At 49.8% G+C, this 115343-nt stretch carries 105 protein-coding genes, 7 tRNA genes and 1 pseudogene (1 of these 113 running past the window's edge); 29 read left to right on the forward strand and 84 right to left on the reverse strand.

Going from position 1 to position 115343, the window contains the following annotated elements:
- Positions 1-102: pseudogene (locus H8L47_RS20220) on the forward strand (IS5/IS1182 family transposase); the annotation flags it as partial.
- Positions 103-189: 87 nt separating this feature from the next.
- Positions 190-642 carry a hypothetical protein gene (locus H8L47_RS20225; RefSeq protein ID WP_186955421.1) on the forward strand — a complete coding sequence of 151 codons (453 nt, stop codon included), beginning with the start codon at positions 190-192 and terminating at the stop codon, positions 640-642.
- 87 nt (positions 643-729) lie between these two features.
- Here the strand turns inward: H8L47_RS20225 and H8L47_RS20230 are convergent, their stop codons facing one another.
- Positions 730-1686: a chemotaxis protein gene (locus H8L47_RS20230; RefSeq protein WP_186955422.1), complete on the reverse strand. Its 957-nt coding sequence runs from the start codon at positions 1684-1686 to the stop codon at positions 730-732.
- A gap of 65 nt (positions 1687-1751) precedes the next feature.
- Complete coding sequence (ppnN, locus tag H8L47_RS20235; RefSeq protein WP_222616624.1) at positions 1752-3122, reverse strand: nucleotide 5'-monophosphate nucleosidase PpnN; 1371 nt, start codon at positions 3120-3122, stop codon at positions 1752-1754.
- Positions 3123-3373: 251 nt separating this feature from the next.
- On the opposite strand from ppnN, the gene H8L47_RS20240 reads away from it, so the two are divergent.
- A tRNA-Met gene (locus H8L47_RS20240) sits at positions 3374-3450 on the forward strand.
- 122 nt (positions 3451-3572) lie between these two features.
- The gene (locus H8L47_RS20245) at positions 3573-3800 is read left to right on the forward strand and encodes a hypothetical protein (RefSeq protein WP_186955423.1); all 228 of its coding nucleotides are present in this window, start codon (positions 3573-3575) and stop codon (positions 3798-3800) included.
- A 29-nt stretch (positions 3801-3829) separates the two neighbouring features.
- Here H8L47_RS20245 and H8L47_RS20250 read toward each other — a convergent pair whose 3' ends face one another.
- On the reverse strand, positions 3830-4627 hold the full coding sequence (locus H8L47_RS20250) for a LytR/AlgR family response regulator transcription factor (RefSeq protein ID WP_186955556.1): 798 nt from the start codon (positions 4625-4627) through the stop codon (positions 3830-3832).
- Positions 4627-5664: a sensor histidine kinase gene (locus H8L47_RS20255; RefSeq protein WP_230413839.1), complete on the reverse strand. Its 1038-nt coding sequence runs from the start codon at positions 5662-5664 to the stop codon at positions 4627-4629. Before H8L47_RS20255 ends, H8L47_RS20250 begins: the two co-directional genes overlap by 1 nt.
- Before the next feature lie 208 nt (positions 5665-5872).
- Here H8L47_RS20255 and argH point away from each other — a divergent pair, with 208 nt between their 5' ends.
- The 3 genes from argH to H8L47_RS20270 all read left to right on the forward strand — a co-directional run bounded on the left by argH (position 5873) and on the right by H8L47_RS20270 (position 9940).
- Positions 5873-7276 (forward strand): argininosuccinate lyase, encoded by a 1404-nt coding sequence (gene argH, locus H8L47_RS20260; RefSeq protein WP_186955424.1) that lies wholly within the window; start codon positions 5873-5875, stop codon positions 7274-7276.
- Positions 7277-7643: 367 nt separating this feature from the next.
- Complete coding sequence (locus H8L47_RS20265) at positions 7644-8186, forward strand: TRAP transporter small permease subunit (protein WP_186955425.1); 543 nt, start codon at positions 7644-7646, stop codon at positions 8184-8186.
- Positions 8183-9940: a TRAP transporter large permease gene (locus H8L47_RS20270; RefSeq protein ID WP_186955426.1), complete on the forward strand. Its 1758-nt coding sequence runs from the start codon at positions 8183-8185 to the stop codon at positions 9938-9940. Before H8L47_RS20265 ends, H8L47_RS20270 begins: the two co-directional genes overlap by 4 nt.
- A 140-nt stretch (positions 9941-10080) precedes the next feature.
- Here H8L47_RS20270 and H8L47_RS20275 read toward each other — a convergent pair whose 3' ends face one another.
- On the reverse strand, positions 10081-11172 hold the full coding sequence (locus H8L47_RS20275; protein ID WP_186955427.1) for a TRAP transporter substrate-binding protein: 1092 nt from the start codon (positions 11170-11172) through the stop codon (positions 10081-10083).
- Between the two features lie 406 nt (positions 11173-11578).
- Complete coding sequence (gene pmbA / locus H8L47_RS20280; RefSeq protein ID WP_186955428.1) at positions 11579-12931, reverse strand: metalloprotease PmbA; 1353 nt, start codon at positions 12929-12931, stop codon at positions 11579-11581.
- 189 nt (positions 12932-13120) lie between these two features.
- Between pmbA and yjgA the strand changes: the two genes are divergently transcribed.
- The 5 genes from yjgA to H8L47_RS20305 are packed head-to-tail and all read left to right on the forward strand — an operon-like array spanning position 13121 to position 16339.
- The gene (gene yjgA / locus H8L47_RS20285; RefSeq protein WP_186955429.1) at positions 13121-13735 is read left to right on the forward strand and encodes a ribosome biogenesis factor YjgA; all 615 of its coding nucleotides are present in this window, start codon (positions 13121-13123) and stop codon (positions 13733-13735) included.
- Positions 13716-14366: a molybdopterin adenylyltransferase gene (gene mog / locus H8L47_RS20290; protein WP_408057724.1), complete on the forward strand. Its 651-nt coding sequence runs from the start codon at positions 13716-13718 to the stop codon at positions 14364-14366. Before yjgA ends, mog begins: the two co-directional genes overlap by 20 nt.
- Positions 14367-14385: 19 nt before the next feature.
- The gene (locus H8L47_RS20295; protein WP_186955430.1) at positions 14386-14928 is read left to right on the forward strand and encodes a metal-dependent hydrolase; all 543 of its coding nucleotides are present in this window, start codon (positions 14386-14388) and stop codon (positions 14926-14928) included.
- Positions 14925-15602 (forward strand): alpha/beta hydrolase, encoded by a 678-nt coding sequence (locus H8L47_RS20300; protein WP_186955431.1) that lies wholly within the window; start codon positions 14925-14927, stop codon positions 15600-15602. The genes H8L47_RS20295 and H8L47_RS20300 overlap by 4 nt, the downstream gene beginning before the upstream one ends.
- A complete protein-coding gene (locus H8L47_RS20305; RefSeq protein ID WP_186955432.1) occupies positions 15599-16339 on the forward strand; it encodes a phytanoyl-CoA dioxygenase family protein in 741 nt (246 codons plus the stop codon). The genes H8L47_RS20300 and H8L47_RS20305 overlap by 4 nt, the downstream gene beginning before the upstream one ends.
- On the opposite strand, the gene H8L47_RS20310 is transcribed toward H8L47_RS20305, so the two are convergent.
- Entirely contained in the window at positions 16336-16878 is a 543-nt protein-coding gene (locus H8L47_RS20310) for a YaeQ family protein (protein WP_186955433.1), read from the reverse strand. The genes H8L47_RS20305 and H8L47_RS20310 overlap by 4 nt on opposite strands.
- Complete coding sequence (gene purU, locus H8L47_RS20315) at positions 16878-17750, reverse strand: formyltetrahydrofolate deformylase (RefSeq protein ID WP_186955434.1); 873 nt, start codon at positions 17748-17750, stop codon at positions 16878-16880. The genes H8L47_RS20310 and purU overlap by 1 nt, the downstream gene beginning before the upstream one ends.
- A 260-nt stretch (positions 17751-18010) precedes the next feature.
- Between purU and H8L47_RS20320 the strand changes: the two genes are divergently transcribed.
- The gene (locus tag H8L47_RS20320) at positions 18011-19036 is read left to right on the forward strand and encodes an NADP-dependent oxidoreductase (RefSeq protein WP_186955435.1); all 1026 of its coding nucleotides are present in this window, start codon (positions 18011-18013) and stop codon (positions 19034-19036) included.
- A gap of 67 nt (positions 19037-19103) precedes the next feature.
- Here the strand turns inward: H8L47_RS20320 and otnI are convergent, their stop codons facing one another.
- The 4 genes from otnI to ubiD form a co-directional block, all read right to left on the reverse strand.
- On the reverse strand, positions 19104-19895 hold the full coding sequence (otnI, locus tag H8L47_RS20325) for a 2-oxo-tetronate isomerase (RefSeq protein ID WP_186955436.1): 792 nt from the start codon (positions 19893-19895) through the stop codon (positions 19104-19106).
- A gap of 10 nt (positions 19896-19905) precedes the next feature.
- Positions 19906-20865, reverse strand: a complete 960-nt coding sequence (locus H8L47_RS20330) for a bile acid:sodium symporter family protein (RefSeq protein ID WP_186955437.1) — start codon at positions 20863-20865, stop codon at positions 19906-19908.
- A 157-nt stretch (positions 20866-21022) separates the two neighbouring features.
- On the reverse strand, positions 21023-21472 hold the full coding sequence (locus H8L47_RS20335) for an acyl-CoA thioesterase (protein WP_186955438.1): 450 nt from the start codon (positions 21470-21472) through the stop codon (positions 21023-21025).
- 41 nt (positions 21473-21513) lie between these two features.
- Entirely contained in the window at positions 21514-22998 is a 1485-nt protein-coding gene (gene ubiD, locus H8L47_RS20340) for a 4-hydroxy-3-polyprenylbenzoate decarboxylase (protein WP_186955559.1), read from the reverse strand.
- Between the two features lie 486 nt (positions 22999-23484).
- On the opposite strand from ubiD, the gene H8L47_RS20345 reads away from it, so the two are divergent.
- Positions 23485-24432, forward strand: coding sequence for a transglycosylase SLT domain-containing protein (locus H8L47_RS20345; RefSeq protein ID WP_408057725.1), 948 nt, complete (start codon positions 23485-23487; stop codon positions 24430-24432).
- Positions 24433-24498: 66 nt separating this feature from the next.
- Here the strand turns inward: H8L47_RS20345 and H8L47_RS20350 are convergent, their stop codons facing one another.
- The 8 genes from H8L47_RS20350 to H8L47_RS20385 form a co-directional block, all read right to left on the reverse strand.
- Positions 24499-25665, reverse strand: coding sequence for a pyridoxal phosphate-dependent aminotransferase (locus H8L47_RS20350; RefSeq protein ID WP_186955439.1), 1167 nt, complete (start codon positions 25663-25665; stop codon positions 24499-24501).
- Positions 25666-25767: 102 nt separating this feature from the next.
- Positions 25768-26232 (reverse strand): transcription antitermination factor NusB, encoded by a 465-nt coding sequence (gene nusB / locus H8L47_RS20355; RefSeq protein ID WP_186955440.1) that lies wholly within the window; start codon positions 26230-26232, stop codon positions 25768-25770.
- A gap of 94 nt (positions 26233-26326) precedes the next feature.
- Complete coding sequence (gene ribH, locus H8L47_RS20360; RefSeq protein WP_110253023.1) at positions 26327-26824, reverse strand: 6,7-dimethyl-8-ribityllumazine synthase; 498 nt, start codon at positions 26822-26824, stop codon at positions 26327-26329.
- A 100-nt stretch (positions 26825-26924) separates the two neighbouring features.
- Positions 26925-28043, reverse strand: coding sequence for a bifunctional 3,4-dihydroxy-2-butanone-4-phosphate synthase/GTP cyclohydrolase II (gene ribBA, locus H8L47_RS20365; RefSeq protein WP_186955441.1), 1119 nt, complete (start codon positions 28041-28043; stop codon positions 26925-26927).
- A 192-nt stretch (positions 28044-28235) separates the two neighbouring features.
- Entirely contained in the window at positions 28236-29111 is an 876-nt protein-coding gene (locus H8L47_RS20370) for a PhzF family phenazine biosynthesis protein (RefSeq protein WP_186955442.1), read from the reverse strand.
- A gap of 109 nt (positions 29112-29220) precedes the next feature.
- The gene (locus H8L47_RS20375; RefSeq protein ID WP_186955443.1) at positions 29221-29670 is read right to left on the reverse strand and encodes an RrF2 family transcriptional regulator; all 450 of its coding nucleotides are present in this window, start codon (positions 29668-29670) and stop codon (positions 29221-29223) included.
- Between the two features lie 63 nt (positions 29671-29733).
- Complete coding sequence (gene hmpA / locus H8L47_RS20380) at positions 29734-30951, reverse strand: NO-inducible flavohemoprotein (RefSeq protein WP_186955444.1); 1218 nt, start codon at positions 30949-30951, stop codon at positions 29734-29736.
- A gap of 193 nt (positions 30952-31144) precedes the next feature.
- Positions 31145-32134: an XdhC family protein gene (locus H8L47_RS20385; protein ID WP_186955445.1), complete on the reverse strand. Its 990-nt coding sequence runs from the start codon at positions 32132-32134 to the stop codon at positions 31145-31147.
- A 169-nt stretch (positions 32135-32303) separates the two neighbouring features.
- Here H8L47_RS20385 and H8L47_RS20390 point away from each other — a divergent pair, with 169 nt between their 5' ends.
- Positions 32304-33812, forward strand: a complete 1509-nt coding sequence (locus H8L47_RS20390; RefSeq protein ID WP_222616621.1) for a peptide MFS transporter — start codon at positions 32304-32306, stop codon at positions 33810-33812.
- Between the two features lie 48 nt (positions 33813-33860).
- Here the strand turns inward: H8L47_RS20390 and H8L47_RS20395 are convergent, their stop codons facing one another.
- Positions 33861-34721 (reverse strand): DUF1653 domain-containing protein, encoded by an 861-nt coding sequence (locus H8L47_RS20395; RefSeq protein WP_186955446.1) that lies wholly within the window; start codon positions 34719-34721, stop codon positions 33861-33863.
- Positions 34722-35163: 442 nt separating this feature from the next.
- On the opposite strand from H8L47_RS20395, the gene H8L47_RS20400 reads away from it, so the two are divergent.
- From H8L47_RS20400 to H8L47_RS20410, 3 genes are all read left to right on the forward strand, one after another.
- Positions 35164-36453 (forward strand): MFS transporter, encoded by a 1290-nt coding sequence (locus H8L47_RS20400; protein WP_186955447.1) that lies wholly within the window; start codon positions 35164-35166, stop codon positions 36451-36453.
- A gap of 159 nt (positions 36454-36612) precedes the next feature.
- Positions 36613-38877, forward strand: coding sequence for an OPT family oligopeptide transporter (locus tag H8L47_RS20405; protein ID WP_230413840.1), 2265 nt, complete (start codon positions 36613-36615; stop codon positions 38875-38877).
- A gap of 297 nt (positions 38878-39174) precedes the next feature.
- Positions 39175-39510, forward strand: coding sequence for a hypothetical protein (locus H8L47_RS20410; protein ID WP_186955448.1), 336 nt, complete (start codon positions 39175-39177; stop codon positions 39508-39510).
- A gap of 70 nt (positions 39511-39580) precedes the next feature.
- On the opposite strand, the gene flgL is transcribed toward H8L47_RS20410, so the two are convergent.
- From flgL to flgB, 11 genes are all read right to left on the reverse strand, one after another.
- Positions 39581-40807, reverse strand: coding sequence for a flagellar hook-associated protein FlgL (flgL, locus tag H8L47_RS20415; protein WP_186955449.1), 1227 nt, complete (start codon positions 40805-40807; stop codon positions 39581-39583).
- A gap of 8 nt (positions 40808-40815) precedes the next feature.
- Positions 40816-43074: a flagellar hook-associated protein FlgK gene (flgK, locus tag H8L47_RS20420; protein WP_186955450.1), complete on the reverse strand. Its 2259-nt coding sequence runs from the start codon at positions 43072-43074 to the stop codon at positions 40816-40818.
- Between the two features lie 104 nt (positions 43075-43178).
- The gene (gene flgJ, locus H8L47_RS20425) at positions 43179-44087 is read right to left on the reverse strand and encodes a flagellar assembly peptidoglycan hydrolase FlgJ (RefSeq protein ID WP_186955451.1); all 909 of its coding nucleotides are present in this window, start codon (positions 44085-44087) and stop codon (positions 43179-43181) included.
- 9 nt (positions 44088-44096) lie between these two features.
- Positions 44097-45200 carry a flagellar basal body P-ring protein FlgI gene (locus tag H8L47_RS20430; protein ID WP_186955563.1) on the reverse strand — a complete coding sequence of 368 codons (1104 nt, stop codon included), beginning with the start codon at positions 45198-45200 and terminating at the stop codon, positions 44097-44099.
- A 44-nt stretch (positions 45201-45244) separates the two neighbouring features.
- Entirely contained in the window at positions 45245-45910 is a 666-nt protein-coding gene (locus H8L47_RS20435; protein WP_186955452.1) for a flagellar basal body L-ring protein FlgH, read from the reverse strand.
- Between the two features lie 53 nt (positions 45911-45963).
- Positions 45964-46746 carry a flagellar basal-body rod protein FlgG gene (gene flgG, locus H8L47_RS20440; protein ID WP_186955453.1) on the reverse strand — a complete coding sequence of 261 codons (783 nt, stop codon included), beginning with the start codon at positions 46744-46746 and terminating at the stop codon, positions 45964-45966.
- An 83-nt stretch (positions 46747-46829) separates the two neighbouring features.
- A complete protein-coding gene (flgF, locus tag H8L47_RS20445) occupies positions 46830-47570 on the reverse strand; it encodes a flagellar basal-body rod protein FlgF (protein WP_186955454.1) in 741 nt (246 codons plus the stop codon).
- Between the two features lie 63 nt (positions 47571-47633).
- Positions 47634-48968: a flagellar hook protein FlgE gene (gene flgE, locus H8L47_RS20450; protein ID WP_186955455.1), complete on the reverse strand. Its 1335-nt coding sequence runs from the start codon at positions 48966-48968 to the stop codon at positions 47634-47636.
- 74 nt (positions 48969-49042) lie between these two features.
- Positions 49043-49717 carry a flagellar hook assembly protein FlgD gene (locus H8L47_RS20455; RefSeq protein WP_186955456.1) on the reverse strand — a complete coding sequence of 225 codons (675 nt, stop codon included), beginning with the start codon at positions 49715-49717 and terminating at the stop codon, positions 49043-49045.
- A gap of 21 nt (positions 49718-49738) precedes the next feature.
- Complete coding sequence (flgC, locus tag H8L47_RS20460; RefSeq protein ID WP_186955457.1) at positions 49739-50143, reverse strand: flagellar basal body rod protein FlgC; 405 nt, start codon at positions 50141-50143, stop codon at positions 49739-49741.
- 15 nt (positions 50144-50158) lie between these two features.
- Positions 50159-50563, reverse strand: a complete 405-nt coding sequence (gene flgB, locus H8L47_RS20465) for a flagellar basal body rod protein FlgB (RefSeq protein WP_186955458.1) — start codon at positions 50561-50563, stop codon at positions 50159-50161.
- Positions 50564-50749: 186 nt separating this feature from the next.
- Between flgB and flgA the strand changes: the two genes are divergently transcribed.
- The 3 genes from flgA to H8L47_RS20480 all read left to right on the forward strand — a co-directional run bounded on the left by flgA (position 50750) and on the right by H8L47_RS20480 (position 52404).
- Positions 50750-51472, forward strand: coding sequence for a flagellar basal body P-ring formation chaperone FlgA (flgA, locus tag H8L47_RS20470; RefSeq protein WP_186955459.1), 723 nt, complete (start codon positions 50750-50752; stop codon positions 51470-51472).
- Positions 51473-51599: 127 nt separating this feature from the next.
- Positions 51600-51911: a flagellar biosynthesis anti-sigma factor FlgM gene (gene flgM, locus H8L47_RS20475; RefSeq protein WP_186955460.1), complete on the forward strand. Its 312-nt coding sequence runs from the start codon at positions 51600-51602 to the stop codon at positions 51909-51911.
- A 1-nt stretch (position 51912) separates the two neighbouring features.
- On the forward strand, positions 51913-52404 hold the full coding sequence (locus tag H8L47_RS20480; protein ID WP_186955461.1) for a flagella synthesis protein FlgN: 492 nt from the start codon (positions 51913-51915) through the stop codon (positions 52402-52404).
- Between the two features lie 60 nt (positions 52405-52464).
- Here the strand turns inward: H8L47_RS20480 and motD are convergent, their stop codons facing one another.
- The 10 genes from motD to H8L47_RS20530 form a co-directional block, all read right to left on the reverse strand.
- Entirely contained in the window at positions 52465-53310 is an 846-nt protein-coding gene (gene motD, locus H8L47_RS20485) for a flagellar motor protein MotD (RefSeq protein WP_186955462.1), read from the reverse strand.
- A gap of 29 nt (positions 53311-53339) precedes the next feature.
- On the reverse strand, positions 53340-54080 hold the full coding sequence (locus H8L47_RS20490) for a flagellar motor protein (RefSeq protein WP_186955463.1): 741 nt from the start codon (positions 54078-54080) through the stop codon (positions 53340-53342).
- On the reverse strand, positions 54062-54793 hold the full coding sequence (locus H8L47_RS20495) for an RNA polymerase sigma factor FliA (protein WP_186955464.1): 732 nt from the start codon (positions 54791-54793) through the stop codon (positions 54062-54064). Before H8L47_RS20495 ends, H8L47_RS20490 begins: the two co-directional genes overlap by 19 nt.
- 5 nt (positions 54794-54798) lie before the next feature.
- Complete coding sequence (locus tag H8L47_RS20500) at positions 54799-55629, reverse strand: MinD/ParA family ATP-binding protein (RefSeq protein WP_230413841.1); 831 nt, start codon at positions 55627-55629, stop codon at positions 54799-54801.
- Complete coding sequence (flhF, locus tag H8L47_RS20505) at positions 55622-56956, reverse strand: flagellar biosynthesis protein FlhF (RefSeq protein ID WP_186955465.1); 1335 nt, start codon at positions 56954-56956, stop codon at positions 55622-55624. Before flhF ends, H8L47_RS20500 begins: the two co-directional genes overlap by 8 nt.
- Positions 56953-59043: a flagellar biosynthesis protein FlhA gene (gene flhA, locus H8L47_RS20510; protein ID WP_186955466.1), complete on the reverse strand. Its 2091-nt coding sequence runs from the start codon at positions 59041-59043 to the stop codon at positions 56953-56955. Before flhA ends, flhF begins: the two co-directional genes overlap by 4 nt.
- Positions 59040-60191, reverse strand: coding sequence for a flagellar biosynthesis protein FlhB (gene flhB, locus H8L47_RS20515; RefSeq protein ID WP_186955467.1), 1152 nt, complete (start codon positions 60189-60191; stop codon positions 59040-59042). Before flhB ends, flhA begins: the two co-directional genes overlap by 4 nt.
- Before the next feature lie 250 nt (positions 60192-60441).
- Positions 60442-62271, reverse strand: a complete 1830-nt coding sequence (locus H8L47_RS20520; RefSeq protein WP_186955468.1) for a zinc ribbon domain-containing protein — start codon at positions 62269-62271, stop codon at positions 60442-60444.
- 54 nt (positions 62272-62325) lie between these two features.
- Positions 62326-63441 (reverse strand): zinc-ribbon domain-containing protein, encoded by a 1116-nt coding sequence (locus H8L47_RS20525; protein WP_186955469.1) that lies wholly within the window; start codon positions 63439-63441, stop codon positions 62326-62328.
- A gap of 1009 nt (positions 63442-64450) precedes the next feature.
- Positions 64451-65059, reverse strand: coding sequence for a TetR/AcrR family transcriptional regulator (locus H8L47_RS20530; protein WP_230413842.1), 609 nt, complete (start codon positions 65057-65059; stop codon positions 64451-64453).
- A gap of 331 nt (positions 65060-65390) precedes the next feature.
- Here H8L47_RS20530 and H8L47_RS20535 point away from each other — a divergent pair, with 331 nt between their 5' ends.
- Positions 65391-66158 (forward strand): substrate-binding periplasmic protein, encoded by a 768-nt coding sequence (locus tag H8L47_RS20535; RefSeq protein ID WP_186955470.1) that lies wholly within the window; start codon positions 65391-65393, stop codon positions 66156-66158.
- Positions 66159-66239: 81 nt separating this feature from the next.
- On the opposite strand, the gene H8L47_RS20540 is transcribed toward H8L47_RS20535, so the two are convergent.
- Genes H8L47_RS20540 through H8L47_RS20550 form a run of 3 tightly spaced genes read right to left on the reverse strand, consistent with a single transcriptional unit; the run spans position 66240 to position 69500 of the window.
- Positions 66240-67088 carry a M48 family metallopeptidase gene (locus H8L47_RS20540; protein WP_186955471.1) on the reverse strand — a complete coding sequence of 283 codons (849 nt, stop codon included), beginning with the start codon at positions 67086-67088 and terminating at the stop codon, positions 66240-66242.
- A 10-nt stretch (positions 67089-67098) separates the two neighbouring features.
- Positions 67099-67620 carry an SH3 domain-containing protein gene (locus H8L47_RS20545; RefSeq protein WP_186955472.1) on the reverse strand — a complete coding sequence of 174 codons (522 nt, stop codon included), beginning with the start codon at positions 67618-67620 and terminating at the stop codon, positions 67099-67101.
- On the reverse strand, positions 67617-69500 hold the full coding sequence (locus H8L47_RS20550) for an adenylate/guanylate cyclase domain-containing protein (RefSeq protein ID WP_186955473.1): 1884 nt from the start codon (positions 69498-69500) through the stop codon (positions 67617-67619). The genes H8L47_RS20545 and H8L47_RS20550 overlap by 4 nt, the downstream gene beginning before the upstream one ends.
- 287 nt (positions 69501-69787) lie before the next feature.
- On the opposite strand from H8L47_RS20550, the gene H8L47_RS20555 reads away from it, so the two are divergent.
- Both H8L47_RS20555 and H8L47_RS20560 read left to right on the forward strand, forming a co-directional pair.
- Positions 69788-70516: a hypothetical protein gene (locus H8L47_RS20555; RefSeq protein ID WP_186955474.1), complete on the forward strand. Its 729-nt coding sequence runs from the start codon at positions 69788-69790 to the stop codon at positions 70514-70516.
- A 44-nt stretch (positions 70517-70560) separates the two neighbouring features.
- The gene (locus tag H8L47_RS20560) at positions 70561-71664 is read left to right on the forward strand and encodes an acyltransferase family protein (RefSeq protein ID WP_186955475.1); all 1104 of its coding nucleotides are present in this window, start codon (positions 70561-70563) and stop codon (positions 71662-71664) included.
- A gap of 24 nt (positions 71665-71688) precedes the next feature.
- Here H8L47_RS20560 and H8L47_RS20565 read toward each other — a convergent pair whose 3' ends face one another.
- From H8L47_RS20565 to aroC, 25 genes are all read right to left on the reverse strand, one after another.
- A complete protein-coding gene (locus H8L47_RS20565) occupies positions 71689-72054 on the reverse strand; it encodes an agenet domain-containing protein (RefSeq protein ID WP_186955476.1) in 366 nt (121 codons plus the stop codon).
- A gap of 259 nt (positions 72055-72313) precedes the next feature.
- On the reverse strand, positions 72314-72547 hold the full coding sequence (locus tag H8L47_RS20570) for a hypothetical protein (protein WP_186955477.1): 234 nt from the start codon (positions 72545-72547) through the stop codon (positions 72314-72316).
- A 240-nt stretch (positions 72548-72787) separates the two neighbouring features.
- Positions 72788-72880: transfer RNA gene (locus tag H8L47_RS20575), tRNA-Leu, on the reverse strand.
- A gap of 75 nt (positions 72881-72955) precedes the next feature.
- Positions 72956-73029: transfer RNA gene (locus H8L47_RS20580), tRNA-Cys, on the reverse strand.
- A 109-nt stretch (positions 73030-73138) separates the two neighbouring features.
- A tRNA-Gly gene (locus H8L47_RS20585) sits at positions 73139-73214 on the reverse strand.
- 36 nt (positions 73215-73250) lie between these two features.
- Positions 73251-73326: transfer RNA gene (locus H8L47_RS20590), tRNA-Gly, on the reverse strand.
- A 51-nt stretch (positions 73327-73377) separates the two neighbouring features.
- Positions 73378-73453: transfer RNA gene (locus H8L47_RS20595), tRNA-Gly, on the reverse strand.
- A gap of 69 nt (positions 73454-73522) precedes the next feature.
- On the reverse strand, positions 73523-74107 hold the full coding sequence (pgsA, locus tag H8L47_RS20600) for a CDP-diacylglycerol--glycerol-3-phosphate 3-phosphatidyltransferase (protein WP_186955566.1): 585 nt from the start codon (positions 74105-74107) through the stop codon (positions 73523-73525).
- Between the two features lie 76 nt (positions 74108-74183).
- A complete protein-coding gene (gene uvrC / locus H8L47_RS20605; protein WP_186955478.1) occupies positions 74184-76064 on the reverse strand; it encodes an excinuclease ABC subunit UvrC in 1881 nt (626 codons plus the stop codon).
- Between the two features lie 33 nt (positions 76065-76097).
- A complete protein-coding gene (acpS, locus tag H8L47_RS20610; protein ID WP_186955479.1) occupies positions 76098-76499 on the reverse strand; it encodes a holo-ACP synthase in 402 nt (133 codons plus the stop codon).
- Between the two features lies 1 nt (position 76500).
- The gene (gene pdxJ, locus H8L47_RS20615) at positions 76501-77271 is read right to left on the reverse strand and encodes a pyridoxine 5'-phosphate synthase (RefSeq protein WP_186955480.1); all 771 of its coding nucleotides are present in this window, start codon (positions 77269-77271) and stop codon (positions 76501-76503) included.
- Complete coding sequence (gene recO, locus H8L47_RS20620) at positions 77268-78128, reverse strand: DNA repair protein RecO (protein ID WP_186955481.1); 861 nt, start codon at positions 78126-78128, stop codon at positions 77268-77270. The genes pdxJ and recO overlap by 4 nt, the downstream gene beginning before the upstream one ends.
- Before the next feature lie 8 nt (positions 78129-78136).
- Complete coding sequence (gene era / locus H8L47_RS20625; protein WP_186955482.1) at positions 78137-79039, reverse strand: GTPase Era; 903 nt, start codon at positions 79037-79039, stop codon at positions 78137-78139.
- Positions 79040-79046: 7 nt separating this feature from the next.
- Entirely contained in the window at positions 79047-79967 is a 921-nt protein-coding gene (rnc, locus tag H8L47_RS20630; protein WP_186955483.1) for a ribonuclease III, read from the reverse strand.
- 9 nt (positions 79968-79976) lie between these two features.
- A complete protein-coding gene (locus H8L47_RS20635) occupies positions 79977-80384 on the reverse strand; it encodes a DUF4845 domain-containing protein (protein WP_186955484.1) in 408 nt (135 codons plus the stop codon).
- 30 nt (positions 80385-80414) lie between these two features.
- Positions 80415-81317 (reverse strand): signal peptidase I, encoded by a 903-nt coding sequence (gene lepB / locus H8L47_RS20640; protein ID WP_186955485.1) that lies wholly within the window; start codon positions 81315-81317, stop codon positions 80415-80417.
- Positions 81314-83107 carry a translation elongation factor 4 gene (gene lepA / locus H8L47_RS20645; RefSeq protein ID WP_186955486.1) on the reverse strand — a complete coding sequence of 598 codons (1794 nt, stop codon included), beginning with the start codon at positions 83105-83107 and terminating at the stop codon, positions 81314-81316. Before lepA ends, lepB begins: the two co-directional genes overlap by 4 nt.
- Before the next feature lie 170 nt (positions 83108-83277).
- The gene (gene truA, locus H8L47_RS20650; RefSeq protein ID WP_186955487.1) at positions 83278-84132 is read right to left on the reverse strand and encodes a tRNA pseudouridine(38-40) synthase TruA; all 855 of its coding nucleotides are present in this window, start codon (positions 84130-84132) and stop codon (positions 83278-83280) included.
- A 32-nt stretch (positions 84133-84164) separates the two neighbouring features.
- Positions 84165-87017, reverse strand: coding sequence for a FimV/HubP family polar landmark protein (locus H8L47_RS20655; protein WP_230413843.1), 2853 nt, complete (start codon positions 87015-87017; stop codon positions 84165-84167).
- Between the two features lie 363 nt (positions 87018-87380).
- Entirely contained in the window at positions 87381-88511 is a 1131-nt protein-coding gene (asd, locus tag H8L47_RS20660) for an aspartate-semialdehyde dehydrogenase (RefSeq protein ID WP_186955489.1), read from the reverse strand.
- A gap of 47 nt (positions 88512-88558) precedes the next feature.
- Positions 88559-89629, reverse strand: coding sequence for a 3-isopropylmalate dehydrogenase (leuB, locus tag H8L47_RS20665; RefSeq protein ID WP_186955490.1), 1071 nt, complete (start codon positions 89627-89629; stop codon positions 88559-88561).
- 17 nt (positions 89630-89646) lie between these two features.
- Positions 89647-90294 (reverse strand): 3-isopropylmalate dehydratase small subunit, encoded by a 648-nt coding sequence (gene leuD / locus H8L47_RS20670; RefSeq protein WP_186955491.1) that lies wholly within the window; start codon positions 90292-90294, stop codon positions 89647-89649.
- Positions 90295-90302: 8 nt separating this feature from the next.
- Complete coding sequence (locus H8L47_RS20675; protein WP_186945679.1) at positions 90303-90425, reverse strand: entericidin A/B family lipoprotein; 123 nt, start codon at positions 90423-90425, stop codon at positions 90303-90305.
- Positions 90426-90443: 18 nt separating this feature from the next.
- Complete coding sequence (gene leuC / locus H8L47_RS20680; protein WP_186955492.1) at positions 90444-91847, reverse strand: 3-isopropylmalate dehydratase large subunit; 1404 nt, start codon at positions 91845-91847, stop codon at positions 90444-90446.
- 421 nt (positions 91848-92268) lie between these two features.
- Positions 92269-93351: a chorismate synthase gene (gene aroC / locus H8L47_RS20685; RefSeq protein ID WP_186955493.1), complete on the reverse strand. Its 1083-nt coding sequence runs from the start codon at positions 93349-93351 to the stop codon at positions 92269-92271.
- Positions 93352-93639: 288 nt separating this feature from the next.
- Here aroC and H8L47_RS20690 point away from each other — a divergent pair, with 288 nt between their 5' ends.
- The 3 genes from H8L47_RS20690 (at position 93640) to H8L47_RS20700 (ending at position 98252) form a co-directional block, all read left to right on the forward strand.
- The gene (locus tag H8L47_RS20690; RefSeq protein WP_186955494.1) at positions 93640-95880 is read left to right on the forward strand and encodes a GGDEF/EAL domain-containing response regulator; all 2241 of its coding nucleotides are present in this window, start codon (positions 93640-93642) and stop codon (positions 95878-95880) included.
- 264 nt (positions 95881-96144) lie between these two features.
- Positions 96145-97476 (forward strand): sensor histidine kinase, encoded by a 1332-nt coding sequence (locus tag H8L47_RS20695; RefSeq protein WP_186955495.1) that lies wholly within the window; start codon positions 96145-96147, stop codon positions 97474-97476.
- A 17-nt stretch (positions 97477-97493) separates the two neighbouring features.
- Complete coding sequence (locus tag H8L47_RS20700) at positions 97494-98252, forward strand: LytR/AlgR family response regulator transcription factor (RefSeq protein WP_186955496.1); 759 nt, start codon at positions 97494-97496, stop codon at positions 98250-98252.
- Between the two features lie 83 nt (positions 98253-98335).
- Here the strand turns inward: H8L47_RS20700 and H8L47_RS20705 are convergent, their stop codons facing one another.
- The 7 genes from H8L47_RS20705 to rpsF all read right to left on the reverse strand — a co-directional run bounded on the left by H8L47_RS20705 (position 98336) and on the right by rpsF (position 103210).
- Positions 98336-99346: an inorganic phosphate transporter gene (locus H8L47_RS20705; protein ID WP_186955497.1), complete on the reverse strand. Its 1011-nt coding sequence runs from the start codon at positions 99344-99346 to the stop codon at positions 98336-98338.
- Between the two features lie 71 nt (positions 99347-99417).
- On the reverse strand, positions 99418-100044 hold the full coding sequence (locus H8L47_RS20710; protein ID WP_186955498.1) for a DUF47 domain-containing protein: 627 nt from the start codon (positions 100042-100044) through the stop codon (positions 99418-99420).
- Between the two features lie 143 nt (positions 100045-100187).
- The gene (locus tag H8L47_RS20715) at positions 100188-101576 is read right to left on the reverse strand and encodes a replicative DNA helicase (RefSeq protein WP_186955499.1); all 1389 of its coding nucleotides are present in this window, start codon (positions 101574-101576) and stop codon (positions 100188-100190) included.
- A gap of 165 nt (positions 101577-101741) precedes the next feature.
- The gene (gene rplI / locus H8L47_RS20720) at positions 101742-102194 is read right to left on the reverse strand and encodes a 50S ribosomal protein L9 (RefSeq protein WP_186955500.1); all 453 of its coding nucleotides are present in this window, start codon (positions 102192-102194) and stop codon (positions 101742-101744) included.
- Positions 102195-102220: 26 nt separating this feature from the next.
- Entirely contained in the window at positions 102221-102505 is a 285-nt protein-coding gene (rpsR, locus tag H8L47_RS20725; RefSeq protein ID WP_110252960.1) for a 30S ribosomal protein S18, read from the reverse strand.
- Between the two features lie 9 nt (positions 102506-102514).
- On the reverse strand, positions 102515-102814 hold the full coding sequence (gene priB, locus H8L47_RS20730; RefSeq protein ID WP_186955501.1) for a primosomal replication protein N: 300 nt from the start codon (positions 102812-102814) through the stop codon (positions 102515-102517).
- Between the two features lie 27 nt (positions 102815-102841).
- Positions 102842-103210 carry a 30S ribosomal protein S6 gene (gene rpsF, locus H8L47_RS20735; protein WP_162040879.1) on the reverse strand — a complete coding sequence of 123 codons (369 nt, stop codon included), beginning with the start codon at positions 103208-103210 and terminating at the stop codon, positions 102842-102844.
- 263 nt (positions 103211-103473) lie between these two features.
- Between rpsF and lexA the strand changes: the two genes are divergently transcribed.
- Positions 103474-104130 carry a transcriptional repressor LexA gene (gene lexA / locus H8L47_RS20740; RefSeq protein WP_186955502.1) on the forward strand — a complete coding sequence of 219 codons (657 nt, stop codon included), beginning with the start codon at positions 103474-103476 and terminating at the stop codon, positions 104128-104130.
- Between the two features lie 157 nt (positions 104131-104287).
- Here lexA and lon read toward each other — a convergent pair whose 3' ends face one another.
- The 7 genes from lon to H8L47_RS20775 all read right to left on the reverse strand — a co-directional run bounded on the left by lon (position 104288) and on the right by H8L47_RS20775 (position 115124).
- On the reverse strand, positions 104288-106708 hold the full coding sequence (gene lon, locus H8L47_RS20745; RefSeq protein WP_186955503.1) for an endopeptidase La: 2421 nt from the start codon (positions 106706-106708) through the stop codon (positions 104288-104290).
- A gap of 237 nt (positions 106709-106945) precedes the next feature.
- Positions 106946-108211, reverse strand: a complete 1266-nt coding sequence (clpX, locus tag H8L47_RS20750) for an ATP-dependent Clp protease ATP-binding subunit ClpX (protein WP_186955504.1) — start codon at positions 108209-108211, stop codon at positions 106946-106948.
- Positions 108212-108479: 268 nt separating this feature from the next.
- Positions 108480-109106, reverse strand: coding sequence for an ATP-dependent Clp endopeptidase proteolytic subunit ClpP (clpP, locus tag H8L47_RS20755; RefSeq protein WP_305258513.1), 627 nt, complete (start codon positions 109104-109106; stop codon positions 108480-108482).
- A gap of 17 nt (positions 109107-109123) precedes the next feature.
- Positions 109124-110473 carry a trigger factor gene (gene tig / locus H8L47_RS20760; protein WP_186955505.1) on the reverse strand — a complete coding sequence of 450 codons (1350 nt, stop codon included), beginning with the start codon at positions 110471-110473 and terminating at the stop codon, positions 109124-109126.
- 28 nt (positions 110474-110501) lie between these two features.
- A tRNA-Leu gene (locus H8L47_RS20765) sits at positions 110502-110588 on the reverse strand.
- 256 nt (positions 110589-110844) lie between these two features.
- The gene (locus tag H8L47_RS20770; protein ID WP_186955506.1) at positions 110845-113943 is read right to left on the reverse strand and encodes an efflux RND transporter permease subunit; all 3099 of its coding nucleotides are present in this window, start codon (positions 113941-113943) and stop codon (positions 110845-110847) included.
- Positions 113940-115124 carry an efflux RND transporter periplasmic adaptor subunit gene (locus tag H8L47_RS20775; protein ID WP_329605476.1) on the reverse strand — a complete coding sequence of 395 codons (1185 nt, stop codon included), beginning with the start codon at positions 115122-115124 and terminating at the stop codon, positions 113940-113942. Before H8L47_RS20775 ends, H8L47_RS20770 begins: the two co-directional genes overlap by 4 nt.
- Positions 115125-115331: 207 nt before the next feature.
- On the opposite strand from H8L47_RS20775, the gene hpnC reads away from it, so the two are divergent.
- Positions 115332-115343, forward strand: the start of a protein-coding gene (hpnC, locus tag H8L47_RS20780) for a squalene synthase HpnC (RefSeq protein ID WP_186955507.1). It continues 798 nt past the right edge of the window; 12 of the gene's 810 nt are visible here — the first part of the coding sequence; its start codon is at positions 115332-115334; its stop codon lies beyond the right edge, outside the window.

Below are 115343 nucleotides of genomic sequence, written 5' to 3' on the forward strand. Positions count from 1 at the left end.
GAGAAATGCCATCGCCTTTGGAAAAACTGTGAGCGACAATTGAATACCAGCTTGCAATTCGTTAATTTGGCATTCCTCACTTTGCTCTTGCGGCGGGGGTGATCAAAAAAGATCTCGAACAGGTTCTAAGAGAGGTGCTGCAACGCAGCTGGGGCGATTTTGGGTATGTCCTATTATTGCAAATGAGATATGAAATTATTCAAATCACTCCTTGTAGCAATCTGCCTGCTGAGTATCACTACGTCAGCATGGGCACGTCCTGGCGGACATCACTACCGCCCAAGGATCAGCATAGGTTTGTCTATTCCGCCACTCTATTTTCAATTCAGCAACAGGCACAGCCATGGAGTTTCCTTTTACCCCTACGATTACTCCTGGCGCTACCACCCCGGCGTGGTAGTTTCACCAACAATTAGCTACGTTTCGCCAGTAGTCAGTACCAGCGATATAGTGTACGAAGAAAGCTATAGCGTGTATCCACAAAACTATGTGAATGACAGCACCATCATGAGCCAGCCCAGTCGTGATCCACAAACTACAACTGGCAAGGACTGGCTGTATTGTCATCAGCCCGATGGTTTTTATCCAGCCATCAAATCCTGTCCCGCCGGATGGCATCGTGTGCCAGCACAATCAAGATAAAGCAGTCTTGATCCAGATACAAAAAGGGTGCAATTATTTCACTAATTGCACCCTTTGATGACGATTTCTGATTTATACAGCAAGAACTTATTTTGCCAATACTGCACGTATAGCCGCTGCCAATTCCTCCGCCACAAATTTGGCAACATAAGCATCAGCACCTACGGTCTTGATATGGTCTTCGTTGGTTGCGCCCGACAAAGATGAGTGTATGACCACAGGCAAGAATTTAAACCTGTCATCCTGCTTGATCTTGCGTGTCAGGGTAAATCCATCCATTTCTGGCATTTCCAGATCCGTCAGCACCATCGCCACTTTGTCACGGACACCCTTGCCTTCAGCCTGAGCTGCTGCTGCCAGGGATTGCAATTTCTCCCAGGCTTCCTTGCCAGTCTTGGTCATGATGTATTGCGCACCCATGGCAGTCAGGGCTTGCTCAATGAGGCCACGAGCCACCGCTGAGTCATCTGCCGCCAGAATAGATGCCCCGGCCTGCATTTTCAGCTTGGCACCTATCGTTTCAGGATCAACATCCTTGGTGTCTGAGGGAGTGATCTGACGCAGGATTTGCTCCACATCCAACACTTGGGCGAGACGGGTATCTTCAGTATCGCCATCCAAACGGGCAATACTGGTGACCATGCCGCCCACTGCACTGTTTTCAGCCGACAAAACCTGATTCCAGTCCAGACGTACAATTTCTTCAACTGATTCAACTGCAAAGCCCTGGGTGGTACGTGCATATTCTGTCACCAGCATGATGTTTAAGCCAGTCTTGGGTTTCAGCCCCACCACGGAAGGCAAATCAATGACAGGAATAATTTGCCCGCGCAAATTCACCACGCCCAGCATATGGGGCATCGCGCCAGCCATACCGGTAATAGTAGGCATGGCGACGATCTCTCGCACCTTGAAGACATTAATGCCAAACAATTCTGATCTGTCACTGCTGCCATCTGAGCCAAGGCGGAACAGCAATAGCTCAAATTTGTTGGACGCAGTGAGGTTGGTACGTTCGTCAACTTCTTGCTGTACGGAACTCATGTCTGTTTTCCTCATAGTGATGGAACAGGGATGCACCATTATCCTACTGTTTTACTGCAACACAATTACTTTATAACACGGTAGCAAGGTGTGTACGCCTTACCAGGCAATTTCATGCGGTTTTGTGCAACAAAAGATGCCAGCAAGGTATCCATAGATGCCATTATTTCACTATCACCGCGAATTTCAAAGTGCCCATGTTTTTCTATGGCACGAATACCCTGGTTCTTGACATTGCCTGCAACCACGCCTGAGAAAGCCCGGCGCAAATTGGCCGCCAGCAAATGGGTTTCCTGGTTCTTGTGCAGAGCCAGATTACGCATGTTTTCATGGGTAGGCTCAAAAGGCTTCTGAAATTCTGCATCTATCTTCAATAACCAATTGAAATAATAAGCGTCCCCCTTGGCTTTGCGGAATTCACGCACCTTCTTGATGCCTGCCTGCACCTCTTGCGCCACCCTGACCGGATCATTGACAATAATTTGATAACTCTGTTGCGCTTTAGGACCAAGCGTAGCTGCAATGAACTGGTCTATCTGACGGAAATAGTCTGCCGCTGTCTCTGGCCCGGTGAAAATCAGCGGGAAAGGCAAATCTGCATTATCAGGATGCAACAAGATGCCCAGCAAATACAAAATTTCTTCCGCCGTACCTGCACCACCAGGAAAGACGACGACGGCATGCCCCATGCGTACAAAAGCTTCAAGTCGCTTTTCTATATCCGGCAAAATCACCAGATCATTGACGATGGGGTTGGGGGCCTCGGCCGCGATAATGCCTGGTTCGGTGATCCCAAGGTAACGACCGGTAGTAATCCTTTGTTTGGCGTGGCCTATGGTGGCACCCTTCATTGGGCCTTTCATGGCACCTGGCCCGCAACCAGTACAGATATCCATGGCGCGCAAACCCAACTGATAGCCTACATGCTTGGTGTAATCGTATTCATCGCTGGAAATCGAATGCCCCCCCCAGCACACCACCATATTAGGATTGGCCTGTGGCTTGAGCAAGTTGGCATTACGCATGACGTGGAAAACACCGTCACTGATGCCTTCGGTAGTCGTCAAATCAAACTTGCGGTCATCCTCTATGGCAGCCTTGATGAACAGAATATCGCGCAGCACTGCAAACAAGTGCTCCTGTATACCCTTGATCATGACACCATCCACAAAGGCACTGGCAGGCGCGCCCTTGACATCAAGCTTGATGCCGCGCTCACGCTGCACAATGCTGATATCAAAGCTCTTGTATCGCTCCAGCAATTCCTTGCCGTCATCCAGGCCACTACCGCAATTCAATACCGCCAGTGCACAACTGCGAAACACTTGATACAGACCACCATGACTATTGTCGAGCAATTGCACAACCTCGGCCTTGGATAAAACCTCCATACGGCCGCCTGGTGAAATTTGTGTGTCAATGACTTCGAATTCCATAACTGCTTTTTCACTCCTGAAAAATGATCTCTGGCTGGTGCGTTCACGCCACCACATTGTGCTTCCCTATGCGTTCATTATGCATGCAATTTATTCTGCGGGTTGCTTCAGCAACATTATTTTCTACATTTGCATTGTGAAGAATCGCAAATTTCGCATGTCCTTCGTTCTCCATTTAACCGTCAAATAAAAATATTTTTATAAATGATTGTATAAGGCGCTCATGCCATGTACAATTTGCCTCCTTCAGACGCGGGGTGGAGCAGTCTGGCAGCTCGTCGGGCTCATAACCCGAAGGTCGTAGGTTCAAATCCTGCCCCCGCAACCAAAGTTTTTGTTCTGGTGCATACGCACAAATTTACCGAGCACAATTGATTCCCCTGACAAAGCATAGTCAGGGATTTATTGTCTCCATTTGTACAAACATCACCACCAACTACGTATAAGCTGATGAAAGACAATAAAGATCACGCCACCCTGGAATTGCCCGGCTTCGGCGCACCTGCGTTTTTATTGCCTGAGAACAGGAAGCCTGTAAAACCAGCACAAGGTCGACGCGGCAAAAAACAGGAGCAGCTAGAGTTGCTTGAAGTGCTTGGACCGACTGACCGCACTGGCCTGCCAGCCTGGGTGCAAGACGAAGACACTGATTTGACCGGCTTGCCTATCTGGCGCTGAACTGCCCTGCACCCTAACTCTTCAAATACCTAGACCCTTACCAACGCCTTGATGACTGGCCATTGCCGGCGTGAGATTGGCAGCCGTTCGGCGCAATCAGTGACAATGACTTGCCAGGATTCAGATACTTTTTCCTGATGATTCTCTACATCCACAACTTGCACCGCTCTTTCTACACCATGAATAGCAGTACGGGCGACCAGGGCGTTTCTATGCACCCTGACCAGTAAACTCCCCAACTCCAGTTCTATCGACGTGAGTGACTCTTCCAGCAAATACTCTCGTTGCGCGGTATGCAAGGTCACATATTTTTGCTCTGCTTTCAAAAACAGCACATCTGCGACTGGTATGAGTAAAATCCGCCCCCTTTCCAGCACTGAGAAATGTTTACGTTTTGGACCAGGGCTGTCTGTAGCGATTTTCTCCGGCAAGCGATGCTCTACCTTCACTTTTTCAAAGCCACGCTGCAAGGCATCGACCAGCCGGCTTGCACGAACTGGCTTCATCAAGTAATCAAGCGCATGCACCTCAAAAGCCTTGACAGCAAATTCATCATAAGCTGTCACAAAAATGATTACCGGCGGGCGCAAGCTAGCTTGATGCTGAGCCAGATGCTGTGCCAACTCGATACCGTTCATACCCGGCATCTGCACATCCAGCAAGACAATTTCCGGATGTAAATTGCTTATTTGCTCAAGGCCCTGCATGGCATTTTCTGCCTCACCAACTACCGTGACCGGGCATTCGTGCTGGATGTCTGACAAAAGAGTCTTCAACCGTTGTCTTGCGGGTGCTTCATCATCAATAATCAATATTCTTGGGATCATCATCTTTTAGCTGGGAAATGCAATTTGACTTCAAAGTACTCACCTACAACGCCGTACTGGATTTGCGCTTCAATATCATAAAGCAAACTTAGTCTTTGACGTATGTTTTCCAAAGCCATCTGATTACCAGAAACCATATTTGAATCGGCGTGATAAGGGTTGCAAATGCGAATATCCACCTTATCCAGATGACGTCGTATCTCTACGGAGATGGTGGCTTGCTGCACAGATGGTTCAACACCGTAATGAACGGCATTTTCCAGCAAGGGTTGCAGTAGCAACGAAGGTATCTCTATTTCATTTAATTCTTTGAGTGAGATTTTTTCTTTATCCCAAGTCACATGCAAACGCTCGCCCAGACGAATTTTTTCTATCGCCAGATATTGCTCACACAAACGTATTTCATCTTGCAAGCTGGTGACATTACGGGTGTCACGCATCAATACCCTGAATAAATCTGCAAGGTCCTCCAGCACCATTTCGGCACGGCGCGGCTCTGTGCGTATCAATGACAATGCAGTATTAAGACTATTGAACAGGAAGTGCGGACGTATCCTGGCCTGCAAAGCTTGCAGTTTCGCCTCACCCAGCGCAGGTGAAAATGCCCTGGTGCGCAATTCAAAATACTGCTGAAATATCAGTGCAAGCACGCCGGTTGCAGCAACGACAAAAAGAGGATTAAGCTTGGGGAAGCCAGCCAGAAACCAGTCTTGCATGTGCAAATACACCATGATCAGCGATGCTATGGCTGTTGGCAACATGCAACATAACAAGCGCTGAAACCACGCAGACATGGGAAAACGCATCGCCAGTCTGCGTAAGCCGCACAGCGCCAGCAAAGAACAAAGGCTGATGGTTTCCAGCAACATCGCGCTCTCAAGAAAATTCTGCAAAACCAGGCGCCAGTCATCACCGCGCGACCACAGAACAAACAAACCGAGCAAATTCACGCTGATCAGAATTCGGGAAAATACACCCAAATTGCAACAATCAGGTATCAGTGGCTCGCCAATGCTGTTCATTTTATCGCTAGTCATCTCTGTCATCTTTATTGTTGATTGCCGCGTTGGCATCTCCTGCCCGGCTTGGTTTGGCCTTCATTTAACTACCTGTTCTATCAAATAAAATGAAAAATTATCCCCAACTCTACAAGCATCTGGCATTTGCAAGGGTAATCAGCTTTAAAATCTGGGATAATCAGGGGAAATTCTCTCGCAAATGCAGCCAATATGGCAACAATTCACTATGACATCACAATTCAATAAAAAAAGCGAGGCATGGTCTGCCCGTTTCTCTGAACCTGTTTCCGATCTGGTCAAACGCTATACCGCCTCGGTTTTCTTCGACAACCGCATGGCTGCTTTTGATATTGAAGGCTCACTGGCACATGCTGAAATGTTGCAGGCACAAAACATCATCACTGCCCACGATTATGCCGATATACAACGTGGCATGGCACAGATCAAATCTGAAATCGACAGCGGCAAGTTTGAATGGCTGCTCGACCTGGAAGACGTGCATCTGAATATAGAAAAGCGCCTGACAGAACTGGTAGGCGATGCCGGAAAACGCCTGCATACTGGTCGTTCACGCAATGATCAGGTTGCCACCGACATACGCCTGTACATGCGCAGCGCCATCGACAATATCCTCGGCCTGTTGCGAGACTTCCGTTTGGCTTTGCTGGATCTGGCAGAAAAAAATGCGGATACTATCCTGCCAGGTTTTACCCATATGCAAGTGGCTCAACCTATCACTTTTGGTCACCACATCCTTGCCTATGTAGAAATGTTTGGCCGCGATGCAGAACGTATGCAAGATTGCCGCAGGCGCGTCAACCGCCTGCCATTGGGTGCTGCGGCCCTGGCTGGCACGACCTTCCCTATCGACCGTGAGCGCGTTGCCAAAACCCTGGGCTTTGACGAAGTTTGCTATAACTCGCTGGATGCCGTCTCTGACCGCGATTTTGCCATAGAATTTTGCGCCGCCGCCGCATTGGTGATGACACATATCTCGCGCATGTCAGAAGAACTGGTGATCTGGATGAGCCCGCGCATAGGCTTCATCGATATCGCTGACCGCTTTTGCACAGGCTCTTCCATCATGCCGCAAAAGAAAAACCCTGACGTGCCGGAACTGGCGCGTGGCAAGACTGGCCGCGTCAATGGCCACCTGATCGCTCTGCTGACTCTGATGAAAGGCCAGCCACTGGCTTACAACAAGGATAACCAGGAAGACAAGGAGCCCTTGTTTGATACGGTAGATACTGTCATTGATACCCTGCGTATTTTTGCTGACATGGCAGGCGGTATCACTGTCAAACCAGAAGCCATGCGTGCCGCTGCCCTGCAAGGCTATGCTACAGCAACCGATCTGGCTGATTACCTGGTCAAGAAAGGCTTGCCTTTCCGTGACGCACACGAAGCCGTCGCTTTGGCAGTACGCACCTGCGTTGAAAAATCCTGCGACCTCAGCGACATGTCACTGGAAGAATTGCGGGCCTTCTCCAGTCTCATCAATGACGATATATTTGAAGTCCTGACATTGGAAGGTTCGGTCGCTGCCCGCAATCATATTGGTGGCACAGCACCACAACAAGTCAAGCTGGCGATTGCCAGATTGCGCAGCCAACTCGGTCAGGCAAATTAAGCCTGCTTCATCAGTTTGCTGATACGGGTGCGATTTATAATTCAGAAATCGCGCCCATTTCACGCAAGCCCATATTTCCATCCTCGATGTCCATCTAAGTAGAAATACTGGGATTGTCGTTTTCACTCCAAAAAAGTATTTTTTCAACACAGATGGACTCTCGTGCATGTGAAAAAATGTCTTATACTCGTGACGGCTTTGGAATACCTGCACTATGCTCATGGTAATTTCAGAAGCACAAAAAACAAGACTCAAAATAACATTTTCAGGTAGCAAGGTAAGGCAGCTCTTTCGCGAAAAGACTGCAGCCCATGCCCGACATTTGCGTTTTTGACGTCTGTAAAATAAAAACTCAGGAGATATGTATATGCAAGTATTTCTGCGTCTGTCTAAATGGATCGACGTAATGAATGAACGTATCGGCAGTCTGGCAAACTTGTTAATTTTATTATCATGTATCGTCAGCGCTACGAATGCGTTAATACGTTATGGTTTCGACTGGAGCGACAACTGGCCACTGGAATTGCAATGGTATTTGTTTGGTGCCGCGGTCATGCTGGGTGCATCGTACACGTTCCAAAGAAATGAACACGTCAGGGTAGATTTGATTTATGCCCATGTTTCTGAACGTGCTCAACTCTGGATCGATATTTTTGGTATCGTCTTTTTCCTTTTCCCATCTTGTATCTTGTTTTCCTGGCTGGCCTGGAAATCACTGTTCCTGCCATCCTGGGCAATTCTGGAGCAATCGAGTAACTCTGGCGGCCTGCCGCGCTACCCGATCAAACTGATCGTTCCCGTTGGCTTTGCATTGCTGACTTTGCAAGGCGTATCTGAACTCATCAAACGTATTGCATCCTTACTGGGCAAGACACATCTGGAATCGAAATACGAAAGGCCTGTGCAATGATCCCTTTAGAGTATATGCCGCCACTGATGTTTGGCGGCCTGGTGTTGTTTATGCTGGTCGGTTTTCCCGTCGCATTTTCACTGCTTGCGGTTGGCCTGTCTTTTGGTCTGTTATCGATAGAGTTGGGTTTTTTCAACGTCGCTTTCCTGCAAGCGGTTCCTCAACGTATTTTCGGCAGCGTGCTGGCCAATGACCTTTTATTGGCAATCCCCTTCTTTACTTTCATGGGGGCGATACTAGAGAAGTGCGGTCTGGCAGAAGACATGCTCGACTCCATGGGTCAACTCTTTGGGCCTATCCGCGGCGGCCTTGGCTATTCTGTCATTATCGTCGGCTTCATACTTGGTGCCATCACAGGTACGGTTGCTGCGCAGGTGATTGCGATGGCAATGATTTCATTGCCCGTCATGATGCGCTATGGCTACAACATACGGTATACCACTGGTGTGCTGGCAGCGTCTGGCACGATCACCCAGCTGGTGCCTCCTTCTCTAGTGCTGGTAGTATTGGCAGACCAATTGAAAACCCAGACTTCCAGCGCTGACGTAGGCAGCATGTATCTGGGTGCCTGGGGACCATCGCTGGTACAGATCGCCTTGTTCATTCTGTACACCTTTATACTGTCACGTATCAAACCGGATTGGCTGCCAGCCGTCCCTAAAGAAGCGCGCACCTTGCAGGGCAGGGCCTTGTGGATGAAATGCCTGCAGGGGATTATTCCATCCGCCGTACTGATTTTCATGGTGCTCGGCACCATGATGCTGGGCATAGCAACGCCAACTGAATCCGGTGCCATGGGTGCGCTGGGTGCGATAATTCTGGCGGTCCTGCGTGACAAGGAATTCAACAAGAGGGACAAACTGGCCTTCCGTGCTGGTCTTGCCGGACTCGGTGCAGCCTTGATCATCGGCCTGTTTTTTTACTCGGACACCCAGGAGATCAGCAAACCTGCGAAACTTGCATTGCAGATAGCTTTGGTTGTCGTGTATGTCGCCATTGTCTGGCTGGTGACACGCGCGTATCGTATTGCTGATCTGCGCGCTCTGATCACGCTGGGGTATCAATCCACCATGCGCCTTACTGCCATGGTTGTGTTTATCCTGATAGGATCGACCTGCTTCTCGGTCGTGTTTCAGGGTGTGGATGGTGGTGTCTGGGTAGAACACATTTTCACCTCCCTGCCTGGTGGCTGGATAGGCTTTTTGCTGATCGTCAATCTGTTCATTTTCTTCCTGGCGTTCTTCCTGGATTTCTTTGAAATTGCCTTCATCGTGGTACCCATGCTGGCACCGGTTGCAGAAAAAATCCTTGCGCCTGTATTACTGGAAAGCATGGGCAGCCCACAAGCGGCATCCTCTGCCGCGCTGGTATGGTTTGGCGTCATGTTATGCGTGAACATGCAAACCTCGTTCATGCATCCGCCATTTGGTTTCGCCCTGTTCTATTTGCGCGGAGTAGCCCCGAAGGAAGTCAAGAGTTCAGACATCTATTGGGGCGCCCTGCCCTGGGTAGGTCTGCAGATGATTATGGTGGTACTGGTCATGTGCTTCCCCGTCATGGTTACTGCTTTGCTGGACAAGGGTTCCAACAAGCCCGTGTCAGACAATCTGGTGATAGAGAAGACCATCAATGAGCCAGATGCCGACGTCAAGCCGCCAGTGTTTAGCGATAACACTGAAAAGCCAGCCAGCACGCCTGATACACCGCCAGAAGAGGAACAACCAAAGTTCCAATTTCAGGAGCCGCAGAAGTAAGTGCTGAATAAATAAGCAACACAAAAGACCTCTGACTAGTAATAGCGGAGGTTTTTCATTTCTACAAGCAAATGCATCTATAAAATAAAATCCCCGCAGAAATTCTGCGGGGATATTTTATTTACAAACTCAGATCAAGATTATTTCAAAGCCTTGCCAAAGTTAAATCGTGCAAAGGATTGCTCTGCAACGCCAAACCATTGGCCCTGATTATTGCGGAAGTTGATCCAGTCTGTATAAACCTTGGCAAATTTAGGATTTTTTGCAACTTCTTCTGAAAAAGTTTCTTGAGCAGCTTTAAAGCAGGCATCCATGACTGGCTGTGGGAAAGGTTTCAGATTGATCTTTTGCGCCAGCAAACGCCCCAGAGCAGCCGGATTACGGGCATCGTACTTGGCTTGCATATCGTTATGTGCTTCGTGCGAAGCTGCCTCTATCGCTGCCTGATATTGCTTGGGTAACTTGTCCCATTCTTTTTTGCTGACGTAGAAGGACAATTGCGCACCGCCCTCCCACCAGCCGGGATAGTAATAAAACTTGGCAATCTTGTTGAAGCCCAGTTTTTCATCATCGTAAGGACCTACCCACTCTGCTGCATCTATCGTGCCCTTTTCCAATGCAGGGTAAATGTCGCCACCAGCAATCTGTTGAGGCACTGTACCCAGTTTGGACAGCACGCGACCAGCAAAGCCACCGACGCGAAATTTCAAGCCATTCAAATCTGCTGGCGTCTTGATTTCTTTACGGAACCAGCCGCCCATTTGGGTGCCAGTATTTCCGCCCAGGAAATTCACGACATTGTATTCAGCGAAAAATTCGCGCATCAACTTCATGCCATTACCATGCAGCATCCATGCAGTTTGTTGGCGTGAAGTCAGGCCAAATGGTACAGCTGTATCAAATGCAAATGTTGGGTCTTTACCAAAGTAATAATAAGACGCAGTGTGCCCCATTTCCACCGTACCATTTTGCACGGCATCTAAGACCGCAGTACCAGGCACAATCTCACCGGCAGAAAACACTCGTATATTCAACTTCCCATCAGTCAATTCTTTGACACGTGCAGCGAAAACCTCGGATGCACCGAAAATGGTATCCAGACTTTTAGGGAAACTGGATGTCAAACGCCAATTAAGGGTAGGCAAAGCATCCGCAGCCAAGGCTGGTGCGGCGACCGCAGCGCCAACTGAAGCACTTGCTGCGGCTTTTTTAAGAAAGGAACGACGTTCCATACTATCTCCGATATTTTGAATAAAGACCTGAATTGCTCCCGGCCCGCACACTGATGAATGACATTGACGTCATTTACTAAAAACCGAAATCATTCTATGGGCGTAATCCTGGCCTAGCAATAAATGTTTATATTGCATTGCAACATTCGCAAGGATTCCTAGAAGCCAGGACTACTAAATTGTAGTCTTTTGAATACTTCAACAGCAATCTCTACCTATGCCAAGTTTCATCTCACCAAGCAGAGCCTAAGTACTTTTACTGAGGGTGAATAACAACGGTTATTGTTACGAGTACGCAAATCATGCTGAAGCAGGTAAAACTTGAGAGTCCGGACGAAAAACCGGGCTGCATCAAATATATTGACGCAGCCCGGCATGTGTATTGCTTTTACTAACAAGTTGCCTGTCAGCTACCTGCTATTGTCATACTCTCGATAAGAATGGACCCAGTTTGCTTGCTACCACGTATCAAGCTGTCACTACCTACAGCAGCAATTTGCTGAAACATTTCGCGCATATTGCCAGCTATAGTAATTTCTTCTACCGCATACTGAATCACACCATTTTCCACCCAGTAACCAGAAGCACCTCGCGAATAGTCGCCAGTTACATAATTCACACCCTGCCCCATCAGCTCAGTCACCAGCAAGCCCGTGCCCATTTTTTTTAACATACCAACAAAGTTGTCGGCCCGCTTGGTCAGACTTGATGTCAGGGACAGGTTATGTGACCCGCCCGCATTACCGGTAGTTTGCATGCCCAGTTTGCGGGCAGAATAAGTAGACAGGAAATAGCCTTGCAAGACGCCATCCGTGACAATATTGCGTTTTTGCGTCTTGACGCCCTCATCATCGAAAGGTGAAGAGCCGACAGCACCGATGACATGTGGGTCTTCCTGTACCTGAATATGGGAAGGGAAAATTTGCGTACCCAGCGAATCGAGCAAGAAGCTGGACTTGCGATACAGAGCACCACCGGAGGTGGCCTGTACCAAGGCACCCAATAAGCCTGCAGCCAGCGGCGCCTCAAACAACACCGGGCATTTGCGGGTATCAAGCTTGCGGGCATTGAGTTTAGCCAGTGCGCGTTCAGCAGCATAACGGCCTATGGCCTCCGGCTCCGCCAGTTTTTTGGCATTGCGATGGGAAGAATACCAGTCATCCCTTTGCATTTTTGCACCCCTGCCAGCGATAGGTGCGACCGAGATCGTGTGACGTGAGACAGGATAACCGCCCATGAACCCACGCGAATTGGCCGCCACAAAATGTGATTGCTGGGCGTGCACGCTGGCACCTTCACTATTGGTGATGCGCTTGTCAACTGCAAAAGCTGCTGCCTCAGTGCGTTTTGCCAGCTCTATGGCTTCTTCGGCAGTGACAAGCCATGGGTAGCACATCTTGAGGTCAAGCGGCGCCATTTCCAGCAGATCTGCTTCAGGCAAGCCAGCGCAATCATCTTCCGCCGTAAAGCGGGCAATATTGTAGGCCGCATCAACAGAGTCACGCAGGGCTTGCTCAGAAAAATCGGAGGTGCTGGCATTACCACGGCGTTGACCGATATACACGGTAATGCCTATCCCCTTATCGCGGTTTTGCTCTATGGTCTCTATCTTTCCCTTGCGCACGCTGATGGACAGGCCACCACCTTCACTGATCTCCACCGCTGCGTCCGATGCCCCTTTTTCACGGGCGAAACGCAACATATCCTGCGCGATTTGCTTTAACTGGTCCTGGGTATGGGTAAAAACTGGTTTGCTCATGGATGGGATTCTATGTTTGTCAATGCCAAATGGCGAAATGGCCAAAGGGAACTATCCTAATTATTTACCTTGATTCACACCATATATGGGTCAATTATGGGTCAATCGCAGCTTGATTTTAGGTAATTCCAAGCTAAAAAGGGTATCATAGCAGCCGTTTCATTAAGTTAATAGTAAAGGCGCAGAATTATGCCAAATCCAAATCGCGGCTCATGTGGCTATCAGTCCAGTGAGTTCGAACCAGAATACGACCGCCCATCAAAATCCCAGTTGAAGCGCGAAATGACCGCCCTGCAGAAATTGGGGCAAGAATTGGTCGAGCAGGCGCGTGAACGTGTCAAGCGCGTACCGATGCCAGAAGATGTGCGTGAAGCCATCCTGATTTGCCAGCAAATCAAGGACCATGAAGGGCGCCGCCGCCAGATGCAATATGTAGGCAAAAAAATGCGTACCCTGGATGAAGCAGAGATTGCCCTGATCCAGAAAACCATCGACAGCTGGAAAGGCGCGTCCAAGTCTGAAACTGCCGCCATGCATGCGCTGGAGCGTCGCCGCGACAAATTGCTGGCAGACGACAATGCCCTGACAGAGCTGATGGCAGAACACCCTCAACTCGACGTACAGCAATTGCGCACCATGATACGCAATGCCCGTAAAGAACAGGCAGAGAACAAGCCGCCCAAGGCTTATCGTGAAATCTTCCAGATTTTGAAAGATTTGCAAAAATCCAAAGCTGCAGCCAATGCGGACGAAGCGGATGACGCAGACCTCGATGAAGAAGACGATGAGTTTGATGACAAGTGAGTCCGAACAAATGACGGTAGCAAATGGCGAAAAACTCAAGATAGGCCTGGTATCAATCTCAGACCGTGCCTCTGCCGGCATTTATCAGGATCAGGGCTTGCCCGCCTTGCAGGAATGGTTTGGCAAGGCTCTCGCCAGCCCTTGGGAAATGGTGACACGCCTGATCCCGGATGAAAGTGCAGCTATAGAACAGGCTTTGATTGCCCTGGTGGATGAAGAGCAATGCCACCTTGTCATCACCACGGGTGGCACAGGTCCATCCCGACGCGATGTCACGCCAGAAGCCACGCTGGCAGTCGCGACAAAGGAAATGCCAGGTTTTGGCGAACAGATGCGCCAGATCAGCCTACAGTTTGTACCGACTGCCATCCTGTCACGCCAGGTTGCCGTGGTACGCGAAACAGCAAATCACGCTGCATTGATTTTAAACCTGCCAGGCCAGCCCAAATCCATCAAGGAAACCCTGGAAGGCTTGAAGGATGCAGAAGGTAAGCAAGTCGTCGCTGGTATTTTTGCAGCAGTACCGTATTGCATAGACTTGATAGGCGGACCGTATATAGAAACGGATGACAGTATCTGCAAGGTTTTCCGCCCTAAGAACGCGATACGCGCCAAAAATCCATCTGCCTGAACGGCAAACCCCGATTGCGATGGCGACCATACTGACGCATCCTGTTGTGCCACTTACTGTGGGTCTGATCCTGGGTCAAAAACGCCTGCCTTGGCCTCTTATCATAACTGGCATGCTGGCAGCAATCCTGCCTGATTTGGATGTCGTTGCGTTCAAACTCGGCATTGCCTATGACTCGGCCTTTGGTCACCGTGGCTTCAGCCACTCCATCGTGTTTGCCATGCTGCTCGCCAGCCTCGCCAGCATCTTTCATACACGCTTGCGTAGTTCTGCCCTGGTTTGCTGGCTGTTCATTGCCTTTGCCACCATCTCACACGGCCTGCTGGATGCACTGACGACAGGTGGAGAAGGTGTAGGATTTTTCTGGCCGCTGACGGAGGAACGCTATTTCTTCCCCTGGCAATTCATCAAAGTCTCGCCAATCGGCCTAAGTCGCTTTCTGACTGAGCGTGGCTGGCGTGTAATACAATCTGAATTATTGACAGTCTGGCTACCGTGCAGCTTCCTGGTGCTAACCATCAAACTGACTACTTATTTTTCATCCTCCCGAAGACCATCATGACTCAAGACATTTTAGCGACTGTAGAAAGAGAAACTGCACCGAACCCTAGCGTTTCCATCATCTGGATGCATGGCCTGGGTGCTGACGGCAATGATTTTCTGTCGATAGTCAGGGAACTCGATTTGCAAAACTGTCCTGGCATACGGTTTATCTTCCCAACTGCACCGACGATGCCTATCACTTTTTACGATCGTTATGTCATGCGTGCATGGTATGACATTCTTGGTAAAGACTTGGCTGCACGTGAAGATGAAAACGGCTTGCGCGCATCACAAAAGCGCATTGAACAATTGATTGCCAGGGAAAATGCGCGCGGCATTCCATCAGATCACATTATTCTCGCGGGTTTCTCGCAAGGCTGTGCCATGACCTTGCAAACCGGCCTGCGCTACCCTGAAAAACTGGCAGGCTTGCTCTGCCTGTCAGGCTATCTGCCACTGCGTAATTTCCTTGCAGAAGAACGCCACGAAGCGAATACCGGAACACCCATCTTTCAGGCGCACGGCCAAGTGGACGACGTTATTCAAATTCAGCGCGCCAAAGAATCGCGCGATCTTTTACTTGCAGCAGGCTACCAGGTAGACTGGCATGAATATCTGATGGCACATCAAGTCTGCAAAGAGGAGCTTACTGACATCAGTCAGTGGCTAGAAAAAGTCTTGCAGGGAAAATGAACGAGACAATAGGCATCGATCAAAGCATCGCAGCAACCCTGGCAAGCCAGGGTTTTTTCATCTTGCGCGGGTTTCTTGATCAGGCTGAACTTGCCCAGTTAGAGCAGGCCTGTCAGCCCATCACCAATGAATACGGCGTGCGCCAAGTGTTGCAAATCCAACCAAATATAGCTCAGTCACTGCCATGGCAGAAAATTCAATCAGTCCTGAATGCTGCCGGAATGTCTGCAGCAAAACCTGTGCGCAGCCTGTTCTTCAATAAAAATGCGGCGCATAACTGGTTGGTCCCCTGGCATCAAGATATGACTATTTGCGTGAATCACAAAACAGAACTGGCTGGGTATAGCAAATGGACGCTAAAAAATGGCGTACATCATGTCGAACCGCCGACTGATGTATTGGATCAGATGCTGACATTGCGCATCGCCATGGATGCCGCCAATCATGAGAATGCTGCATTGAAAGTGCTGGCTGGCAGTCATCGCCACGGCAAACTCATGGGCAGGCAACTAGGCGCTAATGTCGACAATGTGGCGCAAGCTGACATGCACGCCTGCACAATGCAGGAAGGCGATGTCTTGTTGATGAAGCCCTTGCTTCTCCACGCTTCTGACAAAGCATTGAATGCCGGTCAGCGGCGAGTGTTGCACCTGGAATTCAGTGCCTCTGCACTGCCTGCCCCCATACAGTGGGCAGAGGCAACACAGACAGCACAAGTATCACCAACGACAAATTAGGCAAAATCTTTCAGCGTTTCCAGGTCAATTTGCACGGAGGCGTCTCCGGCTGACATCCAGATTTGTCCATCCTGTATCGTGCATTGTAATTGCATATTGCGTTGCGCGAGTTTTTCCAGTGCCTGGCTTTGCTCTGAAGGCACGTTCATGACGCGCAAATTCTTGGCACGATCAAGGCGGCTATTCATTGCCTTCCACCAGATATCACTGGCACTGGCAAAACTGTAGGCGATGACTTGCTCTGAACGGCCGCAAGCCTTTAACAAACGTCGGTCGTCCGGCTGGCCCACTTCTATCCACAGCTGTATGGCGTCGGTGTAATCCTTGAGCCAGATATCAGGCTCTTCTGTATCGGATATGCCTTTACCAAATTCCAGGCGTTCAGCCGCATGGATGGCGAAAGCCAGCACACGTATCATCATGCGCTCATCGGTCTCAGATGGATGACGGGCAATCGTCAGACTATGGTCGGCGTAATAGCCGCGGTCCATATCAGAGATATTCAAGTCGGCTTTATAAATGATGGATTTGAGTGCCATTACTTGAACACCACCGTTTTATGGCCATTCAACAAAATGCGATGTTCAACAAAGCATTTGACGGCACGCGCCAGCACCACGCATTCCACATCGCGGCCTATGGCTGTCAGGGTTTCTGGCTCCATGGAATGATCTACACGCTCCACATCCTGTTCAATAATCGGGCCTTCGTCCAGATCACCAGTCACAAAATGAGCGGTAGCACCTATCAGTTTGACGCCACGTTCATGCGCCTGATAATAAGGTTTTGCCCCCTTGAAGCTGGGCAGGAAAGAATGGTGGATATTAATCGCCTTGCCTTTCAGGGCATCACATAGTTGCGGCGACAATATCTGCATGTAGCGCGCCAGAACCACCAGTTCAATATCATTGCTGGCAACAATATCCAATACCTTTTGCTCCTGCGCCTGCTTGGCTTCTGCCGGTGCACCCGCTGCCAGTGGCAGATGGTGGAAAGGAATATTGTAGCTGGCCGCCAGTTGATAAAAGTCGGTGTGGTTCGAGACGATGGCCTTGATTTCTACAGGCAGCAGACCGCTCTTGTAGCGGAACAGCAAATCATTCAGGCAATGGCCAATTTTGGATACCATCAGCATCACGCGTGGCTTGTGATGGGCATCATGCAATTGCCAGTTCATTTGCATATTCGCACCCAAAGCTGCAAATTCTTCACGCAAGGCACTGTCGCTGACGCTGGAATCTTCTACCGCAAAATGCACGCGCATGAAAAAAGTTGCAGATTGTGCATCGCCAAACTGGGCAGAATCGATAATATTACAGCCATGGTTGGCCAGGAAGCCCGATACGCTATGCACAATGCCGCGCTGATCGGGACAGGATAAAGTCAGGATATATTCTGGTCGTATGCTCATGATGTCTGTGTATAGGCCAGGATGTACTGTTTTCCATGGCCAGAAACAAATTAAATTCGTTGAATTGATTGCAAAGCTTAAAAATTAACCGCGTATTGTCGCATGATCAGTCGCATAATTCATAGAATCCGGCTTCAATTAAATAATCATAACAAAAAGCACGATCGTTCTAATTAGTGTATAGTCGTTCTTCTGGCAGCCCCACCCATAAAAAATTGGTTCAGACAGCAGCATCCCAAGTACAACATTCTGGAGACAACATGAGCACACTCAGCAATCAACAATACCGCCTCGCCGCTCGCCCTGTCGGCAACCCCAAGCATAGCGACTGGAACTTTACGACAGAAGAAGTACGTGATATCACAGACGGTGAAATCATCGTACAAACCATCTATATCTCGCTGGACCCTGCAATGCGCGGCTGGATGAATGAAGGCAAATCCTACATCCGCCCGGTTGCCATCAATGAAGTCATGCGTGCTGGTGGCATAGGTAAGGTGATTGCTTCAAAGTCCCCAAAATTTGCTGTCGGTGATTATGTCTCTGGTGGCACAGGTGTGCAGCAATACTGGGTAGGTGCGGCAGATGACAAAACGGCGGGCTTTTACAAGGTCAGCCCAAAACTCGCCCCTCTGCCAAAATTCATGAATGCGCTGGGCATGCCTGGCATGACAGCTTATTTTGGTTTGCTCGATGTTGGCCAGCCTAAAGCTGGTGAAACAGTGGTGGTATCCGGCGCAGCCGGTGCAGTTGGCCAGACTGTAGGCCAGGTCGCCAAACAAAAAGGTTGCCGCGTCGTTGGCATTGCCGGTGGCAAGGATAAATGCGATTTCGTCGTTAAGGAACTGGGCTTTGATGCCTGCATAGATTACAAATCCGGCTCCGTTAAAGATGGCTTGAAAGAACACTGCCCGAATGGCGTAGATATTTATTTTGATAATGTCGGCGGTGATATTCTTGACACCGTACTTACCCGTATCAATCTGAAAGCACGCATCATTATTTGCGGCGCGATCTCCCAGTACAACAACACTACTCCCGTCAAAGGCCCGGCCAACTACCTCTCGCTGCTGGTGAACCGCGCCCGCATGGAAGGTATCGTGGTATTTGACTACGCTGCCCGCTACGGCGAAGCAGTCGCTGAAATGGGTAAATGGATGGCTGAAGGAAAATTCCAGACTCGTGAAGATATCGTCAAGGGCATAGAAACCTTCCCTGATACCCTGATGATGCTGTTTGAAGGCAAAAACTTTGGCAAACTGATATTGCAGGTAGGCGAAGAATAAGAATCCGGCGTTCTTTCTGACATACAAAAAGCAGTCGTGATGACTGCTTTTTTATTAAGCTACAAATTCATTTCAACCAGTGCCTTACCCAGGATAAGCCCTCTGAAGTACCCGCGCGCGGCCTATACTCACAGCCTATCCAGCCTTGATAGCCCAGCTCATCAATCAAATCAAATAGATAAGGGTAATTCACTTCCCCAAGATCAGGTTCATGTCTGTCCGGCACACCAGCTATCTGTATATGGCCAATACCAGCATGCAGGCGCGACATATCGCGGCGCAGCTTGATCGCGACATCACCCTCGACTATCTGGCAATGATAGATGTCAAATTGCACACGCAAATTCTCTACGCCTATCTCCAGGCAAATCTCTTGCGCCTCATCTTGCCTGTTCAAAAAATAACCGGGTATGTCGCGGGCATTAATAGGTTCAATAACAATCGTTATGCCCTCTCTGGCAGCCAGCAAGGCAGCATAGGCAAGATTACGCAAATACACAGCCCTGTGCTTTTCCCTGTCTTGTTCAGGCTGTATCAATCCAGCCATGACATGCAAATGACGGTTACCCAACACTCGTGCATAGTCAAGCGAGGTACTGAAGGCTTGCTTGAACTCTTCTTCACGACCGGGCAAGGAGGCAATCCCGCGCTCCCCCAACGCCCAGTTACCAGGGGCAGTATTGAACAGGACTTGCTCCAATCCATGTGCATTCAACAAATCACGCAACTCTGTAGCCGGGTACTCATAGGGGAACAGATACTCAACCGCCTTGAAACCATCTTTCGCTGCAGCGGCAAAACGATCAAGAAAAGCAAACTCGGTATACATCATGCTGAGATTGGCAGCAAAACGAGGCATGTCTGACTCCTTATCTTTTGGCGTAATGTTGCGCCATGATGGCACAGACCATTAACTGTAACTGATGAAACAACATTAATGGCAATAAGACCATACCAACAGCATGGCTGGCAAATAAAACTTTGGCCATGGGTACACCACTGGCCAGACTTTTCTTGGAGCCACAAAATACGATGGTGATTTCATCTTCCTTGCTAAATCCCAAACGGCGGCTGATGACAGTCGTCAATACCATAATAATTGCCAGCATCAGGGCGCTGATGCCCAATAAACTTGCCAGCATCAAAGGCGGTAGTTGTTGCCATAAGCCTTGCACGACCGCCTCACTGAAAGCAACATACACGACCAGCAAAATCGAACTCTGGTCCACCATCTTCAGCGTGACGGCATATTTTTCCAGCCAGGCCAGCAACCAGGGCCTGGCAATCTGTCCCGCGACAAACGGCAATAATAATTGACAAACAATTTTAAACATTGCGTCCAGTGAGGAATGAGTCTCACCATGTGCGACCATAAGCAGGCTGACCAGCAAAGGCGTCAGGAATATCCCCAACATATTACTGGCCGAGGCACTACAGACCGCCGCAGGTACATTACCGCGGGCGACTGAAGTAAATGCGATTGAAGATTGTACCGTTGACGGCAATACACATAGAAAAAGTATGCCTATGTATAATTCAGGCGTCACCAGAAACAGGAGCAATGGCTTCAAGGCCACACCCATCAGAGGGAAGATGGCGAATGTACATACCATGACCAGCAAATGCAAACGCCAATGGGTAATGCCGGCCAGCACAGCCTGGCGCGACAACTTGGCACCGTGCATGAAGAATAGCAATGCGATCATGCCTACCGACAAATGATCGAAGCCTGATGCGATCACCCCGCGCGCAGGAAACAGGCTGGCCAGTGCGACCACACCAAACAACAGCAAAGTCATATTATCGGGTAAAAAACGCGGGCGTTTCATATGGGGAGAAGCAATAAGTGTGGGTGATTGATTGTACTTGAATAAACCACACTGTCTTGCGAGGGAGATCGCCTTAAGGAAAAAACGTAGTCTGACACCAACACATCCAAACTCTACATCCGGCGTGCGGAGTTATCAACGTCCATACAGTCGTAAGTTAGACTGCTGCAACCACTGCCGGTAAATAGATGTCGCAAAATTCTGCCGGCATGCGACGTGCGCGACCACTGCTAAGCTCTATGCATACTAAATCCCAGCGCCCCCTGAGTACCGTGGCACCGTCGCTATCACGTATCAATTGAAAACGCCTGTCCATGGTGAGTTTACCGTCGCTGGCAAACAACCAGGTTGCCAGCGTCAACGATTCACCGAGCAAGGTTGGCAAGACATAATCATATTCACCACGTCTGATCGCCATGGCGTGGTCGAGGCGATGGTAATCTGCCAGATTCAATCCCAGCGCTTCAGAATGCCCCCATGCGACTTCTTCGCACCAGCGTACATAGACTGCATTGTTAGTGTGATTCAAACCATCGATATCACTTCCCTGCGGCTTCACTGACCGCATGAATGGTTGCGGGTAATCCCAATTTGTGGAAACACTCATATATATACATGCAAAAAAATTGATAACTACAAGGATGTAATTTACAAACCCAACTCTTGCCAGATTTGATCTACTTTCGCCTTTACTTCTGGCGTCATTTCTATGGTAGTGCCCCACTCACGGCTGGTCTCGCCAGGCCATTTATTGGTCGCATCTATGCCCATCTTGCTACCCAGGCCACTGACCGGTGAAGCAAAGTCCAGGTAATCAATCGGCGTGTTGTCGACCAGCGTGGTATCGCGCAAGGGATCAACACGGGTAGTGATCGCCCAGATGACTTCTTTCCAGTCGCGGATATTGACATCTTCATCGACGACGATGATGAACTTGGTGTACATGAACTGCCGCAAAAAACTCCAGACACCAAACATGACGCGCTTGGCATGACCGGCGTAGGCCTTTTTCATTTGCACAACGGCCATGCGATAACTACAGCCTTCCGGCGGGAGGTAGAAGTCGGTAATTTCACTGAACTGTTTTTGCAATAATGGGATGAAAACTTCGTTCAGCGCCACACCAAGTATCGCTGGCTCATCTGGTGGCTTCCCTGTATACGTAGAGTGATAAATAGGATCGCGGCGCATGGTGATACGGTCTATGGTGAAGACCGGGAACCAGTCTTTCTCGTTGTAATAACCGGTGTGATCACCATACGGACCTTCCAGCGCATGTTCATAGCCGCTAGGATGATTTTCATCTGGATAAATATGCCCTTCCAGCACGATTTCTGCTGATGCGGGTACGCGCAATTCGCTACCGATCGCCTTCACCAATTCAGTACGACTGCCACGCAAGAGACCGGCAAACTGGTATTCAGATAAACTGTCTGGCACTGGTGTTACTGCACCTAATATAGTGGCCGGATCTGCACCAAGTGCAACGGCGATAGGATAAGGTTTGCCCTTATTGACGATGCCATGTTCACGAAAATCCAGCGCACCGCCACGATGTGCCAGCCAGCGCATAATGACTTTATTGCGACCCAATACTTGCTGTCTATAGATACCCAGATTCTGGCGTTTCTTATTGGGGCCTTTGGTAATCACCAGGCCCCAGGTGATCAAGGGTGCGACGTCGCCTGGCCAGCAATGCTGTATCGGTAAACGGGCAAGATCGACGTCATTACCTTCCCAGACTATTTCCTGGCATTTGGCACCACGCAGCTCTTTAGGTGACATGTCCCAGACAGCTTTCACCAATGATCCCATGCCCAGCATCTCTTTAAAACCCTTGGGTGGTTCTGGTTCTTTTAGCGCTGATAAGACATGGCCTATCTGCCGCAATTCGCTCAGGTTTTCTGCGCCCATGCCAAGTGCTACGCGACGTGTCGTGCCAAATAAATTACCCAGCACTGGTATGGTATGGCCAACAGGTTTGGTGAATAAAAGAGCCGGACCTTCAGAACGCAAAGTGCGGTCGCAAATCTCTGTCATTTCAAGATGTGGTGAAACAGGCAAGTCCACCCGTTTTAGCTCGTCTTTTTCTTGCAGTTGAGAAATAAAATCTCTCAAATCAGAATATTTCATCATTTTTCGCTTTTTCGTATCTCTGCACTAGTCGCACTAGCAAATTCTGCCAAGTGCTTGATTTTATTCAACTTTGCTGCATTGCAGCACAATTCATTAGACATAAAAGTAATCAACTTCTCGTTTGATAGTGTTGACTTGATATAAAACCGCCCCTACAATTCGCTCAACTTGATGAAGAGGTTAATGACTTCCGCCACTTTCGATGCAAAGAAAGTTTCGCCACACGGTAACATCATTCACGGGGATCGGGCCCCAACATAACATTGTAAGGATTGTTTTCAAAAGGCGTCTGCCTTAACCCGAAAATAGTTGTTTGTCACTGGACACACCATGACCAGGTCTGACTGATCTGATTTGACAAACGACTCCGGCGTCTTGCGATCACACTTGTGACGAAGACGATGTTTCTGATTCGTAGATTAGCTGTTTGCATTTGACTTTGAATAAAGGTGGATGTCGCGTCGCGAAAATTCAGGAGGTAACATGTTTCAACGTTTTATTTTAGCTGTACAACAAAGTAGTTTTTCTTCAACGGATACGCGCAAAGCGCTCTCCATGGTAGCGCGTGATACAAGCAGTGGTTTATTCACCACCCTGCGCAACCTGCTCACACTCGCTGGTGTCATCGCCATGACTGTTCTGGTCATGATGTTTGTCAAACCCGAACTCACTGACAAATTCAAAGATTTGTCCCCCTATGCTGAAGTTGACGAAGAAACTCCAGCAGAAGCCGTAGCGACTGTACCAGCACCTGATCTTGCACATTTGATGAAGGCACCCGGTCAGACCAATTCTGATGCGAACTTGCAAGCATCTGAAGAAGAAGCAAAAATGCTGGGCAACACCCGTCAGCAACAATGGGTAACTACCTGGCTGGCCAAGCGCTACCGTGTGGCTACTGATGCAACCAATATGCTGGTATCCGCCGCTTACCTGACAGCCAAAGAAATCAAGATTGATCCTTTACTGATACTGTCCGTCATGGCGATAGAATCCGGCTTGAATCCTTTCGCGGAAAGCCCGGTAGGAGCGCAAGGCCTGATGCAAGTCATGTCCAAAGTACATCACGACAAGTTCCAGGACCTTGGAGGCGTGAAAGCTGCCCTGAATCCGGTTGCCAATATCCGTGTTGGTGCCCTGATCCTGAAAGACTATGTCACTCGCGGCGGTTCTGTTGAAGCCGGTCTGAAGATGTATGTAGGCGCAGCCGATGCCGACACTGACTCTGGTTATGGCGCACGTGTATTGAATGAATACAAGCGCCTGAAAGATGTCTCTGCTGGTAAGAACGTACCTACCTTCTTTAGCAGCGCCCCGGCACCTGCCCCCGTACAAGCCCGCCCAATTGAAGCGGCTCCAACACTCAAGCCTGAGGCAACAGAAGCCAGACTGACAGTAGAACCGAAAAAAGACCAGGTCGCAGCACTGTAAACCTGCTCTTTAAAAAAGCCGCCTGATCTTTTTTGATCCGGCGGCTTTTTCAATTCTTGACCACGGTTATTTGTTCGCCAGAAATTTCTTCAGCCGAGCAACAGCCTCTTGCAAATTCTCAAATGAATTGGCATATGACAGCCGCACATACGATGTCGCAGTCGCCGGGCCAAAATCCAGGCCAGGCACGATTACTACACCTGCTTCATTCAATACCTGTTTGGCAAAGGCATCTGCATCGTCGGTAAACCTGGAACAGTCGGCATAGACATAGAATGCGCCATCCGGCATGACGGGGATACCAAAACCCAGTTCGCGCAATGCAGGCACGATGTAGTCGCGGCGACGCTTAAATTCTGCCCTGCGCTCTTCATAAATGCTCATAGTCGCAGGCTCAAAGCAAGCCAGCGCCGCATACTGCGCAATCGAAGACGGGCAAATGAACAGGTTTTGCGCCAACTTTTCGAGTGCAGGCACAATACGCTCTGGCACCACCAGCCAGCCAAGACGCCAGCCTGTCATATTGAAATACTTGCTGAAACTATTGATGACGACCACATCTTCATCCAGCGACAAGGCAGAAAATGGCGACCCATCATAAGTCAGTCCCTGATAAATCTCATCAACAATGCTGAAGCCACCCAGTTCCTTGACGGTTGCAACGATTTTGCCCAGTTCTTCATGCTCTATGGAAGTGCCAGTAGGATTCGATGGCGATGCCAGCAAAACACCACTGCTGCGCTCATCCCATTGCTGGCGGACGATTTCTTCTGTCAATTGAAAACGGTGGTCCGGTCCACTGGCGATGAGTTTTGCCCTTCCCTCAAATGCAGCAACAAAATGGCGGTTGCAGGGATAGCAAGGATCAGGCATCAGCACTTCCCTGCCCGGCTCGACCAGGGCAGCACAAGCTAGCAACAAAGCTGCCGATGCACCTGCCGTCACGATAATGCGGGAAGCTGCCACTTCAAGGCCAAACACATCACGATAATGCTGCGATATCGCCGTGCGCAATGCTGGCAAACCCAGAGCCGAGGTATATTGCAAACGCCCGGCCGCCATGGCCTTTGCGGCTGCATCAATCACCGCTTGCGGCGCCGTAAAGTCTGGTTCGCCTATACCCATATGTATCAGATGGCGCCCCTGCTGTTCCAGTTCCGCCGCCATTTTCATGAGTTCCATCACGTGGAAAGGGGCAATATTGTCCAGTCTTGCTGCGAGATTTTGATGCATGGCACTTCCTAAAAACACAGGCTGAAAAAAACCGCCTTATTTATCTTTCAAAATAAGGCGGTAGATGCTTTTACAAATATGGTCAGTAACTTGGTCAGTACCTTACTTACCTGCTGCAACCTCAGTCGCACGCAGCTTTGCTGCCAGTTTGTCGAGTACGCCATTGACATACTTGTGACCATCGAGTCCACCAAAGGACTTGGTCAGCTCGACCGCTTCATTGATAACAACGCGGTAAGGGATTTCTATGTGATTCTTCAATTCATAGGCACCAATCAGCAAGGCGGCATGCTCGATAGGTGACAATTCAGCAATGGTACGATCGATCAGGGGAGCAATTTGCTGGCGCAATTCTATGGATTGTTTGATAGCACCGTGCAACAGGGAATCAAAATGTTCTCTGTCAGCCTTCTCAAAACCGTGAGCTTCACGGATATGGGCTTCAATTGCACCAGAATCTTCATTATTCAGCAGCCATTGGTACATGCCCTGCAAGGCAAATTCGCGCGCACGGTGGCGTGGCGAACGGTTCTTGCTGGGATTGGCGTGTAGTGTTTTATTATTCATATCTTCTCTTACCGTATCTTACTTAACTTACCTAATTTAAAGCTGGGTGATCATGGTTCAGGCTTAAATTCAAGCTCAAGCCTGGACAAGACGATCAGGCATCATAGTGCACATCTTCTGTGGCTTCTGCCAATTCTTCGAGGGCCAGAGTCAGGTTGGCCATTTCTACGGCAACGCGGGCGGCATCACGGCCTTTTTCCTGCATGCGCACTTCGGCCTGTTCGTCATTCTCTGTGGTCAGGATGGCATTGGCGATAGGGATTCCGGCGTCCAGGCCAACGCGGGTGATGCCTGCGCCAGATTCATTCGACACCAGTTCAAAGTGGTAGGTTTCACCACGGATAACTGCGCCCAGAGCGATCAGGGCATCGAATTGATTGGTCTCTGCCAGTTTTTGCAAAGCCAGCGGCACTTCCAGTGCGCCCGGCACTGTGACGTGCAGAATGTCTTCATTGAGTACACCCAGCAGTGACAATTCAGCCAGGCAAGCATCCAGCAAGCCCTTGCCGATATTGTCATTGAAACGCGCCTGTACGATACCTACGCGTACGCCTGCGCCATCCAGATTTGCTTCGTAATGTCCAACTGTCATAATATTCTTTCTTGCGCTTTTCGCGCCTAATGTAATGTGAGTGGTGGAAGTACACAAAAAAGACCGCTGGCGACTCTGCTACAGCCCGGCACTCCCATCATTATTTGTCTACGCACGGCTTATCGAGATAACCAACAACTTCGAGATTAAATCCTGTCATGGACGGCATCTTACGTGGATTGGCCAGCAATTTCATCTTGCCCACGCCAACATCCTTCAAAATCTGTGCACCTATGCCGTAATTGCGCAAGTCCATGCGTGCGGCACGGCCTGTTGGCCTGGTTTCTGGCGTATCGAGTGCTTTGAACTGGTCAAACATCTGCTCGGCAGTTTCTTCGCAATTGAGCAAGACGATCACGCCGGATTCCGATTTCTTGATAGCCGCCATAGCCGCAGCGACATTCCATGAATGCGTAGTGGCCTGGCTTTCCAGCAAATCAATGATGGATACCGGCTGATGCACACGCACCAGTGCTTCTTTTTCGCGAGTGATATCGCCATGTACCAGCGCCAAGTGGGCGGAGCCACTAGGCTTATCGCGATAAACCAGCGCCTTGAAGCTGCCATGCACGGTATGCATTTCACGTTCGGCCACACGATCAACGATGCTCTCTGTCTGGCTACGGTAATGAATCAGGTCGGCAATCGTCCCTATCTTCATATCATGTTCTTGGGCGAACTCGATCAGATCAGGCAATCGAGCCATGGTGCCATCGTCCTTCATGATTTCGCAAATCACTGATGCCGGGGTCAGTCCTGCCAGCTCTGCCAGGTCGCAACCGGCCTCAGTATGACCTGCACGCATGAGGACACCGCCTCTTTGCGCCTTCAGAGGGAAAATATGACCAGGCTGGACGATGTCAGCAGCAGTGGACTTCTTGTCAACAGCAACTTGTACCGTGCGGGCGCGGTCTGCAGCGGAAATGCCAGTGGTTACTCCTTCAGCCGCTTCTATTGATACGGTGAAGTTGGTGCCAAAAGAAGTGCCGTTGCGGCTTGTCATCATGGCCAGGTTCAACTGGTCACAACGCTCTTCTGTCAGAGTCAGGCAAATCAGGCCACGGCCAAACTTGGCCATGAAATTGATGGCTTCTGGAGTGACAAACTCGGCGGCCATGATCAAGTCGCCTTCGTTTTCTCTATCTTCTTCATCAACCAGTATCACCATGCGCCCAGCGCGCAATTCGGCAACGATTTCCTGGGTAGTAGACATGCTCATAGGGGAATATCCTGAACCGGGCCAAAGACACAAGAACGTCGGGCCGCTGGTTTTTCAGTGCAAATGAATGAAGTCGCTATTTTAAAGGATTTACGCCCTTTCTTCCTGTGCATTCTGTCGATTTATCAAGGATTTATGATGCATCCATTGAGTGACATGCGCCAGATACCTGACAAGTTCAGTCAAAGGGACCTAAATTTGCAGCGTCCCCTGCGCGATTTCTATTACATTGCCACCTACATGTATTTTTTTGTCAACATCAATATCAAGATAAAGCTGACATGGCCGCCTGACATATTCACCCTGGTTGACCACCAGACTGGCTGGCAGTGCATGACCCTGCTCTACCAACCAGGCCCCCAGGTTGGCACAGGCAGAACCAGTACCCGGGTCTTCGGCAAAACCTCCCCCTTGTCTGGCGAAGAAATAGCGCACTTTTATCTCGCTGCGTCCAGTTCCGACATCATTTGTGGCATCCGGTGCAAATACATAGGCAGACTTACGTCCCAGTTGATTGGCGGGCCAAAGGGACAGTTTCGCCGCATCTGGCTGCGCTCGCCCCACGGCCGCTGAGGATTTGAGCGGCACCAGCAATTGCCGGCTACCCGTGTTCACCCATACCGGCACAGACAATATATCATCTTCGTCCAGCCCCAACATGGCAGCAACGTCGCCAATGGCCAGATTGCTGGCTTGCACATGCGGCCCGGGTTTGGTCGGGGTGGTCAAGGTCCAGCGATTGTCATTGAATATCAAGGGGATGATACCGCCCTTGCATTCCAGGTTCAAATGCTGCCGTCCCTGATTTAAGACGGACACAACATGGGCACTGCCCAGGCTAGGGTGGCCGGCAAAAGCCATTTCTGTATCTGGCGTAAATATGCGCATTCTGGCTGTAGCAACTTCGGAAGGCAGGATGAAGGTCGTTTCAGACAAATTGAATTGCAATGCCAGGGCCTGCATTTCTTCATCAGACATACCGCTGGCATTTTCAAAAACACACAAGGGGTTACCAGCCAAGGTTTGCCCAGCAAAAACGTTGACTATTCTAAATGCATATTGGCGCATGACGGCTCACTTCATTATTTGCGGTAAAAAATAAAACTTCACCACCATGCTGACATAATTCCCAGGCAAAAATAATCACAGATACAGCAATTTTTGACGATACAGCCAGCTACTGGATTCTGCGCATGCCTATCTGGTGCAGCATGACGATGGCCTCATGCGTCTTGCCTGCCACTACATCGCTAAGCGTATAAAGGTCAAGCTGCCTGTAAAAACCCGCAAGGGCAGTGTCGAGTATGGATTTCAACTGACAATTGCCGCGCAAAGCACAAGGCGGCGCGGCACAGTCTATCAAGGCAGTCCCGCCTTCAAGGGTGTTTATGATGCTGCCAAGTCGATAGCTTGATGTCGGCTGCGCCAGAGCCAGGCCACCGCCCTTACCTCTGGTCGTCCTGATCCAGCCTTGCTGTCCCAGGAAATGGACGACCTTGACCAGATGATTGCGCGAAATCTCAAACTTGCCGGCAATTTCCGTAATCGTGACCGGAGCTTCCCCGTGCTGGTGACTCAGGTACATCAGGACACGTAAGCCCAGGTCAGTGAAGTGCGTCAATTGCATTATGTATTCTCTTCTTCATTCAGGTGCACTCCCTTGCCTGCACCTGTCTGGCAAATTCCAGCATCAATCGGCAAAACCACCGCTGCCAAATGCCTCCTTGTGTATGCGGCTGGCATCAACTCCCAGCGACTTCAGACTGGCAACTTGCGCCTGCATGAAGGCGTGTGGTCCACAAACATAGTAATCAGCTTGCGGCATAATCACGTGATCGGCGATTTTGTCCAAGTCTAGTCGACCCGTGTAATCGTAGTCGATATTTTTTTGATCACTGGCACGCGGGGTTTCGTAGTACACCGTGGATTTTACCTGAGGTTGCATTTTTGCCAGTTCGCGCACCCTGTGCTTGAATGCATGCACTCCGCCATGACGACAGGCATGCAGGAAACGTATCTCCCTGCCTGACTTCCGCGCAGTCAAATGCTCAAGCATGGACAGCTTGGGTGTCAGACCAACTCCGGCACTAATTAAGACTACTGGTGTATCACGATCTTCGTGCAGGAAATAATCACCCATCGGCGGAGCCACTTCCAGGATATCGCCTTCATTGATGTCACGATGCAAGACATTCGACACCATACCTGCTGGTTTTTCTGCCAGTTGTGCTTCGCGTTTAACCGAAATGCGGAGATAGGCATTACCCGGAGCAGCGGACAGGCTGTACTGGCGCGGCTGCATCATGCCCAGTACTGGGACAAAGACCTTGACGGTAATGTACTGGCCTGGTCTGTAAACTGGCACTTTGCCGCCATCTGCCGGTTGCAGATAAAAAGAAGTGATCTCTTCACTTTCAACGATCTTCTCGCTGACCTTGAATGCTCGCCAGCCTGTCCACCCTCCCTCGGTCAGTGCGGCCCGACCATAAATGTCGTTTTCCAAGCCAGTCAATACGTCGGCCAGTTGACCATAGGCTGCTGCCCAGGCAGCAATCAAGTCGTCACTGGCAGCAGTCCCCAGGACTTCCTTTATCGAAGCCAGCAAATGCCGACCGACTATAGGGTAATGCTCTGCCCTGATCCCTACACTGACATGCTTGTTGGCCACCAAAGTCAATACCGGCAGCAAAACCATGGGATCATCAATATGCTCAGCATAAGCGAGCACGGCCATCGCCAGCGCCTGCTGCTGACCGCCCGATTGCTGGTTACCCTGATTGAATACAGGTTTAAGCTCAGGATTATGCGCAAACATGCGCGCGTAAAAATGACGTGTCAGCGTGATGCCATGCTCTTTTAGAACAGGCACGGTGGCTTTTACTAGATCTCTGCTTGTTTGGTCTAACATGTTTTGCCTTTGCATGATGTGAATTACCAATAATATGTATATTAAATACATCTTAAAGATCGAAATTTGGAATGACGTTAAAATAAAAATCGGTCTGCATTGATTTTCAGTAACATCATAAACCCATAAAGATATATTGTAAATACATCTTTATGGCTTCCTACATGCAGATGGAAACAGCGCACCTTGATTTTCAGGCAAGCAAAGACTTGGCGTGCTCTACGCTTACTTCATTTGGCAATGAAATATGGTTCTTCACAGCAGTCAGTTCCGCTAGTATGGAAATGGCAATCTCTGCCGGGGTCTTACTGCCTATATACAAACCTACGGGGCCATGGAGTTTTGCCAGTTGCTCGTCGTTGAGATCAAATTCCTTTAATCTCTCCCTGCGCTTGGCGTTATTGATACGCGAGCCTATCGCACCAACATAAAAAGCATCTGACTTCAAGGCTTCCATCAGCGCCAGATCGTCAAGTTTGGGATCATGCGTCAGGGCGACCACGGCACTATGGCTATCGAGCTGCATGTCCAATACCAGGTCGTCGGGCATTACATGCACCAGTTGCACGCCCTCGACTTGCCAGCCACTGCGGTATTCTTCACGCGGGTCGCAGACTGTAACCTGGTAATCCATGCCCACTGCAATGCTGGCTAAAAAGCGCGACAACTGCCCCGCCCCGATGATGAGCAAGCGCCAGCGCGGACCGTGCACGGTAGTTAAAGCTTCATCGCTAATCTGTAATTGCTGGCCCGGATCTGCCTTTGCGAGTGTCACTCCCCCTGTTCGCAAATCCAGCCGTCTGGCCAGCAATTCATGTCTTTGCAAACCCTGCAACAAGGCATCGAGCTGGCTGCGCGCTGACAATGGCTCTATCGCCAGTTGTATCGTGCCACCACAGGGCAGGCCAAAACGGTGCGCTTCATCGGCAGTAATCCCATAGGTGACGATTTCTGGCAAGTGACGCTGCATGCCTTCGCGCTGCACTCTTTCTATCAAGTCGTCTTCTATGCAACCGCCGGAGACAGAACCTACTACCTGTCCGTTGCCTGCTATAGCCAGTGTCGCGCCTTCCGGCCTTGGACTGGAACCCCAGGTCTTGATGACGGTGACCAGTTCACAGGACTGCCCTGCCTTGATCCAGGCGTCGCAGGTTTTGAGTACTTCGAGATCTATGCTGTCCATTGTTTCGTATGTTTTCCTGTTATTCGGCTGCGAGGCAAACCTATCAATGAGTCATTTTCGCATGATTTTGCCTTATTCCTGTTTGATAGAAATTATCTATACAAATTGTCCAGTTTTCGGCTTTTCTTTGCATTACAATGCCTGCCAGACCACAACTCTGGAGCCCACCTTGTCCACAATCAAGCAAAGATTGGCCGCCGTCCCCGAAGGCGCAGGCGCACTGTTTTTCATACAGATTTTCGCCACCCTGGGCTTTGCCATCCTGTATTCCACGCTGGTGCTGTATGCAACCAAGAAGCTGGGTTTCACTGTCAAGGATGCCACGGCCATTATGGGAGTATTTGGCGCTTTCAATTATGGTCTGCATTTGTTTGGAGGCTATCTGGCAGGTCGTTTTATCAGTAACCGCAATCTGTTTGTCGGCGGCATGATCCTGCAAGTGATAGGCTGCGCGACTATTTCTGCCGGCACTTCAGCAACGCTGTACTGGGGACTGGCCTTTTTCCTGACTGGCAGTGGCTTGAACGTCACTTGTCTGAACCTGATGCTGACGCAGCGCTTCAAACCAGAAGATAACCGCCGTGAAAGCGCATTCCTGTGGAATTATGCAGGCATGAACCTGGGCTTTTTCATCGGCTTCACCGCTGCCGGTTATTACCAGTTGCAGGAAGACTATGCCAGCCTGTTCATCTTTGCCACCATAGGTAACTTCATTGCTATCGTGCTGTCAGTAGCCAACTGGCGCAGGTTGTGTGACTTGAATACGACGCTACTGGATGTTACGGCCAGCCAGTTCCGCAAACGTTTTGTGGTCGGTCTGGCGGTTATGATTGGCTTGGTGCCGTTGGTTGAATTCATGCTGCATCGTGCAGCGATGACTGGAAATCTGGTTATGATTGTCAGCGTTGCCATTGCCGTCATCTTTATTTTTCTGACCATCATTCATAAAGAGCGCCGCGAGCGCAATAACATGACAGCCTATGTTTTGCTGACATTGGGTTCACTGGTATTCTGGACGCTGTATCAAATGGCCCCCATGGGTTTGCAGCTATTTGCCGTCAACAATGTAGACCGCATGGTCTGGGGTTATGAAGTGGCGCCGCAATGGATACAAAATATCAATAGCTTCGTCATCATGTTTGGCGGCCCGCTGATGGCAATGCTGTTCGACAGGCTGCGTGCCAAGGGCTGGAATATCGATATTCCACGCCAGTTCTCTGCCGCTCTGGTCATTATCGGCCTTGGCTTCCTTGTCCTTCCCATCGGCATAGCCGGCGCCGCTGGCAATGGTATGGTGGCTTTCAAATGGATTTTCATCAGTTACATCCTGCAAAGTATCGCCGAACTGCTGATTTCGCCTATCGGTTATGCGATGATAGGCAAACTTGCACCACGTCAGTACCAAGGCGTGATGATGGGTACCTGGATGCTGGTGACAGGCACTGCTTCTATTCTAGCCAGTCATTTCTCAGGCTTGATACCTGAGGCGACTGAAGGCTTGGCATCTTCCACCAATCCAACTTATAGCTACATTTTCTCTTTGCTGGGCTGGGGCAGTGTTGGCGTTGGCATCCTTCTCATCATCATGATCCCTGTCTTGCGCAAACTGATTACTGATGGGCCTGCCAAGACCACGCCAGCAGCAACAAATCCGGCTGTGCAAGCGGAGCCTGCGTAACAAAAAAACGAGAAGCAAGGTGGGCACGATGAAATGTGCCCGCTTTTTTTATTCCTTGATGGGCGTAAAACGCATGACTTCTGCGCCATTGATCTGCAGCATTTCAAAAAAGACAGACCTGGGTCTGGTCCAGATTGAACCATCATGGGCGCGATAAACAATCACAGGGCTTAAGTCAGATTCTTGCGTTGCCTCACACACCAGTTCATAAATCCCGCCTTTGTAGTGGCGAAAGCGTTGCACACCCTTGGTTTTTATCAAGGGTGCGGGGGCAGCATCAGCAGCAATCTCGGCCGCTCTATGTTTTTTCAAAAATGCAGGTACTTTTACCGCTGCCAGCTTGTTGATGTCCTGCAGCAAACGTGGATCAATCGCAGGATAACCGTAACGTTGTCCCAGTTCACCGGCAATATGCAGCATCAAGGCAGATGCTACTTCCGCATCTGCCTCGGCCCTATGAGCAGAACCTTTGAAACGTATACCCATGGAAGCAGCCAGCGGTCCCAGTGAATAGGTGCTCAATCCAGGGAAAACCCTGCGCGCCAATTTGACGGAGCAAATCACGCCATCATGGGCTGGCCACAAGCCTAGCCTGTCACTCTCAGCCAATAAGAATTTTTCATCAAAACTGGCGTTGTGCGCTGCCAGCGCATCAGTGCCTATAAACTCTACCAACTCAGGTAACACCTCGGATACTGGTGGTGCTTTGTCCACCATGGACTGGGTAATGCCTGTCAATTCGGTAATAAAGTAAGGAATACGCACATTGCTATTGATGAGGCTGACATAGCGGTCGACGATTTCACCACCAACAATACGCAAGGCTGCCACTTCTGTAACACGCCCTCCTTGATCTGGTGACATGCCGGAGGTTTCAAAGTCAATCATGACTACAGGTTTTTCAAACATCATATTTTTTCACTAGCGGGAACTTATGAAGAGCAATACAATCTATTCATATCTGGCGTCAATAAAAATCTGTTGCGCTTGTTAATTTTCATTCACTTTCAACCCTCAGGACTTGGGTAAATGTACTTGCAAACTGCAGCGTCACTAGTAACACCGTGGTGCAGCCAGGCTTTTCAGCACTGGCGACGAAGCTTTGCGCATGCCCCAAGCCCAGTTTAAGTTCGAATCGTTCGACTAGTTCGACTAATCTGCGCTATTCGCCAGATGCCCTGATGATACGGTAGTAATCGCTGACCCAGCTTGTTCAGCCATACCAAGCATTTCATATCATCCATCTTTGCTTTTTTTGCTCCATCCTGGTTGCGCATAGACGCCCAGACCTGTGTCCTGCTTTTCATCTCGCCAAGCATAAAGACACGGGCAAATTATTGTATTACTCATCATGAAAAATAAAATTTTAGGCATATTTTCACTCCCTGAACGGGATTTATTACGGGATCTTGTCTACAGGCGCTTGTGGACGTCAATACTGATCAGTTCATTTGGCGCCCAGGTCACTATGCTGGCACTTCCACTGACAGCAGCTATCTTGCTGCATGCCAGTGCTACTCAAATGGGCATGCTGACATTCATGGAGGTCTTGCCCTTTGTCTTACTATCGCTGCCTTCCGGCGTCTGGCTGGACCGGGTACGCAAGCTGCCGGTCTATGTCGTTGGCGAAATCCTGATTTCCATTGCTGTCGCCAGTGTGCCTGTTGCCTGGTGGCTGGGTTATCTGAACATGACTTGGTTATACATCGTGGGCTTCATGATAGGTGTCGTTAACACCACGGCAGGTACGGCCTCACAAATTGTCCTGACGCAAATCGTGCCACGTGATCGTTTGGTGGAAGCGCATGCAAAAAATGCCCTGGCAACTTCGGGGGCTGAAGTTGCAGGCCCTGCCACTGCCGGTGCATTGATCAAACTGCTGGGTGCACCGATCGCCTTGCTGGCTGATGCTGTCTTGTTGCTGACATCAGCAGTGATCTTGCGCGGGATCCATGTGAACGAAGTCAGAAAACCACGTGCAGACGCACATTTTTGGCGAGACTTGAAGGCCGGACTGTCCTTTGTCGCCAATAAACCCTTGCTGATTGCACTGGCGCTAACGGTTGGTGGCTGGCAGCTTTGCTATAACGCTGCATTGGTCGTGCAAATCCTGTTTGCGACGCGTGAACTTGGCTTATCTGAACAGGCTGTTGGCCTGAGTTACATGGGCATGGGTCTGGGTACCATTATCGCAAGCGTGTATGGCAACCGTATCAGCCGCGACATCGGGCCTGGCCCCTGCATGGTGCTGGGCGTGGCGGTCTGCGGCTTGGGCTGGGGCTTACTGGCGTTGGCACCTGCCAATAACTGGGGCATCGCAGCATTCGGTTTCATGCTGATGTGCTTCTCCATAGGTGGCGTACTGATCTTCATTAACTTCCTGGCTTTGCGCCAGGCAGTCACGCCAGAAGCCATGCTGGGTCGCATGACCAGCACCATGCGCTGGTTGATACTGATACCGGCAGGGCCTGGCGCGTTAATAGGAGGCTGGCTGGGTGAGCATATGGGTTTGCGCTATGCACTGGGTTTTGCTGGAATAGCCGCCTTGTTGCTGGCGATACTTGCTGCAAAAAACCCCATTATTCGTGGCATTACCGTCTTGCCGCGCCTGAGCAAACAAGAGGAGATGCAACAAGTTTAAGGATGGCATTGCAAACAGGCTAAAGAAAGCGTGATAATGCGCGAATATTTATGTTTTTTCATCGATCCCCCACATGAGACCAGAGGGGGATTGTTTATTCGCCATGCTGAAATGGATCACCCTCTTATTCAGCCTTTTTGACAACAAATAGGTAGACCAATGCCAACAGAAATGTCAACGCCTGCTGCCAAGCCTGGGTTCAAACCCTATATCCCTGCGTCCGCCATCCTTCCCGAAATGACCGCAAGAGCCCTGATCATGGGTGTATTACTTGGTATGGTTTTCGGTGCATCTTCATTGTATCTGGTACTCAAGGTAGGCTTGACTGTCAGCGCCTCGATACCGGTCGCAGTCATCGCCATCACCCTGTTCCGGCTTGGAAACAAGTTCGGCGCAAAAGATGCGACCATCCTGGAGAACAGTATCACTCAGACCGCCGGTTCTGCTGGCGAATCCCTGGCTTTTGGTTTGGGCGTGACGATGCCAGCCATCCTGATCCTGGGTTTTGATCTGGAAATCTCGCGCGTCATGCTGGTTGGCTGCCTGGGTGGTTTGCTGGGTATTTTACTCATGATCCCCATGCGCAGAACCATGATAGTGGAAAAGCACAATGAGCTGAAATACCCAGAAGGCACGGCTTGCGCCGAAGTATTGAAAGCGGCAGCAACCGATGCTTCCCGCGAAGCAGCTGGCGAAAAAAATAATCCGAATGCAGCAGACGACGCCAGCAAACGTGCAACGATTATCTTTGCTGGCTTTGGCATTGGTCTCTTGTACAAGATCGCCAACGTTGCCCTTAAAGGCTGGAAAGATACACCTGAAGTCGTATTCGGCGCACCATTGAAAGGTGGCTCGCTGGGCGCTGAAGTATCCCCGGAACTGCTGGGCGTAGGCTACATCATTGGCCCGCGCATTGCTGCCGTTATGGCAGCCGGTGGCGTCATGTCATATCTCTTGCTGATACCGATGATCAAGTTCTTTGGTGACGCACTGAGCGTGCCCCTGGCTCCTGGAACCAAGCTCATCAGTGAAATGAGTTCCCATGATGTACGTGGCGCCTATATCCTGTACATCGGCGCTGGTGCAGTTGCTGCTGGTGGTCTGATCAGCCTGATGCGTGCCATGCCAACTATCTGGCGCAGCCTGTCGGCTGGCTTGTCTGGCCTGGGTAAAGGTGCTGCGGCAGCCACCGCACCGCTGCGCACTGATCAGGACATTCCGATGAAATGGGTAGTCATTGGTGCACTGGCCATTATTGCCGTCATTACTTTTGCCACACCGCTGCACATGAATTTCCTGGGTGCGCTGTTGATTCTGGTATTTGGCTTCCTGTTTGCTACGGTTTCTTCCCGGCTGACGGGTGAGATTGGCTCCTCCTCCAACCCTATCTCTGGCATGACGGTAGCCACTCTGCTGTTTACTTGCCTGATCTTCCTGATCATGGGCTGGACTGGTGGCCAATACTATGTCACTGCCCTGTCTGTCGGCGCAATTGTCTGTATCGCGTCCAGCAATGCCGGTACCACTTCACAGGATTTGAAAACCGGCTACATCGTTGGCTCCACACCGCGTTTGCAGCAATATGCGATTCTGGCAGGTGCCTTGTCTTCAGCCCTGATCCTTGGCCCTATCTTGTTGAAACTGAATGACTCCGGCACAGTCTATGTACCGGCAGCGCAAGTAGCCCCTGCCCTGCAGACGGATGCCTCGAAACTGACAGACACAGGTCAATTACAAGGGCCACAGGCTGAGACAGATAAAGGCACTTACAAAGTCTGGCACAAGAATGACAATGTCGGTGGACCTGCCGGCAAATACTTTGTCGACAATGCCGGCAAGGCAGTGTATCTGGTTGACCCCGGTATCAATGGTGCCCACAACAAACGCCCTGATGGTACTGAAGTCAAGAAATACGACGCCCCAAAAGCTGTGCTGATGTCTTACATCATCAAAGGCATCCTGGACCAGCAGCTACCCTGGACCCTGGTCTTGTTTGGAGTGATGATTGCGCTAGTGCTGGAAATGGCAGGCATACCATCACTGGCTTTTGCCGTTGGCGTGTATTTGCCACTGTCCTCCTCTGCCCCGCTGTTTATCGGCGGCATGATACGTTGGGCGGTAGATCGTCGCAATAACAAGCTGGAACATAATAAGCATCTCAGTGAAGAAGAGAAACAGGCAGCGGGTGACCGCAGTTCCGGCGTATTGCTGTCTTCCGGTTATATTGCTGGTGGCGCACTGGCAGGTATCGTGATTGCATTCACTGCCGGTATCTTGACTGACTTCGACAAAAAAGTTAGTGAATGGGCAATGGCAAACAATCCATTCTTTGAAGGTGTCAATGCCAATGCCTTGTCGATGATCCCGTATATACTGATTGCCTTCACCCTGTATTGGGTGGCACGGGAAAAGAAGCCTGGTTGATTGATGGAGATTTCTGAGTAACCCAGTAATAAGGCTGCAAAGGCTTGATTGTTCATGACAATCAAGCCTTTTTTATTTCTCCGACACATTAGATATGACGATATCTAATCCAAGCACTTGGCTCAGGCATGAACATCACGCTCGACGTTGCCGACTTGCTGAAAAGTTTGCGTAGTGGTGATGACTGAAACGAGCAAACGCTACAAGTCAGCCCGCTGGCATGCGCCCCCATGACGGCAGATGGGGCAGCATGCATAGGCCGTATCAGTCTGCACCTGGTTACGGCATGAAGCTTTGATGAAAAAGCGGCAGAATGGTACAGAGCAAGTACAATATCCGCATATTATTTATCCGGAAGCCGCCATGTCAGCACCTCAAGCCGCAGTTGATTGCAAAAACCAAACCGTTGCCGTTGGCGACATCGTCCGCGTAGTCAATCTCGACAAGAGATTCATCAAAAGCTTCCCCGAAGATGAACGCATACTTATTGAGTCGATGATAGGTCAGTTCTTTAAAGTCATTGCCATGGATGAAGAAGGCCAGCCCTGTGTCATGCGTGAATGGCATGACGAGCGTGGCATCATGCAAACCCATGTGATCGCTCTTGATGCAGAAGACATGGAAAAAATTTAAATGAAGCTGATGTAAAAACCAAAAGCAGCTGAGGCTGCTTTTGGTTTATAAACTTGATGATCCAGATTTGTCAGCGTATATAACTAAATAAAGACAATTCCGAGGTTTTGACAAAGGACTGCTGGGCTGCCTGCAACGTCACTTGCTGCTGGCTGAGTTCGGTCAATGCTTTGGCATAATCAAGATCCAGTAAGGCAGACAAATCCTGCTTGAAGGCCACACTCTTGGCATCGCCTTCACTATCAAGATCTTCTATTTCCTTGAGACTCGTTCCCAGCTTGGCACGTGCTGTCAGTACATTATTGAGCGATTTGTCGACATTATTATTGCCCTGATTGAGTGCCGCGGTCAGTTCCTTTTTGGCAGAAGCATTACCTGCCGGTAAATTCAAGGCATTGATGATGTCTGTTACCGTCTCAAAAATGTTTTGGTTGCCGGGTTGCACAGTATACTTATCACCTGGACCCGGAGCACTTACCGGTGGCCCAACGGCATTGGTGACACTCAAGTCTATGCCATCAAAAGTGATCGGCGCGCCACTGACGTAAGGTGTCAACGGCACAACCACCGTCCCTGTCGTTTTATTCGTTACCGTAAAAGAAGTACCCAGGTTATCAAAGGCCACTTCATAGTTATTGCCAGTCAAATTCGCTGAAGTAGGCACATTGATCGATGCAGCAGCCACGGCCAGCCCGGCATTTGAAGGATTGGGCTGGACATTGAATTGCCCTGGCGCAGTACGGATATTTTCAAAAATTTCAGTACCTGGACCACTCAAAGGTATCTGCCTGGAAGAATCTGCCTGGATAAACCTTTGTCCAAGATCACCATTGTAAGTGGCACCACCGGCTTTTTTTGTATATGGCGCAGTCGTGCTATTAAATCCGGAAAACAGATAATTGCCAGTACCGTCAGTAGCGTTGGCATGTCCAAACAACTGATCAAGATTACCCTGCAGCTCCTGGGCAATAAAACCGCGCTCGGTATCTGTATATGTGCCATTACCAGCCTTGACGATCAAGGTTTTAATATTGTGCAAGGCCTCGGTAACATTACCCAATACACTTTCTGACGCACTGAGATTATTTTTTGCAGCCTGACGATTGGTGGCGAACTGAGTATTCAAAGAGTCCGACTGGGAAATCACCAGCGCCCGTGCCGATGCAATCGGGTCGTCAGCTGGTGTCAAGACACGGCGACCAGAGGAAACTTGCTGTGAAATTTTATTCACACTCGCTTGCAAGTCACTGATTCTGGTGCCAGCGGATTGATAAATGGTACTTGTACTGATACGCATGATTACCTCTATCTGCCCAACGCCAATAAGGAGTCAAACAATGTACTTGCTATTTGCATCAACTTGCCTGCCGCTTGATAGGCCTGCTGGTAACGTAATAAATCTGCTGCTTCTTCGTCCAGGTTCACACCCGACTCTGATTGCTGGGCTGCGACGTTTTGCGCCAATAACTTGGTTTCTGAAGCACTCGTAATTTCCAGCTCATGCGCCTTGTTGCCGACCAGACTGACGAACTGGGCATAACCACCCTGGAAAGTAGTAGTTTTGCCACCGATGGTATTTTGTGTTTGTAAACTGCTCAGAATAACGGCATTGCGGTTATCGCCGGAACCGTTGGTATTTGGGGCGACATTAAATACGTCACCATTGGCCGGACTGCCTGACACGGAAAAACTGATGCCGCTATAACTGATAGTAGAACCGGCAGTATAAGGTATGGCAGTTCCTGCAGGATACGTTGTCGATGTGTTGCCGTTGGTAACCGTCACATTGGCGGTAGCCGGAAAGCCAGTCAAGGTATTGCCTGCCGAGTTATAAGTCAGCCGGGTAGCGGCAACTGGCAAGGCGGCAGACAACGTAAACGTTTCACCATTGGAGGGTGGCGCAGCACCGTCAGTCACAGCAAAGCTGATACCGCTAAAGCTGATCGTTGCGCCGCTGGTGTAAGGTACCGTTGCTGGCGGGGGGTAATTAGTCGTCACCGCGCCAACTTTCACAGACACTGTCGCACCAGCAGGAAAACCTGTCAGTGTATTGGCAGGCGAGGCGAATGTCAGCGTCACCGGTGCCGCCAGTGTAGAACCGATAAATGAATTATCCGCTGTCGCGGGACCTATGGTTGCCGTTGCTGAGTTACTGGCGGAAGCCACCTGCGAATTGGCAACCCCTGAACTGATCTTCCCAGTCCCCGTATTGGTTGTTGGAAATGAGGTATTCAGTGGTGCTGCTGCTGCCAACTTGGCCGGGTCTTGAATGACGACGGAGATACTTGAACCGCCAGCGGCAGTCGGCCTGATCAGGAATTCATCCCCCGCAGCAGGAACAGCAGCGGCTGGCGGCGGTGCCAACTGAAAATTAATACCATCAAATTTCAAAGGCAGGCTTGCTGTAGTCTGCGACACGCCATCCGACAGACGTGTTAACTTGTAATTACCACCAATAAATTGCAGACGATAATCACTGGTTGTTAAGGCAGTGGTATCGGTAATACTGGCACTGATTGCTGCTGTTGAAGTATTCAATGCACTAGGCGTCGATATCGGACCAGCAATATTGAAGAAATTGCCTCCCACTTGCCCATTCAAGTCCAGACCTAACTTTTGCTGGTCGTTAAATTGTGTTGCAAGCCCGATGGCAATTCTGCCTACTCCGTTTTGCGCGACATCCAGAGTACTTGCCCTGAAATCAAACAAGCCACCCAATTTACCCCCACCAAAACTGCTTTCTGGCAACAGTACCGACGTACCGTTCGTCACATAAGAAACTTGAGTGCGTGCCGGATCAGTCAAAGACTGGCTGACTTGCAATTTTGTGACATCACTGCCCAACACCAGTGGCTGACCATTGCCTATGAATATATTGTATTTGGCACCTTGGGGCACCACACTGACCTTGGTCAGCTTACTTAATTCTGTAACAAGTTGATCTCTCTGGTCAAGCAAGTCATTGGGACCACTGCTATTACTGGAAATACCCTGAGCTTTTTCAATAACATCGTTTAAATTTGCCAGTTGCGATGCGTAACTATTGATAGAGCCAACCACTGTTCCTATCTGCCCATTGACGTCAGCAGAAATTTGATCCAACCGGGTTTGCAAGCCATTCAGACGTCCTGTCAGTGCTTGCGCAGACGACAATGCAGCCTGACGTGCAGCGGCACCGGCCGTACCATTCGGGCTGGCGGCCAGATTCTGGAAAGCTTTAAAAAAGTCCTGCAGGGCAGGCGTGACGCCTGCTGTCGGGTCTGCTACCAGATTATTGATCTGGCTGATCTGGTTGTAATAGACATCGGCCTGGTTTTTAGCAGACTGCGATGCATTGACCTGATTACCCAAAAAGGAATTGTATTGACGTTGTATCTGAGTAACGGAAACACCCTGACCTATAAATGAGCCGCCCAGGTTTTGGGGCTCATTTGCTGTCTGAATGATGGATTGGCGGTTATATCCTGGGGTTGATGCATTGGCAATATTATGCCCAGCCGTGGCAATACCCAACTGTGCCGCAGCCAGAGCCGATTTGCCTACACCAAATATATTTGAACCCATAATTGAACCTGCTCTTTTGCTAAGTTAGCTACCCAGTGCTATCAATCATGTTGTCGGTGCGTTTCTGAAAAACTTTAATCTGATTGCACTTTCACTGGGGAAACTTATGTTGAAAGGGAATTTTTGATGATTTTTGTTAACTTATTGGCATACTCAGGATCGGTCGCATAACCGGCTTTTTGCAAGCCCTGAGCAAAACTTGAAGCGTCTTTGGAATTGGCAATCACGTTTTCATAACGTGGATTCTTGGTGATCAATTTGGCATAGTCCTTGAATGCATCTGCATAAGTATCATACGCCCTGAATTTTTCGACTCTGCGCTGGGCAACACCATTCACATACTCTGTTGTAACAGCATCAACGGTCTTCCCTTTCCAGCCCTTGGTAGCCTTCATACCAAAAATATTATGGCTACTTGAACCATCTGCGGTTTTGATTTCGCGACGCCCCCAGCCACTTTCCAGGGCAGCCTGGCCCAGCATGAATTTGGCTGGAATACCCGTTTCCTGGCTGGCTTGTTCAGCATGAGCAGTCAGTTTTTCCTGGAATTCACGGACATGATTTGGCCCGGTGAATGCCGTCTTGGGTGCACTGGCCGGCATTTGTTCAAATTTCAAATTATCCAGATAAGTGTTGATCCCACGGACGCTGGCTGAACTTGCAGGATTACCAGGGCTGCCTCCAGTGTCGGCCTCCAGTGCCTGGTTCATGGCATTATTGGAGAGTTGCCTGACGAGTACATCTGCCAGGCCTACGCCTTTCTTGGCCATGGTTTGCGATAACTGCTGATCCAGCATGGAAGTATACATGCGGCTTTGTTCACTATCGAACACACCATCCTGACCACCCGCCTGACGCATGGATTTCAACATCATGTTCATGAACAGCGCTTCAAACTGCTGGGCAGCACCCTTAATTGCATCAGGCGAATTATTTCTCGCCGACTGCTTGAGCTCATCAAGACCTTTGCTGTCGAAAGCCGTTCTGTCCGTGAAATCGGTGCGCCCTATCATCTCGATTCCTTAGATAATTTCCAGGTCTGCGCGCAATGCACCAGATGCCTTGATGGCTTGCAGTATGGATAACAAATCTTGCGGCGTTGCACCAATAGCATTGAGTGCTTTCACAACGTCAGTCAGCGACACGCCCGCTTTCAGCATCAATAATTGTCCCGCATCTTTGGTAATGGTGACAGTAGAATTGGCAGTTGGCGCGGTCTGTCCAGCGGCCAGTGCATTTGGCTGGCTGACGGTGTTATCGGTATTGATCACGACAGACAGGTTGCCATGTGCCACCGCACACGTTTCTAGCGTCACTGCCTGGTTCATCACGATGGAACCGGTTCTGGCATTCAAAATCACTTTGGCCGCGGTTTGCGCCGGGGTCACGTCAATGTTTTCCAGATTACCCAAAAATGCGACACGCTGATCGGCAGTAGCAGGTGCTTTCACTTGAATCACGCGGCCATCCATGGCGGCAGCAGTATCTGGTCCAAAGCGACGGTTGATCGCATCGACGACCCTGCTGGCGGTAGAGAAATCCGAGGTATTCAATTCCAGTTGTATAGTCGGCCCTTGCGCGACTGAATTTGGTACAGCTCGCTCCACGGTAGCGCCGGAAGAAATTTTACCCACACTTAAATGATTGACCTGGGCTTTGCTGCCATTGGCCGCAGCACCAACCCCGCCCACCAGCACATTGCCCTGTGCCATCGCATAAATCTGGTTGTCCGCACCTTTTAATGGTGTCATCAATAAAGTACCGCCACGCAAGCTCTTGGCATTACCCATGGACGACACTGTAATATCCAGAGTCTGTCCAGGCTGGGCAAATGCCGGCAAGGAAGTTGTTACCATGACTGCAGCCACGTTCTTTAATTGCAAGCTGGTTCCTACCGGAATGGCGACCCCCAGTTGCTGCAACATGCTGATGATGCTCTGCACGGTAAACGGGGTTTGCGTAGTCTGGTCACCACTGCCATCGAGACCAACTACCAGACCATATCCCAGCAATTGATTTTGCCGCACGCCCTGTATGCCAGCCAGATCCTTGATGCGCTCTGCACGACTTTCCGGCGTGATCATGGCAGCCAATATCGCCGTGACCAGCATGGCAGCCTTGATCATTCTTGATGGGAAAAGTGCGTTCATAAAACTACCCTGACCATTCACTATAAAGGAAGAAAGCTAAGGAAAAACCGCGACAGCATGGAACTCATTTCAGTAGAATCAAGTCGTGAAGTTGAACGGTATTCAAAGCGCGCATCAGCAACCTGGGTAGATGCGACCACATTGCCAGCAGCAATGGTGGTGGGATTAATGACGCCAGAAAAGCGTACAAATTCTGCCCCTTTATCAAAGGCCAGTTGTTTCTCACCGCTGACGAGCAAATTACCGTTTGGCATGACATCGATCACCGTCACAGCAATCGTGCCAGTGAAATTATTACTGGCAGTTTGTGCGCCTTTTTCATCGTACTTGGTCGATGAGGAGGTGGCCAGAGCAGCTTGCGCTGTGGTCGTCGCCGGGACGCCAAATACCGTCGGTGCTGCAAAAGAAGCCGCACCAGTTTTGCTGTTCGAGGCAGCAGCAGCTTTTCCTGCCGAAGTTTTTTCAACAATGGAAATCGTCAATATGTCACCAACCATGCGTGCCTTGGCATCTTCATATAAAGGACGATAACTGGCCTGCTGGAAAATTGCCCCATTCGCCTGCCTCTGTGGTTTGGCCGATTGAGCCGGAATGGAAGTCGGCTGATGCACTATTGCTGGCGGGGTCACCGCACATGCTGTGAGCATCAACAAAGGGAGCAGCAAGAACAAGTTTGAATATTTCATGATGTACTCATCAGCCAAGTGTCAACAATTGAAGACCAAGGATTAATTTCCCATTAGAGTTGCGACAGGCGTTGCAACATCTGGTCTGAAGTCGTGATCGCCTTACTATTGATTTCATAAGCGCGCTGGGTCTGTATCATATTCACCAGTTCTTCCGCAACATTGACATTGGATGTTTCAACAAAACTTTGCACCAGCAGGCCTGCACCATTAGTACCTGGTGTATTGGTGCCGGGATTGCCAGAAGCGGCAGTTTCCACATACAAGTTTTCGCCCAATGCCATCAAACCGGCAGGGTTAATAAAAGTCGCGAGCTGCAAGGAGCCAACTTGGACTGGCGCCACAGAACCTGGCTGTGTCACCGAGACTGTGCCATCCCGTCCTACCGTGATCGATTGTGCATTGGCAGGAATGGTAATTGCAGGTTGAATCACAAAACCGCTGGATGTCACTAATTGCCCCTGACTATCGGTCTGAAATGAACCGTCTCTGGTATATCCAGTCGTGCCATCTGGCATCAAAACTTGAAAGAAACCCTGCCCCTGTATTGCCACATCCTTGCTATTGCCCGTCTGTTGCAAATTACCCTGGGTGAAAATCTTTTCTGTCGCCACCGGACGTACACCCGCCCCCAATTGCAAACCGGATGGCAGTTGCGTCTGTTGCGAACTTTGCGCACCAGGCTGACGTATATTTTGATACAGCAAATCTTCAAACACAGCGCGCGAGCGCTTAAATCCATTTGTACTGACATTGGCCAGATTATTGGTCACGACGTCCATCTGCGTTTGCTGCGCATCCAGGCCAGTCTTGGCTATCCATAATGAACGTATCATCGCACTCCCCTTTTTGCCTTGTTTTGCTTGGCATTCACCTCAACGGCAAACACTACTACTAAGCTATTGTGCTACAAAGCCATTCAACTCAAAGTCAAGATCTGACCTGCTTTAGTGGCGTTATTCTCGGCGTTCTGCAAGACCTTCATTTGCATTTCAAAGCTACGCGCCAGGTTAATCATATTGACCATGGACTCAACGACATTGACATTGCTGTTTTCCAGCATACCGCCCGCCACGCCTACTGCGGGATCCGCATCCACGGCGGTACCATCTTTGGTCTTAAATAAGCCGTCATCACCGCGCACCAGATTATCCTCAGGCGGATTGACGAGCTTTAATCTGCCTATAACTTGCACCGCATTCGGTTTGGTGCCACTGGGGATGGCGGACACTGTGCCATCCTTGGCGATCGCAATTGCCATATCCGGCGGTATCGTGATGGGGCCACCATCACCGACCAGGTTCAAACCACTTTGGGTTTGCAAAATACCGTTCTCGCTGATTTTCAAACTGCCGTGGCGTGTGAAAGACTCAGACCCATCCGGCATCTCAACTGCCAGCCAGCCCTTGCCCTGCACTGCCACATCCAGCTCGCGACCAGTGATTTGCATGCCACCAGTAGAAAAGTCTGTCCCTACCGTGGCATCCACGACAAAGGCGCGGGTTGGCAAGCCATCGCTCTTGACTGGAACCGCACGAAAAGAATCCAGTTGCGCCCTGAAACCTGTAGTCGTAACATTCGCCAGATTATGCGTAACGGTAGCCTGCTGCTCAAGGATATGCTTGGCACCGGTCATCGCGGTATATACCAGTCTATCCATGAGCTACTCCTGTTTGCTTAGGGTTAAAAACACACATATCAATGCAGATAAAAATGGCGATCATTAACGCAGGTTGACCAGCGTCTGCAATACTTGATCCTGGGTCTTGATGGTTTGCGCATTGGCCTGATAAACACGCTGAGCGGTAATCATATTCACCAGCTCACCCGTCAAATCGGTATTTGAATCTTCTGTCGCAGATGAAGTCAAGGTACCCAGAGCACCTGAATTTGGAGGGCCAACCAGGGCATTGCCGGAAGCAGCAGTTTCTATCCACTGATTATCACCAGTCGATTGCAAACCATTTGGATTGGTAAAATTAGCCAACACCACTTGCGCCAGAACCGCCGTTTTGCCGTTGGTATAGCTGCCGACGATAGTGCCATCTTTGGCCGTATTGAACTTGGCCAACTTACCTGATGCATAGCCATCCTGGGTATTTTTACTGACGCTGAAATCTGAACCGAATTGCGTCGTACCAGTAAAATCGTATTTGATATCCACAGTAGTATTAATCGGCGTCAACGCACCGGTACTGACTGGCACAGTCAAGGTAGTTGCCCGTGGATCTGTCGCAGAGAACTGTGGTGTTACCGAACTCAACCTGCCCAGATTATCAAAGCCAAGACGGGTAACGGAATTGGCTGTAGCACCAGCACCAGCAATCAATACACCATCCACCGTAGCAAAAACATCCCATTCTATCGTCACTGGCAAGGTCGGTGGCGTCGCAAGATTGTCGCGTTTCACGAAAAACGATTGCACCACATGTGAATTACCCAAGCTGTCAAACACAGCAATCGAAGTGGAACTGTTATACGTAGTCGGATCGGTAATACTAAATGCGATAGGCGTAATCACCGGGGGGATAGTCACCGGCAATTGGGTCCCTGGCACCAGCTTGCGCGAATCCAGATTCATGACAGCATTGATCAGCGTTGACTGTGCTGGCGCAATATCTGAGGTATTGATATTGATAGGCGCAGCAGCACCAGTAGATAATACACCGGCCGAATTTGCCACATACCCTGTCAATTGCGCACCTTGCGCATTGACGATATTACCCAGTTTATCCAACTGGAACTGACCATTCCGTGAGTAAGTGACGGCACCATTGGTCGACATGCGAAAGAAACCACCGCCGTTGATGGCGATATCGAGTGGATTATTCGTCGTCGAAATATTCCCCTGCGTGAATTGCTGGACGACGCCCGATACTTTAGTACCAATACCCACAGTCCCCCCAGAAGAGCCATTGAGCGAATTTGCATAAACGTCTGCAAATTGCGTTTGCCCCTGCTTGAAACCCACGGTGCTGGCATTGGCAATGTTATTACCAATCACATCCAGGGATTTAGAAGCTGCGTTAAGTCCACTCAGTCCTTGTTGAAAACCCATGATATTTCTCCCTTACTTAGGCTAATTCGTTGTTACGCATTACTACAGGATTTGATACAGGATTACTCCAAGGATCAATAAATTTGTCTTACGTCACTCATACTGATATCACCAATATTCGGCAGGCTGAGTTTCAGGCCTTGAGAGCCTGAGCTAATGCTCGATACCACGCCAAATGCCAGGCTGGTCGGATCCAGTTTTTTGTCCGCTGCATTGGCGACAAATTCGAATTTATAGGCACCATTGGCAGCTGTGGTACCAGCGTCGGTCTTGCCATCCCAGGTCAGCGTATTCACGCCTTGGGGCAAGGCACCCAAAGTCATTTTTCTGACCACAACATCCGCGCTATCACGGATCACGACTTCCACGTTACTGGCCGACTGTGGCAATTCCACTCCATAGATGCCCTTGCCTTCTGTGACTATCATGGAATTGCCTGGTGCAATCACCCCATGACCTATCATGCTGGCGGCCTGCAAGTTTTGTCCATTCTGGAAACTGGTACTCAGCGCTGTCACGGATGCGTTCAACTTATCGATACCCGACACCGTCGACAATTGCGCCAACTGACTGGTCACCTGGGCATTGTCCATGGGATTCAACGGGTCCTGGTTCTTGAGCTGGGTCACCAGCAAAGTCATGAAAGTGTTTTTTGCTTCCTCTGTCGAATTCGCTGAAGCTTTTGCCCCGTTCATCGTTGACAACAACGCTGGATCCACGGTGCTGCTTTGTACGCCACTGGTAGCCATGATCTATTCCCTCAAAAAATTTTATTGCCCTAAAGTCAAGGTTTTCAGCAGCATGGTTTTTGCTGCATTCATGACTTCCACATTGTTTTGATATGAACGTGATGCTGAAATCATATTCACCATTTCTTCCACCACATTCACATTTGGCATGGCGACATAGCCTTTTTCATCTGCCATAGGGTGTTTTGGGTCATACATCAGTTTAGGCGGATTAGTATCTTCTACAACCTCATTTACCTTGACCGCTGTAGAAGCCGTGCCTGCGACCGGCACAGCACTGAAAACCACCTGCTTGGCTTTGTAAGGTGTGCCGTCAGAACTGGTGACACTGTCGGCATTGGCCAGATTGCTGGTTACCACGTTCAGACGTTGCGACTGCGCGCTCATGCCTGATCCGGCAACATTGAAGACATTAAAGAGTGACATGATGATTGTCCTTGATTATCCTTGTATCGCTGCCAACAGGCCCTTGATTTGCATATTGATCATGGTCAGGCTGGCTTCATAACGCAGGGCATTGTCTGTGAACTGATTGCGCTCTACGTCCATATCCACTGTATTTCCATCTACACTACCCTGTACAGTTGGCCGGTATTGCGCCGCCACGCCAGCTACGCTGCCTGGCGTATCCATGTGCTTGCCTGCAGTTTTATTTAAAGCCGTAGGAGACTGGTTTGGATTCTGCCCCAGTGCATGACTCAAGGCGCTGGAAAAGTCGATATCCTTTGCCTTGTAGTTGGGCGTGTCTGCATTGACTATATTCGATGCCAACAATTGCTGACGCTGCCCCCGGACTGACAATGCCGTCTCGTGAAACTTGAAAAATGTATCCAGTTTGCCAACCATCTTCCTCTCCTCTGCCGCATGGCTTTTGCACTCAAGGCGCACAAGGGTTTTCTATACCTTGCATCTTATTCGTCACGGCACAAGTTTAATCATGCGAGCAGAGAGGGAAAAACCTGTTTGTTCGTGCTTTCAAAAAAATCTGCGACTCCTAAAATGAAGTTCAGAACAATCCATGCAGGAAACATGATGAAAGCCGCGAAGAGATTAAGCAGAATCGTCAGCAAACAGGTCTTGGCACTGGCGCTACTGGGAATGGCGTGCCTGAGCCAAGCCGCGCCTGCTCAGATTCAAGACACAGCACAGCTACGTCAGATTGCACTGGACTTTTTGACATTGCAGGCATCCGGTCTGAGCAGTGAAATACAGGTAACCGTAGGCGAAGTTGATAAACGCCTCAATTTGCAAGCTTGTGATAACCCCAATCCATATCTCTTGCCTGGTAGCAAACCCTGGGGCAAAGTCACCCTGGCGATACGCTGCACAGCCCCTGCTCCCTGGCTGGTCTATTTGCAGGCAAATGTGCAAGTCACAGCAGACTATTATGTCGCGGCCAACGCGCTGACTCATGGGCAAGTGATTGCGCTGAGTGACTTAAGCAAGCAAAGAGGTGATATTTCCAAGCTGCCCGCCGGCGTCATCACTACACCTGAGCAAGCCATAGGCAAAAGCATGCAGGTGTCCCTGACATCTGGCAGTGTCATGCGTATGGATGCCTTGAAAAGTCCCGCCGTGGTGCAGCAAGGCCAATCTGTGCGGGTAGTCAGCAATGGGCCTGGTTTCCAGGTAGCAACAGATGCTATAGCACTCAATAATGCAGCAGATGGTCAAATTGCCAAGGCCAAAACCAGCTCGGGACAAACCATTAGTGGCGTTGCCAAGAATGGCGGCATCATAGAAATAGTTTACTAATGGCAATATTTCACTGGGTAGAATTAAGTGAACGCAATATTTTTTAACAGTAAGATTAAAGTTTAAAATTACACAGCCGATAAACTGGATGTAGATGTTTGTAAGTCCCACACTAGAGGGTATCGCTGTGAAAATTGATGACGCACTGAACAAGACCGCGGGGCTACCAGTCGGCCCGCAACAGGCTCGCACGGAAAAACCCGCTGACAATGCGGCTCCGGTTGCGAATACGAATTCGTCGAAAGTACAAATTTCGACTCTGTCCACACAATTGCAGGCGTTGCAGAATACGCAAGCTGGCAGTGCTGTGTTTGAGACAAAGAAGGTGGAGGCAATCAAGTTGGCCATTTCCGAAGGGCGCTTTCAGGTGAACTCGGAAAAAGTAGCTGATGGGCTTCTGGAAACAGTCAAAGATTTGCTCAACGCCAGAAAACGCTAACATGAACACAAGAAGTTCCGGACACACTGCCATTCAACAATGCCTGCAGGAGGAAGTCAGCATCATGTCTTCACTTGCCGAATTGCTCAAACAAGAGCAATCCGCATTGATAGAGAGCGATGTAGTCCAGCTCAATGACCTTACCCAGAGCAAGGGACAGCTTGTTGTCAAAATGAATGAACTTGAAAAAAAACGAAATCGCTTTTTGGATGAACTAGGCTTTAATGCTGATATTGACGGCATGCAAGCCTATTTGCAGCAAGCTGGCGATACTGCAGACGTTAGCAGGGACTGGGATGCGCTGTTGCAATTAACTTTGCAAGCCAAAGAAGACAACCGCACCAATGGCACGCTCATCAATCGTCGCTTGTCAGTGAACCAGGCAACTTTGAACCTGCTGCAGCAAAATACCAATCAGGCTGGGTCCATGTACGGTCCAAATGGTCAGTCCACCGTCAAGACCACGCCAGGCAAAGGCTATGTCGCCACTTAAGGCAGCCAAGGCATCAGCTTTAGTAACTTCCATTTATTGTTTCCCCGCCGCGACCAAAACTTAAGGGGCTGGTGCTGCCTCAGACAAGGATGCGGCTGCCGGCCTGCCAGCAGTTGATGGCAATGAAGTTGCCGTGGATACTGGTGCAATTGGCACTTCCACTACAGGCTCAGGCAATACTGACAAAATAGTCACCGATACGCGCCGATTTCTGGCCCTTCCCTCGGGCGTTTCATTCTCGCTTACGGGCAATTTGGCCCCTTGCCCTACCGCAGTTACCCGGTTTTCATCTACTCCATTCTCTGTGAGCAGGCGCGCCACAGTGCTGGCCCGTACGGCAGACAATTCCCAATTTGAAGGGAAAATGGAATTTTTGATAGGCAGGTTATCGGTATGGCCTTCCACCTGTATTGCATGGGTGTCCAGCTTGAGGACGCTGGCAATCGCCTTGAGTGCCTGTATGGAATCAACGTTCAGGCGTGCATCACCTGGTGCAAACAAGAGGCTTGCATTGATTTCTATGGTGATGCCCCGACTGGTCTGGGTGACGCGCACCTTGCCCTCACGTACCAGAGGTTCCAATACCGTCAGAATATCTTTGGCCATGGTGGTCATTTGCGCCCGCTCTTTGCGCAAACCCTCGCTAACACGGTTCTTGACCAAAGGAAGAGGATCAAGTTTGACCAAATGCTCGGTTTGCGCATCTACCGGCTTGGGATTAACCGTCATGACCTTGCCAAAAGCGCCCGTCAATGAATTTGACAAGACCCGGTACTTACCCTCGTTCAGTGAGGATATCGCATACATGACGACAAAGAAGGCGAACAGCAAGGTAATAAAATCCGCGTAGGAAACCAGCCATCTTTCATGGTTGTCTGGTTCTTCGTGGTATTTTTTCCTTGCCATAAACGAAAGTGCGCCCTTGAATATTTCTGTTAAGTTCGGTGATTGGTCAGTCTTTCTTCCACTACTCGCGGGCTATCACCCAGGGCGATACTATAAAAAATGTCTGACAGCATTTCGCGGCGAGTGACTTCACGGCCTATGATTTCCTTCAGTTTATTACTGACAGGCAGAAACAACAAGTTAGCCATGCCAACACCATAAATGGTGGCAACAAAAGCGACTGCTATACCACCGCCCAACTTGGATGGATCACTGAGATTTTCCATGACGTGGATCAAGCCCAGCACTGCACCCAAAATACCTATGGTAGGCGAGTAACCACCTGCGGCTTCCCAGATTTTGGCAGCCTGGCGCTGCTCCATCTCATACAGGGAAATATCGACATCCAGTATGTCTTTGAGGCGTATCGGGTCTATGCCATCAATCACCAGGCGCAGTCCCTTGCTGATGAACGGATCATTGGAGGCATTCATATAGCGTTCCAAACTGAGGAAACCTTCGCGTCTGGCAACGACACTCCAGATCAGCGCATCAGCAACATTTTTCTTGCTACTGTCCGGCGGTTCAGATATTACCCAGCGCAGCATCCGCACGCCACGCTTGAAGGTACTCAACCTGCTTTGCAGCAAGACCGCACCGAGTGTGCCAACCACAACGATGACAAATGCGGCTGGTTGCACCAGCGAAGACAAACGACCACCTTCCAGCAATTGCCCGGAGATGATGCCAAATACCACCAGTATCAATCCGACTATGCTAGCCCAGTCCACGCTTTCTCCCTTAAGTATGCCCTGAGCCTGGCGACTGCCTGACTATGCAATTGTGAAATCCGCGATTCCGACACCCCCATCACGGCACCAATTTCTTTCAAATTCAATTCCTGCTCGTAGTACAAACCCATTAGCAGCTTCTCTCGCTCTGGCAAGCTGTCGATCGCACCAATGACGGCATCGCGAAAATCATCATTGAGCAAATCCTGCAAAGGATCGCCAGACAAGTCTGAGCAATAATGGTCGAGAAAATGTTCTTTAGTATCCGAGTCGTGAAAGTCTTCGTAATACACAAGCTGATGCCCGCCACTGTCAGTCAGCAAGTCCTGATATTCTTCCAGACTGAGCTTGAGTGACTTGGCGACCTCAGTTTCCAGTGGTGGCCGCCCCAGTTTTTGCTGCAGCACATTCATGGCATTTTCTATCTTGCGCATGTTCTGGCGCACGCCGCGCGGCAACCAGTCACTACTGCGCAATTCATCCAGCATGGCACCCCGTATGCGTTGCACCGCATAGGTTTCAAATTGTGCGCCATGAGTATCTTCATAGCGGTTAACGGCATCCAGCAGGCCTATCATACCGGCCTGCACAAGATCATCCACCTCCACACTGGGAGGCAGGCGCGCCTTCAACTGGTAAGCCAGACGCTTGACCAGTGGAGCATGCTCCCTTAACAGGAAGTTTTTATCTGATTTTCCGCTAGCGGTGTACATTTTGATTACATTCCAAGACCGACACCCAGCTCAGGGACTCCTTCTACACATAATGTGGAACGCGCAGTCATCGCCAATTGCTCGGCCAGCCTGGAAAACGCCAATGATGCCAAAGCTCTAGGAAAAGCATCAATCACAGAACGTCCCAAATGCGCCGCCTTTCTGACATGCTCGTCTTCCGGCACATTGCCGACATAGTGCAATGGCACTGCCAGATAACGGCTGGCCGCCTGCGCCATATTTGTATAAATCAATCTCGCCTCTTTTTCTGATGCACCGGACACCAAAATACCATAACCGCGCCGGCCTATCCGGTTGCTGACCCGCTTGATCAGTCCATATGCTGCCTTGATCATGTCAGGATCAGCAGATACCTGTATCACCAGTTCGCTGTCATCCAGCGTCGCCAATGGGAAGGCATCGTCCAGGTTAATATCACTATCAACGATCACCAGGTCCGAACTATTGGCCACTGTGTCAAAAACTCTCGACAGCTGGCGCGCACTTTCGGGCGGTAACCAGGCATGCCTGGCCAGCATCGTCACCGACAAGCCTGCAGCCACCAATTTAACAGCTTCCTTCATTGTACGCTGTTGTCTCGCTACATCCAATAAGGTCTGATCATGCCTGGCATTCAACCATGCACCTACGCTGTTTTCCGAGGCGCGGGCATCGACCATCAGGACCTGGTTGCCCTGGCGCGCCAGCGACACGCCGAGATTGACTAACATGCCACTCTTTTCATCCTCTCTCAAAGCCGACAAAAAGGTGAACACCCTTGGTTTTGGCCCCGCCAGCATGCGCCGCAGGCCTTCTGCCTGATCAAAACTAGCCAAGGAACACCTCCTTGCCAGCACGGCCAGATGCTCTGGCGGCGGATGCTGAAGAAGAGACTGCACCAGCCATCAGCAGTGGCAATTCCTCGTCGAGATAGCGAAAAGCCGCAGTCTCACGCTTGAGCTTGAAAGCACGGTCGATCAAATACAATTTATTGGCAATATGCAGGTCTTCAGGCACACGCTGACCGCTGGCGACGTAATACACCATGAGCTTTTGACGGATCGCAATATCGAGCGCTCCCCCTATCGTCGCAGCCTCATCGAGTTTGGTAAATATGCAACCCGCCAGGCCATTACCCTGATAAGCGCGCACTACTTCACTCAGGGTTTCACCCGTCGACGTCGCATTCAGGCATAGCAAACGCTTTACTGGAGTGTCTGTTCCAGACAACATTGCTACCTGCTCGGTCACCATCTTGTCGCGTTGGCTGACACCGACAGTATCGATCAATACCGTATGCTTGTTCTTGAGCTCGGACAAGGCGATGCGCAAATCGGCTTCATCCTTGACGGCATGCACCATCACACCGAGGATTTTTCCGTAGATGCGCAATTGCTCAAAGCCACCGATACGATAACCATCAGTCGTGATGAGGGCCAGCTTGGATGGACCATGACGCATGACACACCGGGCAGCCAGCTTGGCAGTAGTGGTAGTCTTGCCTACGCCTGTTGGGCCAACCAAGGCATACACCCCACCCTTTTCCAGCATTTCATTTTCATTATCGATCGTGGACAAATTGCGAACCAGAATATTTTTGATCCATTCCAGCCCGTCCTCTACCTTGCCTGTTTCCGGCAGTTTCTCTACCAGATAGCGCGCCAGGCTGGCACTAAAACCGGTAGCCAGCAATTCGCGCAGGATTTCTGCCTTTTGCGGCTGGCGTTTTTGTGTCTGCGTCCAGGATATTTCTGCCAGTTGAGATTCCAGCATGCTGCGCATGGAGCGAATTTCTGACATCACGTCATTCAACTCATTAGCACTGACTGGCGCTTCCAGCTGACTGGTAAAACTGCTGGCAGTTTTTTGTGGCTTGAATGCAGGCACATCGACGCTACGCTCTGGCGCTCTACTTAGGGGCCGGTGCAGAGCGACCGCTTCTTCTGCTTGAAAACGTGGCGCAAAGCGTGGCACTTCAGGTACCGCAGCCTGCTCACCGGCATCCGGTGCGATAGCGCTAATGGCTTCATCTGCCATTGCCAGAATCTCCACCTTGCCACCCACATTCCGATTCGACAGGATTACGGCATCCGCGCCCAAAGCATCGCGCAACATGCGCAAAGCTTCGCGAGAACTATTCGCGGTAAATTTTCTGACGTTCATGATTGACCTCCGACCAAGCTAGTGACTCTAATTGTTTTTGTTTCAGGTACTTCTGCGTGTGACAATACTTTTAACTGTGGCAAATTGCGGCGCAGGAAACGCGACAGCAAGGCGCGCAATGGCGCAGGCACCAGCAACACTGGTGTCAAGCCCATCTGTTCCTGATGTTCAGCGGCAGCCTGAGTCTGGCTTGCCAGCGTGTCAGCCAGGCCTGGCTCTATGCCTGAACCATCCGCGCCACTGGTTTGTAGCGCTTGCATCAAGAGGCGCTCAAGACGATTATCCAGTGTCATGACTGTCATCTCATTCCCGGTTGGGAAAATCTGCTGAACGATGGCACGGCCCAGGGCAATCCTGACCTGCGCAGTCAATTCATTGGCGTCCTGAGTATGCATGGCTTGTTCGGACAAGGTCTCAATGATGGTGCGCATATCGCGGATATGCACGCCTTCCATCAACAGGTTTTGCAAGACTTTTTGTAGAGTAGACAGCGGCATGGATTTTGGCACCAGCTCTTCCACCATTTTTGGCATGTCTTTTGCCAGGTGATCCATCAGCAATTGCACTTCCTGGCGACCCAGCAATTCAGCAGCATGGCTGGTGATCAGATGATTCAAATGGGTGGCAATAACAGTGCCTGAATCAACCACGGTATAACCCATGGCCTGTGCCTGCTCGCGAATGGCTGCATCAATCCAGACGGCAGGCAAACCAAAGGCAGGGTCAGTAGTCATTGCACCAGGTAAATTGCCAGTCACCATACCTGGATTAATCGCCAGGTATTGACCGCTCAAAGCCTCGCCAGCACCGACTTCTACCCCCTTCAGGGTAATTCTGTATGCCGAAGGTTTGAGTTCAAGATTGTCGCGAATATGCACTGGCGGAGATAAAAAACCAACTTCCTGGGCGAATTTCTTGCGTATCCCTTTAATGCGGCGCAAGAGTTCACCACCTTGGTTTTTATCCACCAGCGGGATAAGGCGGTAGCCAACTTCCAGGCCCAGGGTATCGACAGGCAAAATATCCTGCCAGGTTGCTTCTTCCATTTCCTGTGGCGCTGCGGTCGGTGTATCCACTCGCTCATCTCCGGCAACAGGCGCAACTTCCGACCGTTTATTGAGAAGGTAACCGCCACCACAAAGCACTGCCGCCAGCAAGAGGAAAGCGAGATGAGGCATGCCGGGTATCACGCCCATGCCACCGATGATGCCACCAGTGATGATCATGACCTGGGGTTTGGCAAACAATTGGCCGATCAACTGATCACTGATGTCTTCATCATTTGCCACGCGCGACACCACGATACCAGCCGCAGTAGAAATAATCAGCGAGGGAATTTGTGCCACCAGGCCATCACCAATCGCCAGCAAGGTATAGTTTTTCAATGCGGTAGAAAAATCCAGGTCATGCTGCACCATGCCCACGATCAAGCCACCCACAATGTTGATGATGGTGACCATGATGCCGGCGATCGCATCGCCGCGCACATATTTACTAGCACCGTCCATGGCGCCGTAAAATTCAGCTTCTTGTGCAACTTCGGTACGGCGGCGGCGGGCCTCTTGCTCGGCGATCAAACCGGCATTCAAATCGGCATCGATCGCCATTTGTTTGCCAGGCATCGCATCCAGTGCAAAACGCGCACCCACCTCGGCGATACGGCCAGCGCCTTTGGTGACGACAGTAAAGTTGATGATGGTCAAAATAACGAACACCACGATACCAACGGTGTAGTTACCGCCGATCAAAAAGTGACCAAAGGCTTCAATCACCTTGCCTGCTGCGTCTGGACCAGTATGGCCTTCAGTCAGCACTATGCGGGTGGATGCCACATTCAGTGACAGGCGCAACATGGTACTGACCAGCAGCACGGTAGGAAACACCATGAAATCCAAAGGCCTGACCGTGTACAAACTGGTCAGCAAAACGATGATCGCAATCGCGATATTGAAGCTGAATAACACGTCCAGAATAAATGCAGGCAGAGGCAAAATCATCATCGCCAGCATCATGATGATGAGTAAAGGTGCAGCCAGTGCCCGGGTATTGATGCCATTCATCCAGGCAGGCAAGGTGAAACTATTCATGCTTGGGCTCCTGCTTGGTTATTCGGATCAAGTTCTGGTGGTACATGCAAATCATTTGGCTCTTCAGGTCTATTGCCGCCAACCTTGGTATAGCTGCGCAACTGGTAAACATAGGCCAGCACTTCTGCCACTGCGGCATACAAGGTTTCAGGTATTTCATCACCAAGGTCGGTATGTGTGTAAAGGGCACGGGCCAGTGGGGGCGCTTCCAGCAATGGCACCTTATGTTCTTTCGCCAGTTCACGAATCCTGGCAGCCACCGCATCTGCTCCTTTGGCGACCACTTTAGGAGCACCACTGCCGCCTTCTGTGTATTTCAGGGCGACGGCAAAGTGGGTCGGGTTAGTGATGACCACATCTGCTGTAGGAATTTCAGTCATCATGCGACGGCGCGCCATTTCACGCTGCTGTGCCCGGATTTTTGCCTTGATTTGCGGATTACCGTTGGCTTCCTTAGATTCCTGCACTACTTCCTGGTGGGTCATTTTCAGCTTTTGTGCGTACTCCCACATCTGATAAGGTGCATCAATGGCAGCAATCAAAGCCAGCGAACCCACAATCGCCAAAAAACACACGCCCATCATATGGCCGACGTGGGCAGGGCCAGACTTCAGCGCCTCTAGTGGCAGGGCAAAGATGGCATTTTTTTGGCCCATGATGACGATCCAGGCAACAGAACCAACCAAAATTGTCTTGATGATGGCCTTGACCAATTCCACACCTGCACGGGCGGAAATCATATTACCAAGACCAGAAATCGGATTCATACGAGAAAAATTTGGCGTTAATGCCTTGGCGCTGAACAACCAGCCGCCAATCAGCAAAGGCGAACCCAGCGCCACTATCACCAAAAGTCCCGCAGCAGGTGCGAAGGCCAGCAGTACATCCATCAGGCTGGCTGCTATTTTCGCAAACAGAAGTTCATGATCATAGATAATCGCCCGCTCCAGCGACAAGCCGGAGATCAGTGCATGATTAAGGTGACGCACCAGGCCGTCACCCATGCCCCATAATGCACCACCTGCTGCCAGCAAGATGGTGCAGGTAGACAACTCTCTCGAACGTGGAACATCGCCCTCTTCCCGCGCCTGTTCAAGGCGCTTGGGCGAGGCCGGTTCGGTTCTTTCGAGATCGCTATCTTCGGCCATTGCCGACTCCTGTTATTTCCACAAAGCAAGTGTTGCTTTGATTACGCAAATGTACAGGTGTAATTATTGGCTATGGCAGAAGCGCAAGATGCGTTGAATAAGGGAGGAAATACCCCCCTCCTCTCAGCAAGGAAGGGGCGAATGCTAAAAAAAGCAGGTGAAATGCCCGAACAACAGGCATGGATAACGAGCCAGCCCGAAAAGCATTATCACTTAACCAATTTAAGATAAGGCATACGGCCTAGATAATTCAGGCCGTAGCTACACGATTGCCACATTCCCCGCAAAAGCTGGCATCCACATCCACCGAAGCACCACAGGCCCGGCATGCCTGCATGGTCTTGACCTTATTCATCGCTGCGGCGTATTGCCTTTTCTCTTTCTCGCTATGGTCTGGCAACTGCTGCTTTCCCGACGCCAAGGCAGAAGCCTTAGCAGTGTTAGCAGCAGGATCAGCAATCATCTGATTCATCATGCCAACTTTTTCTGCACGTTCCAAGTCTTTAGCCGAGGTCGGTGCCACCACCATGGAATTTTGTTCGGCAAAGCATTTCAGACTCTGCGCCAGTTCATCGGCATACGCTGGCAAACCGCGCATTCCAGTCATTTGACGAAGCGAGTCGCGGCCAAAAATAACAGTATCGATTTCTGACACCCATACACGCAAGGTCATGGATTCTATGTTGATGACCTTTTTACTGGTTTGCAGATTGCCAGAGATTTGATTGCCCAACTGGACACTGGCGGATTCAAAACTGCCCTGTATGTCAACCCAGATCAGTTTCGAGACGAAATCAAAACGTCCCCAGAGTACATGCGCAGCACGGTAACAGTACATGCCCACGCCAAAAAAACTGCAAGTCAGGGTGAAGTTGGTCCATACCGTCTCGCTGGCCAGAATGGCGCGCGTCAGCCATACAGCCATCAGAGTGCCGCTGGCAATTAAAACGAAGGCCAGACCAGTCAAGCACGTCAGCCAGAAAAATTCTTTGGTGGCAAGCGCATGTTGAAGACTTTCTGCCACCTTGCCCACTTGCGGGCACGGCTGGGTTTCTTCAAAAATTTCAGCTGTGAACTGCCCTTGCGGACCTTCGATAATGGGTGAACGACGCGAATATTTACGGTTAGGCGTGCGACTAAACCATTTCTCCATCAATATCCTGTCGAGCTCTTCCAATAATTTATTTGGATGGGCATTCATGGTTACCGTTTCTACCACACGCGCCGCACCAATGACCTGAGGAGTGGCTAGCAACTGATTTTTCAATGCCAGACCAAAAACCGCGCAAGCAGCCAATGCACAAAACATGGTGAGCAAGACCACGCCATTTACCGACAGGTTATCAACCGGCGGCAAATGAGATGCCAACAAGCCCAGTACGACAGGCCCGAGTACCGCCAGTACAATCAGGATGATAAGACTGCTGATACCCACATTGGCGGTTTCCTTGATCGCACCAGTCGTGGTGGCGGTGCGAGCAACCATCGGGCGCATGATCTGAAAAAACACAAATGCACCATACACCAGCCCTATCCAGGCATTAGCCGCACCTTGACCAAACACTAGCCAGCAAAATAAAAAGCTGATCAATGTCGCAGTCAAAGACAGAAAATTATAAAACTGTGTCTGCGCAGAATACTGGATGACAATGGGCGCAAATATCAATTGCGGCACCCAGGAATACAACAAGCCATTCAAGGGCCCGTTTGGCTCTTTAAGTGAAATCGCATTCTGCCTGAGGTTTTCTTTGTAGTGACGGGCATATTCTGAATCCCCGTCTTTGTCCGCAGGCAGCAGCGGTGCCAGACTTTCAGGGCGATTACGTCCAAAGAAATAGCGCAGCTGCGAAAACGCACGTGCCAATAATAATATCCCGAACAACAGCAGGATGATGGCGATCCCCAGTACTGCAAAGACCGGCAAATCTGGCGCAGACGCCAAGCGCCCACGTATATCAAACATGACCCAGGTGCCAGCCAAAATCAGCAATCCGCCAGAAATCATGCTGGCAAGATTTTCTACCTTATAGGGATTGGGAAACTCAAATAACTGGCTTTCCGGATTGAATTCATAGCTCATGCGCGCAACTCTTTATTTGAAATATGTTTGTACTATTGGTTGTTTAGCAGCGACTTATTCGCCTTGCAAGCGCCGGGCCTTTTTTATTCTGGCTTTGGCAGCATCATTATTTGGATCCAGGGCCAGCGCGCTTTGTGCGGTAGCAATGGCACGGTCATAATCACCGTTAGCGAGAAAACTATCTGAGCGCGCCAGCAAAGCTGCTACCTGCCCCTGGCTCATCCCGCCACCGAAGGGGGTGGGCATGCCGCGCGAAAATTCTTGATGTTGCGCATTCAGGTTGCGCTGGCGCTTGCCAGATGCAGGTAACACCTCATCAAAATCTTCCTCGTCATCGAAATCATCCTCATTTTTCTTTTTGGTATTCTTTTTCGCATTCTGTGCTAATGCAACGGGAACTGAAGCTGCAGCTGGTTCAGGAGCTGTCGTCATCTGTGTCGCCGAACTAGCAACAATTGGCGGATTCTGCATCCCTGGCATGTCTGTCTTAGCGCCTGTCGCAGAACTCACCACCGTGTCTGCTATTGGTGCCGATGCGCTCGGAGCAGACTCACTGGCTGATGCCGAAGCTGTAGCAATAGCGCTGCTATCCGCTTGCACCGTTTCAGTAGTTGCTACTAAAGAGCTACCTGGCGAAAACCAAAAATAGCCGCCCGCCAGTACACTGACCAGCAGCAATAAGCTGACCGCAATTGCCACCAACTGCGATACCGGCATACTTGCTTTCATAATGTCACCAGGGATTACCGTATCAGGCGAGTTGCTTTTCTTGTCTAGTTCGACTGGCTTGCTGACAGGTACCTCCGTTTGCAATACCTCTGTGGCAGCAGGCACTTCTATCGCCTGAACCAGAGATGGCGCTGGCGATGATGACAAAGCCGCTTGAGCGGGTTCGCCATCAAGATCAAGAGTCGCAGGACTGATTTCATCCAGATCCAGGCTCAACTCTGTGAGCGCATCGTGACTGGAAGCAGACAAGTCAAGCTGCGTCAGCGGGACTGAGTCTTTGAAAATTTCATCATGAATATCAATACCATGGGTTTCGCTTGAAGCAGACGGTGTAGAGCCAGCCACACTGCTATTAGCATTAACACTGATGGATGATCCACAGGATTTGCAAAACTTGGCCCCGTCTTTATTCTCAGTACCGCAGTTTTCGCAATTGAGCATTCGTGTTCACCTTGATTAATTGATATGGCATGATCTCAGAAAATTGCCATATATTCAACCAGGCATGTAATGCCTTATACAGTTTGTACGACTACAGGCACAGCAACCATACGGTGCATGAAATACATCATGAATGCAGTAATCAACACCGTAAACACCAGAATATCACCCAGCAATCAAAATACAGGATAGCTCCTCCACCTGCAGGCTGACTGACGATCATGCCAGCAACCACGGAGCCAACAACACAGATAATTTGTTGCATGGACGAGTTAATCGCCATGAACGAACTACGACTATCAGCGGCTGGCACGGCCAACATCATTGCCTGGGCCTGAATGATGCGTGAAAAAATCCCGACGAACAGCAGGAGATTGACAAAGATGACCAAAAGTAAAGGAGTAACACCAAGACGGGTATAACCTGGCTAGCAGCAAATGCTGTTTACAATATACCCATCACCCTGCCACGCATCGAGAATGGGAACAAGCCTGTCGTGATCACCAGTACGATGTCACCAATGACACCACCAAACAAACCCGTCACTATGCGTGTAAACAAGAGGAAGTAAAAATTAGGCGCAATACCGCAAAGGTAAGTGCTGATGATAAAGCCTGTGTAAAAGAACAGTAATAGGGCTTGCGCAAAACCGCCCCAGCTGCGTTGCAGCTCCTAGCCGTACTAAAGTACTGCCTTCGTCGCTGACGCCTTGCTGGGACAATTTTGCGTAAGTCCTAAGTAAGAGTCTATTACAGTCAAATCGGTCAGCAAAACCCGCTGCCGCAAAGCCTGCGATACCTGCACTTAAGGCATAGGCAGATACCACCACACCAAACTGTGAAGCTGAGGCTATTGCCCATTTTATCCTGGATGCCTTTCATCGCTCAAAAGATAGTGAAGACCCCAGGGCTTCACTGCATGCCTTGTTCAGTCTCATTAAGAATGGCTGGAAAGAATAGAACTCTCAGGAGTCAGGTTCCATCAAAAGCCTTACACCTTAAAGAAAGATTCAGGCTGGTGCTTGTGCCGCCAGACTATTTTCTATAAAAGCCCGGGCAGTAGTAGCTGCATAGCCTTGTGGCATGATATCCCCCGCTGCACTAGCGAGTTGAAACGCCCCCTCTATAAAAGCGAGCAGGCCTGCAGCCAGTTCAGGCACGCTACTGATAGCCTTCTTCTGGTCTTGCAGGCACGCAGTTAACAAAGCCTGTATCAGAAATAATTCAGCCGCAATTGCCTCCTGAAACACCGCACGCACTTCCGGCTGCCGGACAGCTTCAGCACCTATCACCACCCAGGCAGAGACAGCTTCAGGCATCGCACCTTCTCCTTTGGCCAGACGTGCATTGATATACGCCAGCAATTTTTCCTGTGCGGTCTTGGCGGTTGCCGCCAGCAAGTCATAGCGCGCCCGTGACATCGTCGCCAGCAACTTGACCAGATAAAGCAGTATCTCGCCCTTGCTCTTGAAATGATAATGAATCAAACCCGGTGCAAGGCCAGCCTGTTTGGCAATTGCCAATATGGTAGCTTTTTCATAGCCATGCTCCGCCATGACAGACAACAAGGCAAAAACGATCTCTTTACGACGCTGCTCGGTATTGGATTTTCTCGACATTGTGAAGACCTGCTTACAATTTTGGTTATCAAACCAAATTCTACTTGGTTTCAAGGGATTGCAAACAAAGTATTCTGAACACAAGAACAAACAAAATTCGGACTATTGCAGACTACAATCAGGCCGGAGCAAAACACGAATGTTGGAACAGCATTCAGATGTCCATCTCATGGCATAAGCTGATTCCGTTATGTCTACATAAAAACCAATCTGCTTATCAAAATGCAATGCCATTTCATTGCACCACTTTTTAGAAATATCAATTGGCTTTAGCCTGTTGTCGAGAACACCTATGTTGCACCGCTTTAAACGGTTTATCTGCCTTCTATTTTTGTCAGCATTCGCACTATTGCCAGCATTTGCCAATGCAAGCAAACCGGACAACGACAAGCCTGTGATCAAACTCTTTCTACAAGAAAGCCTGGACATCCATGGCCGGCAATTGCCCTTGGACCGTGATCTGGAAGCCATACTGATTTATTTCGAGCGAGAATCAGGCTTGCATTTTGATAAACAGTTATTGCCGTGGAACCGCGCGCAACTCATGGCGCAAAACGGTGAGGGCATCGTCTTTGGCATCTCAAAATCGCCAGAGCGCCTCAAGCTGCATCACTTTTCCATTCCCGTCGTCAGTGAAAAAATATGGGCGATTACTTATGGCAATCCGCGCCCTAACTTCCAGTCCATAGAAGACTTGCGCGGCAAAACCGTTAGTATAGGCCGTGGTTTCAGCCACGGCATGGATTTTGAAAAAGCCAAAAACGTCCTCTTCAAGGTGCAGGAAGATTCTGCCTCTTCGGCTGCTCGCTTTAAGAAACTCATGAACCGCCGCAGCGACATCATGCTCTGGCCAGTACGTCAATTGCAGAGCGCAAGCCAGGTAGAAGCTTACCTGCGCGACCAGCTCATCCCCAGCTTCAATGACCCTGAACTGACTGGAAAAACTTTTTATGTCTCTGCCAAACCTGTGTTTTATGACACTACCCATTTCGCCGCAGCGAATGGCAAATATGAAGCGGAAATGGAAAAATTGAATGTGGTGATACGCAAGGGAACAGCAAATGGCAAATTACCTAAATTGCTAACGAAGTTTTACTGACAGCGAGACACTCACTACCTTAAAAAAACGCTGCCCTGGACACAAGCCAGGGCAGCGTTTTTTACACATAAAATTATTCAATCAACGGCTAAACTCTTTGACCCGTTCTTCAAAAGAACGCCCCTGCGATCCATTACTGGAATCAAACCGGGTCCGCATGACTTTATCGAGGCTATCCAATCTGTCTGCAGGTGAAGGATGCGTTTCAAACAGCAAACTGAAATTACCATCTTGCGCACTTTGCGACTGCAAGGTTTGTATCACGGCGGGCAAACCATAAGGATCAAAGCCTGCACGGGCTGCGATCACGACGCCGATACGATCAGCTTCATATTCATCACTCTTGTCCAGGCCCTTTGCATACATATCTTTAAAAGCATTGGCAGCGAAGGTTTTGAGATTGGCATCCCATTTCAACTGTGATGCAGCCAGATCAGCAAAAACCCCCATGCCACCAGTATTTCGCATTGCATTCAGATGATGCTTGCGCAGGACGTGGGCAATCTCGTGCGCCAGTACTCCAGCCAATTCAGATTCACTACGCATGCGTGCCAACAAACCCCTGGTCACAAAAATATTCCCTCCTGGCGTAGCAAAGGCATTGAAGCCTACATCATCAAGCACGCCAAACGTCCACGGCAAGTCCGGTCTTTCTGTTTGCAATGCCAACCAGCGGCCCAGGGTATTTACATAGCGCTGCAAAGCAGGATCATTCACCAAAGGTTTGGCGCCCAACAAACTGGCGGCAAACTCCTGGCCCAAGGCAATTTCTTTTGGCTCGTCAATTTCCTTGGTCTTATCGACTAAATTTTTTGCGCCCTCAGCAAGATTTTTCACGTTGCCAGGTAACTTGTTGAGAAAATCTCCAAACTGTGCCATCGCTGGACCGGAGAACACCATAATGATGCTGGCGATCAGTATTTTTTTCACGATGCGCATATTAATTATTCTCCCGTTTGCCAATATTGTTTTGATCGATGTACTCAACATTTGCTGCATACAAATTGGATCTTTGGGCGAACGTGCGTGCACCATCCTTGCCAACGACATTGGCGTGCATTTTTTCCAGTTCAGAATAATTCGGCGAAGCCCTGCGCAAGTCTTCCTTATCCAGGCCCTTGACACCTGTACCAACTGTCCCTGTATTCGAGGTCCGCCCTCCCGTCATCAATGAACCCAGTACATTGCCGCCAGCAGCGGGCGCAACATTACTGCCAGTGGTCGCATCCAGGCGCAAAGCAGTCATCCTGACCCAGCCCGCTTGACCAGAAGAAGTTTTGACCTGGGTCCAGGCACCATTGCGCTGCATGACGTCAACTCTGGTCTGGTTTGCCAATGTGCCGATGATTGAAGCATCGGCACTGGCCTTGTCCATTAGCTCTGTGGATTTGGAAGTTGTCGCTGACTCAGCAAAAGCATTGCCTGCCAACATCACTGCTGCAATTAAAAATGGTAGTTTCATGAGTTCTTCCTCAGAGGTTCGTACAATTCAACTTCAGCAGCCCTGCCCTTGACGGCAAACAAGCCACGCAAACTAAAAGCGAGATCAGCACTACCACAGGCCAGCATGGTTTCTTTGGTCACCAGCACGCGGGCGACACCCTTGGTTAAGCCTTCTACCCGACTAGCCAGGTTGACGGTATCTCCAATGGCGGTGTAATCAAGCTTGCGTTTGGCACCAATAAAGCCTACCACAGCCGCCCCTGTGTGTACACCGATGCCAACATCAAAGTCAGACAAGTCTGAGCCTTCTGCTGCCAGTTCTTGCCTGAAGGCAAGCAGATTCTCCTGCATTTCCATAGCGGCCGCCACGGCATGGCTGGCATGCTGAGGGTCATCCACAGGCGCGCCCCAGAATGCCATGATGCAGTCACCAATAAATTTATCCAGGGTGCCGCCATGCCGCCACACCACCTCGACCTGATGTTCAAAATAGCGGTTCAGCAGTTTCACGACTTCATCAGGCGTCTTAGTTTCCGACAAACTGGTGAAGCCACGTATATCAGAAAACAGCACCGTAATCTGGCGCGTCTGGCCTGACAGGCTTTCCACCGTTTCACCATGTTCGACAATCTTGCGAACCACTTCAGGATTCAGGAAACGGCCAAACAGCGAAACAGTGCGGTCACGAGTACGGCGCTCGCGCAAGTAGCCCGCAAGAGCTGCCAATAAAAACCAAGTCCAGGAAAAAATTACTGGCGTCACTACCGGCAACATCCAGTGATGCTCAACCATTTGGTCAGCAAGATAGACCGCCCCCATCGTCAACACCAGCAAGGCACTGCCAGTCATACCAGGATGCCAGCGCCGCCTGAATGCCAGCACCAGGAAGGAGATCATCGTCACCCCGGCCAACATAGGCCAGACAAGCGCGACACGCCTTATGCTGCGGCCATTCTTGAGGTTATCCAAAGCCACCGCCAAAATATCGACGCCTGGATAACCAGGCTCCAGCGGTGTCAGGTGATGATCAAACAATCCAGCCGCAGAGGAACCGATGATGATGATTTTATTGTGGAATAATTTACCCAGTTTAGCTTCATCCTCTGCCGATAAATTTGGGCGTTGTTCTGTCAGCGTTTTAAACAAGTCTGCATACGCAAAACGCTTATGCCCCTGAGCAGGCCAGAATATTTGGAAGTCAGCGCCTGGTGGCAGCTTGCCACCCAGGTCAGCCACCACCCGCGCAGGCAGCGAAGGTAAACGCCAGCCATCAATATCAGAATACAGACCATACCGCCGCACCACACCATCTGCGTCGTTCAGGCTATTCACCAATCCCAGACGCCAGGCACTGGGCTCAATTGCCAGAGGCAGTTGCATGGAGAGCCTTGTATTGGTTTTACCAGGCTGCCGGATGGCAAATGCATCGGCCAGCTCGGTCATTGCTACCGTCGCATTACTCTTGCTTTCCTGCAGCAACAACACCTGCTGATAGGCATGCGAAAAATCCCTGATCTGCCCGGATAAAAATGCATCGCTCTTGGGCGCTGCCAGATCACGCTCCTGAAAACTGATATCGAACACGACAGCCCTGGGAGAAAATCCGGCAAGTGCCTCCAGCAAGAAACCATGGATTTCACGCTTCCACACCCACAAACCGGCGATCTTCTGCATGCCTAACATACTGGCATCATCAATATCCACCACCACGATATCAGGATCCGGCTGATAAGCCGGTGCATGACGCCGCAAATAGACATCCCCAAGCCGGGACTCTGTAGTCGCCAGCAAATGCAGACCAAACAACTCAACACCCATCATTGTCACCAGGAACAAAGTCAGTGCGGTATACCACCGTAAAGTAGCACTACCGATAAATGGGAAAAATTTTTTGAGCATGTCGCAGGAGAGAAGTAAAACACGCTAATGAATGCTGACCGAGTTTATCCGGAATTTTCCGTAGCAATGGTCAGCAACAGTGACAAATAATTAAAATACAACGTTTAATGTTGATATGTATACCTCTCATCACATGGCTACACTGAAATACTGCCTGATGTCAGATAAAAAACCACAATCCTGTTTCCATGCCAGCAGGAAAACAGTTCTGATATGATACCGCCGCCTCGTGTATTTTATGAATGACACAGGGCCATTTCTCATTTCATGTATCGGCAAAACTCTCTATGATTGCACTTCATCGCCTCCCTCAATTTTGCCTTGCCATCCTGCTGTGCAGCTCGCCAATCTGGTCACAGGCGCAGCAAATCGCGCCTGGCGAATACCTGAGTGAGGGAGCCTATAGTAAATTGAATATTACATCTAACAGTGCAGGCAAACTCAACTTCAGCATTTACTCCGAGGGTGAAGGTTCATGCTCGATGAAAGGCGAAATCATCGCAGGCAAGGCAACACTGCGCAAAAGTGGCATGAAACAAAGCTGCGTTTTGCGCTTCACCCAGAAAAAGACTGACATCGAATTAGATGGAAGTATCGACATATGCGAACAAAATTATTGTGAACTGGCCAGCATAGCCAACCAGTATTTCAAGCCAGCAGGATGCAGCGCTCCTGAGCGTAGCCAGGCTCGCAAAGAATTCAAAGCCTTGTACGACAAAAAAGAATACTCAGCAGCCATGGCCAAACTCGACCCCGTCTTTGTCAATTGCGGCAAAATTCTTGAACCCCTGGAGATGGGCTGGGTGCGCAATGACCTTGCGTTGGTGCAAAACAAATTGCACATGCCAGACCGCTGCCTCGCGACACTGCAGCCACTCGCAGAGGACGCCGCATCACCAGACAACGCGATCATCAATAATTGCGAGATATGCACCGATGAATTCAATAAAAAATATCTGTCCATGATCAAGGCCACACGCACCAATTTGAAACTCTGCCAGACAAATAAAAAATAAACACCAAGGCCCGGTCTCCATCTACCCAAGCATAGACGCACCTCATGCAAGCCAAAAGAATCAACGGCCTCGACACCCTGCGCGCCCTCGCCATCTTGCTGGTATTGATGTCGCACTACTGCGGCTTTGTCAGCAAACGTCAGACCTTTGGCTTCGCAGGCGACATAGGCTGGGCAGGCGTGGACTTATTTTTTGTGCTGAGCGGCTATCTCATCGGCAACCAGATCATGTCTGCCGCTGCCTATGGTCAGGCGCTGTCACTGAAGAATTTTTTCGCCAGACGCCTGCTGCGCACCCTGCCCAATTACTATGTCGTGCTGGCCGCGTATTTTATTTTTCCGGTAGCACTAAGCGGGCGCAGCACATCATCGCTATGGCAATTCCTCACATTCACCCAAAACATAGGCCTGGAATATGGACAAACCTTCACCCACTCCTGGTCGCTGTGCATAGAAGAACAGTTTTACCTGATACTGCCTATAGTCAGCGTCATCCTGGTCAGACTTAAGAGCCCAATCTGGCTGGCATGGGGCCTACTCATCGCCGCAATAGGTGGCGGCATGGCATTTCGCGCAGTGGCATATATGCACGGTCACGATGCTTTTGATGCAGAGGTCTACTATTCCAGCTTTGGCCGCTTTGACGAACTACTCCCCGGCGTCGCCATCGCCATGCTCAAGAATTTTCATACGAGCTTATACGACAGACTCATGCGCCATGGACAGGCACTGCTGATCACCGGCCTGCTCGCCGCTGGCGGCACCCTGTATTGCATCAACAGCGACGACTACAACGAGCTGATGATCGTCAACTCACTGGGATTCTCACTCATCGCCATCAGCTTCGCCATCCTCACCCTGGCTGCCCTCAGCCCCAACAGCTACCTGCACCGCCTGCGTCTGCCGGGTGCCGCGCAACTGGCGCTGTGGTCGTATGCGGTCTATCTGGTGCATAAACCTGTGTTCATGCTGATAGGTGAGCAGTTAGCCAAGCGACACATCAATGCGAATGCGCCGCTGACTATTGTTCTGGTTACTGCAGCGGGGATATTTGGCGGGTGGTTGTTGTATAGACTGGTGGAGACACCGTTCATGCGGATAAGGGAGAAATGGTTTCCGGGCCCAAATCAGAGGGCCCAGATAAATTGAATCATGTTGGTGGTGCTTGTAGAACTAGCGCACCTGTATGCGTGACAGGGGAACAATCTCATTGTCATCACTTGTGTAGCCATCGTAGCCGATGAGATAGCTGGTGCCTTCTTTCTTTATCACACGGCCTGGATACCAGTCGCCCTTCCACAATACCTTGATTTTGAGTCTTTCTGGCCCCACCCACTCATCATCATCAGCGGTATAACCAACATAAGTAATCTTGCACTTATCAGGGGCAGCCTCAGTAATCGTTGCCTTGTACCAATCACCTTTCCACAGCACCTGCGTCGCTCGCCCCACCGTGCATAGTTCTGCAAATGCCGAGGTTGAAAGACTCAAGGCAAGTATTGCCAGTGAAGACCGGAATGCAGATTTTTTAAAATTCATCACAAGCTCCTCAAAGTGGGTAAGTAGGTAGGGACAACGACAGACTTATTAAAGCGATATCGCGCCAGTTATTTTAGGACCAGGAAAGCAGATATGCAAACAGAGAATCGCACAAATCAAAGCGCCAATGCCCATGCAAATAAAGCGATCGATAATCTTGCGACCAGCTATCGGCAAACATGACAGGCTAGACAGCTCTAAGAAACTGGCTTTCGCTCCACCTGAACCTGATAGCCATACGCCGTCAAAACAACAACTGCTAAACAGAGGTGGCTAAAATTGATTCAATACTATTGATGTCCAGATAAGCGTCTTGAAATGATTTTCCACTCGGATTAACAATCCGAATTTTTACAATTTTCGAAGTATCACTTATTTCCCTGACATAGCCGAAATGGGATGTTCCACTTTTCATGTGAATTGTTACCGCATTTTTTTTCTCGTCAGTCGAGGATTTAAAATTTAATGCCAGAACTTCATACATAGATTCCATTTCAGTCTCCATTTTAACTTCGGTTAAGATTCATTCGTCACATAGTGTAATGTTAATTCCATAAAAAACAATGAAATCGCAAAAGTCGATGTGGCAATCATTTTACTAACGGAAAAGATGTGAAACGTATAAACAGGAGAATTTAGGTCAAGCTAAAAGATTTCAAGAGAGCCAAGATCGAGCTAAGCCGTTGAACTCATTGGCTTAACATTCTGTTGTAGGTATTGAAAAATAAGTATGTGGTGCCCGAGGCCGGAATCGAACCGGCACGCCCGCTATTAACGAAGCGGCGGATTTTAAGTCCGATGTGTCTACCAGTTTCACCACTCGGGCCCACTACTACAACCTGCTTAGCGAAACGCTAAGTCGGGTTCTGGAAAAAAAGCGCTCTAAAGCGCTTTTTGTATTTGGAGGCGGGGGTCGGGATCGAACCGGCGTCTACGGCTTTGCAGGCCGCTGCATAACCACTTTGCTACCCCGCCAGGGGTGCTATCTCGGCGTCTCGTCTTGCGTGATTTTATCACGTTTGATGATCGCTGAAATGCGGTGCAACTTGAACAAAAAAGGGAAGCCTTGCTTCCCTTCAGAATCTGGAGCGGGAGAAGAGTCTCGAACTCTCGACCTCAACCTTGGCAAGGTTGCGCTCTACCAACTGAGCTACTCCCGCAGATGTGCTACTGATACTTCAGGTACTACGCCATTTTGGAGCGGGAGAAGAGTCTCGAACTCTCGACCTCAACCTTGGCAAGGTTGCGCTCTACCAACTGAGCTACTCCCGCATTTTTACAACTATATTACTTTACTGCTTTTCGCTGCCGTCCAAAAATTCTTGGAGCGGGAGAAGAGTCTCGAACTCTCGACCTCAACCTTGGCAAGGTTGCGCTCTACCAACTGAGCTACTCCCGCGTTGCGAAGACCAGAATTATATATCATCCAGCCTCTGTGTCAACTACCCAATCAAAGATCATTCCACGATTACTTCATTTTATCGGTGGTTTCCTTGATTAAGGGCCATGCCTTGCGCAGGTAATAGAACATGGACCAGACTGTCAGGATGGCTGCAATCAAGAGCAACCAGGAGCCCAGCATCTTGGTGTCTATCATGCCGAACAGTATGTCATAGTAAAGCAGCATGGGGATAGCAGTCATCTGTGCTGCTGTCTTGATCTTGCCCAGGGAGCTGACAGCCACCGATTTTGAGGCGCCTATCTGTGCCATCCATTCACGCAGAGCAGAGATGGTGATTTCGCGACCGATGATGACGAAGGCGATCACGGCGTTGACGCGGTCAAGTTGCACCAGCACCAGTAAGGCACCTGCGACCATGAGTTTGTCTGCTACGGGGTCGAGGAAGGCGCCGAATGAGGATGTCTGGTCCCATCTGCGTGCCAGGAAACCATCAAACCAGTCGGTGATTGCTGCGACGATAAAAATCGCGGTGGATGCCAAACCTTTTTCAAAGGGGCTTAACCAGAGATCGGGCAAGTAAAAAACACCTACGACCAGCGGTATCAGCGCGACACGTAGCCAGGTCAGCAGGATAGGGAAATTGAAAGGCATGTTGTTGTGGTTTTTATTCGGTTTATGCATCAGGCTCGCTGGCTACAATGCCAGCGCCTGACGCAATTATATTTCCCTATCGCAGCCGCTTGTAAATTTCTTCTGCCAATTGACGAGAAATGCCTTCTACGCTGGCCAAATCAGCGACACTGGCATCGCTGACGCCTTTTAAACCACCAAAACGCACCAGCAGGCGCTGGCGGCGTTTGGGGCCTATGCCTTCTATTTCTTCCAGTTGCGAGGCCTGTCTGGCCTTGTCGCGCTTGGCACGCATGCCTGTGATGGCAAAACGGTGCGCTTCATCGCGGATGTGGGCGATCAGCATGAGGGCGGCAGATTCCTTACCCAACTCCTTTGCTGCGCGGCCATCGACAAACACCAGGGTTTCGAGCCCGACCTTGCGACCCTCGCCTTTGGCGACGCCGACGATGAGGCTAATATCGAGACCAAGCTCGACAAAAACTTGCCGTGCAATTTCAACTTGGCCCTTGCCACCGTCGATCAGGACGATGTCTGGCATGCGGCGCGCATTGGCCTCTTCACCGCCTGCATCACCACTGGCGACTTTCTCATAGCGGCGGAACAGCACCTGGCGCATGGCGGCATAATCATCCCCCCCGGTTATATCCTTGATATTGAAGCGGCGGTATTCACTGTTTTGCATGGCGTGATGATGAAACACCACGCAGGATGCCTGAGTGGCTTCGCCCTGGGTGTGGCTGATGTCAAAACATTCGACGCGCAATTCTTGGAGGTTTTCTATATCCAGTTCCAACACGCTTGCCAAGGCGCGGGTGCGTGCCTGTTGCGAGCCTTGCTCTGACAACATGCGGGCCAGTGCCAGCCTCGCGCCCTTGACAGCCATATCCAGCCAGGCGCGGCGCTGTTCCTGCGGCTGGAAGGACAAATGGATGCGGTGGCCACATTGCTCGGCCAGAGCCAGCATGAGATCAGGTGCATCGAGTTCCACATTCATGACCAGTGTGGAAGGGATGAACTGGTCAACATAGTGCTGCGCCAAAAAGGCGGAGATAACTTCTACTTCGATTTCATTTTCTGCGACGCTGAGGGCATCATCGACATGGGTAGGAAAGTAAGCCCGGTCACCCAGATGCCGCCCACCCCTGACCATGGCCAGGTTGACGCAGGCACGACCGCCCTCCACTACCACCGCGAGGATGTCGATATCGACATCGCCTGCGGTTTCCATGCTTTGCTGATGCAAGACTTTGGACAGGGCCTGCATTTGATTGCGCACGGCTGCTGCCTGTTCGAATTTCAGTTCCATAGAAAAATCCAGCATCTTTTTTTCCAAGGTCTGCATGACTTCAAGCTGGCGGCCACGTAAAAAGTCAGCGGCATTATTAACATCTTGCTGGTAGTCTTCATGCGCAATGATATTGACGCAAGGCGCGCTGCAGCGGCTGATCTGGTGCAGCAGGCATGGGCGGGTACGGTTGGCAAATACGCTGTCTTCGCAACTGCGCAGCAAAAAGACTTTCTGCAAGATCTGCATCGATTCCTTGACTGCCCAGCCTGATGGAAATGGCCCGAAGTACTGATGCTTTTTATCGATCGCACCACGGTAATACATCATGCGTGGTGTTTTTTCTGTGGTGATTTTCAGGTAAGGATAAGACTTGTCATCACGAAACAGGATGTTATAGCGTGGCTTTAAGGCCTTGATGAGGTTGTTTTCGAGGATCAGGGCCTCAGCCTCACTGCGTGTGACAGTGGTTTCAAGCCTGGCGATTTTCTCTACCATCATCGCGATGCGCGGACTGGACAGGTTTTTGAGAAAATAACTGGAGACACGCTTTTTCAAATCACGCGCCTTGCCCACATATAGCACCTGGTCATTGCCATCAAAATAGCGGTACACACCCGGCAGGTTGGGTAATTTTGCAACCAGATCGAGCACTTGCTGGCGTGCTTCTGAGATATTTGGTTCGTTCATGATGCAATCAATCTGCAGCGCTTGTGGAAGTCACTACTTTAGCAGGGATTGCTCAATGATCACAAAAGCGATGGCGTAATCAGTTTCATCGCTGACTGAGATACGTGCGTGTAAACTGCGCTCTTGCATCCATTGCAGCATATTGCCATTCGCTTGCACCACAGGCTGCCCCTGATCGTTATTCAGTGTTTGCACAGCATGCCAGTTCATGGGGTCACGCATACCCATTCCCACAGCTTTCGAAAAAGCTTCTTTTGCGGCAAAGCGGGTGGCCAAATAACGCAGACCGCGCGCTTCGACCAGAGCTTTGCGTTGACGGAAGATGGCTAATTCTTCTGGCCCCAGAGTTTTTTCAGCAAAGCGTTCACCGTTACGCGCCAGGGCTTCTTGCATGCGCGAGATTTGTACGATGTCGGTGCCTATGCCGTAGATCATGTCAGGCTGCTCTGTGCAAAGTCGTCAGGCGGGCTTTGACCATCAAGGCTTTCATATCGCTAATAGCTTTTGCCCAGCCTACAAACAGGGCCTGGGCGACGATGGCATGGCCTATATTCAATTCTGAAATTTCCGGGATGGCAGCAATGGCGGCGGTATTAGTCAAATGCAAGCCATGACCGGCATTTACTTTCAAACCATGGCGTATGCCAGCGATAGCAGCTTGTGATATGCGCGCCAGTTCCAGCGTCTGCGACACAGGATCAAGCGCACCAGCATAGCGGCCAGTGTGGATTTCTATGACGCTTGCACCAACTTCCGAACTGGCTTGTATCTGCTGTTCATCTGCATCGATGAATAATGACACACGTATGCCAGCCGCCTGCAATTGTCTGACTGCGGCCTGCACTTTGGCAAAGTCACGGGCGACATCAAGGCCGCCTTCTGTCGTGACTTCTTCACGGCGCTCCGGCACCAGGCAAACATCTTGCGGCAGGAAGCGGCAAGCCAGATCAAGCATTTCATTATTGACTGCGGTTTCCAGGTTCATGCGTGTCAATAGGCGTGGGCGCAATTGCTCTACATCTGCATCACGAATATGGCGACGATCTTCACGCAGATGCAGGGTAATGCAATCTGCACCCGCCTCTTCTGCCAGCAAGGCGGCTTGCAAAGGGTCTGGATAGGTCGTGCCGCGCGCATTGCGCAGGGTGGCGACGTGGTCAATATTCACGCCCAGTTCTATCAACTGGCTTTGTTGATGGATATTCATAGATTTTGCAAATCGATCAGTATTTGCCGGGTATTTAACGCTGAGCCATGCAAATGATGGGCAAGCAAAAAGCGCATCAGTAGCTTGCTTTGCAGTTGCGTACTTTGCTCAGTATAGTCGCCGCGTTGCATGGCCAGCAAAGTCTTGCCGCTGACTCTGGGCACGCTATCGGCTGGCATGGCTGGCCTGGGGCCGCGCTCCGGGTCCAGCACATAGAATTGCTCTGTCTGCACGCGTTCGCGCTGTTGCGTGCAGCGGGTCAGGTCACCCAGCAGGCCGGATTCGCGCAGTAGTGCGAACTCAAAGCGACGCAGGACGATGGTGGCTGGCTCATCATGGGCAAGCTGGTTCAACGTGGAGACATACAGGTCAAACAAATCCGGGTGCGCTTCATCGCGCATGAGGAACTTGACCAGCAATTCATTGAGGTAAAAGCCACACAGCAAGGCAGATTTTTCTAGCGGCAGCATGCCGCCTACCCAATCTGCTGTCGTTAGCGTTCGGATTTCACCTTTGCCTGTCCACCCCAATTGCAATGGCTGGAAAGTTTGCAAGACACTGCGCAATTGCGAATGCGGGCGCTTTGCACCCTTGGCCACCAGGGCGATGCGACCATGGTCACGCGTTAGCACATCGATGATGAGACTGGTTTCTTTATAGGGCCAGGAATGCAGGACAAAGCCTGGCTGCTCCAGTATGCGCAAGTCTTTGGCAGGGGATTTGCTGGCAACACGTGGCGCGGCTTTGGGTGCCCGTGTGCGGACTGCAGTTTTCTTGGCAGCAGCTGGTGCTGCCGGTACAGCAGCCGCATCTTCAACGGCGCTGTCTTCCTGCACGGCGACTGCCTGCTCATCCATGGATGGTTTTACTCGTAACCGTAAGCACGCAAACCGGCTTCATTGTCTGCCCAGCCAGATTTAACCTTGATCCAGATTTCCAGATACACAGGGCCACCAAACAGCTTTTCCATATCTTGGCGTGACTGGGTCGAGATGTCTTTCAAGCGAGCGCCCTTGTTGCCGATGACCATGGATTTGTGGCCATCCCGATCCACCAGGATGGCGACGAACACACGGCGCAAATTGCCTTCCTGCTCAAATTTTTCTATCAGCACGGTACTGGTGTAAGGCAGTTCGTCACCAACGAAGCGGAACAATTTTTCACGCACGATTTCTGCTGCCAGGAATTTCTCGCTACGGTCTGTGATGTCGTCTTCACCAAACATGGGCGGGTTCAGCGGCAGGTATTTGCGGATTTCACTTTCCAGGTTTTCAAGCTGGAAGCGCAAGGTTGCCGATACTGGCACGATCGCAGCGAAAGGATGGAGTATTGCCACTTTCTGAGCAAATGGCATCATCACAGCTTTGTCTTTAACGCGGTCTGATTTATTGATGACGAGGATACAAGGTACGTCCTTAGGCAGCAAATTAATCACTTGCTGATCAGCCGGACCAAAGGTACCTGCTTCTATGATGTACAAAATCACGTCTGCCGCTGTCAGCGTCGTGGTGACAGTACGGTTCAGCGTGCGGTTCAGTGCATTTGAATGGCGGGTTTGAAAACCCGGCGTATCGATATACACGAACTGGGTATTGTCTTTGGTTTGTATGCCAGTAATACGATGGCGGGTAGTTTGTGCCTTACGTGAGGTAATGCTGACCTTGGCGCCTATCAGGGCGTTCATCAGGGTCGATTTGCCAACGTTAGGTCGCCCGACGATGGCGATGTAACCACAGCGGAAATCAGGATTGTCTATTAATTCAGTCATGCGGTCGTCAGGCAGTCTTAGGGTGAGTCTCAGGGTGAATATCATGGTTCAGCAGTTCGTCTGCTGCAGCCGTGCCGGTAATTCCTTGTACCACTTTTGGCTTGTCAGCCTTGGGTATATCTACATCCAGCAAACTTTTTTGCTTGGCTGATTGCGGTTTGGCTTCTGACACTGCTTCGCCTTGTACTGTCGCAATGCCAGCCAGCTTTAATTGTGAAGCGCGTGGCTTGGCTTTCTTGGCTGCAGGCGAACGTACCAGCATGGCCAGGGCAGTTTCCAGCGCAAGCTTGGCTGCAGCCTGCTCGCCGGCACGGCGGCTACCACCTGTACCAAAAACTTGTATTTCTAATTTTGGCACCAGGCATTCAATTTCAAACTCCTGATTATGTGCCGCACCATGGGTTGCCACCACATTATATTGTGGCAAGGCAATTTTTTTACTTTGCAAAAACTCTTGCAGCAATGTCTTGGCATCCTTGCCCAAGGTAGTTGGATCAACACTTGCCAACACCGGCGCATACAGGGAACGGATGACTTCACGCGCGGCATCAAAGCCGGCATCAAGGAAAATCGCGCCGAACAAGGCTTCCAGCGTGTCTGCCAAAATCGACGGGCGTCGGAATCCGCCGGATTTCAGCTCCCCCTCTCCCAGGCGCAAGAACTGCGACAATTCAATTCTCTGTGCAATTTCATATAACGACTGTTGTTTGACCAGGTTGGCACGTACGCGCGACAAATCACCTTCATCAATATTGGCAAAACTATCGAACAACAGGGATGCGACGACACAATTCAGAACTGAGTCGCCAAGAAATTCCAGACGTTCATTATGCAAAACACTATGACTACGATGTGTCAAAGCCTGCTGCAACAAAGCGGGGTTGCTAAACTGGTGCCCCAGCCTTTTCTGCAATAGTTGTTGATTCATACGCGTAACTTAATCTGCCTTGACAGGTTTGGTAACGACAATACCATTCTTGGCAGTCGTACCTGAATATTCCATCAAGATGCTAGCAGGACCAACCAGAGGGATTTTCTTGGCGTAAGAAAAATGCAGATCAAAACCGCCATCTGTATTCCTGGTAATAATCAGGTCCTTGCCTGAAACAGCGTCGAAATAACCGACCTCTTTTTGCCTGTCGAAAGCAACTTGTATTTCTCTGGGCGTAGAACCAGAATTTTTGGTGCTATTGATGGCCTTCGAAATGGAGTTATATTCGATCATGGTAGGTACAACTTTCATTGCAACCATGGCGACTACGATCACCACAGCCATGGCCATGAGCAAACCGATTAAAGTAATGCCTTTTTGTTTTTGCGCAGAAAAATGTTGATTTTTAGACATAAATATTCAATTCCTGATTAAGATTGAAGTTTAATGAAAACTACCAATACGTTCGATGTCACCAAAATTCATCCAGATGAAAAATGCTTTACCGACAATATTTTCATCTGGTACAAATCCCCAGAATCGGCTGTCCTGACTATTATCCCTGTTATCGCCCATCATGAAATAACGTCCCGCTGGTACGGTACAGCTAAAACCATCGATTTCATATGTACATAACTCTTTACCCTTGAAATCATATGGCTCGACAAAGGCAGGTCTTTGCTCATTGATCAGGATACTGTGGCTAAGGCCTGTCAGGTCTTCCTTGTAATGCTTGAGGTAATCCAGATTATCACGGAAATCAGGCATGCTTGTGTATGAAACATCTTTACCATTTACAGATAAGCGCTTGTTTTTATACACGATTTTATCACCAGGCACACCGATCACACGTTTAATATAGTCTACAGATGGATCCACAGGGTATTTAAATACCATGACATCACCTCTGCGTGGATCATTGATGGAAATAATCTTTTTATTAATCACCGGCAGGCGTATACCGTAGGTGAATTTATTGACCAATATCAAATCACCAATAAACAAAGTTGGCAACATTGAGCCGGATGGAATTTTAAAAGGTTCGAACAAAAAGGAACGCAAGAAAAATACCAGTGCAATCACTGGAAAGAAACTGCCGGAATATTCTACCCAGACAGGTTGCTTGAGCAAGTTAGCTTCCAGTTCATGGCGGGTATTTTCCTCCAGTCGTATACCTTCTGCTGTCAACTTGGACCGGCGGGCATCGTATTCAGCCAAAGCCTTGTCGGCATTTTGACGACGTTGTTTGGCAAATATAAAGGTATCCAGAAACCAGATCACACCTGTCACTATAGTCAAAACAAACAGGATCAGGGCAAAGTTGCCTAAGATTGATTGCAAACTCATTTTTCATCCACTTGTAAAATCGCCAAAAACGCTTCTTGCGGGATCTCCACTGAACCCACCTGCTTCATGCGCTTCTTACCTGCTTTTTGTTTTTCCAGCAATTTGCGCTTACGGCTGATATCGCCACCATAACATTTCGCCAAAACGTTTTTGCGCAAGGCTTTGACATTTTCACGCGAGATGATGTTGGAACCAATTGCAGCCTGAATTGCCACGTCAAACATCTGGCGCGGGATCAATTCGCGCATTTTTGCGGCGACGGCACGGCCACGGAAATGGCTGTTTGCCCTGTGCACGATAATTGCCAGTGCATCGACCTTTTCGCTATTGATCAACATGTCCACCTTGACCACATCTGCAGCGCGGTTTTCCTTGAACTCATAGTCCATGGAAGCATAGCCACGGGAAGTGGATTTCAGGCGATCAAAGAAATCCAAGACAATTTCAGCCATTGGCATTTCATAAGTCAATTTGACCTGGCGGCCGTGATAATTCATATCCAGCTGCACACCGCGTTTTTGCGTACACAAGGTAATCACCGAACCCACATATTCTTGTGGCATGTAGAGATTGACAGTGACAATAGGTTCGCGAATTTCTTCTATCTTGGATGGTTCTGGCATCTTGGACGGATTATCCACCATCAGGATGCTGCCATCGGCCATCAGTACCTCATACACCACCGTTGGTGCTGTGGTGATGAGGTCCATGTCGAATTCACGTTCCAGACGTTCCTGGACGATTTCCATGTGCAGCAGACCAAGGAAGCCGCAGCGGAAGCCAAAACCCAGCGCCTGTGACACTTCAGGTTCATACATCAGCGCAGCGTCATTGAGCTTGAGTTTTTCCAGGGAATCGCGCAGGGCATCGTATTGATTGGCTTCAACCGGGAACAAACCGGCAAACACTTGTGGCTGCACCTCTTTAAAACCGGGCAAAGGCTCGGCAGCAGGTTTGTTGGCAACAGTGATCGTGTCGCCAACTTTGGCTGACTTCAATTCTTTAATGCCGGCAATCACAAAGCCGACCTGCCCAGCCGACAATTCTGTACGGCTCAGTGACTTGGGCGTAAACACGCCTACACTTTCAACCAGATGCTGGGCTTCGGTTGCCATGAACAAGATCTTGTCTTTAGGACGCAGCGTACCGTTCTTGATACGCACCAGCATGACAACGCCTACATAATTATCAAACCATGAGTCGACGATCAGTGCTTGCAAAGGTGCAGTTGGATCGCCTTGCGGAGGTGGTACTTTAACGATCAACGATTCGAGTACATCTTCAACACCCAGACCGGTTTTTGCTGAGCAGTGCACAGCATCGGACGCATCTATGCCGATGACTTCTTCGATTTCCTGGCAGGCATTATCGGGATCGGCAGATGGCAAGTCAATCTTGTTCAGGACGGGGACTACCTCGACACCGAGTTCAATAGCGGTATAGCAGTTTGCTACTGTCTGAGCTTCCACACCCTGGGATGCATCAACGACCAGCAAGGCGCCTTCGCAGGCGGACAGAGACCGGCTGACTTCATAGCTGAAATCGACGTGACCCGGTGTATCGATGAGGTTCAGGTTATAAATCTGACCATCGCGTGCCTTGTAATGCAGGGCCGCTGTCTGGGCTTTGATAGTGATACCACGTTCTCGCTCAATATCCATGGAATCAAGCACTTGCGCTTCCATCTCGCGGTCGGAGAGGCCGCCACAAAGCTGGATAATACGATCTGCCAGTGTGGATTTGCCATGGTCAATATGGGCAATAATCGAAAAATTGCGGATGTTATTCATTGAAATTACGAAAGAAACAAAGGTGAAGCGAATACCAGCTATAAAAAAAGCGCTCTGAGCTGGGCAAGCTTCCCCAGGCGAGCGCCTTCAGTTTGGGTTTTGCAAAACGCCATTTTACCGGATTTCACCCCGGAAAGCCGATAAATCGTCGAGTTGATGTCAGTTGAGCACTACAAAAAAGACAAGAAAGCCAGAGTTTCCACCAAATCTCTTTGTGGCAAGCCCCATTTGTCTTCATAGTCGATTCTGGCCAGGTATAAGCCGTCAGGCATGAAGGTAGGCGCGGCGATTTCGCGGTTCATGCTGGCCAGCACTTCACCCATCCATTCAGGCTCCCTCTTACCTGTACCAACAAAGATCAGCGAACCAACGATATTTCTGACCATATGATGCAGGAAGGCACTGGCACGCAAGGTAAAGATAATCATCTCGCCCTGGCGCCGTACCTGTATGTCGTACATATGCTTGACCGGGGTTTTAGCCTGACAACCTGAGGCACGAAAGGCAGAAAAGTCATGTTCGCCCAATAGATGCGTAGCAGCAGCGCGCATGCGCTCCACATCCAGCGCACGGAAGGTCCACCCAGCCCGTCCGCTCCACATCGGTGACCGGATGGCGGCATTATGCAAAATATAATGGTAGGTGCGCGCCCTGGCACTAAAGCGTGCATGAAAGTTGTCTTCGGACTCAGTATCTAAAGGTAGTTCTTTTACCCACTGGACTGCTACAGAGGCAGGCAAAAAAGCGTTGACTCCATTTACCCATGAGTAGGGCTCACGCACCAGATCACAATCAAAATGCACGACTTGCTCTATGCCATGGACACCGGCATCAGTACGGCCTGCACAGGTGGTCTTGATTTCTGCCTTGGTAAACTGCTGCAACGCCCGCTCCAGCGCATCTTGCACAGTATTACCTGAGGGCTGTGTCTGCCAGCCTTGCCAAGAACCACCATCGTACTGCACACCTAAAACCAATCGTTTCACTGCAACTCCATTCCCAAAAAACAAAACGGGCGCCAGCATGTGCCGCGCCCGTCATGACTACCTCAAGAAACTCAAGCCATTTGCGCCATCATGGACTTAGCTCTTTCTACTTGCTCAGTCGTGCCGCCCTTGAGGACCTCGTCAAGCAATTCACGGGCACCTTCCTTGTCGCCAATTTCATGATAAGCAACGGCCAAGTCCAGCTTGGTCGCCATTTCTGCATTCTGCGCTGGCGCTTCTGCCTCAACAACAGGAGCAGCGGCAGGTTCCAGATCAAGATCTATGCCGGACAGATCAAACTCAAAAGCAGAAACCGCGTCTGCCTCTGATTTGCCTGCCGTCAATTCTGGTAACGGTGTTTCTGCAGCCTCATCTGCGAGGGATGCAGCTAACAGATTTTCATCGATTTTTTCATCTGCAAGGAACTTGTCCAGAGACAAAGGGTCGGCGGCAGAATTATCCTCCGCAAAATCAATATGTCCGAGATCAAGCTCAAACTTGTCAGCTTCTGGCTGCGGCGCTATCACTGGTGCAGGTTCTCCAATCATAGGGATGGGAGCTGGCTCAGGATCTTTAGTGCCAAAATCAAAATCTATCGTGCCAAAATCGACTTCTGGTGCAGCCACTGGCACTTCAACAGGCGCAGCGCGAGCCACAGGCTCAGGAATTTTTGGCACTTCTGGCTCAGACATGCCGGAAATATCCAGATCAAAATCCAGCGCATGCTCATCCATTGCTGGTTCTTCAGCCTTGGATTTTGCTGCACCATTACGCTCTGCCGTGTCAATGATACTGATTGCTTCGAGCATATCCTGAGACAGGGAGTTGGCCAGCAATGCTTCCGGATCCAGATCTTCCAGCGGCTGAGTACCAGAACCCAGGCCTGACGCTGCTGCCATCTCTGCCTTGGCCTTACCGCCTGCATAGAGCGGGTTGCCTGGTTCCAGCACGATACCCATAGAAGCAGCCTGAGCCCAGTCATCACCCTCACCACTAGTCATACCATACAACTCACTGGCCAGACGCTCAAAGGTTTTGGCATCTTTACGACCAAAATAAATTTCTAGCAATTTCACCCTGACCGCATGACGGTCTGGCTGGGTACGCAGAGCTTCTTTCAGAATTTCTTCGGCCTGAGAATCGCGACCATAGGCGATATACACATCGGCCTCTGCCACCGGATCGACTTCATTGGCGTCAAGTTGACTTGCTGAAGGGGCGAAGTTGGAATTGAAGACGCTATTATTCGTATCCACACTTTGCCCACCAGTAGAGCCAAACATGGAGTTTGCCTTCATGCTGGAACCAGTCAGGATACTATCTTCAAACTGTTGCATTTTTTTCTTGCGCTGGCTAGTCCAGATACCCAGACCACCCAAGATGGCCAGCAAGCCTATACCGCCAGGCAAGAGATAATCGGAAATGCTATCAAAGAAACTCGGCTCTGGCGGCGGTGGCGGCGGTGCAACCGTTTTACGTTTCACCGGTGGCTTAGGTGCTTCAGTAGCTACGGCAGAAGCAGCAGACGCTGTTGCTGGCATGCTGGCAGGCGCACTCACTTGCGCAGACGCAGCGACTGAAGCAGTGGCCGATGTCGCCACGGATGCGGGAGCCGGGGCCACAGCCACGCTGGCAGCAGCAGGTGCTGTCACTGATGCAGGTGCAGCGACTGCAGGCATACTTGCAGCAACCGGCGCACTGGCTTTCGCATCTGTACGTGGCTTGGTCAACTCTGCTTGCTTGGCTGCCAATTCTTTGTTTTTGATTTCTATCTTCTGCGCTTCCAGCAGATTTTTCAAATCGCTGACATTTTTTTCCAGCTCTTTCACGCGCGCATTAGCTTCTTGCGCAGCACGTTCTTTCGCCAGCTTATCTTCATCCCCTGCCCCTTTGCCAGCAGTACGTGCAGACGCAGGACCAACTTTGGACAACTTCAGTTTATCAGGAGAGTCGGTTGTCGCATTTGGTACTTCCTGGACCTTGGCCGAGATTTTGCCACCACCGCTTTGCTTGGTCGCTGGCGCTTTCTCTGCTGGCGCTTCTGCTACCTGGCCCGCCAATTTATTGCGGTAAGCGTTAAAGTCTGCAGCATGCGCCACGACCACAGAATGTGCTTCATTGCTGCTGCCGGTGTTAGCACGCGCAGAATCAGCATCAGGAATAGTCAAAATCTGCCCTGATTTCAGACGATTCATGTTGTTGCCGGCAAAGGCTTGCGGATTGGCACGATAAAGACTCACCAGCATCTGGTCCAGTGACACGCCTTCTGCACGGTAACCGCCAGCAATCTTGCTTAATGTATCACCTGCTTTGACCTGATACTCGCCAGCAGAAGTAATGTCTTTGCTGGCCTCAGCGTTTTTTATAGCGGACTTGCTTCCTGCACTGGCTTCCGGCGTGGTAGGCCGGTTATTTTTTGCAGAACTCGGAATGGTAAAATTTTGTGGCTTTCCAGCAACAAGTGTAGGGTTACTGACTTGCGCAGATTGACTATTTCGCAATTCGGCGGGGTCCAGCAAGAAGGTGTATTCTCTTACCAGCTTGCCGTTGGATGAGTTCATCTCCACCAACATATCGACGAACGGTTCGTTCATCGGCTGGGCAGAACTGATGCGTATCACATAATTGGCACCACGCTGCTCGATGGCAAAACGCAGGGACAATAGCGCGGCATTAAAGTCTATGTTGGCTTGTTTAAAAGCTTCCTGAGATGCCAGTTTGGGCACAAGAGAATCAACTTCATCCTTAGCAGGAGAAGTCAGCTCTATCTCGGCACGAAGCGGTTGCCCCAGAGCGGACAACACGGTCAATTTACCGAGACCGGTAGCATGCGCGCTAGACAGCGCAAACAAGGACGACGCTACAGCAACACTTAACGCCTTGCGTCCCAGGGTAATCACAGACGATTTTTTTTGATTATGCATTTTGTCAGACATATTGGGAATTTTGGGCGAACAAAGTCCGCTGGGTGACGCTTTACACATTGCCTAGCGACGCGTCCTAATGTTTCACATTAACATTACAAACAATGCCACGCAAGCTTAACGCGATTTATCACAGTGGTAAATACATTAAGAACCTTGAAGTGCAAGGATATCGCATAAATGTTGTTGCCAAATGACAAGTGAATAAATAATCGCCAAAATCCTAATTGTTTATTTATTAAAATTGAAACTAAATACCCGTCGACACCTTCGACGAAGCACTTCTACAGTTTCAAAAACGACAAGGGGGCGTTAAACGCCCCCCTATATTCTACAACAAGTTTTTAAGACTACCTCAAAACATCAATCTTCGATCAAAATACGCAACATTCGACGCAGCGGTTCTGCAGCTCCCCACAGCAATTGATCGCCAACAGTAAAAGCCCCGACGTACTCGGGCCCCATCGCCAGTTTGCGGATACGGCCAACCGGAATTGTCATGGTGCCAGTCACAGCCACAGGAGTCAGATCACGGATACTGGCTTCACGGGTATTTGGCACAACTTTCACCCATTCATTGTCTGCAGCGATCATGGCTTCGATATCGGCGACCGGCACATCTTTTTTCAGTTTAAATGTCAAAGCCTGGCTATGGCAGCGCATGGCTCCTATACGTATGCAGAATCCATCGACTGGTACAGCGGAAGTGCCAAAGCCTTCCCCCTGTCCGAGAATTTTATTGGTTTCCGCCATGCCCTTCCACTCTTCCTTGGACATGCCATTTCCCAGATCCTTGTCTATCCATGGGATCAGCGACCCACCGAGCGGTACGCCGAAATTGGCAGTCTCGGCTTCTGACAAGGAACGCTGTTTCGCAATGATCTTGCGGTCGATTTCGAGAATTGCACTTTTTGGATCATCCAGCAAAGCACGCACTTCTGCATTCAAAGTACCGTATTGCGTCAACAATTCACGCATATGCTGCGCGCCACCACCAGATGCAGCCTGATAAGTTTGCGTGCTCATCCACTCTACCAGACCAGCCTTATACAAAGCACCAACACCCATCAACATACAACTGACAGTGCAATTGCCGCCTATCCAGTTTTTCTGGCCCTTGACGAGAGCTTGCTTGATTACCGGCAAGTTGACGGGATCAAGCACAATCACAGCGTCATCATTCATGCGAAGACTGGAGGCAGCATCTATCCAGTGCCCACTCCAGCCGGTTGCGCGCAGTTTTGGGTAAATGTCATTGGTGTAATCACCGCCCTGGCAGGTAATAATAATCTCGCACTTCTTGAGCGCCTCAATATTATTTGCGTCTTGCAAGGTCTTTTCATTCTTTGCCATTGCAGGGGCCGAGCCACCCGTATTGGAAGTTGAAAAAAACACGGGTTCAATATGATCGAAATCACCTTCTTCCTGCATGCGTTGCATCAGGACAGAACCCACCATACCGCGCCAACCTACCAGACCCACCAGTTTCATCATTTTTCCCTAAAATTTTGCAGGACGTCCCTGCCCTTCACGAACAAAAATCAACTTAATGCCTGTAAAACAGCCTGCCCCATCTCGCCCGTACCAACCTTGGTTGTACCTGCCTCATAGATGTCAGGGGTACGCAAGCCTTGCGCCAAGACTTTTTTAACGGCGTTTTCGATACGGTCAGCCTGTTCAGCCTTATTCAAGGAATAACGCAACATCATGGCGGCAGACAGGATGGTTGCCAGAGGATTGGCCACGCCCTTGCCCGCGATGTCCGGTGCCGAGCCATGGGAAGGCTCATACAAACCCTTGTTATTCGCATCCAGTGAAGCAGATGGCAACATGCCGATAGAACCAGTCAGCATGGATGCCTGATCAGACAGGATGTCACCGAACATATTGCCAGTGACGATAACGTCAAATTTCTTTGGCGCACGCACCAATTGCATGGCGGCATTGTCGACATACATATGATCCAGCGCCACGTCAGGATATTCCTTATGGACTTCAGTGACGATATCTTTCCAGAACTGGAAAGTTTCCAATACATTGGCTTTGTCGACACTGGTCAGGCGTTTGTCACGCTTTTGCGCAGCCTGGAAAGCCACATGCGCAATACGACGGATTTCTGATTCTGCATAACGCATGGTATCAAAACCTTCGCGCTCACCTTTGAAAGGCCCGTCCGGGCAGACACGCACGCCGCGTGGCTGACCGAAATAAATATCACCTGTCAGCTCGCGGATGATCAGGATATCCAGGCCAGAAACCACTTCCGGCTTCAGTGTCGATGCACCGGCCAGTTCCGGGTACATGATGGCTGGACGCAAATTGGCGAACAGCTTCAGGTTTTTACGCAAACCCAAAATGGCTTGTTCAGGGCGCAATGGACGATCCAGGGTGTCATACTTCCAGTCACCTACTGCACCAAACAGGACCGCATCGGCTTCCATCGCCAGTTTCAGTGTCGCTTCTGGCAAGGGGTGGCCAGAAGCTTCATAGCCAGCGCCACCGACAGGCGCAGTTTCCATTTCAAAAGATTCGCCAAGCGCGTTCAATACCTTGACTGCCTGCTCAACGATCTCAGGACCTATGCCGTCACCCGGCAAAATAGCAATTTTCATATTCTCAACAAATTAATTTAGATAGTATTGGCGAGCCAGGGCTGAGCAGCAATATGGCGCTCTTCAAAAGCGCGTATCTTGTCAGCCTGGCGCAAAGTCAGGCCAATATCATCCAGGCCATTGAGCATGCAATACTTGCGGAAGGCATCAACATCAAAGGCATAGCTGGCACTGCCATTGGTAGTGCGCACAACTTGCTGCTCCAGATCCACGATCAGGCGGTAGCCAGGGAAGGCTTTAACTTCATTGAATAGCACATCAACCTGCGCATCTCCAAGAACGATGGGCAGCACGCCGTTTTTATAGCAGTTATTAAAGAAGATATCGGCAAAACTGGGGGCTATAATGGCGCGAAAACCGAATTGCTCCAAGGCCCAGGGAGCATGCTCACGCGAGGAACCGCAACCAAAATTTTTGCGCGCCAGCAAGATGGATGCGCCCTGGTAGCGAGCCTGATTCAATACGAAATCAGGATTAACAGCACGCTTACTATTGTCCATCCCGGGTTCGCCGTGATCGAGGTAACGCCATTCATCAAACAGGTTAGGGGCAAAGCCACTGCGTTTGATGGATTTCAAAAACTGCTTGGGGATGATGGCGTCAGTATCCACATTGGCCCTGTCCATGGGAGCAACCAAACCATCAAGTAAAGTAAATTTTTCCATGTCGGTACTTATTTTTTGCCTGCATTTTCGACTGCTTCGCCAGCCTTTTTAACGTCTTTACCCAAACCCTGAACGGTATTGCAGCCTGCCAGGATGAAAGCGCAAATCGCCAACGCAAATAATTTTTTCATGTCTTTCCTCCGCAATAATTAATTCAAGTTACGTACATCAACAAAATGTCCGGCAACACCAGCGGCAGCTGCCATTGCGGGTGACACCAGATGGGTGCGACCGCCCTGCCCCTGACGACCTTCAAAGTTACGGTTGGAAGTGGAAGCACAACGCTCACCCGGCTCCAGCCTGTCGGCATTCATGGCCAGACACATGGAGCAACCTGGCTCGCGCCATTCAAAACCAGCGGCCTTGAATATCTGATCCAGACCTTCGCGCTCGGCCTGCTCTTTCACCAGACCAGAGCCTGGTACGACCATCGCCAGTTTGACGTTTGATGCACGGTACTTGCCTCGCACCACCGCAGCAGCAGCACGCAAATCTTCTATGCGTGAATTGGTGCAGGAACCGATAAAGACTTTATCAATACGGATGTCAGAAATGGCAGTATTTGGTTGCAAAGCCATGTAGATCAGGGCTTTTTCTATGGCATCGCGTTTCACGGCATCTTTTTCCTGTTCAGGATCAGGTACACGGCTATCTATCGCCACCACCATCTCAGGAGAAGTACCCCAAGTGACCTGCGGTTTGATTTCGGCAGCATTCAGCGTCACGACCATGTCGAATTTGGCACCTGCATCAGTATGCAATGTGCTCCAGTACTCAACTGCCCTGTCCCAATGCGGACCAACTGGCGACAATGGGCGGCCTTTGACATAGTCAATGGTAGTTTGATCTACCGCCACCATGCCAGCACGCGCACCTGCTTCAATCGCCATATTACAGACCGTCATGCGGCCCTCCATGGACAGGCTGCGGATGGTAGAGCCAGCAAATTCAATTGCATAACCAGTGCCGCCGGCGGTACCTATCTTGCCGATAATGGCCAGGACAATGTCTTTCGCTGTCACTCCCACAGGCATGGCACCATCAACTTGCACCAGCATGGACTTGGACTTTTTTGCTATCAGGGTTTGTGTCGCCAGCACATGTTCGACTTCAGAGGTACCAATACCATGGGCCAGGCAGGCAAAAGCACCATGCGTGGAGGTATGCGAATCACCGCAAACGACTGTCATGCCCGGCAGGGTTGCGCCTTGTTCAGGCCCAATCACATGCACAATGCCCTGACGTTTGTCGGCCATGCCGAAATAGGTTAAACCATATTCTTTGGCATTGGCGTCCAGTGTTTCCACTTGCAGGCGAGAGATCGGGTCATCAATACCATTGATGCGGTTTGTGGTTGGCACATTATGATCTGCCACCACCAGATTGGCGGATAGGCGCCAGGGTTGACGTCCAGCCAGCTTCAAGCCATCAAAGGCCTGCGGGCTGGTGACTTCATGCAACAAATGGCGGTCTATATAGAGAATTGCAGTGCCATCATCTTCGGAATGGACTACATGGGATTCCCATAATTTATCGTAAAGCGTTTTAAGCATAATCTGAAGCCTGGAAATAAGTCATCGGTTCTTGCAACATCCTGTACTGCATCTTTTTTTCGCATTTGATTATGCCACAATTGTGCAACGCAAAACCAACCCTCATGCCAAATTGGTGCATGAAAGTTTCAGTATAAATGCATGGGTTTGATGATAATCGCCAAATTTTCATCTGGTTTTTCGGGCTAATCTGGAAAATAGCCAGTGAAAATTTTGAGTTGAGAAAAATGTGCTCAGGAAAGTGACCGAACAGGCCAACGGCGCAAGTGATATTGATGGTGATAGAGATGCGCGGCGGGTAAAGAGGCAATATGCTCTATGAGAATGCTATGGCACCGTTGCAACTGGCCCAGTGTAGCATGTTCCCACTCACCAATAAGGAATGGGAACTTGCGATATCAAGCAAATAATTTATCAGGAATCACTGAGCTGATTTGACATCGCCGCATTGCGCCCGGTGGCGCAGGGCATGATCCATCAAGACCAGTGCCAGCATGGCTTCAGCTATCGGCGTTGCACGTATACCAACACAAGGATCATGACGACCAAAAGTTTCCACCACAACCGGATTACCGTCTTTATCAATTGACCTTCTTGGCGTGCGTATCGAAGAGGTAGGTTTGATGGCGATGGAAACCGTAATATCCTGTCCAGTAGAAATGCCACCAAGTATGCCACCTGCATTATTGCCAACAAAGCCTTCTGGCGTCAGTTCGTCACCATGCTCAGAGCCGCGCTGAGCAACGGAGCGAAAACCGGCACCTATCTCCACACCTTTGACAGCGTTAATCCCCATCATGGCATAAGCAATTTCCGCATCGAGTTTGTCATAAATAGGCTCGCCCAGACCGACCGGTACGTTGGATGCGACCACATCTATCTTGGCGCCGATGGAATCACCATCCCTGCGCAATGCATCCATATAGTCTTCAAGCTGGAGTATAAGAGCAGCATCTGCCGTTGGCGCAAAGAATGGATTGTTTGCAGCATGCTCCCAAGCCTGAAAAGGAATGACAATTTCGCCTAACTGACTCATGCCGCCATGGAATACTGTTCCGTATTGCTGTTTCAACCACTTCTTGGCGATCGCAGCTGCACCAACGACCGGCGCAGTCAGGCGTGCAGAAGAACGCCCACCGCCGCGTGGGTCGCGGATGCCATATTTATTCCAGTAAGTGAAATCGGCGTGACCAGGGCGAAAGGTTTCAGTTATGTTGCCATAATCCTTGCTCCGCTGATCCTGATTGCGGATCAACAGACCAATCGGTGTGCCTGTGGTTTTGCCCTGATAAACGCCAGACAGTATCTCCACCGTATCAGGCTCTTGCCGCTGAGTCACATGACGCGAGGTCCCAGGGCGGCGGCGATCAAGTTCTGGCTGTATGTCTGCTTCAGACAAGTCCATGCCTGGAGGGCAGCCATCAATCACGCAACCAATTGCGGGCCCGTGAGACTCGCCAAAGGTTGTAACAGTAAACAAAGTGCCAAAAGTATTACCGGACATAATATTTCGAAAATGAGAGGTTAGACAGAATGAAGCCCATTTTACCAGTGAAGCGCGCCGCACAGAATTTCGCTTCCACGCCAGGAAGAGAAAGATTTCACTATTTTTCGCACATTCCAGCCAAATTCAGGACATTTTTCTCCCCGTTCAGACGAATCTTGTTTTATTCTTACCAATGAAAAATAGATGAAGCTTGGCTACGGATACATTTAGTGTCATAGTTCCGCAAAGAACCAATTTTGCAGTGCCCTTACCATACGATATGCCAAGCATGGAGCCGCATTACAGATGAATTCAACGATCCACTCTTCTGAAGATGATCTGGTTTTCCTAGATGAACCAGACAGCGATGAAACTGCGACGGCTTCACGGCCCGCGCAGACTTGGCGGATCATGATTATTGATGATGATCCTGATGTTCACTCTGCCACAACTTTTGCTTTGGGCAGTCTGGAGATACAGCATCGCGCCCTCAGCTTTCTGCATGCCTATTCTGCTGCTGAAGCGCGCGACATCCTGAAAAATGAAACCGATATTGCCATCATCCTGCTGGATGTGGTCATGGAGCAGGAAGACGCCGGCTTGCAATTGGTCAGCCATATACGTAAAACCCTGGGCCTGACTGATGTACGTATCATATTGCGCACTGGACAACCAGGCTATGCACCAGAAATAGATGCGATACGCGATTACGACATCAATGATTACAAAACCAAATCGGAACTGACCCGTACCAAACTCTACACTGCCGTTACCTCAGCCATACGTTCCTACGAACAAATCTGCGCGATCAGCGCCAGCCGTCGCGGCCTGGAAATGATCATCCATGCCAGCACAGAATTAATGGCGCTACAAGGATTGCAAAATTTTGCCGCAGGGGTACTGGTGCAAATTGCCGGTTTGCTGGGACTTAACACCGAAGGCTTTGTCTGCGCCCGCCAAGTACCAGTTGAGCTACAGGATGATAGTGATGACTTGTACATCATTGCCACAACCAATATGTATCTTGGCAGCCTAAATAAACCGCTTGAAAAATTAAGCAACCAAGCTGCCAGTGGCATCGTCAAACGTTCGCTGGAAGCGCGTCAGAGCATATTTGAAGCTGAATCGACGGCGCTCTATTTTAATAATGTCGCGCAAAAAGATTTCACCTTATTTCTGAATACCGGCTTGCATTTGAATGAAATGGACAAGCGCTTGCTGGGTGTGTTCTGCGGCAATGTGTCAGTCGGTCTCGATAATGTCATGCTGACCTCGCGCCTGCATAACTATGCTTTCTATGATCCGCTGACTGGTTTGGCAAACCGCCTGAAACTCTTGCAGACCTTGAACGAGACCCTGCTCACCTCGTTAAAGAACCATAGTTCGTTATCTCTCATTGATATTGATCATTTTGCTGAAACCAATGATGCACTTGGACATCAGTTTGGCGACCAGTTATTGTATTCAGTCGCTCAGAGACTGTTGGCCAATTTTGGCGAGCAATGCCAACTTGCCAGGGTAGGCAGTGACACCTTTGCCCTGTTGGGAGATGAGAGCCTGGTCTGTCCGGATAAAATTCTGGCCCTGTTCAACTCACCTTTTGATGTTGATCAGCAAGATGTACAACTCTCGGCAACCATAGGCCTTATCAAACTTGATGATTATGACAGCGATGGCTCTGAGGCACTGAAAGATACCAATATTGCCCTGAAACGCGCCAAGATGAATCGTCGCGGCGGTTATGAATACTTTACCCGCAACATGGGCGTGGAAATTCGTGAACGCGTCTTGCTGATGCATGCCCTGCGTGCTGCATTTGAACAAAAGAAATTATTCCTGGTTTTCCAACCCCAGATTGATATGCGCGATGGCAGGGTGCTGGGTGCTGAAGCTTTGTTGCGCTGGAAAACCGATGAGGGCAAATTCATCCCGCCAGACCAGTTTATCCCTATCGCCGAGTATTCAGGTTTGATTGTCGATATAGGTGAATGGGTCTTGCGTACCGCCTGCCTGGAACTCGTGCATCTGCGTAGCCTGGGTTACACCGATTTCCAGATGGCCATCAATGTCTCGCAGGCGCAGTTTTCTCATCCGCTGTTCATGCAATCGCTGAACAAGGCGCTGGCCGATACCCAGGTTCCTCCAAAATATGTGGAATTGGAAATTACCGAATCCATGGCCATGAAAGATCCGGAGTTGCTAATCAAGACCCTGCATCAGATCAAACAACTGGGCATGAGCATCTCTATTGACGATTTTGGCACTGGTTTCTCGTCACTCAGTCACTTACAAAAGCTGGATGTAGACAAATTAAAAATTGATCGCGCCTTCGTCAATGAAATCCAGAAAAACCCGAATGAAGGCAGTATTGCAAAAATGATAGTGCAACTCGGTAAAAATCTGGGACTATCCATCATCGCCGAAGGTGTCGAAAGTGAAATGCAGGCCAATACCCTGCTCTCTTATGATTGCCATATCGCCCAGGGATATCTGTACTCCAAGCCATTGACCCGCGATGACTTGCATGCCTGGCTGGCCAGCAGATAAGTCTAGAGCACATCAGACTGCTATTGCCGTCTGATGTGCTCCACATACGCACGCGCCCCGCACATTCCCCAATCTGCAGCATCGACACTCATGCATATCAAATGAGGCATTTTCCATTCTATCCTGCATTTTTTGCAGACTGTCGCAAGTCGCTACCCATGCAAAGACGATTTCCCTACAGTATCAACATGGACTGAAAAGTCGCTAGCAGCCAGTTCCACGCACTTCTGGTATGTCTGGGATAACCGTTAAAAGAGAAGCATCATGAATAAAGACAATGCAGATACATTCAAACAAACCATCGCCAACCTGATGGCCTGGCTTAGTAAAAGCTTTGACACAACGGCAGCCTGGGTCACGAAATTGTCGTGGTGGAAGTTTTTTTTATTTGCCATTATCACCATCACAGCAGGCGGCTTGTTGCAAGACATACTGTTTACTTCTGAAGAAAATGTCGTGGTGACCAAAAGCAGCTCACCGAAAAAAACAAAAAAAACCAGCAAAATCACTGATGGCGATACCAGCATAGAAATCGACGACACTGGTCTGCATATCCGCAAAAACAATCTCGATGGCAAAGGCAAGCAGATAGAGATCGATGAGAACGGAATTCACATCCGCAAAGATGACGGTATTGCTCCGCCCGCTCCACCCGCACCACCAGCGGCTCCAAGCGCTTCTGACCCAGTAGCACCGCCAGTTCCACCGGAACCTCCGCGTGCCCCATCCATCACGGACAGGGACGATATCCATATCAAATTACCTGCTGAATTAGCCAAGGAAATCAGCGAAGAAATCAATAACGCTGTTGCTGATGCTGCAGATGAAGAAGTACGTAGCTATAAACGGACGTCGTCAAAATGGTTTGCCAATTTTGTCGTTTTGCTGGTCGTTGGTCTGTTTGGCATGAAAGCACTGATGAGTGGAAAAATACGCGCTGAAGAAAAGGCCAAGGAAGCTGGCATGGCGGCAGAACGCGAATCCCTGTTGCGTCAGGTTAGCGAAGCACAGATGCAAATGATGCAAGCCCAAGTAGAGCCGCATTTCCTGTTCAATACCCTGGCCTCGGTTGAATATTTGATAGAAACTGATCCGCCACGTGCCGCTGCCATGCAGCGCAGCCTGATCGCTTACTTGCGCGCTGTCTTGCCACAAATGCGAGAAAATGCCAGCGTGACCAATCTGGGACGTGAAGCTGACATGATCAAGTCTTATCTGGAATTACTGAAAATGCGCATGGAAGAAAGATTGAATGTCGACTTCATCATGCCGGAAGGCTTGCGCAGTGCTTCCTTCCCGCCGATGATGCTGCAGTCCCTGGTAGAAAATGCGATCAAACATGGCCTGGAATGCAAGGCAGAAGGCGGTACCATCCACTTTCATGCAGAGGTCGCCCATAACAAGTTGCGCGTCTCTGTCAGTGATGATGGTCTGGGGTTTGGTGCCATGCCCAGCAATGGGACTGGACTGGGACTGCAAAATATACGTGAGCGCCTGAAATTGATTTATAAAGAAAAAGGACAAATGATCATTACCCCTAATCAACCCAGCGGAGTTTGCGTTACTATAGAAATCCCGTACGAATTAGCCAACTAGTTTCAATTACGCTGACCATGCCTACTGCCATAATTGCTGATGATGAAAGACTGATGCGCGACCAGTTAAAGTCGCGCCTGGAACAAGTCTGGCCCGAACTGGAGATTCTCGATGAAGCAAAAAACGGCGAAGAAGCCGTCGCTCTGGTAGAAACACATAAACCAGACCTGGCTTTCCTGGATATACGCATGCCGGTCAAAACTGGGCTTGAAGCAGCCAAGGACATCGGCAGCAAGGCGCATATAGTATTCATTACTGCCTATGACCAATATGCCATACAGGCTTTTGATCATGGTGCGGTGGATTATGTATTGAAGCCTGCTGATGTGGAAAGGCTGACACGCACTGTGGAAAGACTCAAGGCCAGATTAACGGCCCAGAGCCAGCCAAATGACATGAGTATCATGCTCTCGCAATTGGCCAAGCAAATGGGCATCGCCCCCAAGCCGGATTACCTGCAATGGATACAGGCCTCCATAGGTCAGGAGTTGCGCCTGATACCTGTGGAGGAAATTCTATTTTTCCAATCCGACGAAAAATATACGAGAGTGCAAACCGCCACTTACGAAGCCTTGATACGCAAGCCAGTGCGTGACCTGGCAGATGAACTGGACCCTGCCCTGTTCTGGCAAATCCACAGATCGACCCTGGTGAATGCCAAGGCTATCTCAGGTGTAGTACGCGACTTGCGTGGTCGCCATCTGGTACAAATCAAAGGTCTGACAGAGAAGCTCGAAGTCAGCAGAAGTTTTGTGCACTTGTTCAAACAAATGTAACTTGCCATCAGCAGAATTCAGGTCCAATAAAAAAGCCTCAGTTCATACACTGAGGCTTTTTTACTCTCACGAATGTCAATTCATCAGAGGATTTTTGTACCTATCCACCAAGCTATCGCTGCCACAAAAGCAGAAGCGGGTATGGTCAAAATCCATGCCCAGACAATATTGCCAGCAACACCCCAACGTACCGCAGACATTTTTTGCGCTGATCCCACACCAACAATGGCACCTGTAATGGTGTGTGTCGTTGACACAGGGATACCCAACACCGTTGCCATGATCAGTGTGATGGCACCACCGGTTTCTGCGCAAAACCCGCCTACAGGTTTGAGTTTGGTGATTTTCTGTCCCATGGTTTTCACGATACGCCAACCACCAAACAAAGTACCCAGACCAATGGCTGCATAGCAGGAGTACACAACCCATTCAGGTGGCCCTTTATCTACCTCGCTGGAGTAACCTGCAGCGATCAACAACATCCAGATAATACCCATGGTTTTTTGCGCATCATTGCCACCATGACCAAGACTGAATACCGAGGCTGATACCAATTGTAGGCGACGGAACCATTTATCCACCTTCATGGGCGTCGATCTGACAAACAACCAGGATACGATGAGCATCATCACGGAGCCCAGGAAGAACCCCAGCAGCGGTGACAAAACAATAAACAAAATGATTTTGTACAGACCGCCAGCAATCAGTGCCCCAGTACCCTCTTTTGCCACGGCTGCACCAATCAAGCCACCAATCAGCGCATGCGAGGATGAGGAGGGGATACCAAAATACCAGGTAACCAAATTCCAGAATATCGCCCCGACCAACGCCCCAAAAATGACGTAGTGATCAACAATGACGGGATCTATTGTTCCCTTGCCTATTGTTTTGGCAACAGACAGATTAAAGACGAAAAACGCCAGCACATTGAACAGGGCAGCCATGGCGACTGCCTGACTGGGTTTTAATACCCCTGTAGAAACAACGGTAGCGATTGCATTAGCGGCATCATGAAAGCCGTTCATGAAATCAAATAACAATGCCAGTATCACCAAGAAAATGATGACATACAGGCTCATTTGTAAGGATTGCATAAAAGTGAATTCCCTTGTTCGCCCTCTGCATTGACAGAGAACAGTTAGGCGTCAAAAAAAGAGTCAGACGCTTAAGCGTTCTCAACAATGATGCCTTCAATGATATTGGCAACGTCTTCACAACGATCTGTCACTGTCTCCAGTATTTCGTAGATCGCTTTCAATTTGATCAGATTGCGTACATCAGGTTCGTCACGGAATAGTTTGGACATCGCTGCACGCATGACGTGATCAGCATCCGATTCCAGACGATCAATTTCTTCGCACAGCGCCAGAATTTCACGGGAATTATCCATGTTATGCAACAAGGCGACAGCGGCCTTCACCTTTTCAGCGCATCCAAGGCAAAGCTCTGCCAGGCGTTTGGCTTCTGGCGTAATCTCGCGGATATCGTACAAAGAGATGGTTTGGGCAGCATCTTCCAGCAAATCCAGAATATCATCCATACGGGTGATCAGTTTATGGATGTCATCACGGTCCAGTGGCGTGATGAAAGTTTTGTGCAACAACTCTATCGTATTGTAAGTAACAGTATCTGCCTGTTTTTCTATGCTTTCTATCGCGTGAACACGGATCTCCAGATCATCAAAGTTCGTCATCAAGGCAACCATTTCCTTGGAACCTTTGACACATAACTCTGCATGTTGATTGAAGAGTTCAAAAAATTTGCCCTCGGTGGGCATCAAGCGTCCAAACATTTTATTCTCACTGAAAAATATAAGATTTCTAGAATTGTCCAGGCAAGCACATACAATCAAGCATGCCTGGCAACACTGTTCTACTTTTTAAGTCTTGATTTACTGACTTGCGTCTACCCACCAACACCAGCATTTTTTTAAAATTATTCACTATCACCATAAATCGACAGGGAACCAACATAATTATCAAACTTGGTATATTCCCCCAGGAAAGTCAGGCGCACACTACCAATTGGACCATTACGCTGCTTGCCAATGATGATTTCTGCAGTACCCTTGTCAGGAGAATCAGGGTTATACACCTGGTCACGATAAATAAACATGATGACGTCAGCATCTTGCTCAATCGCGCCAGATTCGCGCAAGTCAGACATGACTGGGCGCTTATTCGGTCTTTGCTCCAGAGAACGATTTAACTGGGACAAGGCAATCACCGGGCAATGCAGTTCTTTCGCCAGGCCCTTCAAATTTCTGGAAATTTCAGAAATCTCAGTCGCACGGTTTTCGCCAGCGGAATTGGCCGACATCAATTGCAAATAGTCGACGATCACCAGGCCCAGCTTGCCACACTGACGTGCCAGACGACGGGAGCGTGCGCGCAATTCTATAGAACTCAACGCCGGCGTTTCATCAATATACAGTTGCGCTTCATTCATTTTTTGAATGGCGTGCGTCAGGCGTGGCCAGTCTTCATCAGTCAATTTGCCGACGCGCAAACGGCTCTGATCCAGGCGTCCTACCGAGCCCAGCATACGCATGGCCAACTGAGCCCCCCCCATCTCCATGGAAAACACGGCGACTGGCAAGCCGCTGTCTATCGCCACGTTCTCACCGATGTTCAGTGAGAAGGCGGTCTTACCCATCGACGGACGGCCAGCTACAATCACCAGATCACCAGGCTGCAAGCCTGAAGTCATTTTGTCCAGATCAGTGAAGCCAGTCGGCACACCGGTAATATCATTTTGATTGTCGCGGTTGTACAGCTCGTCTATGCGTTCGACCACCTGGGTCAGCAAGGGCTGAATCGCCTGAAAACCCTGAGCACCGCGTGCGCCTTCTTCAGCAATAGCAAAAATCTTGGACTCAGCCTCGTCCAGCATTTGTTTGACCTCTTTACCCTGCGGATTGAAGGCATTGCCAGAAATTTCATCCGCGACGGTAATTAGCTTACGCAATACACCGCGGTCACGGACAATTTCTGCATAGCGACGGATATTTGCAGCGGAGGGGGTGTTTTGTGCCAGCGCATTCAGGTAAGTCAGGCCACCGGCATCTTCTGCCTTGCCTGTACTAGTCAGCGCCTCAAAGACGGTAATGACGTCAGCCGGACGCGAGCTATTAATGAGTTTGACCATGCACTGGAAGATAATCCTGTGGTCGTAACGATAAAAATCTTCTTCGCCGATAAAATCGGCGATACGGTCCCAGGCCGCGTTATCCAGCAATAGGCCACCCAGAACAGATTGCTCTGCTTCTATGGAATGGGGGGGGACGCGTAGTGCGTCAACTTGAGGATCAGAACCAGCTTTCATGGCGCGCATTATAACCGTTAAACCAGACTATCAGAGCGTTCAAAGTACGAGAAGATGGCGAGTTTGTGACAAGTTTGTGACAAACAGACAAATAACGAAAAATTTCTCTCAAACATGAAAAAAGCCGGGAATCCCCGGCTTTTTCAGCGTTTTGCAAAAAGCAAATTACGCGTGTTCGCCCACTACTGCAACATTAACGTCAACAACAACGTCAGTGTGCAAAGCAACGGAAACACTGTGTTCACCAGCGATCTTCAACGGACCTTGTGGCAAACGCACTTGTGCTTTTTCTATCGCGAAACCTTGTTTAGTCAGGACTTCAGCGATATCTGCGTTAGTGACGGAACCAAACAAACGGCCATCTACACCAGATTTTTGTGTGATTTGAACAGTCAAACCAGACAGTTTTTCGCCTTGAGCTTGAGCAGTTGCCAATTTAGCGGCCGCTGCTTTTTCCAGTTCAGCGCGTTTTGCTTCGAATTCAGCAACTGCAGCTGTCGTTGCACGACGAGCCATACGTTGTGGAATCAAAAAGTTACGTGCATAACCGTCTTTAACGCGAACTACATCACCCAGATTGCCGAGATTAACGACTTTATCCAACAGAATAACTTGCATATTTTTCTCCTTTACCTTGTCGTCAATTACGCTGTGTGCAAATCAGTGTATGGCAGCAACGCGAGGTAACGTGCACGTTTGATTGCAGTGTCAACTTGACGTTGATACAGCGCTTTTGTACCGGTCAAACGTGCTGGCATGATTTTGCCGTTTTCTTGCACGAAATCTTTCAGTGTGTCGATATCTTTGTAGTCAACTTTTTCTACATGTGCTGCTGTGAAGCGGCAGAATTTTTTACGCTTGAACAAAGGATTTTGTTGTTGGCGCTTTTGCTTCAATTTGCTTTTGTCGAATTTTTTACCGAATGCCATTTTTGGCTCCTAATCTAGTAAAGTTGTCCCGAATTCAGTGACGTGAAAAACGAGACTTTTGCTATTGCGATTTTTGCGCGCTAAAAAACCAGTGAATTCCATGGGCTGCTCCAGGGCAATTTCTGTAAACCGCTGGGATATTTCACCAGCAGCCATTGCAGAAATTTCAAACTCGACCTGCCGAACTGTGTTCGCCTCACGAGTTTCTGAACTATGCATCAAGGTAGCAGAAGCTATCGGGATACCGGCCGGGGTGTAACGCAATGCGCTTTTTTCCACAATCCGTGCTACGAGCTTCAGCTGATTCACTATTTTTTACGCGACCTTTGTCAATTATTAAGCAGCAGGCGCTTCAACACGTTGCGCTTTTGCAGCATCTTCTTTCTGAACAGCTTTCATCATAGGAGAAGGTGTTGTTTCTGCTTTTTTCAATTTGACTGTCAGGTGACGCAAAACAGCATCATTGAATTTAAATGCTGTTTCCAACTCGAGCAGAGTTTCAGCATCGCATTCGATGTTCATGCAAACATAGTGCGCTTTAGCCAATTTTTGAATCATGTAAGCCAGTTGACGACGGCCCCAGTCTTCAACGCGATGGATTTGACCACCACGAGCTACAACACTTGCCTTGTAGCGTTCGATCATTGCAGGAACTTGCTCGCTCTGATCGGGATGTACGATAAATACGATTTCATAATGACGCATATATTCTCCTTGTGGACAATAAAATAGCCCGCCTCGGCGTCAAGACGAGTGCGGGAAGAGGAAAGCCGATAATAATAACCCAGTTTTTCATATTGATCAATTGGATCAGTGGCTTAGCTGCTTTATAGGCCAATTTAGACGTTAAAGTGAGGTATTTCTTCACATTTCGGATAGATCTCGAGGATTTTGACTTGCATATTCAGCTCTACTGTATAAAAATACAGACTGCTTGTATATACAGCACCTTCACACTAGAAAACACCATGCTTAAACTCACCGCCCGCCAGGAACAAATTCTTAACCTGATCAAAGATGCCATTCAAAACACAGGCTTTCCCCCTACACGCGCTGAGATTGCAACAGAATTGGGGTTTCGCTCAACCAATGCTGCAGAAGAACACTTGCAAGCACTGGCACGCAAAGGGGTTATAGAAATTGCGGCAGGTACCTCACGCGGCATTCGGCTGCTGGAATCGAAGCTGTCCAGCCATATCACCGGCAAACAACCGCCCCCACTTCACTCTACCTTGATGCAACTCAGCCTGCCACTGGTGGGCCGCGTCGCTGCTGGTTCGCCCATCCTCGCCAGCGAGCATATTGAATCCACTTACCATGTTGACCCTTCCCTGTTCTCTGCCAAACCTGACTTTTTACTCAAGGTACGCGGCATGTCTATGCGCGATGCCGGCATATTTGATGGCGACTTGCTGGCAGTAAAAAAAGCCGACAGTGCCCGCAATGGCCAGATCGTCGTTGCACGCCTGGGTAATGATGTGACAGTGAAACGCTATAAGAAGACTGGTAACCTGATAGAACTAATACCGGAAAACCCCGATTATCCTGTCATTAAAATCAGTGACACGGAAGAAGATTTCGCGCTGGAAGGGCTGGCGGTTGGCCTCATGCGCAACTGGGTTTGAGATTAACCTGTGCATGATTTTTGCCCTCTCAAGTATTTCATGCAAAGGCAGAATCACAAACTTATTGACACCAGCTTGCCACCAAACTTTCGTTAGCGGTTGACATAAAAAAACGTCCGGATATCCGGACGTTTTTCATTTCAGAAACATACATTACTTAGTGCTTGACCACAGTAGTATCAGCTGTTGCTTCTGTTGGAGCAGCTGCCGGTGTAGACGCCACCACGGCTACTGGTTCGTCAACCAAAGGAACGGGCTGGGATTCCAGTGCAATTTCGAGGACTTTGTCTATCCATCTTACCGGGATGATTTCCAGCTTGTTTTTGACATTATCAGGAATCTCAGTCAGATCCTTGGCATTTTCCTCAGGTATCAGCACAGTCTTGATACCGCCGCGATGAGCCGCCAGCAATTTCTCTTTCAAGCCACCGATAGGCAAGACTTCGCCGCGCAATGTGATCTCACCAGTCATGGCAACATCTGCGCGGACCGGGATGCCAGTGAACACGGATACGAGCGCCGTGGTCATGGCGATACCGGCAGATGGACCATCTTTTGGTGTTGCACCTTCAGGTACGTGGATATGAATGTCACTCTTTTCGAATACATCTGCCTTGATACCCAGACGCTTGGCGCGGCTGCGTACTACAGTGCGGGCTGCTTCGATCGACTCTTTCATGACATCACCCAGAGTACCAGTACGGATGACACCACCTTTACCTGGCATGGCGACAGCTTCTATAGTGAGTAAATCACCGCCCACTTCAGTCCAGGCCAAGCCAACGACCTGGCCAACCTGGTTATCCTTGACGGCAACGCCAAAGTCATAACGACGCACACCCAGGTACTTATCCAGGTTCTTGGAATTGACCGTGGCTTTTTTCTCGGTCTTTTTCAGCAAGAGCATTTTCACGACCTTGCGGCAAATCTTGGAGATCTCCCTTTCCAGCGAGCGCACGCCTGCTTCGCGTGTGTAATAGCGAATGATGTCACGCAAGGCACTTTCTGCCACGGTGATTTCGCCTTCTTTCAAACCATTGTTCTTGATTTGCTTAGGTAACAGATAACGTTGCGCAATGCTAGTTTTTTCATCCTCGGTATAACCCGACAGACGAATGACTTCCATCCTGTCGAGCAAAGCTGGCGGGATATTGTAGGAATTGGAGGTCGCTACAAACATCACATCAGACAAATCGAAGTCAACTTCGATATAGTGATCCGAGAAAGTGTGATTTTGCTCAGGGTCCAATACCTCTAGCAGGGCTGACGAAGGATCGCCACGGAAGTCAGCGCCCATCTTGTCCACTTCATCCAGCAAGAACAAAGGATTACGCACGCCAACCTTGGACAGGCTTTGCAAGATCTTGCCAGGCATCGAACCTATGTAGGTACGGCGATGACCGCGAATTTCTGCTTCATCACGTACCCCGCCCAAGGCCATACGCACGAACTTGCGGTTCGTTGCACGGGCAATGGATTGCCCCAGCGAGGTTTTACCAACACCAGGAGGACCCACGAGACACAGAATAGGCGCTTTCAGCTTGTCGACGCGCTGTTGTACTGCAAGATATTCCAGAATGCGTTCCTTGACTTTATCAAGGCCAAAGTGTTCGTCCTCCAACACTTTTTCAGCATTCGTCAAATCATTATTGACCTTGGATTTTTTCTTCCATGGCAAATTGACGATGGTGTCGATGTAATTACGCACGACAGTAGCTTCTGCCGACATCGGTGACATCATCTTGAGTTTTTTCAACTCGTTCTGTGCTTTGTCGCGGGCTTCTTTAGGCATTTTGGCAGCCAGGATTTTTTTCTCCAGCTCGTCAATATCGGCGCCTTCTTCACCCTCGCCCAGCTCTTTCTGTATCGCCTTGACTTGCTCGTTCAGGTAATACTCGCGTTGGGATTTCTCCATCTGGCGCTTGACGCGACCACGGATACGTTTTTCGACTTGCAAGATGTCAAGCTCGCCTTCGAGCTGGCCCAGCAAATGCTCAAGACGTTTTGCCACACTGAAGATTTCCAGAATGACTTGTTTCTGCTCCAGCTTCAAAGGCAGGTGCGCGGCGATGGTATCGGCCAGGCGGCCAGCATCATCAATACCAGACAGAGAGGCAAGAATTTCTGGTGGAATCTTTTTGTTCAGTTTGACGTACTGATCAAATTGCTGAACGATGGCGCGACGCATCGCCTCCACTTCTGACTCATCACCTTCGTCAACGGCGATAGGTGTCAGATCAGCAAAGAAATGCGATTCAGAATCATGAATCTTGCTGATACGTGCACGTTGCGCACCTTCAACCAGCACCTTGACGGTGCCGTCGGGCAATTTCAGCATTTGCAAGATATTGGCAATACAGCCAATTTCATAAATATCGTCGGCAGAAGGCTCATCCTTGGCAGCCGCTTTTTGGGCAGCAAGCATGATGCTCTTGCCCTGATCCATGGCGGCTTCAAGCGCTTTAATGGATTTGGGGCGTCCCACAAACAAGGGGATTACCATGTGCGGGAATACAACAACATCACGCAGTGGCAATAACGGCAATTGGGTTTGTTCGGTAATCAGAGTAGTCGTCATGGCGCACCTTTCATAAATACTGGTTAACAATGTTGGCGCACTGGGCGGAAACACAAGCCCATTCTGGAAAAAAACAATAAAAAAAGCCACTCAGAGAGCTTCCCCGGGTAGCTTTACGATTGAAGCCAGAATCGTTTTGTTAAATCATTGTACTTCGAAACAATTTAAAACAAGGCAAATAAATAAAAAATGGGGAGTTAACTCCCCATTTTTCTTACTTCATGGCAAACAATGCTATCAGGCTCCAGCCACTTTTGGTTGCTCATGGTAAATCAGCAAGGGTTTTGCACCATTGGTGATCGTGCTTTCATCAATGACAACCTTCTCCACATTCTGGTGGCTAGGCAAGTCATACATGACATCCAGCAAAGCATGCTCAAGGATGGAACGCAAACCACGAGCACCAGTTTTACGCATAATAGCCTTTTTGGCAATCGCCTGCAAAGCCGCCGGGCGGATTTCCAGTTCGGTACCTTCCATCTCCAGCAATTTTGCGTACTGCTTGATCAGGGCATTTTTTGGTTCTACCAGGATTTGGATCAGGGCAGCTTCGTCCAATTCATTCAAAGTGGCAATCACAGGCAAACGGCCTACCAGTTCAGGAATGAGACCAAACTTGATCAGATCTTGCGGCTCAGCATCTTGCATGACCTCGCTGGCGCTCTTTTCCGCCTGGCTCTTGACGCTGGCTGAAAACCCTATGCCACTGCGCTCAGAACGGTCAGAAATGATCTTGGCCAGGCCATCAAATGCACCACCACAGATGAACATGATGTTTGTCGTATCAATCTGGATGAAATCCTGATTCGGATGCTTTCGACCACCTTGAGGTGGCACGGATGCCATCGTACCTTCAACCAGCTTCAGCAAAGCTTGTTGCACACCTTCACCGGAAACGTCACGGGTAATTGATGGGTTGTCTGATTTACGGGAAATCTTATCAATTTCATCAATATAAACAATGCCCTTTTGCGCACGCTCGACTTCATAGTTGCAATTTTGCAGCAATTTTTGAATGATATTCTCGACGTCTTCACCAACATAGCCCGCTTCGGTCAGGGTAGTCGCATCGGCAATGACAAAAGGTACATTCAGCATGCGCGCCAGGGTCTGCGCCAGCAAGGTTTTGCCGGAACCAGTCGGACCTACCAGCAAGATATTACTCTTTGCCAATTCAACATCGTCTTTTTTGCCCAAATGCTTGAGACGCTTGTAATGGTTGTACACCGCGACTGCAAGGATACGTTTGGCACCCAACTGACCAATCACATACTGGTCCAGCAAGTCAGTGATTTCTTGCGGCGTAGGCAATTCAGTTTTCGCGCTGGCAATATTATCAATCTCAGACACTTCGTCACGAATGATGTCATTGCACAAGTCAATACACTCGTCGCAAATGAATACGGATGGCCCTGCTATTAATTTTTTAACCTCATGCTGACTCTTGCCGCAAAACGAGCAATAGAGCAACTTTTCTCCGCTGGAGGATTTTTTATCGGGCATGATACGTATATGAAATAAACAAAATTAATCTATAAAACTGATGATTAAGCTGCAGCTTGACAAAACTTTACACAGGCCTTGCCCGCGCAAACCAACCACAAATTTCCTCAGCTTCTTGGTCTTGCATATTACCTGCAAAAACGGCTTTCGTCATGACATCAATATGCAACTATGGGGAGCAATGAGACATTATAGAACAGAATGAAAAAACGCCCGGACCGTTACGGAACAGGCGTTCTTGTTTTGATAAGCTACGTAAGTGAGCAACTCAAGCGCGATGCGCCAGTACCTTATCGATCAGACCATACTCTGCAGCAGCGTCCGCCGACATGAAATTATCACGATCTGTGTCCTTGGCAATTTGCTCCAAGCTACGACCAGTTTTTTCAGCCAGGATACCATTCAAACGTTCGCGCAAATACAAAATTTCACGTGCCTGAATTTCAATATCAGATGCCTGTCCTTGAGCGCCGCCCAGAGGTTGATGAATCATGATACGGGAATTTGGCAAAGAGAAACGCTTGCCCTTGGCACCGGCAGCCAGCAAGAAGGCACCCATGGATGCCGCCAGGCCAGTACACAAAGTTGACACATCAGGCTTAATAAACTGCATGGTATCGTAGATTGCCATACCAGCAGACACCGAACCGCCTGGAGAGTTGATGTAGAGTGAAATATCCTTATCAGGATTTTCACTTTCCAAAAACAGCAACTGTGCGACGATGAGGTTGGCAGCCTGGTCATTGACCGGACCAACCAGGAAAATCACACGCTCCTTGAGCAAGCGGGAATAGATGTCGTATGCACGCTCACCTCTGCCGCTTTGCTCAATCACCATAGGCACCATGCCCAGCATGTTTGTGTCCAGTGCCGAATTACGGATGATGCCTGTCATGTGTTTTCCTTTATTTGTTACGCTTGTGCGTTGTTACCCATCAATTCGTCGAAAGGCAGAACTTTGTCTGTTACCTTCGCTTTACCCAGCACATAGGTAACGACGTTTTCTTCTAATACAAGGGCTTCAACTTCAGCAAGACGATTGCGGTCGCTAAAATAATACTTAACGACTTGCTGTGGATCTTCATAGCTTTGGGCAAAATCTTCAACTTGCGCTTTGATTTGCTCGGTTGTTGCTTGCAGACTGTTCGCCTTGACCAGTTCAGCCAGGATCAGACCCAAACGAACGCGACGTTCAGCTTGTGCATTGAACAAATCAGCCGGGAAAGGCACGTCTTTTACATTCATGCCGCGCTGCGCCATGTCCTGACGTGTCATTTCTGCCAGACGCTCACCATCTTGTGCAACCAAAGTCTTGGGCACGTCGAATTCCACTACCTTGACCAGTGCGTCCATGACACTTTCTTTAGTCTTGGCTTTGACGCGACCACGTACTTCACGCTCCAGGTTTTCCTTGATGTCGGTACGCATCTTGACCAGATCGCCATCTTCTACGCCGAGCATTTTTGCAAATTCGGAATCTACTTCAGGCATGTGCGCCCATTCCAGTTTTGTCAAAGTGATCGTGAATTCTGCAGTTTTACCGGCAACATCCTTGCCATGGTAGTCTTCAGGGAATGCCAATGGGAAAGTCTTGGATTCGCCAACTTTCAAACCGATAGTTGCTGTTTCAAACTCAGGCAACATGCGGCCTTCGCCCAGTACGAATGCAAAACCATCAGCTTTGCCGCCAGCAAATTCGACGCCGTCGATCTTGCCAACAAAGTCTACTGTAGCACGGTCGCCATTCTGTGCGGATTGATCTGCACCGCCGTCGCCGTGCGCACCCTGCTCGCCTTTAACGTGGAAATGCACGCGTTGTTTGCGCAGGATATCGATAGTTTTGTCTATTTCAGCATCAGTCACATCAGATTTGACTTGCTCTACTTCGGCAGCAGACAAATCACCGACTGTGATTTCTGGATATACTTCAAAAGTTGCATCAAATGCCAAGCTACCTTCAACCACGTCTGATCCAGACTTTGGTTCTATGCTTGGATAACCAGCAACACGCAATTTGTTTTCGTTTGCAGCAGCAGCAAAAGCCTGGCCGACTTTATCGTTCAGAACTTCTGTTTCCACTTGATAGCCGTATTGAGCGGCTACCATTTTCATAGGTACTTTACCAGGACGGAAACCAGGCGCTTTTGCTGTACGTGCACGCTGTTTCAAACGCTTTTCAACTTCTGATTGCACATCGGCGATCGGGAAGGAAATCGTCAAGCGGCGTTCCAATTTATCTAAAGTTTCGACTGCAGTTGCCATGAAAATCGTCCAAATAGTAAAAATTCTGTGGTGCGAGGAGGGGGACTCGAACCCCCACACCATTGCTGGCGTCAGGACCTAAACCTGGTGCGTCTACCAATTTCGCCATCCTCGCGGGATGTATGTTTATGTTCACCGGCGCAATGCCGCCACACGTTGAGCACGGCCGTCATAAAAAGCAAAGGGCGACCCGAAATTCAAGCGTCGCCCAAAACTGATGTATGTGGCATTACAACTCCAGCCCGATATTCTACTGGATTTTACCAGCGTGTGCCTTATTTTTTTAAATGCAAGGACAATACACGTCCCAAGACTGAGGTTAATCCACCTTTATCCCTTGCTGACACACTCGTGGCAGCAAGGGGCAGGCCCTAAACGCTGGTCTTCTTAACCCTGAACCAGGCCGCGTACAATGCCGGCAAGAATAACAGTGTCAAGGCAGTTGCAATAATCAGGCCGCCCATGATGGCGACTGCCATCGGGCCCCAGAACACAGAGCGCGACAAAGGTATCATTGCCAATACAGCTGCTGCAGCCGTCAGGATAATGGGACGGAAACGGCGCACTGCCGATTCCACAATCGCTTCCCATGGTGGCACCCCCTCACCTATATCATGCTCAATTTGGTCGATCAGAATCACCGAGTTACGGATAATCATACCGAACAGAGCAATCACACCGAGCTGCGCCACAAAACCAAACGGACGTTGCAGTATCAACAAGGCCATTGCTGCCCCTGCCACCCCTAAAGGTCCGGTCAAAAAGACCAGCAGCGATCTGGAGAAACTATGCAACTGCAACATCAGCAAGGTGAAGATGATAAAGATGACCAATGGCACATTCGCCGCAATCGATTCTTGCGCCTTACCACTGTCCGCCGCAGCACCAGCCAACTCTATCTTATAACCAGGTAAAAGACTGGCCCTGATTTCATCCAGCTTTGGTGATACCTGGCTCGAGACCGTTGGGCCTTGTATGCCATCAACCACATCAGATTGCACCGTTACCGCCCACTCGCGCCCCTCACGCCAGACGACGCCAGGCTCCCACGCAAGGTTGATACGCGCCACTTGCGACAAGGGCACATATTTGCCGCTAGCTGTTGGTACATTGGCATTTCCCAAAGCTTCAACGGTAGAACGTTCATCCACTGGCTGACGTACCACGATGTCGATGAGCTTGTTGCCATCACGGAACTGCCCCACGTTAGAACCAGTAAGGATAGTATTTGCTGCCCGCATCACAGATTGCGATGTAATACCGAGTGCACGCAATTTATCCTGATCCAGATCGATACGTACCACCTTGACCGATTCGTTCCAGTTATCGTTCACACCAACCGTATTGGGATTAGCGCGCATGACTTCTTTGACGCGATCAGCAATTTCCCTGACTTTGCTTACTTCCAGGCCTGTTACACGGAATTGCACTGGATAAGGAACTGGAGGGCCGTTCGGCAAAAGTTTCACACGACCGCGCACTTCAGGAAAATCTGTCTTGAAAGCCTCAATGATTTTCAAGCGCAAGGCTGCACGCGCCTTCAGATCCTTAGGCAAGACCACGATTTGCGAAACGTTGGTTTGCGGGAAAATCTGATCCAGTGGCAAGTAGAAACGTGGGCTACCCGTACCGACATAACTGGTGACACTTTCTACGCCCTCCTGCTTCTGGATGAAGGCTTCAAACTTCATGGCTTGCGCCTCTGTCGCCTTAAAGGAAGACCCCTCGGGCAACCACAATTCCACCATCAACTCAGGGCGACTGGAATCAGGGAAGAATTGTTGTTCAATAAACTTGAATCCATACACCCCCAGCATAAACACCCCAAGCGTAATGACGATCGTGGTTTTGCGCCAGGTAACGCACCAGTTCACCAATGCACGGAAGCGGGTATAAAACGGCGTATCAAAAATCTCATGCTCACTCCCCCCAGAACCTCCATGCGGCTTGACCTTCAGCAGCAGATAGCCCAGATAGGGTGTAAAAATAACCGCCGCGAGCCATGAAATCAGCAAAGCCAGGGCATTCACCGAGAACATCGAGAAGGTGTATTCACCGGCAGCAGATTTAGCCAGGCCAATTGGCAAGAACCCCGCAGCCGTAATCAGGGTGCCGGTCAGCATAGGCATTGCGGTGGAAGTATAGGCGAAGGTCGCTGCATCAAAGCGCGAGAACCCCTCCTCCATTTTCCTGACCATCATTTCTACAGCAATAATCGCGTCATCAACCAGCAAACCTAGGGCAATAATCAATGCCCCCAGCGATATCTTGTGCAAATCGATATCTAGTATACGCATGAACAGGAAGGTGATTGCCAACACTAACGGTATCGTCAAACCAACGACCAGGCCCGGCCAGATATCCAGCCGAAAAGGCTTGGTATGCAAACCCAGTGCCAGAAAACTGACTACCAAGACGATAATCACAGCCTCTATCAAGGTGCGAATAAATTCTCCAACTGAAGACTTGACGGCATCCGGCTGATTGGTAACTTGTTCCAATGTGATGCCAACTGGCAATTTGGCCTTGATTGCAGCCACGTCGATTTGCAGACGCTTGCCCAGAGCGATGATGTTCCCACCCTTGTCCATGGAGATACCAAGGCCGACAACTTCTTTGCCGTTGAAGCGCATTTTGTCTTGAGGAGGGTTTTTATACTCGCGCTTGACCGTTGCAAAATCGCCGAGACGGAAAGTCGTACCATTGGCGCGCAACTGCAAATTCTCCAACTCTTTCACTGTCATCAGTGCGCCAGAAATCCTTACTTGCAAATTATCTGTGGAAGTTGTCAAAACACCCGTGGCTTCAACCCCATTCTGCGAATTGATTTGCCCGACGATAGTCTCAAAGGGAACACCCAGTTGCGAGAACTTTTTCTGAGAAAACTCAATGTTGATTTTCTCATCCTGCACTCCAAACAACTCAACTTTGGATACAGAAGGAATACGCAGGAATTGCTGACGCACAAAGTCTGCATATTCCTTTACTTCTTCATACTTGAATCCATCGCCAGACAAGGCAAAGATGGAACCATAAGTATCACCAAACTCATCATTGAAAAACGGGCCTACGACGCCAGGTGGCAAAGTCCCGCGCATGTCGCCGATTTTCTTGCGCACCTGATACCAGGATTGCGCCGTATCTTTGGGCGGCGTGGACTCACGTAGTTGCAGAATGATTAAAGTCTCACCTGGCTTGGAGTAGCTGCGTATGGTATCTATGTACGGCGTCTCTTGTAGCTTTTTTTCCAGCTTGTCAGTCACCTGATCAGCCATTTGCAGAGCCGTAGCGCCTGGCCATATAGCCCGCACGACCATTGCACGAAACGTAAATGGTGGATCCTCATCCTGCCCCAGCTTGCTATAACTCAGTATGCCACCCAACAAAAGTACCACCATCAGATAGCGCGTCAGCGGGATGTGCTCCAGCGCCCATCTGGATAAATTGAACCCACGTGAAGAATCGCTCATTTGGCCGCTCCTGCGACCGCTGCCGGGGCAGCATTGCTTGCTGCCACAGTCTTGGCCGGGGCCGCCTCAACACCAAGAATAGTGACTTTCTGGCCGTTTTTCAGCAGGTTGGCTCCAGCGGTCACTACCACCTGACCGGGCTTGACACCTCCAGCCAGCAAAGCTTCTTCCCCATAAGAACCGGCAACTTGCACAGGCACCAGCCTGACTACTCCAGATTCAACCACCCAGACTGAAGACGCATTTTTTTCCTGAAACAAGGCAGTCAAAGGCACCTTGATTGCATTATTAGGATTTTTTGCATTGAAGCTGACATAAGCTGTCATGCCGAGTTGCACATCCTTATTATCACCAGCAATGCTCACCTTGGCTGTGTAAGTGCGCGTCACAGCATCGGCTATTGGTGACAATTCACGCAATTTTCCAGGCATGGATTGACCAGGATTGGCCCACAAGCGCACATTGACATCCGTCATCTGACGAATGGAATTAACTTTATCTTCAGGAATGCCGACCACAACGTCCATGGCCCCCATTTGCGCCACCCGTACTACTGATGTGCCAGCCGCGACCACCTGGCCTACCTCTGCATCAATGCCTGTGACGACACCATCGACATCGGCCACCAGACTGGTGTATGACGACTGGTTGGACTGGTTTTTATAAGCAGCCAGTGCCTGTTCGTAAGTAGATTGCGCCGCCTTGGCTGCCACTTCTTTGCCATCCAGCACTGCTGCAGCGACAAAATTCTTGGAACGCAATTCTTGATAACGTTTCAGCTCTGCCCTGGCTAAATCACGATTGCTCTCGGCTGCGGTCAAACCTGCCTTGGCCTGGACTTGCGCCAGCGCCAGGTCTTGCGGATCAAGCTGCATCAATACCTGACCGCGCTTGACCATGCTACCTGTATCTACCTTGCGCGCGACAATTTTGCCAGGAACACGAAAACCCAGGCGCGACTCTACACGTGGACGTACCTCACCAGGCAGTTCAGCATTGATATCTACATTGCTGCTTGCCAGGGTAATCGTTCTGACGGGACGGATATCCTCAGTTTTCTCAGCAGGCTTGGAACAAGCGAGCAATAGTGTCGCAGAAGCAAGGATGAAGGCGAATGGAACAGCGCGCCTTCCAGCAAACTGCCTCGCTTGAGGATGGATGGTAGTTTCTGGTGTTAACACAGGAGTTTTCCTTTACTATGCAGGCTTTCCGGGCCGGAACAAAACGGGTAAGAGCTAAAATATGAGCCAGTTTTTTATTAATTTTTTATATTGACTACATGCTACTATCAAATAACTGACTTTGCGGTTAGTAATTATAGTTAAGCATCTTGTTTTTGCCAATGACTTTTCGGTCATTAAGATTTTTCATGGAATTTAACTCTACAAATGTCGGTCGAC

This window comes from Undibacterium umbellatum, assembly GCF_014284125.1.
GTDB classification, from domain to species: Bacteria; Pseudomonadota; Gammaproteobacteria; order Burkholderiales; family Burkholderiaceae_D; genus Undibacterium; species Undibacterium umbellatum.

Coding starts and splice junctions, on each gene's coding strand:
- H8L47_RS20690 (WP_186955494.1), top strand. CDS start 93,640: ATGAATTCAACGATCCACTCTTCTGAAGATGATCTGGTTTTCCTAGAT.
- H8L47_RS20520 (WP_186955468.1), bottom strand. CDS start 62,271: ATGAGCTATGAATTCAATCCGGAAAGCCAGTTATTTGAGTTTCCCAAT.
- motD (WP_186955462.1), bottom strand. CDS start 53,310: ATGGCAAGGAAAAAATACCACGAAGAACCAGACAACCATGAAAGATGG.
- H8L47_RS20270 (WP_186955426.1), top strand. CDS start 8,183: ATGATCCCTTTAGAGTATATGCCGCCACTGATGTTTGGCGGCCTGGTG.
- H8L47_RS20370 (WP_186955442.1), bottom strand. CDS start 29,111: ATGCGCCAATATGCATTTAGAATAGTCAACGTTTTTGCTGGGCAAACC.
- H8L47_RS20385 (WP_186955445.1), bottom strand. CDS start 32,134: ATGGACAGCATAGATCTCGAAGTACTCAAAACCTGCGACGCCTGGATC.
- tig (WP_186955505.1), bottom strand. CDS start 110,473: ATGGCAACTGCAGTCGAAACTTTAGATAAATTGGAACGCCGCTTGACG.
- H8L47_RS20435 (WP_186955452.1), bottom strand. CDS start 45,910: ATGAAATATTCAAACTTGTTCTTGCTGCTCCCTTTGTTGATGCTCACA.
- H8L47_RS20700 (WP_186955496.1), top strand. CDS start 97,494: ATGCCTACTGCCATAATTGCTGATGATGAAAGACTGATGCGCGACCAG.
- rplI (WP_186955500.1), bottom strand. CDS start 102,194: ATGCAAGTTATTCTGTTGGATAAAGTCGTTAATCTCGGCAATCTGGGT.
- H8L47_RS20335 (WP_186955438.1), bottom strand. CDS start 21,472: ATGAGTGTTTCCACAAATTGGGATTACCCGCAACCATTCATGCGGTCA.
- H8L47_RS20395 (WP_186955446.1), bottom strand. CDS start 34,721: ATGTTTGAAAAACCTGTAGTCATGATTGACTTTGAAACCTCCGGCATG.
- H8L47_RS20495 (WP_186955464.1), bottom strand. CDS start 54,793: ATGTACACCGCTAGCGGAAAATCAGATAAAAACTTCCTGTTAAGGGAG.
- H8L47_RS20695 (WP_186955495.1), top strand. CDS start 96,145: ATGAATAAAGACAATGCAGATACATTCAAACAAACCATCGCCAACCTG.
- H8L47_RS20350 (WP_186955439.1), bottom strand. CDS start 25,665: ATGCATCAAAATCTCGCAGCAAGACTGGACAATATTGCCCCTTTCCAC.
- lon (WP_186955503.1), bottom strand. CDS start 106,708: ATGACGACTACTCTGATTACCGAACAAACCCAATTGCCGTTATTGCCA.
- H8L47_RS20375 (WP_186955443.1), bottom strand. CDS start 29,670: ATGCAATTGACGCACTTCACTGACCTGGGCTTACGTGTCCTGATGTAC.
- flhA (WP_186955466.1), bottom strand. CDS start 59,043: ATGAATAGTTTCACCTTGCCTGCCTGGATGAATGGCATCAATACCCGG.
- H8L47_RS20245 (WP_186955423.1), top strand. CDS start 3,573: ATGAAAGACAATAAAGATCACGCCACCCTGGAATTGCCCGGCTTCGGC.
- ribH (WP_110253023.1), bottom strand. CDS start 26,824: ATGACAGTTGGACATTACGAAGCAAATCTGGATGGCGCAGGCGTACGC.
- uvrC (WP_186955478.1), bottom strand. CDS start 76,064: ATGAACGAACCAAATATCTCAGAAGCACGCCAGCAAGTGCTCGATCTG.
- ribBA (WP_186955441.1), bottom strand. CDS start 28,043: ATGAGCATGTCTACTACCCAGGAAATCGTTGCCGAATTGCGCGCTGGG.
- flgJ (WP_186955451.1), bottom strand. CDS start 44,087: ATGATAGGGCGCACCGATTTCACGGACAGAACGGCTTTCGACAGCAAA.
- ubiD (WP_186955559.1), bottom strand. CDS start 22,998: ATGAAATATTCTGATTTGAGAGATTTTATTTCTCAACTGCAAGAAAAA.
- ppnN (WP_222616624.1), bottom strand. CDS start 3,122: ATGGAATTCGAAGTCATTGACACACAAATTTCACCAGGCGGCCGTATG.
- rpsF (WP_162040879.1), bottom strand. CDS start 103,210: ATGCGTCATTATGAAATCGTATTTATCGTACATCCCGATCAGAGCGAG.
- flgA (WP_186955459.1), top strand. CDS start 50,750: ATGAAAGCCGCGAAGAGATTAAGCAGAATCGTCAGCAAACAGGTCTTG.
- H8L47_RS20705 (WP_186955497.1), bottom strand. CDS start 99,346: ATGCAATCCTTACAAATGAGCCTGTATGTCATCATTTTCTTGGTGATA.
- H8L47_RS20265 (WP_186955425.1), top strand. CDS start 7,644: ATGCAAGTATTTCTGCGTCTGTCTAAATGGATCGACGTAATGAATGAA.
- pgsA (WP_186955566.1), bottom strand. CDS start 74,107: ATGCCTTTCAATTTCCCTATCCTGCTGACCTGGCTACGTGTCGCGCTG.
- asd (WP_186955489.1), bottom strand. CDS start 88,511: ATGATGAAACTGGTGGGTCTGGTAGGTTGGCGCGGTATGGTGGGTTCT.
- H8L47_RS20400 (WP_186955447.1), top strand. CDS start 35,164: ATGAAAAATAAAATTTTAGGCATATTTTCACTCCCTGAACGGGATTTA.
- flgB (WP_186955458.1), bottom strand. CDS start 50,563: ATGGTTGGCAAACTGGATACATTTTTCAAGTTTCACGAGACGGCATTG.
- flgL (WP_186955449.1), bottom strand. CDS start 40,807: ATGCGTATCAGTACAAGTACCATTTATCAATCCGCTGGCACCAGAATC.
- H8L47_RS20770 (WP_186955506.1), bottom strand. CDS start 113,943: ATGAGCGATTCTTCACGTGGGTTCAATTTATCCAGATGGGCGCTGGAG.
- H8L47_RS20565 (WP_186955476.1), bottom strand. CDS start 72,054: ATGAATTTTAAAAAATCTGCATTCCGGTCTTCACTGGCAATACTTGCC.
- clpX (WP_186955504.1), bottom strand. CDS start 108,211: ATGCCCGATAAAAAATCCTCCAGCGGAGAAAAGTTGCTCTATTGCTCG.
- H8L47_RS20525 (WP_186955469.1), bottom strand. CDS start 63,441: ATGCTCAATTGCGAAAACTGCGGTACTGAGAATAAAGACGGGGCCAAG.
- recO (WP_186955481.1), bottom strand. CDS start 78,128: ATGGATGAGCAGGCAGTCGCCGTGCAGGAAGACAGCGCCGTTGAAGAT.
- H8L47_RS20405 (WP_230413840.1), top strand. CDS start 36,613: ATGCCAACAGAAATGTCAACGCCTGCTGCCAAGCCTGGGTTCAAACCC.
- H8L47_RS20250 (WP_186955556.1), bottom strand. CDS start 4,627: ATGATCCCAAGAATATTGATTATTGATGATGAAGCACCCGCAAGACAA.
- H8L47_RS20255 (WP_230413839.1), bottom strand. CDS start 5,664: ATGACTAGCGATAAAATGAACAGCATTGGCGAGCCACTGATACCTGAT.
- aroC (WP_186955493.1), bottom strand. CDS start 93,351: ATGTCCGGTAATACTTTTGGCACTTTGTTTACTGTTACAACCTTTGGC.
- H8L47_RS20480 (WP_186955461.1), top strand. CDS start 51,913: ATGAACACAAGAAGTTCCGGACACACTGCCATTCAACAATGCCTGCAG.
- pdxJ (WP_186955480.1), bottom strand. CDS start 77,271: ATGAATATCCATCAACAAAGCCAGTTGATAGAACTGGGCGTGAATATT.
- H8L47_RS20300 (WP_186955431.1), top strand. CDS start 14,925: ATGACTCAAGACATTTTAGCGACTGTAGAAAGAGAAACTGCACCGAAC.
- H8L47_RS20225 (WP_186955421.1), top strand. CDS start 190: ATGAAATTATTCAAATCACTCCTTGTAGCAATCTGCCTGCTGAGTATC.
- lepB (WP_186955485.1), bottom strand. CDS start 81,317: ATGAGTTTGCAATCAATCTTAGGCAACTTTGCCCTGATCCTGTTTGTT.
- H8L47_RS20550 (WP_186955473.1), bottom strand. CDS start 69,500: ATGCTCAAAAAATTTTTCCCATTTATCGGTAGTGCTACTTTACGGTGG.
- H8L47_RS20310 (WP_186955433.1), bottom strand. CDS start 16,878: ATGGCACTCAAATCCATCATTTATAAAGCCGACTTGAATATCTCTGAT.
- H8L47_RS20545 (WP_186955472.1), bottom strand. CDS start 67,620: ATGAAACTACCATTTTTAATTGCAGCAGTGATGTTGGCAGGCAATGCT.
- H8L47_RS20410 (WP_186955448.1), top strand. CDS start 39,175: ATGAAAAAGCGGCAGAATGGTACAGAGCAAGTACAATATCCGCATATT.
- H8L47_RS20555 (WP_186955474.1), top strand. CDS start 69,788: ATGATTGCACTTCATCGCCTCCCTCAATTTTGCCTTGCCATCCTGCTG.
- flgE (WP_186955455.1), bottom strand. CDS start 48,968: ATGGGTTTTCAACAAGGACTGAGTGGACTTAACGCAGCTTCTAAATCC.
- purU (WP_186955434.1), bottom strand. CDS start 17,750: ATGAGCATACGACCAGAATATATCCTGACTTTATCCTGTCCCGATCAG.
- rnc (WP_186955483.1), bottom strand. CDS start 79,967: ATGAATCAACAACTATTGCAGAAAAGGCTGGGGCACCAGTTTAGCAAC.
- H8L47_RS20345 (WP_408057725.1), top strand. CDS start 23,485: ATGTTTCAACGTTTTATTTTAGCTGTACAACAAAGTAGTTTTTCTTCA.
- H8L47_RS20560 (WP_186955475.1), top strand. CDS start 70,561: ATGCAAGCCAAAAGAATCAACGGCCTCGACACCCTGCGCGCCCTCGCC.
- H8L47_RS20710 (WP_186955498.1), bottom strand. CDS start 100,044: ATGTTTGGACGCTTGATGCCCACCGAGGGCAAATTTTTTGAACTCTTC.
- H8L47_RS20320 (WP_186955435.1), top strand. CDS start 18,011: ATGAGCACACTCAGCAATCAACAATACCGCCTCGCCGCTCGCCCTGTC.
- lexA (WP_186955502.1), top strand. CDS start 103,474: ATGCTTAAACTCACCGCCCGCCAGGAACAAATTCTTAACCTGATCAAA.
- H8L47_RS20305 (WP_186955432.1), top strand. CDS start 15,599: ATGAACGAGACAATAGGCATCGATCAAAGCATCGCAGCAACCCTGGCA.
- flgG (WP_186955453.1), bottom strand. CDS start 46,746: ATGATACGTTCATTATGGATAGCCAAGACTGGCCTGGATGCGCAGCAA.
- flgC (WP_186955457.1), bottom strand. CDS start 50,143: ATGTCACTCTTTAATGTCTTCAATGTTGCCGGATCAGGCATGAGCGCG.
- acpS (WP_186955479.1), bottom strand. CDS start 76,499: ATGATCTACGGCATAGGCACCGACATCGTACAAATCTCGCGCATGCAA.
- flgK (WP_186955450.1), bottom strand. CDS start 43,074: ATGGGTTCAAATATATTTGGTGTAGGCAAATCGGCTCTGGCTGCGGCA.
- H8L47_RS20455 (WP_186955456.1), bottom strand. CDS start 49,717: ATGGCTACCAGTGGCGTACAAAGCAGCACCGTGGATCCAGCGTTGTTG.
- leuC (WP_186955492.1), bottom strand. CDS start 91,847: ATGCTTAAAACGCTTTACGATAAATTATGGGAATCCCATGTAGTCCAT.
- hmpA (WP_186955444.1), bottom strand. CDS start 30,951: ATGTTAGACCAAACAAGCAGAGATCTAGTAAAAGCCACCGTGCCTGTT.
- flgF (WP_186955454.1), bottom strand. CDS start 47,570: ATGGATAGACTGGTATATACCGCGATGACCGGTGCCAAGCATATCCTT.
- era (WP_186955482.1), bottom strand. CDS start 79,039: ATGACTGAATTAATAGACAATCCTGATTTCCGCTGTGGTTACATCGCC.
- leuB (WP_186955490.1), bottom strand. CDS start 89,629: ATGAAAATTGCTATTTTGCCGGGTGACGGCATAGGTCCTGAGATCGTT.
- H8L47_RS20655 (WP_230413843.1), bottom strand. CDS start 87,017: ATGCATAATCAAAAAAAATCGTCTGTGATTACCCTGGGACGCAAGGCG.
- H8L47_RS20330 (WP_186955437.1), bottom strand. CDS start 20,865: ATGAAACGCCCGCGTTTTTTACCCGATAATATGACTTTGCTGTTGTTT.
- pmbA (WP_186955428.1), bottom strand. CDS start 12,931: ATGAGCAAACCAGTTTTTACCCATACCCAGGACCAGTTAAAGCAAATC.
- mog (WP_408057724.1), top strand. CDS start 13,716: ATGAGTTTGATGACAAGTGAGTCCGAACAAATGACGGTAGCAAATGGC.
- yjgA (WP_186955429.1), top strand. CDS start 13,121: ATGCCAAATCCAAATCGCGGCTCATGTGGCTATCAGTCCAGTGAGTTC.
- H8L47_RS20430 (WP_186955563.1), bottom strand. CDS start 45,200: ATGATCAAGGCTGCCATGCTGGTCACGGCGATATTGGCTGCCATGATC.
- lepA (WP_186955486.1), bottom strand. CDS start 83,107: ATGAATAACATCCGCAATTTTTCGATTATTGCCCATATTGACCATGGC.
- H8L47_RS20230 (WP_186955422.1), bottom strand. CDS start 1,686: ATGAGTTCCGTACAGCAAGAAGTTGACGAACGTACCAACCTCACTGCG.
- H8L47_RS20675 (WP_186945679.1), bottom strand. CDS start 90,425: ATGAAAAAATTATTTGCGTTGGCGATTTGCGCTTTCATCCTGGCAGGC.
- flhB (WP_186955467.1), bottom strand. CDS start 60,191: ATGGCCGAAGATAGCGATCTCGAAAGAACCGAACCGGCCTCGCCCAAG.
- H8L47_RS20570 (WP_186955477.1), bottom strand. CDS start 72,547: ATGGAATCTATGTATGAAGTTCTGGCATTAAATTTTAAATCCTCGACT.
- clpP (WP_305258513.1), bottom strand. CDS start 109,106: ATGACAGGCATCATCCGTAATTCGGCACTGGACACAAACATGCTGGGC.
- flhF (WP_186955465.1), bottom strand. CDS start 56,956: ATGAACGTCAGAAAATTTACCGCGAATAGTTCTCGCGAAGCTTTGCGC.
- nusB (WP_186955440.1), bottom strand. CDS start 26,232: ATGAATAATAAAACACTACACGCCAATCCCAGCAAGAACCGTTCGCCA.
- H8L47_RS20295 (WP_186955430.1), top strand. CDS start 14,386: ATGGCGACCATACTGACGCATCCTGTTGTGCCACTTACTGTGGGTCTG.
- H8L47_RS20635 (WP_186955484.1), bottom strand. CDS start 80,384: ATGTCTAAAAATCAACATTTTTCTGCGCAAAAACAAAAAGGCATTACT.
- H8L47_RS20715 (WP_186955499.1), bottom strand. CDS start 101,576: ATGAAAGCTGGTTCTGATCCTCAAGTTGACGCACTACGCGTCCCCCCC.
- H8L47_RS20275 (WP_186955427.1), bottom strand. CDS start 11,172: ATGGAACGTCGTTCCTTTCTTAAAAAAGCCGCAGCAAGTGCTTCAGTT.
- H8L47_RS20530 (WP_230413842.1), bottom strand. CDS start 65,059: ATGTCGAGAAAATCCAATACCGAGCAGCGTCGTAAAGAGATCGTTTTT.
- leuD (WP_186955491.1), bottom strand. CDS start 90,294: ATGGAAAAATTTACTTTACTTGATGGTTTGGTTGCTCCCATGGACAGG.
- rpsR (WP_110252960.1), bottom strand. CDS start 102,505: ATGGCATTCGGTAAAAAATTCGACAAAAGCAAATTGAAGCAAAAGCGC.
- truA (WP_186955487.1), bottom strand. CDS start 84,132: ATGCTGGCGCCCGTTTTGTTTTTTGGGAATGGAGTTGCAGTGAAACGA.
- argH (WP_186955424.1), top strand. CDS start 5,873: ATGACATCACAATTCAATAAAAAAAGCGAGGCATGGTCTGCCCGTTTC.
- otnI (WP_186955436.1), bottom strand. CDS start 19,895: ATGCCTCGTTTTGCTGCCAATCTCAGCATGATGTATACCGAGTTTGCT.